Raw genomic sequence first — 87670 nt, forward strand, 5'->3', positions numbered from 1 at the left:
CCCGGCACGAAGACGAACGCGAACGGGACGATGACCTTGTTGAGCGAGAGCGAGAACGCCTCGACCCCGGTCTGGAAGGGGTCGGACTTCGCGATCCCCGAAGCGGCGTAGGCCGCCACCGCGACCGGCGGCGTGATGTCGGCGATCACCCCGAAGTAGAGGATGAACAGGTGGGCCGCCAGCAGGGGGACCTCGAACTCGGCGATCGCGGTTCCGAGCAGCGAGACGAGGATGATGTAGGTCACGGTGGTCGGCATCCCCATCCCGAGGATGATCGAGGAGATGGCGGTGATCACCAGCAGGATGACGAGCGACCCGCCCGCGACCGAGAGGATCAACGACGTGAGGTTCGGACCGAGGCCCGTGGTGCTGATCACGCCGGGGATGACGCCGGCCGCGGCTACCGCGATGACCACCGGGGTGGCGGTTCGCGCGCCCGACTCCATCGCCTTCACGAGGAAGGAGCCGTAGCCGAGCGCCCGGTTGTCGGCGAGCGACGACCGCCCGACCGAATCGGCCACGTTCTCGGTCGCTTCCTCGACCTGATTGTCGTAGTCGAGCAACGGTGCGTCCGACCGGGGGCGGGCGAGCAGGGTCAGCACGCTCACGGCAATGACGATCCAGCCGAGGTCGCCCGCGACCGCCGCGGCGGCGGCCCCGGGGGCCATCCCCGCACCGCCCGCGCCCGTCACCGCGCCGACGATCCCCGTGCCGGCCACGAGGTGGGCGACGAACTCGCCGCCGACGACGACCCCGATGACGCCGAGCAGCGGCCAGCGCGTGCGCTCGTTGTAGGCCGCGACCAGCGCGACCAGCGCGGCGATGGCGACGAGCGTGAACCACGCCGAGCGCGCGACCGTCAGCCGCACGCCGATGAGGTAGTAGAGCAACAATCCGAGCGGCAGGAGGTAGAACCAGCCCCGGCGGAGGTGCGAGCCGAGCGCGACGAGGTCGCTCGGGTCGACGCCGCCGAGCCCCATCCGCGAGGCTTCGAGGTGGACCATCACCCAGACCCCGAAGAAGAACACCACCGCGGGGACCAGCGCCGCGACGATCACGTCCGCGAACGGGGTGCCGGTGTACTCGACGATCAGGAACGCCGCCGCGCCCATCACCGGCGGGAGGATCTGGCCGCCGGAGGAGGCCGAGGCCTCGACGCCGCCCGCGAACTCCGGGCGGTAGCCCGTGCGCTTCATCAGCGGGATCGTGAACGCCCCCGTGGTGACGGTGTTCGCGATCGACGACCCCGAGATCATCCCCATGAAGCCGGAGGCGAGGATCGACGCCTTCGCCGGCCCGCCCTTTCGCCGACCGGTCGCGGCGTACGCGAGGTCGATGAACCACTGGCCCGCGCCGCTCATCTCGAGGAACGCCCCGAACAGGATGAAGATGTAGATGAACTGCACGCTCACCTGCACCGGGACGCCGAAGACGCCGTTCGCGGTGTTGTACCAGAGGTTCTGGATGATGTCGGCCCAGCCGGTCTGTTGGATCTGCCCGAGCACGCCCACGATTGGGGCGTCACCCGGGATCAGGTAGCCGTACCTGGCGTAGACGATGAACGCGCCGACGATCCCCATGAGGTAGACCCCGAGGGTGCGTCGGGTGGCTTCGAGCACGAGCAACACCCCGATCGCTCCGAGCACGAACGCGTAGGAGACCTCGTCCAGCGGGATGCCGAGCGCCGAGACCGCCTGCACCGGGAGGTCGAGGAACGGATACACCTCGACGATCGTCTGTCCCGAGTCCAGCCCGAGCGACCGGAGCAGGTTGATCTCCTCGAACTCGGTCAGCATGTAGTGGGTCGTGAGCGCCGAGAACACCAGCAACACGGCGTCGACGGGCGTCACGCGGTTGCGGTCGGGGTCGAGCAGGAGCCACCGGACCCCGCCGCGAACGCCGCGCGCACCGCGCGTCGCCGGGTGGTCCGTCCCGAGACGGGCTTCGAGCCCCGGGACGACCCGGGCCAGCCGTCCCGACAGCGCGCCGTCGCCCTGGCTCGCCGGGAAGAGCAGGAAGGTGAGGAGCAACCCAAAGGTGACGTGGATGCTGTTGACCTGGAGCGACTGGAGCGAGCCGGGACCGACCTCGCCGACGAACGGGAGCGTGACCTCGAAGAAGAACCCGCGCGCGGCGAGCCAGAGCTGGTAGGCCGAGAAGAGCACGCCGACGACGAGGACCACCACCGCGGCGACCCCCCGGAGCGACCGCCGACGTTCGAGCTCGTCGATGAGCTCCTCGGGGTCCTCGGCTGGTTCGTCGGTTCGGTCGTCGCTGGGGTCGTCGGGTGGTGTGTCGGTACTCATCGGTTGAATTCGTCGAGGGTGGTCGTCAACATCGAGCGCTGTTCGATCGAGAGACGGACGCCCTCGCCATCGGAGAGCGCCACGAGGTCGTAGTGCCGGTCACCCACGCGAAGTCGGTGGCCGGCGACGGAGCCGGGTTCGACGTAGAGCTCCTCGTAGGTGCCCGGGGGGTCGAAGACGAACCACTCGCCCTCCCGGGTCACGTTCTCGCGCGCGGGCAACCCCCAACCGTAGGACTGGAACTCCATCCGTGTCATCTCCAACGAGCCGTTGTGGACCCGGTAGATGTCGTGGACGGGGGTCTTCTCCACGCTGTGGGTGTAGTTGAGCATCACCGGCGTGCCCTCCTCGACCGGCGCGGTGAGCAGGTGCTCGCCGGTGTCGGCGTCCGCGACGACGAGGACGTTCCCGCCGGGTGTGGCGGCGGCGACGGCGGTGACGGCGGCGACGGCCGCTATGGCCACGACCGCCAGACCGACCGCGCGTTTGACCCGCCGGTCCGTCATCGACTCGATTCCCGTGCCGTCATTTCTCGGTCAGGTGCATGTGAGAGGTATCGATAGAGATCCGCGACCGTTGCTCCGGTCCGCTCAGGAGCTGGTCGTCCCGCCGCCCATCCCGGTTTCGGCGGTTCCGTTCGTGCCGCCGGTCGTCCCGCCCATCCCGGTCTCGCTGGTTCCGGACGTTCCGTTGGCGTTGCCCGACCCGCCGCCGGATTCGAAGTACGACGCCGCACCCGGGTGGAGTTCGATCGACATCCCCTCCTGTGCCGACCCCGCGCTGATGAACTCGGTCTTGATGGTGAGGTCCGAGACGTTGTCGAAGACCGCGGCGGTGACCGTCTCGACGGTCTCCGCCGGGACCTGGGTGGTCGTCGCGATCATCGCCTGCACGGAGACGGTGGGTTTCGGTTCGCTGACGCCCTGGTAGGTCCCGCCGGGGATCCGGTCGTCCGCGAAGTAGTCCGCGGCCTGTTTGACCTGCTGGCGTTCCTCGCCCTCGATCGCGACGATCCCGATCGAGCTGGTCTCGGCGAGTTCGGCGATCGCACCGACCGGCCACCCGCCGACGACGAACGCCGCGTCGATGTCGCCGTTCTGGATCTGTTCGGCGGCCTGCGAGAAGTCGGTGTTCTGCTCGGAGAAGTCGGTGACGCCGACGGCTTCGAGGATCGCGTTCGCGTCGACCTGGGTGCCGCTCCCGAGGTCGCCGGTGTTGATCGTCGCGCCGCTGAGGTCCGAGAGCGACGCGATGTCGCTGTCGCCGGGCGTGACGACCGTGATGGTCTCGGGGTAGAGGGTCCCGACGCCGCGGAGGTTCTCGATCGCGTTGCCCTCGAAGGCGTCGATGCCGGTGCCGTTCTTCGCGAAGAAGGCGACGTCGTTCTGGATCAGCGCGAAGTCGGCGGAGCCATCGGAGAGGCTGCCGACGTTCTCGACCGACGCGCCCGTCGAGCGTACCTGGAGGCTGAAGTCGGTGTTCGACTCGACGACCTGTTTGATCTCGTTCGAGAGCGGGTAGTACGTCCCGCCGGTCCCGCCCGCGTCCCAGACGAGCGCGTTACCGCCACCGCCGCCACCGGAGCTCGACCCGTTGCCGCCCGACCCGCCGCCGGAGCCGCTGGTCCCGCTGCCGGACCCGCTCGTACCCCCGCCGCCGGAGCCGTTGCCCGACTCGTTGCCGCCACCGCCGCCACCGGAACAGCCGGCCAGCCCGCCCGCCGCGACGACGCCGACCGCACCCGCCGACTTGAGGAATCGTCGGCGCGACGCGTTGTCGTCGGCATCGGTCCGTCGTGTCCGCTCTTCGTTTGGAGCCATACATTGTCAACTATTCTCCATAGTATTAATCTACCGACAGCGATCGCCGGCGGACCGCTGAAAAATACCCTACTGAGATAAAACCCGCGAGGACCCGCGCCGCCGCTACGAGTCCGCCCGCCTCCCGGAGGCCGACCGCGAGCGGGGTGTGTTCGAGCGCGCGTTCGACGTTCGTCCGGTCCCGGTTGGCCCACCACTCGAACCCGCGATAGATTCCCCATTCTGGCCGATCACACCAAATCGATTCATGATCGAAGCAGTACGATTTGCGAATCCCGACACAAATGAGAGACCGCCTCCGCCCCGCATCAGCCACACGCCTCCCGCACCCACTTTTTTCCGACTCGGGTTAGCTCGCTGCGCTCGCTAACCACTCGTCGCAAAAACCTGGACTAAAAAGGCTGCTCGCTCACTTCGTTCGCTCACAGTACAATCACTACCACCGCCCCGCATCAGCCACACGCCTCCCCAACCGACTGCGCTCCTTACTCGCGTCGCTCCGCTCGCTCACTGCGGTGCTCATCCACTGGCAGAGCAAAGCTCTGCCAAGCCCGCGCTCACGTTGCTCGCGCGGACCTCGCACAGTGTCCGCGACCGCCCCTCACTATCGTTCGGGCCGGCCGCGAGCGCGCGCCGACAGCAGCTGCACCGCAACGGGTCGGCCACTCCCCTCCGGCGGGAGCGCTCACCACCCATCGAACTTCTAGCGTCGGGGCCGCTGCGAGGTCACATGGACGACCGACTCGACCGGGGGATCGCTTCCCGTCGAGCCGGTTCGCCGGTCCCGTTCCCGCCGAGTGGCCGCTGAGCCACTCACCATCCCTTCCCGCTCGACGGAACCGCACCGCGTTTAACCCATCACGGACACGACTACGTATGAGCGAACCGGAATCACAGGAGCTCGGTATCACGGAATCGAAGGAGTACGCGACCGGCGAGTGGTTCGCCGAGGTCGTCAAGAAGGCGAAGCTCGCGGACTACGCCCCGATGGGCGGGTTCATCGTCACCCGACCCCGCGGCTACGCCCTCTGGGAGGGCATCCAGGACCATCTCGACGGCTGGTTCAAGGAGACGGGCGTCCAGAACGCCTACTTCCCGATGTTCATCCCCGAGAGCTACCTCGAACGCGAGAAGGACATCGTGGAGGGCTTCGACCCCGAGGTGGCGTGGGTCACCGAGGCGGGCAACGAGGAGCTCGACGAACGGCTCGCCGTGCGCCCCACCAGCGAGTCGATCATCACGCCCTTCATGAGCCAGTGGATCCGGAGCCACCGCGACCTCCCGATGCGGGTGAACCAGTGGTGTTCGGTGGTGCGCTGGGAGGCCACCGACACGAAGCCGTTCTTCCGCACGAAGGAGTTCCTCTGGCAGGAGGGCCACACCGCCCATCAGGACGGCGAGGCGGCGTGGGAGGAGACGATGCGCCGGCTCGAACAGTACCGCCGGCTCCACGAGGAGGTGCTCGCGATGCCGGTATTGGAGGGCCGAAAGCCCGAACACGACAAGTTCCCCGGCGCGCACACCACGGCGGCCATTCAACCCCTGATGCCCGACGGCCGGGCGCTCCAGGCCGCCACCAGTCACTACCTCGGCGACGGGTTCGCGGAGGCGTTCGACATGACCTACGTCGACCGCGACGAGAACGAACACGTCGCCCACACCACCTCGTGGGGGCTGTCGTGGCGCGCGCTCGGCGGGATGGTGATGACCCACTCCGACGACCAGGGGCTCGTGCTCCCGCCCGCGCTCGCGCCCGAACAGGTCGTCGTGGTACCGATCTGGCAGGAGGACACCCAAGCGGAGGTGCTCGATTACGCCGCCGACCTCGCGGCCGAACTCGACGAGGCCGGCCTCCGCGTCGAACTCGACGACCGCGACGAGCGCAACCCCGGCTTCAAGTTCAACGAGTGGGAGCTCTACGGCGTCCCCCTCCGGATCGAGGTCGGCCCACACGAGGTCGAGGACGGCGAGGCCACGCTGGTCCACCGCCCCGACGGCGAATCCGTGGTCGAATCGCGGGACGGGATCGCGAACACCGTCGAGGACCACCTCGACACCGTGTTCGCGAAGCTCTACGCCGCCGCCGAGGAGCATCTGGAGGAGAACATCCGTGAGGCCGAGAGCCGCAACGAGTTGTTGGGAACCATCGGCCAACACGGCGGCTACGTTAAAACTGGCTGGTGCGGCGACGAGGACTGCGAGACCGAGATCAAGGACCAGATCGCCGCCGAGATCGTGATGGTGCCCCTCGACCGCGACGAGGAACCGGTCCAGGAGACCTGCGCCATCTGCGGCGAACCGGCGACGGAGACGGCCTACTTCGCCAAATCCTACTGAACCGGCTCCGGACCGGCGGCCCCTTCGAGCGACCCCGATGCATATGCATGGTATTAACAGACACTTATGCTTTCAGGGATAACCTCTTATTGGACACCACGGTATCCGGTGACATATGGCTACTCATCACCCCTCCGGAGCGGAGTCGGTGGCGACGCTCGCCGACCCCACGGAGGAGCGCTCGAACTGCGGTGTTGGCGTCGTAATGGACCTCGATGGCGGTCGCGACCACTCGGTCGTCGCCGACAGCCTCGAACTCCTCGCGAACCTCGAACACCGTGGCACGACCGGTGCCGAAGAGAACACCGGCGACGGCGCGGGTATCATGCTCCAGACCCCCCACGAGTTCTTCGCAGACGAGCTCGATTTCGATCTCCCCGAGACCTACGCCGTCGGCTCGGTCTTCTTCCCCCGTGACGAGGCGGCCCGCGAGGCGCTTCAGGAGCTCTTCGAGGACCGCCTCGCCGACCACGGGCTCTCGGTACGCCACTGGCGCGACGTCCCGACCGACAACGACGACCTCGGCAAGACGGCGCTCGACTCCGAACCCGACGTCTATCAGGCGTTCGTCGTGCCGGACGAGGCCCTCAGTGGTGACGCGTTCGACCACCGACTCTACGTCGCCCGGCGTGCGGTCGAGAAGGCGGTCGACGAGCGCGACCCCGACGGCCACGAACGCTTCTACATCTGTTCGCTCGACCGGCAGACGCTGGTCTACAAGGGGCTCCTGAAGGGCGACCAGATCGCCGAGTACTACCCCGACCTCACCGACGAGCGGATGCGCTCGACGTTCGTGTTGGTCCACGCCCGCTTTTCGACCAACACCCTCGGCGCGTGGCACCTCGCCCACCCCTACCGAAACGTGATCCACAACGGCGAGATCAACACCATCCAGGGCAACGTCAACTGGATGCGGGCGCGCGAGAACGATATTCGAACTGACGAGTTCGACATCGACGCCGTCCGACCCGTGATCGCCGACCCCGAGCAGTCCGACACCGCGAGCGTCGACAACGCGCTCGAACTCCTCCTCCACGGAGGTCGCGACCTCCCCCACGCGCTCCGCCTGCTTATCCCCGAGGCGTTCCGCGGCGAGGAACACCGGATGAGCGACGAACGCCGGGCGTTCTACGACTACCACGCCTCGCTCTCCGAACCCTGGGACGGCCCTGCCCTCGTCGCGGCCACCGACGGCGAGCGCGTCGGCGCGGTGCTCGACCGAAACGGGTTCCGACCCTGTCGGTACGACGTTACGACCGACAACCGACTCGTGATGGCGAGCGAGGCCGGCGCGCTCGACCTCGACCCCTCGGAGATCGAGGAACGCGGTCGGCTCGAACCGGGTCAGCTCTTCGTCGCCGACCCCGAGGTCGGTCGGGTCATCCCCGACGAGGAGGCCTTCGAGAGCCTCACCGACGAGAAGTACGCCGCCTGGGTCGACGAGGAGCAGGTCCACCTCGACGACCTCGCCGGCGAGGCGGCCCACGAACACGCCGCACGCGACGCGGGGGAGTCGGTGGACGACCTCCGCTCCCACCAGGCGCTCTACGGTTACACCTACGACGAACTCGACAACCTGCTCGAACCCATGTCGAAGAAAGGGAAGGACCCCGTCGGGTCGATGGGCGACGACACGCCGCTCTCGGTGCTCTCGCAGTTCAACCGGCCGCTGTTCACCTACTTCCGACAGCGATTCGCCCAGGTCACCAACCCGCCGCTCGACTACATCCGCGAGGAGCTGGTGACCTCGCTCGAAACCCGACTGGGCGACCAGCCAAACCTCCTCGGCGAGACCCGCGAGCACGCCCGCCAGCTGGTCTGTGACTCGCCGATCCTCACCGACGCCCAGACCGAGGCGATCAAGTCGATGGACGGCGACGCAAACGGGCTGACGGCCGCGACGGTCGACATCACCTACGAGGCCGACGGCGACCTCGAAGCGGCGGTCGAACGGGTGCGCGAGGACGCCAGCGTCGCCGCCGACGAGCACGACATCGTGGTGCTCTCGGACCGCGCGGCGAGCGAGTCCCGAAAACCGATACCGAGCCTGCTCGCGACCGGCGCGGTCCACCACCACCTCGTGCGCAACGGGCTCCGGAATCGGGCCGGCCTCGTGGTCGAGTCGGCCGACCCCAGAGCCGTGCATCACATCGCGACCCTCGTGGGCTACGGCGCGGGCGCGATCAACCCCTACCTCGCCTACCAGACCATCGCGGACCTCACCGCGGGCGGCGACGGTGCGGAGCTCGACGCCGCCATCGGGGCCTACATCGAGGCGCTCGAAGACGGGTTGTTGAAGACCATGTCGAAGATGGGTATCTCCACGGTCCAGAGCTACCAGGGCGCGCAGATCTTCGAGGCCGTCGGGGTGAACTCGGACTTCGTCGCGGAGTACTTCGAGGGCACGACCGCCCGGACGGGCGGGATCGGCATCGAGGAGGTCGAAGCGGACCTCGCGGACCGCCACACGGTCGCGTTCTCGGAGGACCCACAGATCGAGCGCCAGGGCGAGTACGAACACCGCTCCGGCGGGATATTCCACGAGTGGAACCCCAAAACCGTGGGTGCGCTCCAGCAGGCCGTCCGGCGCGGCGACTACGAGCAGTACGGCGAGTTCGCCGAGCTGATGAACAACCAGCAAGAACGGCTCCAGAGTCTCCGAGGCCTGCTCGAATTCGACTCCGACCGCGAGTCGGTCCCGATCGAGGAGGTCGAACCCGTCACCGATATCGTGAAACGGTTCTCGACGGCCGCGATGAGCCTCGGAAGTCTCTCGCCCGAGATGCACGAGAACAACGCGGTGGCGATGAGTCGGCTGGGCGGGAAGTCGAACACGGGTGAGGGCGGCGAACCGCCCGAACGGTTCGGCACCGAGAAGGAGTGCAACGTCAAGCAGGTCGCCTCGGGTCGCTTCGGGGTCACGTCCGAGTACCTCACCTCGGCCGACGAACTCCAGATAAAGATGGCCCAGGGAAGCAAGCCCGGCGAGGGCGGCCACCTTCCGGGGAAGAAGGTCAACGAGATGATCGCCCACGTCCGCCACGCGACCCCCGGGGTGGGACTCATCTCGCCGCCGCCGCTCCACGACATCTACTCGATCGAGGACCTGAAACAGCTGATCCACGACCTGAAGGCCGCGAACCCCGAGGCCGACATCAACGTCAAACTCGTCTCCGAGGCGGGGATCGGCACCATCGCGGCGGGCGTCGCGAAGGCCAACGCCGACGTGGTCCACATCTCGGGTCACTCCGGGGGGACGGGCGCGAGCCCACGGACCTCGATCAAGAACGCGGGCGTCCCGTGGGAGCTCGGTCTCGCGGAGACGAACCAGATGCTTCGCGAAACTCGGCTTCGCTCCCGGATCCGCGTCTCGACCGACGGCGGCCTCAAGACGGGACGGGACGTCGCGGTCGCAGCGTTGCTCGGCGCGGAGGAGTACATCTTCGGGACCGCGTCGCTCGTGACCTCGGGCTGTGTGATGGCCCGCCAGTGTCACGAGAACACCTGTCCCGTGGGGGTGGCGACCCAGCGCGAGGAGCTCCGCGAGCGCTTCTCGGGCGAACCCGACCACGTCATCAACTACATGACGTTCATCGCGCAGGAACTCCGCGAGCTGATGGCCGAGCTCGGCTTCACGACTGTGGAGGAGATGGTCGGCCGGCCGTCGTTCCTCGCCCAGCGCGAGGACGTCAGCCAGGAGAAGGCACGGAAGGTCGATCTTTCCTCCGTGCTCGCCGAGCCCCGGAGCGACGGCGAGCCCGGCACCGAACGGACCAAAGTCAGGGAGCAGACCCACGAGGTCGACGAGCAACTGGACCACGAGATCATCGCCGACGCGGAGGAGGCGATCGAGGAGGGCCAACCCGTCTCGCTGAACTACGACATCTCGAACGTCGACCGCGCGGTCGGCGCGCTGCTCTCGAACCGTATCTCGAGGGAACACGGTGGATCGGGCCTCGGCGAAGACACCGTCCGCCTGAGCTTCGACGGGACCGCGGGTCAGAGCTTCGGGGCCTTCCTCGCCTCGGGCGTGACGATGGACCTCACCGGCACCGCGAACGACTACGTCGGCAAGGGGCTCTCGGGTGGAAAGCTCGTGCTCGAAACCCCACCCGACGCGGCCTACGAGGCCGCCGAGAACAGCCTGATCGGCAACGTCGCGCTCTACGGCGCGACCGAGGGCGAGGCCTACATCAACGGCAAGGCGGGCGAGCGGTTCGCCGTCCGAAACTCGGGCGTGACGGGCGTCGTCGAGTCGGTCGGCGACCACGGCTGTGAGTACATGACCGGGGGAGCCATCGCGGTGCTCGGCAGCACGGGCAAGAACTTCGCCGCCGGGATGAGCGGCGGGGTGGCCTACGTCCTCGACCCCGACGACGAGTTCGACTCGAAGGTGAACCACGGCATGGTCAGCACGAGCCGCGACCTCGACCGGAAGGACGAGACGATGCTCCGCCGCCTGGTCGAGAACCACGTCGCCTACACCGACTCCGAGCGCGGCGCGGCCGTACTCGACGACTGGGAGGACGTGAAGACGCAGTTCGTGAAGGTGATGCCCGACGCCTACGCCGACGCCATCGCCGAGCGCGAGGAGGCCGACGTCAGAACCCGACCGCCGGCCCAGGCGAGTCCCGCGAGCGGCGAGCGCCACGTCGCCGAGGGCGGCGCGGACTGAGGTCGGTCGTCGGGGCGGTTTGGAAACCAAATTATAGAGCGAAATGGCTTCGGTTTCGAAACCAGAATCCCGGTAAATCCCGAGGCCGTATGGATCGACGTGACTCTCGAAACGGCGCTCACCGGTTTTCTCACCGACCCGGTCGTGGTCGCAGGGTGGGTCGTCCTCGTGGCATCGTCGCTCGTCGTCCTCGCGTGGGACCTCCGGACCAACAACCCCGAGACGGCCTCGATGATGAAGTTCGCGTGGGGGCTCTCGACGCTCTACTCCGGCCCGATCGCGCTCGGGGCCTACTGGTACGCCGGCCGGTCACAGATCGCGGGCGATTCGATCTGGCGGAAGGGATTTCGCTCGGTCACCCACTGCTACTCGGGCTGCGGGGCGGGCGAGGCGGTCGGCGTGGTGGGGATGGCGGGCGTGCTCGCGGTCTCCAGTACGGCGCTCACCGCCGCCGTGACGTTCTCGCTCGCCTACCTGTTCGGCTTCGGGCTCACCATCGGCCCGCTGCTCCAGGAGGGCGTCGGCCTCCGCGAGGCGCTCTCGGACTCGTTCTACAGCGAGACCGCGAGCATCACCGTGATGGAGGTCGCCGCCATCGGTACCGACATCTGGATCGCCGGGAACGCCCACATCGGCGACCTGCTCTTCTGGACGGGGCTCGCGTTCTCGCTCTCGGTTGGCTACTTCGTGGCCTACCCGGTGAACGTCTATCTGGTCCATCGCGGGGTCAAGGGTGGGATGCAGAACCCGACCGAACGCGGGCAGACGGCGTAGCGAGGACTCTCCCGTACCGCTCGACATCGTTTTGCGCCTCCGCCGTGCGAGTGTAGCCGTGAACGCACTCGTCATCGGCGGCACGCGCTTCATCGGCCGTCACACCGTCGAGGAACTCCGCTCGCACGACTACGACGTCACCGTCTTCAATCGCGGGAACCACGAGAACCCCTTCGAGACCGTCGAACACGTCACCGGCGACCGGACCGACCCCGAAGCCCTCGAAGACGCGGCCCAGCGTATCGATCCCGACGTCGTGGTCGACTGTGTGGCCTACCACCCCGACGAGGTCCGTCACGCGGTCGACGCGTTCGCCGACGCGAACGCCTACGTCGTGATATCGAGCGGCGCGGCCTACGGGATCGACGCGATCCCGAAGCGTGAGGACGAGACCAGGCTCCACGAGTGCACCGACGAGCAGGCGACCGACGACTCCTGGGAGACCTACGGCCCGCGAAAGGCCGCGATCGACCGCGTCGTGGCGGCCGCGGGCGAGGCGGGCGTGAACGCGATGAGCGTTCGCCCGCCCGTGGTCTACGGCCCCCACGACTACACCGAACGCTTCGGATACTGGGTCGACCGCGTCGCGAACCACGACCGCGTCGTGGTGCCCGGCGACGGCGACGGCCTCCGGCACATGGTCTTCGTCGAGGACGTGGCGAGCGCGCTGGTGCGGGTGGCCGAACACGGCGACTCGGGGGAGTCCTACAACGTCGGCGACCGCCGGCTCCCGATACTCGAAGAGTGGGTCGGGCTCGTCGCCGACGCGCTCGACACCGAGGTCGAGGTCGTGACGGCGAACGCCCGCGAACTCGCCGCCGCCGACCTCGCGCCCGAGGACTTCCCGCTCCACCTCGACTACCCGCACGTGCTCTCGACCGCGAAGCTCGCGGCGCTCGGTTGGGAGGCGACCCCGATCGAGGACGCGCTCGACCGGACGGTTCGGGCCTTCCGCGAGTCCGAGCGCACCGGCCGTGAGAACGGGCCCGAGCGCGCCACCGAGGAGCGGGTGTTGGGCATCCTCGATACGGTCTGACGGGGTCGGTTCGCGCGCCCGCGGTCGGGAACGTTATGCGCCACCGGGGACACCCGAGAACATGTTCGACAAATCGACGTGGATCCGTCTGCCGCGAAACGTCGTGGTGGGCCACGACGTCCTTGAGGAGACCACCGACGCCGTCGCCGAACTCCACCTCGACGGCCAGCCCCTCCTCGTCACCTCCCCCACGGCTCGGGCGGTAGCCGCCGAACGCGTCGCCGAGTCCTTCGCCGCGACCGGGACGGAGCCGGTGACGGTCGTCGTCGAGGAGGCGAGCTTCAGCGCCGTCGAGCGCGTGGTCGGGACCGCCCGCGACGAGGGCGCGGGATTCCTGGTCGGGGTCGGCGGCGGCAAACCGATCGACATCGCGAAGATGGCGAGCGACACGCTCGAACTGGGGTTCGTCTCGGTGCCGACCGCGGCGAGCCACGACGGCATCGTCTCCGGTCGCGGCTCGGTCCCCGAGGGTGACACCCGTCACAGCGTGGCCGCCGAGCCGCCGTTGGCCGTGGTCGCCGACACCGGGGTCATCGCCGACGCGCCGTGGGAGCTCACGACCGCCGGCTGTGCCGACATCATCTCGAACTACACCGCCGTTCGGGACTGGCAGCTCGCCCACCGGCTCCAGAACGTCGAGTACTCGGAGTACGCGGGCGCGCTGAGTCGGATGACCGCCGAGATGCTCGTCGACAACGCCGACTCGATAAAGAAGGGGCTCGAAGAGTCGGCGTGGGTCGTGATGAAAGCCCTCGTCTCCTCGGGGGTCGCGATGTCGATCGCGGACTCCTCGCGACCCGCGAGCGGGGCCGAACACCTCTTCAGCCACCAGCTCGACCGCATCGCGCCCGGCGCGGCGCTCCACGGTCACCAGGTGGGGGTCGGCTCGGTCCTCACCGAGTACCTCCACACCGGCGACGACGGCCGGTGGCGGAACATCCGCGACGCGCTCGCCCGGATCGGCGCACCCACCACCGCCGACGGGCTGGGGGTTGACGACGGGGCGGTCATCGAGGCGCTCACGACCGCCCACGAGATCCGGGACCGCTATACGATCCTCGGCAACGGCGTGAACGAGGCCGCCGCGCACGAGGTCGCCACGGTGACGGGTGTGATCTGAGCCTTCGGTCCCGCGACGGTGACGCCGATCACGCGTCGCTCATCCGGAGGATCGGTTTGATCGTCTCGCCGCTCTCGGAGGCCGCAACCGCGTCCTCGATCGCCTCGAAGTCGTAGTACTCGACGAGTTCGTCGAACGGGAACCGTCCCTGTCGGTAGAGCTCGACGAGGGTCGGAATGAACTCCTTCGGGTACGAGTCACCCTCCGCGACGCCGCGAACGGACCGGCCGGTGGTGACGAAGTCGTTGACGTCGAGGCTCACCTCGGTCCCGAGCGGCGGTGCGCCGACGACGCCGACGGTGCCGAGCTTCGCCAGCGAGTCGAAGGCCTGTTTGAGCACGGCCGTGACGCCCGTCGACTCGACGGCGTAGTTCGCCCCGCCATCGGTCGCCTCGCGGACGGTCTCGACGACGTCGGCGACCGATTCCGGGTTCACCGTCGTCGTCGCCCCGAGCTCCGTCGCGAGGTCGAGACGGTTGTCGAAGAGGTCGACCGCGACGATGGTCGTCGCGCCGACCACCCGTCCGGCCATCACCGCACTGAGCCCGACCGTTCCGGCACCGAAGACCACGAGCGACGAGCCGGGATCGACGTCGAGCGAGTTCATCACCGCGCCCGCGCCGGTCTGGACGCCACACCCGAGCGGCCCCGCCAGCTCCAGCGGCATCCCCTCCGGCACGGGAACGACGTTCTCCTCGTGGGCGATGGCGTGGGTGGCGAACGAGGACTGCCCGAAGAAGTTCGCGCCGATCGGTTCGCTGTCGCTGTGTATCGGCGAGGAGCCGTCCTCGAAGCGTTCCCCACCGAAGTTGTGCTCGAAGAACGAGTCACAGTAGGCCACGTCCTTGCACCGACAGTTCGCACACGTATCGTCGTAATCGAACGTGAGCGCGACCCTGTCGCCGGGTTCGACGTCCGTGACGCCGTCGCCGACGGACTCGACGACACCCGATCCCTCGTGACCGAGGACGACGGGTGGCTCGGGCGGGTAGTTCCCCTCCCGAACCGAGAGGTCGGTATGACAGATGCCAGCGCCGACGATCCGCACGAGCACCTCGTCCGCGCGCGGGTCGTCGAGCGTCACGCGCTCGATCTCGAACGGTCCGCCGGTCTCGTTGACGACCGCAGCTTCGATCTCCATCCCACCATACATTCACACCTGCACGGTCTTGTAGATTATCGTGCCAGGAGCTCTCCGCCGCCGACCCGCGATCCGACCGTCGCCGACGTTCCAGCGACGGCGACCATCGACGCGTCGATATCGGGTTACAGCGTGTCGAGGAGTCCCGCGAGCGTGGCGAGGTCGTACTGACCGGGCGCGGTCGCTTCGGCGGGGTCGACGGGTGCGTAGGCGATCCGCGAGCCGTATTCGGGGGCGACCGCCCGCGAGTGCCGTCCCACCGCCCCCATCGCCATCGTCGCGACCGCGTACCCCGCCGTGTCGATCTCGTTCGTCACCGCGAGCAGCGCGAGCACGTCCTCGCGGCTCTCGGCCGTGACCGCGAGCTTCCCCACGTCGCCGTGGTCGACCGCGCTCGTGAGCGTCTTCGCCATCGCCCTCCGCGACGGCGTGCCCGAGAAGTCGTGAGCCGAGACGACCACCTTCGTTCCGTGGTCACGGGCGTGGTCGAGCACCGAACCCGCCTCGTCGACCGCCGCGAGTTCGACGTCGACCGCTTCGACCAGCGGGTGCTCGACGGCGCGTTCGAGCGCCGCGAGTCGTCCCTCGGCCTCGGCCTCGCCGCCCTCCTCGACCGTCCGATTCGTCGCGACCACCGGGAGTTCGCCGTCGTATCCGTCGAGCGCGTCGAGCGGGCTACCGGCGAGGTCCATCCGGAACTCGACGGCGTCGGCGTGCTCGCGCGCCGCCGGCTCGTCGGCGAGGNGAGATGTGTATAAGAGACAGCCGCCGGCTCGTCGGCGAGGTCGGCCGTGGCCGCCGCGAGGACCGGGGTCTCGAAGTTCATACTCCGGATTCAGTTCGCCCCACGAAAACTCGTTCGGCTGTCTCCGTACTCGGAATATGGTTCTGTGCGGGCTGTGTAAGCGTATCTACCGCGAGCGAGTGAAACGAGCGAGCGGGCCAAGGAACCCCCGGAGCGAAGCGGAGGGGGTGACGCAGCGCTTTTGATCCACATTTTGCCAGCGAAGGAGCGACCGCAGGGAGCGACTGAGCGCAGCAAAAGGTGGGATGGACTCGCCGGGATTTGAACCCGGGGCCTCTTCCTTGCGAAGGAAGCGATCTGCCACTGATCTACGAGCCCGCATCCATCAGTATCCGGGCGGCCGGTTTGTAACTTGCGTTCTGTGTCGGGGTTCGTTCGTGCCGAGCACCCCCAGTCGGCCACCGACCAGCCCGAGCAGGAAGCCGGTGAAGTGTGCGACCAGCGCGACGCCCGGCGAGCCGGTGAATATCGTGACGAGCACCGCGAGCACCCCGAACACCACCAGCTGGACGCGTCGGTTGAGACCGAGGCGGTCGAGCACGGTGTTCGAGACCGGGTTGCCCGTCACGAGGTAGCCGAGCAGCGCGAAGATCGCCGCGCTCGCGCCGAGCACGCCGCTCCCCGTGAGGAAGACCTGGCTGAGGCCGGCTATCACGCCCGTCGTGACGAAGAAGGCGTGATACCGGACCCGCGAAGTGAACGACTCGATCGCGAGCCCCACGGGCAGAAGGACGAGCGCGTTCCCGAGCAGGTGGGCGAGGTTCGCGTGGGCGTAGACGCTCGTCACCAGCGACCACGGCCGAGCGAAAAAGGACGGGCTCAACACAAAGAAAAAGCCCATCAACCCGACCAGTTGCAGGACCTGCTGGACGACGAACACGACCCCAATGACCGCGAGGGTCTGGAGGGTCGGGCTGTCGGCGAACCCGCGCATGGCTCCAATTGTCACTCGTGGTACAAAACTGCACGGGTCGGACGAAAAGCGCGACGCGCCGACTCAGTCCTCGAGGACGATCTCGATCGAGACGTCGTTCGGCACTTGGATCCGCATGAGCTGGCGGAGCGCGCGCTCGTCGGCGTCGAGGTCGATCAGCCGCTTGTGGACCCGCATGTTCCAGTGGTCCCACGTCGCGGTCCCTTCGCCGTCGGGTGATTTCCGCGCCGGGACTTCGAGCTGCTTGGTGGGGAGCGGGATCGGCCCGCTGAGGTTGACCCCCGTCTTGGTGGCGATCTCGCGAACGTCGTCGCAGATGTCATCCAGGTCTTCCGGGCTGGTGCCGGCCAGACGGACGCGCGCCTGCTGCATTATTTCTGGTTGACCGAGAGCACTTTGCCGGCGGCGATGGTCTGACCCATGTCGCGGATGGCGAAGCTCCCGAGTTCGGGGATCTCGGACGACGGCTCGATGCTGAGGGGTTTCTGCGGGCGGACGGTGACGACCGCCGCGTCACCCGACTGGATGAAGTCGGGCTCCTCCTCGGCGACCTCGCCGCTGGAGGGGTCGATCTTCGAGTCGATCGACTCGATGGTGCAGGCCACCTGAGCGGTGTGGGCGTGGAAGACCGGGGTGTAGCCCGCGGTGATCACGCTCGGGTGCTGCATCACGACGACCTGGGCCTGGAAGGTCTCGGCGACCTTCGGCGGGTCCTCGGCCGGGCCACAGACGTCGCCACGGCGGATGTCGTCCTTGCCGATGCCGCGGACGTTGAAGCCGACGTTGTCGCCGGGGCCCGCCGAGGGCACTTCCTCGTGGTGCATCTCGACGCTCTTGACCTCGCCGGAGGCGTCAGAGGGCTGGAAGGAGACGTTGTCCCCACCCTCGATGGTGCCGGTCTCGACGCGGCCCACGGGGACCGTACCGATGCCCGAGATGGTGTAGACGTCCTGGATCGGGAGTCGGAGCGGTGCGTCCGTCGGCGGCTGGGGCTCGGGGAGGTCGTTGAGTGCTTCGAGCACCGTCTCGCCGTCGTACCACGGCGTGTTCTCGGAGTCCTCGGCGATGTTGTCGCCCTCGAAGGCCGAGACGGGGATGAAGCCCGCGTCCTCGGTCGAGAAGTTGACCTGACCGAGCAGCCCTTTGACTTCCTCGACGGCCTCGTGGTAGCGGCTCTCCTCGTAGTCGACCAGGTCCATCTTGTTGATGGCGACGATGAGCTGGTCGATACCGAGCGTTCGAGCCAGGAAGACGTGCTCTTGGGTCTGGGGCTGGACGCCGTCGTCAGCCGCCACGACGAGCACGGCGTTGTCGGCCTGGCTCGCGCCCGTGATCATGTTCTTCACGAAGTCGCGGTGGCCAGGGGTGTCGACGATGGTGAAGTAGTACTCGTCGGTGTCGAACTCCTGGTGGGCGATGTCGATGGTGACACCGCGCTCTCGCTCCTCGGCGAGGTTGTCCATGACGTAGGCGAACTCGAAGCCGCCCTTGCCCTGGGCCTCGGCCTCCTCGCGCTGCTGTTCGATGACGTGCTCTGGGACGTTCCCGGTCTCGTAGAGGAGGCGTCCGACGAGCGTGCTCTTGCCGTGGTCGACGTGGCCGATTACGGCCAAATTCTGGTGCGGTTTATCTGCCATTGGTAACTCACGCGCAGGTAGCGCTGTATCGGATCCCTACCGTGTTTCGAGTTAAAACGATTGCGGTATTTCGCGACCGCGGATCCGGCGATGCCGGGTGGCTTGGTACGCCTCAGCACGGTTTCCGATTTGGGCTCGAAACGACCCCCGCTCAGGAGAGCCGACCCACGTCCGCGAGCACCGCCGACGCCGTCTCGCGCCCGCCCGCACCGCGTCCGCTGAGGTTCAACTCCCCCGCGTGGTCGGTCTGCAGCTGGACGATGTTCTTCGTGCCCGAGACCGCGAGGGTGCCGTTCGTGGGAACGAGCCGCGGCCCGACGCGCACCGATGGGTTCCCGTCGCCGACCACGACCTCGCCCACCAGCCGGATCGTCCGGCCGTCCTCGGCGGCCAGCGAGAGCGCGTTCGGGGTGATCTCGGTGATCCCCACGACGTCGGCGTCGGCGAGCGTGGCCCCTTCCTCACTGAGGACGTTCGCGAGGATCACGCACTTGAGCGCGGCGTCGGTGCCGTCGACGTCGAAGGTGGGGTCGGTCTCGGCCACGCCGAGGTCCTGGGCCTCCGAGAGCACGTGTTCGTAGCCGAGCCCCTCGGCCGCCATTCGCGAGAGGATGAAGTTCGCCGTTCCGTTGAGGACCCCACGGGCCGCGGTGACGTTCTCGGGACCGAGGTCGGCCACCGTCGAGAGCACCGGGATCGCGCCGCCGACGGTCGCCTCGAACAGGACTTCGCCCTCGCTCTCGCGTTCCGCCGCTCGAAGTTCCTCGTAGCGCTCGGCGACCGGGCCCTTGTTCGCCAGTACGACGTGGGCGTCCCGCGCGAGCGCGCGCTCGACGTGGGTGAAACCGGGGTCGGCGTCGCCGAGGGTGGTGGGGGTGGCCTCGACGAGCACGTCGTAGTCGGCCTCGGGGAGGCTCGCCGGGTCGTCATCACCGACGGTCCCCTCCTCGGTTTTCCGGCCGAGGACCGTTTCGACGTCGATCCCATTCGGGCTCGCGACCGCGCTCGTCGAGTCGCTGAGCGCGGTGACGCGATGGCCGTAGGCCCCGGCGAGTTCGCAGACCGCGCGGCCGACCGCGCCACAGCCCGCGACCGCGAGCCTCATCGGTCGGTCCCCGCGAGCGGTTCGATCACGAGGAGGCCCTTCTCGTCGGCGACGGCGTGGACGGTTTCGAGCACCCGGTCGCGCTCGCCGGTCTGGGTCGCGAGCCGGATCCGCGCGCTCGACGGTTCGCTGGTGCCGTCGGTGGCCGAGAGCGCGACGTCGGCGACGGAGGCGCTCGTCCCGTCGAGCCGCGAGAGGGTGTCGGAGAGGTCGGTCTCGACGAGGTCGCCGACGAAGACGATCGAGAGCTCCTCGCCGTAGCGCTCCGCGCCGGCCTGGATCACGTTGACGTCGCCCTCGCGGAGCGCCGAGACGATGGCCTCGAAGCGCTCGGGCGTGGCTTCGAGATCGACCTCGACTGGGATCCGTCCCCGGGGGGTCAGCGAGCCGCGCTCGTGGAAGATCGAGAGGAGGTTCCCGCCGTTCTCGGCGATCGGCGAGAGCGCGTTGAGGAGTTCGCCGGGTTCGTCGACGAGTTCGAGGCGGACGGTGTAGGCCGAGGCCGACGGCGACGGCTCGCTCATCGAGGGACCAACCCCGTAACGAGGCGATTCATGCCGGTGGTCGTACAGCAGCAGTGATAAATCCCACACTCTCCGCTCAGTTTGGTGAGTATCGAGTGCCGAAACGGCGGTTCCGTCGGCCGCCGCGCGGCGGTGCGGCCGCGTGGCGGTCGCGGCGCTGGGGTGATGTGGGCCTGGTGGATGAAGGGCGAGACTGTGAGCGAAGCGAACAGTCGAGGGCTTCGGTGGTGCGGTTGTGTTGCTGTGCGGAGATGTGAGTGATCGTACCGCGAGCGAGCGGCGCGAGGTTCGACTGGAAGGAGAACCTCGGATGCGAACGGGGAACGAGGCGTGGCCGACCACTGGGAGGCCACGAAGCGAACGGCGACCGCAGGAAGCCGTGAGCGCAGTGACCCGTGAGCGGAGTGAGCGAGCGGGCGCGAGGGTGACCAACGGGAACCCGAGGCGCTTTTGATCCACATTTTGCCAGCGAGCCGAAGGCGAGCGCAGCAAAAGGTGGTTAGCGAACCCGGACGATCCCCGAGCGGATCACCCGATGGTTCGGGATGATGAACTCCTCGGTGTCGTTCTCGACGTGGATCGCGAAGACGTCGATCTCCTGGACGATGCCGTCCATGCCGTCGATCCGGACCTGGTCGCCGATCGAGACGGGTTCGGAGAGCAGGAGGTAAAAGCCCGCGGCGCTCGACGCGAGGAGGTCCTTGCACGCGAGCCCGCCGAGGAAGACGAGGCCGAAGGCGTAGGCCGCGAAGAGGACGAGCAGCGCGTCGTCGGCGACGTCGAGCTGGCCCAGCGCGACCAGCACCGCGACGAAGACGATGCTGTACTTGATGAGTTCGGGGATCAATCCGGCATCGGGGAGTTTGACGTTCCGGAGGCGTTCGGAGGCGAGGAGTTCGGCGCGGTCGGCGAGCACGAGCCCGAAGATCACCACGAGCGCCGCGACGAGCAGCTGTGGGAGGAAATCGATGAACCGGCCGAGATAGAGGGTGGCGTCGAGGACGGACGAGACGGTGAGCGCGAGCACGAGGAACACGATGAACACGAACAGTGCCACCACCCCCGCGAGCACGGAGACGGTCGAGGTGCCGAGCCGTTGTGCGGCCCGGTCGGAGGTGGTCCCCTCGACGGCGTCCTCGACGCCGACCGCGATCAGGAGCTGGCCGGCGAGCCGGTCGACGAGATAGCTCACCAGCACGCCCACGACCAGCACGCCCACGACCAGCACGAGGCTGATCCGCCCCGAAAGGAGGTTCCCGATCAGGGTTCCGAGGTCCGCCATCAGTAATCCTCCGGGTCGATCTCGAGCACCAGCTCGCCGCCCTTGAACGCCCGCACCAGCCTATCGCTCTCGCTCAGCGCCACCGCGATGGCGTTGGTGTCCCGCGTGACCGAGGCCGCCGCCATGTGACGCGTGCCGAGCCCCTTCGGGATGTCGACGCCCTCGCCGTGGGCTTCGAGATAGCGGTAGGCCGAGACGATCTTCCCCGCGTCGCTGATCACGAACGCGCCGTCGAGCCGCGTGAACTCCTTGACCATCACGTCCACGATCGGGTCGCCGACGTGGACGTGGGACTTCTCGAACGGGTTGTACGAGAGCGGTCGGGACTTGTTCATCACCTTGCCGGCGTCGCCGACGACGAACAGCGCGCCGACGGGTTCGCCCTTCTGGCCCTTCTGGCCGAGTTCGACCGCGACGTCGACCACGGCGCTGATCACGTCGGGGTCGGCTCTGGAGTTCGTGAGGAGGTCGTAGGTACCGAGCGGTTCGAAGTCGCCGACGCGCACGCGGGTCACGTTATCGATGGTCTCGTCGAAGAGCTTCGTCGCACACACGATCTCGTCACCCTCTGCGACGTATCCCTCGTCGGTCGCGCCCTCGATCCCGAACCGGATCCGCTCGGCCACGTCGACGAACTCGAGGGGGAGTTCCACGAACCGCTCTGCGCCCACGTCGTTCTCGTTCGCACACACCACCACGTCGACGTCGTCGACCTCGAGGGACCGTTCGTAGTAGGCCGCGCTCGGGGAGAACAGCACCACCGTCTCGGCCCCCTCGACCACGTCATCGAGGAGAGCGCGCAGGGTCGCCATTGGTCGATACGGGTCTCCCACGGCGCAAAAAGGTTGTGACACCGCGGTCCCCCGATTCCCGCTCGACAGGCCATCCGCGGGCGTTCTCCGTTCGATCCCGTTCACCATCACGCCGGGCTTACACGGTCCTTTGCATCCCTTTGGTTGCGAGGGCTGATGCGGGTGTGTGCAACGACGTCGATCCCACGCTAGCGTGGCAGGGTGACATCGAGAGCTGGGGCGTCGTCGCCCGGCGAGCCGGTAGGACTGAATGGCTCCACGCCGAGGTGACCGTAGAACACTATGACCGTTCGTGCGGGAATCATCGGGGCGGGTGGCATCGCAGGGATGGGTATCCTCGGGATGGACGACGAGAAGACGATCGGCCGGGAGAAGAGCACCGCCAGCCACGCCGGTGGCTACGCGGCCACCGAGGGGATCGAACTCGTGGCGGTCGCCGACGTCGACGACGAGACCCTCGCGCGGTTCGGTGAGACGTGGGAGATCCCCGAGAACCGACGGTACGCGAGCCACGAGACCATGCTGGCCGCAGAGGACCTCGACGTGGTCTCGGTCTGCACTCCGTCGTTCCTCCACCACCGCCACGTCCTCGACGTCGCGCGCTCGGCCGCCGACCCCGCCGTCGTCTGGTGTGAGAAACCGGTCGCATCCTCCGTTTCCGATGCGAACGAGATGGTCGAGGTGTGTGCGGAGACGGACACCGAACTCCTCGTGAACCACTCGTTCCGGTTCACCGAGAAGCTCCAGCTACTCCGGGAGCTCGTTCGCGAGGAGAACCTCGTCGGCGAAGTCCGGGCCGTGAACGCACAGTTCCGGATGGAACTCCTCCGGAACGCGACCCACCTCCTCGACACGCTCGTCTACCTCCTCGATGCGCGCGCCGAGACCGTCGCGGGCCACATCACCGGCGTCAACGAGGCCGTCGACTCCCTCGACGCCGGCCGGGAGGTCGACGACTCCGGCGGCGGCGGGTTCGTGGTGCTGGACGACGGAACCTTCACGACCGTCGACTGTACGGTGCCCCGCGACATCTCCTCGATGTCGTTCCAGATCACCGGGACCGAGGGGAAGCTCTACCTCAACAACGACGACGGCGAGTGGCGCTACTGGCGGCTCGACGACGGCGAGCACGTCGAAGCCCCGTTGCCGGGTATCGAGGACGCCTGGACCTGGGATGAGGACTATCGGCGGGCGTTCCCGAACGCCGCCGAGCACGTCCTGGCGCTCGCGAACGGCGACGCGGAGAACCGCTCGACCGGGACGGAGGCCACGCGCTCGCTCGAAATCATCGTGGGGTTCTACCTCTCGCACTACACCGGTGGGCAGGTCAGCGTGCCGTTGGATCGGCCGCTTCGGGACGTGGAGATCACGTCGTGGTAGGCGGTCGGAGACGGGACCGGATTTGAACCGGAGCAAGACATTCCTGCTCGTCTCGCTGTGCTCGACTGCGCGGGCTGTGACTTGCAGGGTTCAAATCGGTCCTGCTCGTTCGTTCCGTCCGCTCGCTTCGCTCGCGTCCGTCACTCACTGCGCGGGACCGGATTTGAACCGGAGTCGGACGTGCTCGCTCACTCCGTTCGCTGCGCGCGACCGACAGGGTTCAAACCGGCCCGATGCAGAACCTGCGGCTCGCGAGATTGCTCGCCGCAGAACCATGCGCGGGACCGGATTTGAACCGGCGGACCTCTACAGGACAGCGTCCTAAGCGCTGCGCCGTTTCCTGGCTTGGCTACCCGCGCGCATCCCGAGTTCCCGCGAGGCGGAAAAGAACTTATCGGCTCAGTCGACCAGCCGACTCTTGATCGACTCGCCGAGGCTCGAATCCTCGTCGACCTCGTCGAGGGCTTCGAGTTCGTCGCCGACGCCGATCTCGCCGCCCTCGACGACGCTGGCGCAGATGCCGCCGCGTCGGTTCTTGAGCGCGCTGGCCACGCCCTCCTCGTCGGCGACCTGCTCGACGTGGGCGCAGGGCGGGCGCGGGCGGGTCCCCTCGAAGACCGTCTCGCCCACTCTGAACTGCTTGTCGAGCAGGTCGTGGACCGAGACCCCGCTGGTGACGATGTTCCGCCGGTGGCGGCCGTCCGAGAGGTCGATGTCGTACTCCTCCCTGATCTCCTCGATGGCCTCGCTCTCGATGAAGGTGACCTCGCACTCGTCCATCCCGGAGTAGTAGCCCGTGCCCTCCATGTAGCGGTCCCCGCGGAGGCCCTGACGTTCGACGGCCTCGATCCCCTCGACCTCGTTCATCGGCGCGGAGCCCTCGTCCGTGGTGAAGATCGTCTCGACGGTGGCCATGCGCCGACTCGGACCGGGGTTCACATAGCCCTTCCCCACGAGATTTACGTCTCGGAGCCGTAGTGTGGACATGTACCGGGCGCGCGACGAACGCGACAATCGCGAGTGGCTCGCCGAACTCGACTCGGCGGCCGACGCGCTCGACCTCGACCCCGCGACCCGCGACCGCGCGGCCGACCTGTTCCTCTCGACCGCGCCCGAGAACGACCGCTCGAAACCCGCCGCGCTGGCCGCGAGCGTCTACGCCGCCGGGCTGATCGCGGGCGACCGCCGTTCACAGACCGCGGTCGCCGAGACGGTCGGCGTCGCGCGGCTCACGATCCAGAACCGGTGGCGCGACCTCCTCCGCGAGGCGGGGCTCGACCCGCCGGCCTGGTGAGCGCTACTTCGGGCGCGCTCGTCCTTCGCGCTCGGGCGTGAGGGTGCCGTGTTCGTCGATCTCGCCGCGGACGATCCGGGTGCTCGAAACGATGTCACCGTCCTCGGCCGCGAGGTGGTCGACCACCTCGATGTCGAGCGGGTCGAGCCCCGCCTCCGCCCGGCGTCGGTTGACCTCCACGCCACCGTTCTCCGTCTCGGGCGAGACCACGAGGACGTCGAAGTCCTCCTCGGCGGCGATGCCGGTCGGCTCGTCGAGCCGCCGGATCTCGTACTCCCGGTCGTGCTCCTCGGCGAGCGCCGCGAGCTCGGTTTCGAGGGCCGCCCGGCGCTCCTCGAACGGCCGGACGTAGCGCTCCTCGTGTCTCGTCTCCCGAGCGAGGTCGTCGCTCGTCAGCCCCACGGTGACGTCGCCGCGCTCGAACGCGTGGTCGAACAGCCGCCGATGGCCGTCGTGGATCGGGTCGAACGTGCCGCCGAGCGCGACCTTCATGCCCGCCACTCACGCGCGCGTGGCTTAGTGGCTTCGCTCCTCACCGCTCGTCGCCGTCGTCCCGTTCGACCGGGATCGTCACCGGTTCGCTGTGTTCGCGTTCCGGGAACGCCCGGTCGCCCAGCCCGCCGAATCGGAACCGCTCGTCGATCACGTTCTGGATCCGGCCGAGCGCCACGTCGAGCGCTTCGTCCGGGGCGACCGCGGTGTAGCGCTCGCCGTTGCCGGTGGCGGTACGGCGCCCGACGACCCCCTCGGATTCGAGGTCGTCGAGCACCCGCTCGACGGTGGTCGGGTAGAGGCCCGTCTCCTCGGCGAGGGCTTCCGCCGTCGAGTCCGGGCGCTGTCGGAGGCCGACGTACACCCGGGTGCGCTTGTCGGTGTCGAACGCGGCCGAGAGCAGGTCGACGACCCCTTCGGCGTCCGGTTCGGGGCGGGCGGTGCCCCGCTGGCGGTCGAGCTCCGCACGCAGGTCGGCGGGTTCGACGTCCGAGGGCTCGTCGTCCGGCGGGTCCGGGTCGTCGGTGGACATGACTACCGAGAGCCGCTCGCCGAGTAAAAGCCTTGTTCACAGCATGAGCGCGGCACAGACGCCGTCGAGCCCCTCGGATTCGAGAAGTCGGCGCTGTCTCGCCGCGCCGCTCTCGGCCGCCGCGAGACGGGCGATCCCGTCGACGCCGAGCCGGTCGGCTTCGCGCTCGATCGCGTCCCTGAACCCGATGATGTCGGTCCCGTCGCGGTCGATGAACGTCGCGTCGTGGCCGTACCGGAGCGCACGCCACTTGTTCTCGTCGAGGAGTTCGCGTCGAAGCGGCGGCGCGCTCGAATCGGCCCCACCCGAGCGGTAGGTCGCCCACGGGTCCGCCGTGCGTTCGTATCGCTCCGCGAGGTCCATTACGAGCGCGTGGACGTACTCCACGAACGCGAAGACGGCCTCGGGGTCGGCCTGCCCGTCGGGCGCGCGGACCTCCACGGTACCGTTCTCGGTGTGCGGGCGGACGTCGTACCAGAGCTCGCCGCGGTCGTTGATCGAATCGCGTTCGACCATGAGCCGCTCGAAGTCGCGATACGCCGCGAAGTCGCGGAACGCCGTCGGGACCCCGGTGTTCGGGAGGTTCTCGAATATCTTCGCGCGCGCGGAGGCGAGGCCGGTGTCGAACCCGTACCAGTACGGCGAGTTCGCCGAGAGCGCGAGCATCACGGGCAGGAACCACCGGACCTCGTTTGCGACCCATGTGGCTTTCTCGGCGTCGTCCACCCCCACGTGGACGTGGATCCCCGCCGTCGTGTTCCGATGCTGTGGGTACTGAATTCTATCTAGCTGGGCGCGATACCGGGGTTTCTCCGCGTGTTCGAGTTCGCGCCACTTCGCCGCCGGGTGGAGGCCCGCCGCCGCGATGCCGTAGCCGTGAGTCTCGGCGTGGTCGACCAGCGCCGCTCGGACCGCGTGGAGCTTCTCGTGGGCCTCGTCGAGGTCCGCACACGTCGGGGTCTGGGTCTCGATGACGCACTTGAAGAGTTCGTGGTCGAGGCGGCCGTCGAGGATCGGGGGCGGGTCGGTCTCGTAGACGAGTTCGTCGGTGCCCGACGTGGGCCGACCGCGCTCGTCGACGACGTAGAACTCCTCTTCGATCCCGACAGTCCCCATCCGAGTGAAGTTCTCGGCCGAACCCACGTCCATTGCGCCGAAATACCTGCTCACCGCGTTAAAGCATTATTGTGTGGCCGTCCGTCGAGTTCGGGCGAGCCCCGTCGTCCCGAACTACCGAAATGTTATCATCTCACACGACAGTACGGACTCATGAATCCACGACCCATCCTCCGGGCGGAGGGGGTAGCGGTCTTCGCGGCGGCGTCCGCCGCGTACTTCCTCCTCGATGGCCCGCTCTGGCTCTACGCGGTGCTGTTCTTCGCACCCGACCTCGGCATGGTCGGCTACGCCGTGAACCCGCGGGTCGGGAGCCACACCTACAACCTCGTCCACACGTACGTCCTCCCGATCGCGCTGCTCGGTCTCGGCGTCTGGCAGGCCGTTCCGCTCGCGGTGCTAGTCGCGGCAATCTGGGCGGCGCACATCGGGTTCGACCGGGTCTTCGGGTTCGGGCTGAAGTTTCGGAGCGAGTTCGGGGCGACGCATCTCGGTCCCGAGCGATTCACCGACGAGGGCTTGCTCGCGGACCGCGGATCGGTACGTCGGACTACCGATTCGAACCTTCCGAAGTAACGTGTCGTGAACTGACGGGCCCGATCAGGAGGTGACGATCTCGATCTCGTGGCCGTCGGGCCCCTTCGTGAACGCGTAGTCGTGGTCGCAGGACTCCGGATCGCGATACTCCTCCGCCTCGCGCGTCATCAGGGTCTCCCACGCGTCGTCGAGGTCGTCGACCCGCACCGCGACGTGGCCCCACGCGTCGCCCATCTCGTAGGAGCGCCCGTCGTAGTTGTAGGTGAGCTCGACGCTCATCGCTTCCTGCGGGCTGTCACGCGGCGCGACGAAGTAGTTCGCGAAGGAGTCGGCCTCCCACTTGCCCTCGGGCTGGGTCTCGTACTCGAACTTCCGGGCCCAGAAGCCGATCTGCTGGTCGGCGTCCTCGACGCGCATCATGGTGTGGTCGAGGCTCCACTTCGCGCCGTAGTCGCGTTTGACGATCTCGATCTCGTGGCCGTCGGGGTCCTTCACGAACGCGTAGTTGTTGTCACAGGATTCGGGATCCCGATAATCCTCGACGCCCTCGTCCATGAGTTCGTCGTAGGAGGACTGGAGTTCGTCCTCCGGAACTCGTACCGCGATGTGGCCCCACGCGTCGCCCATCTCGTAGCTCCGGTCGTCGTGGTTGTAGGTGAGTTCGAGCAGCGCGCCGTCCTCGTGGACGTCCGCTGGTCCGAGAAAGACGTTGGTGAAGCTGTCGGCCTCCCAGCGGCTCTTCTCCTCGTAGTCGAGATGCGTCGTGTACCAGTCGATGCTCTCTTCGAGGTCCTCGACACGCATCATGGTGTGATCGAGCGTCGCGTCCATACCTCCGCTTGGGGTCCGCCCCTCGAAAAACCTACTGTGACACCGCACCGCACAAATCCCCGACCCGTGCCCTCACCCGCGTGACGCCGACAGCCAGCGCCGCCCCGACGACCGCCAGTCGAGAACTCCCACCCCGACCAGCAGTACCGCCCCAACCGGCACCGCGATATACCCCTCCGCCGTCCAGAACCCGAGCGCGAACGTGAGCTGGCTCAGCCCCGCGACCACGAGCAGTCCGTCCGTCACCCGTTGGTCCTCGTAGGAACCGAGCAGGGTACTCGCGAGCGCCAGCAGCCACAACCCCACGCTGGTCGGCCACGCCAGCAGGCGCTCGGGGAGGATGGAGAACACGCTCGCGAACGGGAGGAAATCGGGCACCGCTCGCGAGAGGTACGCCGGCAGCGTGACGAAGTTGCCGGTGTAGCTGAGGAGCCCGGCGGCGAAGTAGGCCTCCTGACCGCCGGGATAGAACAGGACGACCCAGGGCACGAGTCCAACGACGACGACCGCGAGCACGCGTCGTCGGTCGCGGCTCATCGCCGCGCGACGATCCGGAGGACGTCCTCGTCGGCGAGCTCGTGTTCGCGCCCGATCTGTTGGTCGTCGTGTTTCGCGCTCGGGCCGCTCACCCGCGCGAACCGGAAGCGGTCGTCGAGGTCGCCGCCGAGTTTCTTGGCGGCGTCGCCGACCGTCTGGCCGGCTTTGAGCACCAGCGGCTCCTCGTAGTCCGGGCCGCGACCGGGTTTGTCCATGTAGACGCGAATGAGGTCGAGCCCCTGCCAGATCTCCTCGCGGAGCGCGTCGAGGCCCTTCTCCTCCTCGGCGCTGATGAACACCGCTTCTTCGGGATCGATGTCGTACTCGCGGAGCTCCTCGTTCACGGTATCGAGGTAGTCGGGTTCGATGAGGTCGGCCTTGTTGACCGTCACCAGCGAGGGCAGATAGACCCGGTTGTCGAGGATCCCATCGAGCAGCAAGTCGAGGTCTACAGGCTCGGTGATGGCGATGTTGGCGTTGGTGTAGCCACGCTCGCGGAGGACTTCTCGTACCGTATCGGGTTCCAACTCGACCTCCGGCGCGAGCGTGACGTCGATCCCGCCCTTGCCCTTCGGGGTGATCCGGATCTTCGGCGGACGGGTATCTAGACGAATTTTGTTGTCGTAGAGGTCACGTCTGAGCGGTTCGTACCGGTCGATCTCGAACACCGAGAGCACGAACACCACGAGGTCCGCGGTTCTGATGACCGACAGCACCTCACGTCCGCCACCCTTCCCGCCCGCCGCGCCCTTGATGAGCCCGGGAACGTCGAGTACCTGGATGTTCGCACCCTTGTGTTTCAGCATCCCGGGGTTGACGTCGAGCGTGGTGAACTCGTAGGAACCGACCTCGCTCTCGGCGTTGGTGAGCGCGTTGAGGAGGGTGGACTTGCCCGCGCTCGGCATCCCGACGAGCGCCACGGTCGCGTCGCCGGTCTGTTCGACCGAGTAGCCCTGCCCACCGCCCGCGGAGGACTGGTTCTCGAGCTTCTCCTTCAGGTCGGCGAGCTTCGACTTCAATCGGCCGATGTGCGCCTCCGTGGACTTGTTGTACGGCGTCTCCGATATCTCCTCCCGGATCTCCTCGATCTCGTCTTCGACGCCCATCACCCCATCTGTGGGGCGCGGGTCGAAAAGGGCTTCACATCCGTTCCGGACGAAAAGTAATCCTTAACCTCGCGGCGACGGTTCTCCGACCATGGCTGGAACTATCGAAGCACTCGTTCCCGGCGGGGAGGCCGATCCCGGCCCGCCGCTCGGACCCGAGCTCGGCCCGACCCCGGTGAACGTCCAGGAGGTCGTCGCGGAGATCAACGACCAGACCGACGCCTTCGACGGGATGGAAGTCCCCGTCACGGTCGAATACGACGACGAGGGCGACTTTTCGATCTCCGTCGGTGTCCCGCCGACCGCGGCGCTGATCAAGGACACGGCGGGGTTCGAGACGGGCAGCGGCGAACCCCAGAAGGACTTCGTCGCCGACATCTCGGTCGAGGACGTGCGTCAGATCGCCGAACAGAAGGGGCCGGACCTGCTGGCCTACGACACGAAGAACGCCGCGAAGGAGGTCGCGGGCACCTGTGTCACGCTCGGCGTGACCATCGACGGCGAGGACGCCCGGACCTTCGGCGAGCGCGTCGACGACGGGCAGTACGACGACGTACTCGCCGAAGAAGCCGCGGCCTGAGTTTCTCGACGCGCTTCGACGGTTGCGAACGCGCCCGTAACGAACCCGTTTTGACCGATTCCCGGTCGCACCATCGGCCCACTGTTGGTGGTGACAGCAATGGTCTTATTTCGTTGTAGCTCATCTCAACAGTCGATGGGAGAGGGTGGTGATGCGACGAAAGCCCTCGATGTCACGGAACGCTTCCCGGAGAACGGGACGCTCGTCGATATCACGGCCTGGCGCGTGCCCGGTTCCGACCGCTATCCGGACGGTGTACGATACTCCATGCAGTACGGTCGGATCGAGGGCGGAACCATCGTGCGATACGATAATTTCCCGGACCATCCCGGCGCGTCGCGCCATCACAAACACACCGAGACGGGGTCGGTCGAGGACATCGAGTTTCCCGGCCTGCTCCCGCTCTTCCGGCGATTCAAACAGGAGGTACGCAATCATGGCGAACACTGGCCCTGACGACGAGAACGACCCCACGCGCACGATGCACATCCGCTTCGGACGCGGAAACACGGAACGCGTCGAAGGGACACTGGCGGCGCTCGACCGCGACGAGACACCCGAACCCTACTTCGAGCGGGTCTTCCGCGACGAGGATGACCTGCATCGTGTGACACGTCCGAAGAACCTCGAACTGCTCCGAACTCTGGCGAGCGAGCGTCCCGAGAGTATCCGTGAGACCGCTCGGATCGTCGAGCGCGACGTTCGCCAAGTCCATCGCAACCTGACGGAACTGGTGGAGCTCGGTCTCGTCGAGTTCGAGGCAAATGGGCGATCGAAACGCCCGAGTGTCTGGTACGACGAGATCGCCGTCGAACTGGAGTTGACGACCGACGAGGATGCGGAGACGAGCGAAACCGTCGAAGCCTGACTCGGTTTTTGCGCTCTCGACGTGCTTCGACGGTTTTAAACCCACACGACGATGCGTTTCCGGTGAGACAGGCGTCGCCTGTTTCGTACCGTAGCAGCCGTGAAGGCGTACTACGGAGGTGACACATGGCAGCAGCACAGGACATCACAGAGGCCGTGACGCGCGCGCTCGACGAGGCCCCGGATCGGAAATTCACCGAGACCGTGGACCTCGCCGTCAACCTGCGCGACCTCGACCTCAACGACCCATCGAATCGAGTCGACGAGAGCATCGTGCTCCCCGCCGGCACCGGTCAGGACACCCGTATCATCGTGTTCGCCGAGGGCGAGACCGCCCTCCGTGCCGAGGAAGTCGCCGACGACGTCCTCGACAGTAACGACTTAGAGGACCTCGGCGACGACGACGGGGCCGCGAAGGACCTCGCTGGTGACACCGACTTCTTCATCGCCGAAGCCGGCATGATGCAGGACATCGGCCGGTATCTCGGGACCGTCTTGGGCCCGCGCGGGAAGATGCCGACCCCGCTCCAGCCCGACGACGACGTCGTCGAGACGATCGAGCGGATGAAGAACACGGTGCAGGTCCGGAGCCGCGACCGACGTACGTTCCACACGCGCGTCGGCGCGGCCGACATGACCGCCGACGAGATCGCCGACAACATCGACGTCGTCAACCGGCGTCTGGAGGCGAGCCTCGAACGCGGTCCCCTGAACATCGACACGATGTACGTCAAAACCACGATGGGCCCCTCGGTGGAGGTGGCCTGAGATGGCCGCCGACGCCGAATCGGAGGCCACGGACCACCGGACCGAACAGATCCCCGAGTGGAAGCGCGAGGAGGTCACGGATCTGGCCGACCTCATCGCGAGCTACGAGAGCATCGGGATCGTCTCGGTCGCGGGCATCCCGAGCCGACAGCTCCAGGCGATGCGCCGCGACCTCCAGGGCTCGGCCCGGCTCCGCGTCGCACGCAACACCCTGCTGACGCGCGCGCTCGACGAGGCCGACGAGGGCGTCGACGACCTCGTCGACGAGGTCGATGGCCAGGTCGGGCTGATCGGGACGAACGAGAACCCGTTCGGCCTCTACCGCCAGCTCGAAGCCTCGAAGACGCCCGCCCCGATCAACGCGGGCGAGGTCTCACCGAACGATATCACCATCCCCGAGGGCGACACCGGGATCGACCCGGGTCCCTTCGTCGGCGAACTCCAGCAGGTCGGTGCCGAGGCCCGGATCATGGACGGTTCGATCCAGGTCACCGACGACTCGACGGTTCTGGAGGAGGGCGAGGAGGTCTCACAGGCCCTCGCGAACGTCCTCTCGGAGCTCGGGATCGAGCCCAAAGAGGTCGGGCTCGACCTCAGAACGGTGTACGCCGACGGGACGCTGTTCGAGGCTGACGAGCTGGCCATCGACATCGACGAGTACCGTGCGGACATCGAGTCCGCCGCCGCCGCCGGGCGGAACCTCTCGATCAACGCGGCCTACCCGACCGCACAGACCGCGGGCGCGCTGCTCGGCAAGGGCGCGACCGAGGCACGCGGGCTCGGTATCGAGGCCGCCGTCGAGAGCCCCGACCTCGTCGAGGACCTCGTGGGCCGGGCCGACGCCCAGCTCCGCGCGCTCGCCGCGCACATCCACGACGACGAGGCGCTCCCGGAGGCACTCCAGGGCGCGGAAGCGGCTGCCGACACCACCACGGACGAACAGGGCGACGACCAACCGGCCGAAACGGAGACCGAGGACGAGGCCGCCGACGCCGACGACGATGATGACGACGACGATGCAGGCGGCGCTGGCCTCGGCGAGATGTTCGGCTAACGAATCACGACCAACACAACCCCTACTACAACAATGGAATACGTTTACGCAGCACTCATCCTGAACGAGACCGACGAAGAGATCAACGAAGACAACCTGACGAGCGTGCTCGAGGCCGCCGGCGCTGACGTCGAGGACTCGCGCGTCAAGGCGCTCGTGGCCGCCCTCGAGGACGTCGACATCGAGGAAGCCGTCGACCAGGCCGCCGCGGTCCCCGCTGGTGGCGCGGGCGGCGCAGCCGCACCGGCCGGCGGCGACGAGGCCGAGGCCGAGGCGGAGACCGACGAGGCCGAAGAGGAGGAAGCCGAAGCCGAAGAAGAGGACGACGATGACGACGACGCGGGCGGCGAGGGCCTCGGCGAGCTCTTCGGCTAAGCGCGCTCGACCAACCCACTTCACTTGTTTTCACGACCCCGTAGCGTTGCGAGGGTTTAACGCGGAGAACGCGACTATCCCCGGCGAATGGGGTTGGTCGACGAGAGCGTCGTGTTCGCTCCGGGATCGGCGGCGCTCGCGCTCGGCTTCGTCTTCGGGGGCATCGCGCTCGGGACGGTGAGCGGTCTGGTGCCCGGATTGCACGCCAACAACTTCGCGCTCCTGCTCGCGGCGGCCGCGCCCTCGATCCCCGGACCGCCGCTCTACGTCGGGGGAGCGATGCTCGCCGCCGGCGTCACCCACACCTTCCTCGACGTCGTGCCGGCGCTCGCGCTCGGGGTCCCCGACCCAGCGATGGCGGCCTCGGCGCTGCCCGGCCATCGGCTCGTGGTCGCGGGTCGTGGCCGCGAGGCCCTCCGGCTGTCGGCGCTCGGGAGCGGGCTCGCGGTCGTGCTCGCCGTCCCGCTCGCGCTCCCGATGACCCGGCTGATGGTATCGGTCTACCCCACGATCAGTGCCCATCTCCCGCTGGCGCTGGCTGCGGTCGCGGCGTTCTTGGTGCTCACCGAGGGTTCGGTCCGGGCGTGCGTCGGCGGGGCGCTCGCCTTCGCACTGAGCGCGGGCCTCGGTGTGCTCACGCTCGACCTCGAACCCACTGCACCGCTCGCGACGGGCGGGATGTTGATGCCGCTGTTCGCCGGCGCGTTCGGCGCGCCGGTGCTGATCGAGGCCCTCGACGGGGCGGGGGTTCCCGAGCAGGCCGACGCCGTGGTCACCACGCCCCGACGCGTCGTCGGGTCGATGGCGTTCGCCGGGACGGTCTCGGGGGCGGTCGTCGGCTATCTCCCCGGCGTCTCGGCGGCCGTCGCGGCGACGGTCGCGCTGCCGCTCGTTCCGAACGACGACGGCGCGCGCGGCTTCCTCGTGGCGACGAGCGGGGTCAACACCTCGAACACGATATTCGCCCTCTTCGCGCTCGTCGCGCTCGGGTCGCCCCGAACGGGAGTTCTGGTAGCGCTCGACTCCACCGGCGTGCCGCTCGATCTGCCCCTCCTGCTCTCGGCGGTCGTACTCGCCGCGGGTGTCGGGTTCGTACTCGTGCCACTTCTCGGCGACCGCTATCTCCGAACCGTGGGACGGCTCGATTACACCTGGCTCTCGGTGGTCATCCTCTGTCTGTTGGTCGTCCTCTCGTTCCTCTTCGCGGGGTTCATCGGGGTCGGTACGTTCTGTGCGGCCGCGCTCGTCGGACTGGTGCCCGCGAAAGTGGGCGCGCGTCGGGTTCACCTGATGGGGGTGTTGATGGGACCGCTGATACTCGGTGTGTGACTTCGATTGGTGAATTCAACCCTTCCGATCTCTCGTTTCCATGAACGCCGGGTGGCAGAAATCGAACGCCTGTGGCGGCCGCCACGTTCTCGTGGAGGATGAAGGGCGAGCACCCAAAGGGTGCGAGGGCTTCGGCGGGGCGTAGCGGTGACGGTTGCTGTGCGGTAGCGGTGCGGTTGGTAAGTGGTTGTACTGCGAGCGAACGAAGTGAGCGAGCAGCCTTTTTAGTCCAGGTTTTTGCGCGGGGGTGGAGCGAGCCAACGGCGAGCGACGCCCCCGTGGAAAAAAGTGGGGCTTAATCCGCGCTGGCGGCGGCGGCGGTGTCGGCGGTCGCGGGGTCGTCGGGGGTCGACTCGTAGGCCCAGACGGTGGCCGCGATGAGCGCCCCGAAGATCACGAGCGCGGCCCCGTGGTGAGCGACCTGGACGAGCGGGGTGTAGACGGTGACGGTGGCCCCGCCGAGGAGCACTTGGATGGGGAGGGCGACGAGCGCGAGCACCGTCGCGTACTTCGTCCGGCGGGCCTCGTCCCGCCGCCACGCGAGGTAGGTCGTCCCGAGGATGGCGAAGCCGGTGATCATCGCGACGAGTCGGTGGAACCACTCGATGAAGCTCGGCCAGTCGGCGGGAAACAGCCCGAACACCGCACCGTTACACAGCGGCCATCGCGCGCCGCACGACAGCCCCGCACCGGCGGCGGCGGTGTACACCCCGAGCAGGATGAGCACGAACGTCATCCCCGTGGTGACGGCGGCCAAGTGGCGAAAACGGACCATGGGTTGCACTCGATGGGCAGCGTACTTACGGCTTTTCGATCCGGCTCGCACCGTCCCGAGCACACCTATTTAGGGCCGTCGCGCGAGGGGGTGAACGTGTATCCGGATGGCGAGAAAACCGACCGACTCGATACGTATCTCGCGGCCGAAGACCTCGACGCGGTCTGGTTCGCCCGGCCGGCGAACTTCGCGTGGCTGACCGGCGGCGACAACGTCGTCGACCGGGAGGCGGAGGTTGGCGTGGCGGCCGCGGGCTACGCCGGCGACGAGGTCCGGGTCGTCACCGACACCATCGAGGCCCAGCGGCTCGCCGAGGAGGAACTCCCCGACGGGACCCCGATCGAATCGTTCCCCTGGTACGAATCCACGCTCCCCGACGCGGTCGCCGAGCGCTCGTCGACCCCGGCCGCGGCGGACTTCGACGTTCCGGGACTCGACACGCTCGACCCCGTGTGGCTCAGGGTCCCGCTGACCGACGTCGACGTCGAGCGCTACCGGGCGCTCGGTGCCGACACCGCGGCGGCGGTCGAGGCGGTCGGCCGCGAGGTCGAAGCCGGGACCACCGAGCGCGAGGCCGCCGCCCGGCTCCGAGAGGCGCTGTTCGAACGCGGGGTCGACTCGCCGGTCGCGCTCGTCGCGAGCGCGGAGCGCGCACAGGCGTACCGTCACTTCCCGCCGAAGGACGTCGAACTCGGTGCGTACGGCATCCTGACGGTCACCGGGGTCCGCGACGGCCTCCACGCGAGCGTCACGCGGACCGTGGCCTTCGACCCGCCCGAGTGGCTGGCCGATCGCCACGAGGCGGCGATGTCGGTGGAGGCGGCGGTCATCGCGGCGACGAACCGGCTCGCGGGCGGGGGCACCGCGGCCGACCTGTTCGAGGTGATCCAGGACGCCTACGCCGACGCCGGCTATCCGGGCGAGTGGGAGGAGCACCACCAGGGCGGCCTGACGGGCTTCGCGGGGCGGGAGTGGAAGGCGACGCCGACGGCGGGCGAACCGGTCGAGGTCCCGGCGGGATACGCCTGGAACCCGACCGTACAGGGTGCGAAGAGTGAGGACACGGTGCTCGTCGACGACGGGGTCGAGGTCCTCACGGCGACCGGCGAGTGGCCGACCCGCGAGTTCGAGGTGGGTGGCGAGCGGATCGTCCGTCACGCGCTCGGCCCGTAATTCGTCGATCGTCGAACATCGGTTTCGGATAGTTTTTTGTACCACGGTGAGAGAGGGACGACATGGGACTCGACGAGGATTCACTCGATTATCACAGCCAGGAGCCGCACGGCAAGATAGAGATCTCGACCACGAAGCCGACGAACACCCAGCGCGACCTGAGTCTGGCGTACTCGCCGGGCGTGGCTGCGCCGTGTATGGAGATCTACGACAACCCGGACGACGCCTACACCTACACCGCGAAGGGCAACATGGTGGGCGTGGTCTCGAACGGCTCCGCGGTGCTGGGGCTGGGTGACATCGGCGCACAGGCCTCGAAACCCGTGATGGAGGGCAAGGGCGTGCTGTTCAAACGCTTCGCCGACATCGACGTCTTCGACATCGAACTCGACCAGGAGGACCCCGAGGACATCATTCGAACCGTCACCGCGATGGAGCCGACCTTCGGCGGGATCAACCTCGAGGACATCAGCGCGCCCGAATGTTTCGCGATCGAGGAGGGTCTCCGCGAGTCGATGTCGATCCCGGTCTTCCACGACGACCAGCACGGGACCGCGATCATCTCCGGGGCCGCGCTCGTGAACGCCGTCGACCTCGCGGGCAAGGAGATGGGCGACCTTCGCGTGACCTTCTCGGGGGCCGGCGCGAGCGCCATCGCCACCGCGAACTTCTACATCTCGCTCGGCGTCGACCCCGACAACATCACGATGTGTGACTCCTCGGGGATCCTCACCCAGCAGCGCGCCGAGAACGGCGAACTCAACGAGTACAACCGGGAGTTCGCCCGCGACATCGAGGAGGGGAGCCTCGCGGACGCCCTGGAGGACGCCGACGTCTTCGTCGGGCTCTCCGTCGCCGATGTCGCCGACCAGGACATGATCCGCTCGATGAACGAGAACCCGATCGTGTTCGCGATGGCGAACCCCGACCCGGAGATCGGCTACGAGGAGGCCAAGACCGCGCGCGACGACACCGTGATCATGGCGACCGGGCGGTCGGACTACCCGAACCAGGTCAACAACGTACTGGGATTCCCGTTCATCTTCCGTGGTGCGCTCGACGTCCGCGCCAGCGAGATCAACGAGGAGATGAAGGTCGCCGCCGCGCGGGCGCTCGCCGAACTCGCCCGCGAGGACGTCCCGGACGCCGTGGTGAAGGCCTACGGCGACCAGCCGCTCCAGTACGGCTCCGAGTACATCATCCCGAAACCCGTCGATCCCAGAGTCCTCTTCGAGGTCACGCCCGCGGTGGCCGAGGCGGCGGTCGAGAGCGGCGCGGCGCGTTCGGACATCGACGTCGAGGCGTACACCGAGGAGCTCGAAGCCCGGCTCGGCAAGTCCCGCGAGATGATGCGGGTCGTCCTGAACAAGGCGAAGTCCGAGCCAAAGCGTGTGGTGCTCGCCGAGGGCGGCGACGAGAAGATCATCCGTGCGGCCCACCAGATCCAAGAACAGGGGCTCGCCGAGCCCGTGCTGATCGGCGACCGGAGTCGGATCGAGGGCACGATGGAGGGGCTCGGGCTGGCGTTCGAACCCGACATCGTCGACCCCGATGAGACCGACCTCGATCGCTACACCGAGCGGCTCTACGAACTCCGCCAGCGAAAGGGCGTGACGCGCAACGAGGCCACCGAACTCCTGCGTGACGCGAACTACCTCGGGAGCGTGATGGTCGAGATGGGCGACGCCGACGCGATGCTCACTGGATTGATGCACGACTACCCCTCGGCGCTCAAACCCCCGCTCCAGGTCATCGGGACCCACGAGAAAGCCGACTACGCCGCCGGGGTCTACATGCTGACGTTCAAGAATCAGGTGGTGTTCGTCGCCGACGCGACGGTGAACCAGAACCCGAGCGCGGAGGTGCTCGCGGAGGTCACCGAACACACCGCCGACCTCGCGCGGCGGTTCAACGTCGAGCCCCGGGCGGCGCTCCTCTCGTACTCGAACTTCGGGAGCGTCGACAACGAGGGTACCAGAAAGCCCCGCCGGGCCGCTCAGATGCTCAACGAGTCGGGCGTGGACTTCCCGGTCGACGGCGAGATGCAGGCCGATACCGCCGTGGTCGAGGACATCCTGGAGGGGACCTACGACTTCTCGAACCTCGACGGGTCGGCGAACGTCCTGGTCTTCCCGAACCTCGAAGCCGGGAACATCGGCTACAAGCTCCTCCAGCGCCTCGGCGGTGCGGACGCCATCGGCCCGATGCTAGTCGGGATGGACAAACCGGTGCACGTCCTCCAGCGAGGCGACGAGGTCAAGGACATCGTGAACTTGGCGGGCGTCGCGGTCGTCGACGCACAGGAGAACGGCTCGTAAGCGGTTCGCGGTGCGGTTCGCGGTGGCGGTGCGGCCGCGACCGTTGCGGTCGCGGTGCGGTAGTTTCCTGGCGGATGAAGGGCGAGCGCGACCGGAGGGAGCGCGAGAGCTTCTGCGGTGCGGGGAGTTAGTGGTTGTACCGCGAACGAACGAAGTGAGTGAGCGGGCGCAAGCGCGACCAATGGGAGCGCGCAGCGCTTTTGATCCACATTTTGCCAGCGAGCCGAAGGCGAGCGCAGCAAAAGGTGGGGCTCTAGTACTGATACCGCCGGACGTCGTCCTGGTTCGCCTGGGGCTGGTACGCGCCGCCGGTCATCTCGTCGTAGGTCATCCCCGAGAGGTACTCGTCGTAGGTCACGTCGTAGCCGCTCCGGAGGTGGAAGTCCAGCCGGCCGGTCTCGACGGTGGTCTGGAAGAACTGGTGGAGCGCCCGCCGGAGGAGTTCGTCGGCCTCGTCGGGGTCGAGCGCGCTCCGGAGGAGCGCGAGTTCGTTGCGGGTCTCGCGGTCGAGCGAGAGGGTGAGCTCGTCGCCGAGGTCGGCGGAGCGCGCGTCGACGTCGTCCGCGAGGTCGTCGAGGCTCATGGCGCGGGGTCTGGGACGTGCGCGCAAACCCCTTTCGGCTCCCGGACCGCCATGTGTATGGTCCGGAGGCCACTGGCTCCCATCGATGAGTACCTCCGAGCCGAGTGCTGATGGCTCGCTTCCGGAAGACACCGAAGCGGTTCGTCGGGCGCTCGTGGCGTGGTACGAGGCCGACCACCGGGCGTACCCGTGGCGCGAGACCACCGACCCCTACGCGATCTGGGTCTCGGAGGTGATGAGCCAGCAGACCCAGCTCGACCGGGTGGTGCGGGCGTTCGAGGGGTTCGTCGAGCGCTGGCCCGACGTCGAGGCGCTCGCGGCCGCCGACCGCTCCGAGGTGGTCGGCTTCTGGAGCTCCCATAGTCTGGGCTACAACAACCGTGCGCGCTACCTCCACGAGGCGGCTGGCCAGGTCGTCGAGGAGTTCGATGGGAGCTTTCCCGAGACACCTGCTGAATTACAGGAGCTCCAGGGTGTCGGGCCCTACACCGCGAACGCGGTGGCGAGCTTCGCGTTCAACAACGGCGACGCGGTCGTGGACACCAACGTCAAGCGCGTGCTCTACCGGGCGTTCTCGGTCCCCGACGACGACACGGCCTTCGAGGAGGCGGCAGAAGCGCTCATGCCGGACGGCGAATCGCGGGTCTGGAACAACGCGGTGATGGAGCTCGGCGGCGTGGCCTGCGAGAAGACGCCCGCGTGCGATACGGCCGAGTGCCCGTGGCGCGAGTGGTGTGACGCCTACGCGACCGGCGACTTCAGCGCGCCCGACGTCCCCACCCAGTCGGCCTTCGAGGGCAGCCGCCGGCAGTTCCGGGGCCGCGTGGTCCGGGTGCTCGGCGAGTACGACTCCCTCCCGCTCTCTGAACTCGGTCCTCGAATCCGAGTCGATTACACCCCCGACGGCGAGCACGGCCGCGAGTGGCTTTCGGACCTCCTGTCGGACCTCGCGGACGACGGTCTCGTGGCGCTCGACACCGACGGCGAGACCACCGCTCGGCTTCGACAGTAGTTCGTTTCCCCGGACACCGAACCAGCGCGATTTTTGTTTCCGGGTGTCTCCGAACGACCGATGACCGAGCCCCCACACGTCGTCGCGCTCTGTGGCAGCCTCCGGGAGGCGAGCTACACCCGGATCGCGCTCGAACACGCGCTCGCGGAGGCCGAGCGCCTCGGCGCGAGCACGGACCTGATCGACCTCCGTGACGTCGATCTCCCGATATTCAACGCCGACGACCGCGAGGCCGGCGACGCGCTCGCGATGAAGGAACGGATCCGACGGGCCGACAGCGTCATCCTCGGGACCCCTTCCTACCACGGCTCGTACTCCTCGGTGCTGAAGGCCGCCCTCGACTACTGTGGCTTCGACGAGTTCGAGAACACGACGGTAGGATTGCTGAGCGTCGCCGGCGGCGCGTTCCCCATCACGCCGCTCGATCACCTCCGGTCGGTGGCGCGGGCGCTCAACGCGTGGGTGATTCCCCACCACGCCGCGGTGCCGAAGGCCCGCAACAAGTTCGAAGACGGCGCGCTCGTCGACGAGTCCTCGCGCGAGCGGGTGGCGACGCTGGGCCAACGGTCGGTGGAGTACGCGAACATCGAACCCGACCCGCCGAGCATCGAGAGCACCGAGAATCCCGGCGCGGACGATTAGCTCGACCATCGAAACCCCAATACTGACGGGCGTGTAACCCTCGCGAGTGACGCAGTGGGTCGAGAATCCGACTGGCGGGCGCGACAGGGGACCGATAGCGCTCGCGCGCGCGTGGCTCGAAGTCCTCGTTCGCCCTCGCCGGTTCTTCGCCACGGGGGTCGCGCCCGGCGACCAGGCCCCTGGCCTCGTCTTCGTCGGGTGCGTGGTCGCGGTCGAGGAATGCTCGCGGTTCCTCCTCGTTCCCGGCGCGCTCCCGGTGATCGCAGACCAGCGACTCGCCTCGCTCGTGCTCGTGCTCGTCCTCGCGGTGGGCCTGGTCGCGCCGCTCGCCCTTCACTTCGCGGCCGCGCTCTGTACCCTCGCGCTCACACTTCTCGTCCCCGAGCGCGCCGGGATCAGCGAGACGGTCCAGGTCATCGCCTACGCGACCGCCCCCTGTCTCCTCGCGGGCCCACCGATCCCGCTCCTCAGGGTCGTCTGTGCGGTCTACGGCGCGGTACTGCTCGTCGTGGGTATCGGAGAAGTCCACGAAACCAGTCTCCTGCGGGCCGCGCTCGCCGCAGCGGTCCCCGCGGCCTTCGTCTTCGGCTACGCCTTCCGCGGGTTCGCGGCCGCGGGAACCCTGCTCGGACTCGGCTAGCGACTCAATCGAGCGCTCCGCCAGCCACGCCGCTCGACTGGGCGCGCCAGAGCCGCGCGTACGACCCCTCGGCGTCGAGGAGTTCGTCGTGGCTCCCGCGCTCTTCGATCGTCCCGTCCCGGAGTACGAACACCCGGTCGGCGTCCGTCACGGTCGAGAGCCGGTGGGCGATCACGAACGTGGTTCGGTCCGCGGTGAGACGGTCGAGCGAGCGCTGGATCGCGGCCTCCGTCTCGGTGTCGACGTCCGAGGTCGCCTCGTCGAGCACGAGCACCGGCGGGTCCTGGAGCATCGCCCGCGCGATGGCGAGGCGCTGGCGCTGCCCCCCGGAGAGTTTGACGCCGCGCTCGCCGACCCGGGTGTCGTAGCCCTCCGGGAGCGCGGTGATGAACCCGTGTGACTCGGCGGCTCGCGCGGCCTCACGTATCTCCTCGTCGGCCGCGTCGAACGCGCCGTAGCGGAGGTTCTCGGCGATCGTGCCGTCGAAGAGGTAGGTGTCCTGGGCGACGTAGCCGATAGCCTCGCGGAGCGATTCGAGGGTCAGGTCTCGAACATCGTGGCCGTCGAGCGCTATCGAGCCCTCGTCGACGTCGTAGAGCCGCATGAGGAGTTTGAGGAGGGTGGACTTGCCCGCGCCCGTCGGCCCGACGAGCGCGATGGTCTCGCCCGGTTCGGCCGCGAACGAGACGTCGTCGATCACGACCTCCTCGTCGTAGCCGAAAGTGACGTTCTCGTAGGTCACTTCACCCGACGGATCGCGGAGGGCGGTCGCGTCGTCGGCGTCGGTGATGGTCGCGGGGATGCTCATGAGACCGAAGACGCGCTCGCTCGACGCCCGCGCGTTCTCGTACTGGTCGATGATCGTCGAGACCTCCGAGAGGGGCGTGACGAACCGCTGGCTCATCAGGAGGAAAGTCACGAAGGTCCCGGTGGTCAGCGTTCCGGAGAGAAAGAGCGGGGCCTCGCCGGTGGCGAGCCACCACCCGCCGACGACGAACGTCGCGCCGAAGGAGAGGCCGGCGAGGAGCTCCATTCCCGGTCGGTAGAGGTAGTTGAGCCGGAGCATCGCCATCGTCCGCTCGAAGTAGGTGTAGGAGGCGTCGGTGACGCGTCCGGTCTCGTACTCCTCGGTCCCGGTGGTCTTGACGAGACCGATGCCGCTTAGACTGTTTTCGAGCCGGGTGTTGAGCGCGCCGACGGCCTTGCGCTGGGCGACGTAGCGCGGTTCGACCGCGCGCATGAACCACCGGGTGAGCAGCGCCATCGCGGGCACCGCGACGAGGGTGACGAGCGCGAGCTGGGGGTTCATCCAGACCAGGATCGCGGCGATACCGCCGATCATCACCACGAGCCGAGCCGAATCGTGGAGCGCGTCGTCGAGGAACCGTTCGAGGTTCGTCGCGTCGTTGTTGAGTATCGCCATCACCTCGCCCGTCTGCTTGTCGTCGAAGAAGGGCATATCGAGGTTCTGCATCTTCGCGTAGCAGTCGGTCCGGACGTCGTGCATCACCCGGTGGGCGAAGTTGTTCGCGGTCACGCCGTAGACCCAGGTGAACACCGCCGTCACGAGGAAAGCCCCGACGATCAGGCCGACCGAGAGCGCGAACTGGCCGCCGTCGGTGGTCGGCAGCCACGTTTGGGGCACGAACGGGAGTTCGTAGGGCGCGCCGGAGCCCGAGGCCGGGAAGACCGCGTCGATGGCGATTCCGAGGACGAGCGGCGGGAGGAGGCTCGCGCCGCGGGCGATCACGTTCGCGGTCATCCCCGTGGCGAACCACGCCCGGTGGTCGAGACCGTAGTCGGCGAACAACCGATAGATCGGCCGTTCGACCGCGTCGCGATACTCGTCGAAGACGCTCTCCCCACCCGTCGACATTCGTCAGGCCTACCCGCCGAACGAGCAAAAACACCCGACATTCACCCCGTTCGGCCGACCCCTCGAAACGGGTCGTGCGGACGTCTATGTAGCACAATATATAGTCGAGAGGAAGACTTGATAGTCCTGCGTGAGCTTCGGACCGGCATGGAACGCGGTTCCGTCGAGCGAGTCCCGCCGGCGACGACGCAACGGTCGGACGACCTCCTCTCGATCGCCCACCGGGGCTTCGCGGGCATCGCCCCGGAGAACACCATCGCCGCGATGCGGGCGGCCTGCGGGGATTCGGCGGACGGGCCGGGCGCGGACATGGTCGAGATCGACGTCCAACCGGCGGCGAACGGCGAGCCGGTGGTCTTTCACGACCTCACGCTGGGCCGGCTCACCGACGTCCCGCCCGCCGACCGACGCCGACGGGTGTCCGAGACCCCCCTCGAAACCCTTCGAAACTACTCGGTGCTCGGGAGCGACGAGCGGGTGGCGACGTTCGCCGAGGTGCTCGACGCACTGCCCGCGGACGTCGGGGTGAACGTCGAACTCAAGCACCCGGGGACCGGCCAGCCGCGCCGCGAACTCGACCCCCGCGACCGGAGCCGGGGCCGCGACCGCTGGAGCCCGCTCGTCGAACGGGTGGTTCGGGCGCTCGACGACCACCGCAACGCAGCGCTCGTCTCGTCGTCCTACGAGGGCGCGCTGGCCGCGATGCGCGACGTCGCCCCGGAGACGCCGCTCGCCTACCTCTTCTGGAACTCGATCGAGGCCGGGCTCGCGGTCACGGAGCGCTACGACTGCGAGGCGGTCCACCCCTCGCTGGACATGGTTCGGGGGACGGACCTCTTCAACTCGGGCTACGTCCCGACCGGACCGTTCGTCGACGTCGACCTCGTCGAGCGGGCGCACGAGACGGGCCGGCCGGTCAACGTCTGGACCGTCACGGACTGGCACCAGGCCAGCCAGCTCCGGGCCGCCGGCGTCGACGGCCTCATCGCCGACTACCCGGGACTCACGCGGGCCACGCCGCCCCGAACCGCGACCGACGCCGGCCGGTCGGCTCCCGACGCGTCGGCAGCGATGTCGAACGACTGACCGGTCTTTACAGGAAGTCGTCGAGGTCCGCGACGCTTTCGGCAACCAACGTCGGTGCGAGCGGGCTCGTCTCGACCGCCTCCCGCGTGGCGTCGCCGGTGAGCACACAGACCGACTCGCAGCCGAGGCGCTCGGCGAGGCGGATCTCGGTTCCGAGCCGGTCGCCGACCACCGCGACGTCGGCGGGCGAGAGGTCGTGGTCGTCGAGCACGTGGTCGAGCATCCGTGGGTCGGGTTTCCCGAACACCCGGTCGGGCTCCTCGCCGGTCGCGGCGGCGACGAACGCGCCGATCGACCCGCAGTCGGGGATCGGGCCGTCCGGCGTCGGACAGACCATGTCCGGGTGGGCGAGCAGGAACTCCGCGCCGTCCTGGATCGCGAGCGAGGCGCGTCTGGCCTTCTCGTAGGTGAGTTCGGTGTCGAAGCCGACCACCACCGCGTCGGGCTCGTCGGCCTCGACCGTCAGCCCCGCGTCCGTCATCGCGCCGCGCATCGCACGCGTGCCGACGACGTAGGCGCTCGCGGCCTGCTCGTCGAGGTACTCGATCACACCGTCGGTCGAGAGCACGATGTCGGCCTCGTCGGCGGGGATCCCGAGTGAACCCAGTTTCTCGGCGTAGGCGGTCTTCCAGCCCGAGGAGTTGTTCGAGAGGAAGTACACGTCGACGCCGGCCTCGCGGAGCGATCCGACGACCCCGTCCGCGCCCGACAGGAGGTCGTCGCCGAGGTAGAGCGTGCCGTCGAGGTCGAAGAAGACCGCGCCCTTCTCGCGCAGGGCCGAGAGCGGCGAGAACACCCGGTCGGCCCGGTGGAGGTCGTCGAAGTCGTCGACCTCGACCCATCGCGCGCCCGCGATGTCGAGGGGTTCGACGTCGTGGTCGCCGGGCGCGAGGNCGTCGAAGTCGTCGACCTCGACCCATCGCGCGCCCGCGATGTCGAGGGGTTCGACGTCGTGGTCGCCGGGCGCGAGGAGTGCGTCGATGGCGACCTCGGTCCAGTCGCCGGTGTCGGCCGCGAGCCGCTCCTCGATCTCCTCGAACAGTCGGGTCGAGAAGTCGGCGGAGAACCGGTAGGCGTCGATGCTCGTGGCATCGGCCTCGGCCGCGTCGACGTCCTTCGAGAGGTGTTCGACCCGGTTTCGGCTATCGAGGGTGAGCTTCATCGACTCCTCGTCGTAGGTGTCGGTGTCGCACGCGATGGCGCTGCCGGAGCCCGTGGCGAGTTCGGCGGCGACGCGGGGGTCGAACACCACGTCGCCGTTCGAGAGGCAGAACGCCTCGCCGTCGACCGCCTCACGGGCGAGCGACAGCGAGTACATGTTGTTGGTGGTGTCGTAGTCCTCGTTCTCGATCACCGTGATCTCGAGTTCGGGGCGTTCGGCCGCGACCGCCGAACACAGTTCGCGGACGTCGTCGGCGAGATAGCCCGCGACGACCACGACCTCGACGATGCCGGCGTCGGCGTAGGCGTGGAGCTGGTGGGCGAGGATCGGTCGTGATCCGATCGTCACGCAGGGCTTTGGCTGGTCGGCGGTCACGGGGCGGAGCCGGGAACCGACCCCGGCCGCGAGCACCACTGCCGTGCCTATCGGGGTGGATACTGCAGCAGTCATACTGCCGATTTCGGGTCATTCATTGTAGGTGTTCGCCCTGACTGTGAAAGCAATAGATTCTTGGCCTATTCTATGGAGATCTTCGAACCCGCTTGTTTTCGTGGCCCCGAACGGTTCGGAAAACGCGTTCCGCGCGGTCGGGCCGGGTGTCACAGAACCGCTCGCGGACCCGGGCGCGCTCGGCGGCGAACCCGTCCGCCTCGGCCCCGAGGGTCCGGTCGAGGGCCGCGAGGAGCTCCGGGTTCGTTCGGGCGACCGGGCCGGGCGTGACCTCGTCGTAGTCGAAGTAGAAGCCCCGCTCGGCCCGGTAGCGGTCGAGGTCGGGCGCGTAGAACAGGACGGGTCTATCGAGCAGGAGGTAATCGAAGAACACCGAGGAGTAGTCGGTGAGCAGCGCGTCGGCGAGCGGCAACAGCGCGTGGCTGTCGACGCGCTCGGGGAGCCCGCGGATCCGGTCGCCGGCGAGCGTGCCGGGTTCGAGCGGTTCGTTCGGATGGGGTTTGACGAGGAGGTACGCGTCGTGGCGTTCGAGGAGTTCGTCGAGGGCGGCGGTGTCGAGCGTTTCGAAGACGCTCTCGCCCGAATCCCGGAAGGTCGGGAGCGAGAGAACGAGTCGGTGCTCGGCGGCGAGCGCCTCGACCGCCCGGAGGCTGGCACCGTCGAGACCGATGTCGTCGTCGGCTATCGACCCGACCAGCGCGTCGTTGCGCGGATAGCCCGTGACGGCGAGGACTTCGGGGTCGATATGGAGCCCCGAGACGAAGGCGGGGATCATGGCCTCCGCGGGTATCGTGATGCGATCGAGCACGTCGTGGGCGTAGGAGTGGGCGAGGCGAACGGGCAGGGGTTCCCCGGGGAAGTGCGAATCCCACGAGATGTGTTTCAGTGGCGTGCCGTGCCAGAGCAGGACCGCACGCGCGCCGCCCGAGAGCGCGAGGGTCACGTCCCGGAGCCCGTGGGTGACACAGACGACCCCGGCCCGGAGGTTCGCCCGGAGGCCGCGCAACGACCGGGTGTGGTGGGCCTCGTAGCCCCGGGCGCGAAGCGTCTCGACCACCTCGGGGTCCGTCGAGAGCCAGACCGCCCGGATCTCGGGGTGGTTCGCCGCGACGTGGAGGTAGAGGTACTTCGCGTTGTCCGCGAACCCCTGGCCGCTCCGCGTCCCGAACACCCACAGATCCGGGTCACGGGTGAGCGGGAGGCGCGCGACGACCCAGTGGCAGAGACAGCCGATGACGAGAAACGCGCGGTCGAGCGCCGCGCGGAGACGTTGCTGCATCGTGTGAATCCGCGGCGGTCGCCGCCAAAGCCCCACCGATACGACGATCACGGAACGCGCTCATCCGTATCGGTCGTTCACGTCCGCTACAGGACGGGGTCGGCGTGACGACCCTGGCTCGTCCCTCAGGCGATCCGCGAGCCGCCGTCGACCCAGACCTGCTCGCCGGTGACGTAGTCGGCCCCCTCGCTGGCGAGGTAGAGGTACGCGCCCGCGAGGTCCGATGGCCGGCCCGCGCGCGTCGGCGGTGTCCTCCCGTCGCCACCCACCGATTCCTCGGCCCGTTCGGACCAGCCCTCGGTGATCTCGGTGGCGACCGGTCCCGGCGCGACGCTGTTGACCCGGATGTCGTACTGGGCGAGTTCGAGCGCCGCGCTCCGGGTGACCATCCGGATCGCGCCCTTCGTCGCGGCGTAGTGGGCGTGCTCCCAGTCGGGCATACTGGCGGTCGAGGAGGCGGTGTTGACGATACACCCCGGCTCGCCGCGCTCGATCATGTCGTTCGCGGCGGCCTGCGTCCCGAAGAAGGTCCCCACGGTGTTCACCCGATGCACCCGTTCGAGGTCCTCGGGGCTCACCTCGCGAAAGCGCCGGCTGACGTGGACCCCGGCGTTGTTGATCATTACATCGACCCCGCCGAACTCGCGGGCGGCCTCGACGACGGATTCGATCTCCGCGGGGTCCGAGACGTCCGTCTCGACGTATTCGCTCTCGCCGCCGGCCTCGCGGATGGCTTCGTGGGTCGGCCGTTCGGCGTCGTGGTCCTTCGGCTCCGCTCGGACGTCGGCGTTGACGACCGTCGCGCCGGCCTCGCCGAACGCGAGCGCCACCGCGCGGCCGATGCCCGAACTCGCGCCCGTCACGATGACCGTCTCGTCGGCGAAATCGCCGGTGATCGTACCCATGGCAACACGACTCGCTCCGGGGGGTTAAGCGGTCGCGTTGGGTTCGGCGGTCCCTCGACGCGGCCGTCGGGTTGCCGGTAGCTGGAGGTTTTTAGCTCGGGGTCCACCACTCCGCGGTGATACACGCAGCCATCTACCACGGGCCGGGCGACATCCGCGTCGAGGAGGTCCCCGACCCCGAGATCGAGGAGCCGACGGACGCCGTGGTCCGGATCACCCATACGGCGGTCTGTGGCTCGGACCTCTGGTTCTACCGGGGCCACCGCGAGGAGATGCCCGAGGGCGCGGGGGTCGGCCACGAACCGATGGGGATCGTCGAGGAAGTCGGGGATAAGGTCCGGCACGTCGAACCCGGTGACCGGGTGCTCTCGCCGTTCTCGATCTCCTGTGGCGAGTGCGAGTTCTGCCGGAAGGGCCTCCAGACCTCCTGTGTGAACGGCTACGGCTGGGGCGGCGACCTCACCGGCGCACAGGGCGAGAAGGTTCGCGCGCCGCACGCCAACGGCACGCTCGTGAAGGTCCCCGAGCGCTACGCCGACGACGAGGGCGTCCTCGAATCGCTCCTGCCGCTCACGGACGTGATGTGTACGGGCCACCACGCCGCCGTCAGCGCGGGCGTCGAGGCGGGTGACACGGCCATCGTCATCGGTGACGGCGCGGTCGGGCTGTGTGGCGTGCTCGCCGCGAAACGCCTCGGGGCCGAGCGCGTCATCGCGATGGGCCACCACGAGGACAGGCTCGAAATCGCCGAGGAGTTCGGCGCGACGGAGGTCATCTCCGCGGAGGGCGAGGAAGCCATCGAGGCGGCCCGCGAGACGACCTACGGCGGCGCGAACCACGTCCTCGAATGCGTCGGGATGGAATCCTCGATGGAGACCGCCGCGGAGGTCGCACGTCCGGGCGGCACCATCGGCTACGTCGGCGTTCCGGCGGGTGTCGAGACCACCGACTTCGTCGCCACGATGTTCGGGAAGAACGTAGGCCTCGAAGGTGGCGTCGCGCCGGTGCGTCGCTACGTCGACGACCTGATGGCCGACGTGCTCCAGGGCACCCTCGACCCCTCGCCGGTGTTCACGAAGACCGTCGATATCGAGGGCGTGCCCGAGGGCTACGAGGCGATGGACGAGCGCGAGGCGGTGAAGGTGATGGTCAAGAACGAATAGAGCCAGAAAGCCGCTTATCTATCTCTGGACACTGATTTCTTCGTGTTAGCACAGTATGAACCTTCAGTGGATAACTAACGAAGTTATCTCGTGGCTCATTGCCCACGGTTTTCAGCCAAACAATCGAGAGTGGGTGGGGCTAATTCTGCTCGTGACGTTTGCGGCATTCGTCATCTGGAACACTCAATCGCGCTCGGCCCTATTTTCAGCAATTAAGGTGGCCACTGGTCGCAAGTTGCTCGCTCTTTGGGCGATCTACATTCTATGGCTGATATTGTTCGTACTGGTAGCAGATATGGTTGGCATTTGGAATCCAGTACTGACAAAAGACACATTCATCTGGGGAGTATCCTCAGGTCTTGTACTACTGGGGAGTTTTACCGAAGCTACGAAGATTGCCTATCTCAAGGACAAGGCCACTGAGATTATAGGGGGTATCGTGATAATCGAATATTTCATGAATCTGTCGCCCTTCTCAATTCCGATCGAGTTCGTTCTGCAAGTAGTACTGCTAATCGCTATTGTTCTTCCGGCCGGTGCAAGCAATTCTCAAGAAGAAGATATCGCATCTAAAGTAAGAATATGGACTTTGACCATCGCATCGGCTGTTGTTGTGATCCATACCTTACGAACTGCTGATATATTGTGGGGTGCAGTAGATTGGCAGCTATCGGTTGTCAAGATGGTTTGGCCTATGCTATTGGGTCTGTGGATGTTGATACTCACATTTCCTCTCTCGATCTACGCAGCCTACGAAGAAGTATTTCTTCGGATAGATATCTGTAGGAGTGATAGCTCAAAAGCGTGGAGAGCAAAAATTGGTGTCGTGTTAGCGTTAGGTATCCGGCTCAAATCGATACGAGAAGCAGCGAAGGGAGGGGGTATGGCGTACGATGTAGCTCATACGAATTCCATTGGTGCTGCTTACGAGGAGGCTAAACGCCACAGGTTAGAAGATGAGAGCTGAGGAAAACCCACCCGAAGAGAAAACTACTCTGGTCCGTCAGTGTGCCTGTCAAGCGCCTCGTCGACCAGCGCAGCAACTTCTTCAACGACATCCTCGTCGGCGGGCTGGTGCGGAAAGCGAACGTGTCCGGCCGGCACGTCGCGGTGGGCCATCGCCGCCTTGAGGCCGGGGACACCGTACCGGGCGGTGACCGCCTGATTGAGCGCGACCAGATCGGCGTTGAGCGCGCGTGCGGCGGCGCTGTCGTCGGCTCGCTGGTGGTACACGTCCGAAACGAGGTCGGGGACCACGTTGGCGAGCGCCATGACGCCGCCGTCGCCGCCGGCGTCGAGCGCCGGTGCGAGGAGGGCACCAGTTCCAACGAGGAGATCGAACTCCGGCCCCGCGAGGCGGCGCTCGCGCTGGAACGCGATCATGTCGCCGGTCGAGTCCTTCAGCCCGGTGACGTTCTCGTGGTCGGCCACCGTCCCGACCGTCTCCGGGTCGAGCGAGACGTCGGTCTTCGCCGGCACGTTGTAGAGGTAGATCGGGAGCGGGCTCTCGTCGGCCAGCCGACGGTAGTACGCTGCGAGCGCCGCCTGGTCGTGGTCGAAATAATAGGGTGTGACGACCAGCGCGGCGTCGGCCCCCGCGTCCGCCGCCCGCCGTGTCTGCTCGCGCGTCTCCTCGAATCCCGGATGGCCGGTGCCGGCGAGCACGGGCACCGAGACCTCGTCGGCGACGATCGCCGTCACCGTCGCCCGTTCTTCGAGGGTCATGAGCTCCGATTCGCCGTTCGAGCCACACGGGACGACGAAGTCGACACCACAGTCGACCACCCACGACGCGACCGCTCGGAGTTTCGCTTCGTCGATCGCTCCCCCCTCGTCGAACGGCGTCACCAGCGGTACACCTACACCTTCCATGCTCTACCCCTCGTCCGCTCCCGCTATAGTACTCGTGACTGGTCTCCCTCGACGATCACTCCTCGTCGTCGGTCGATTCGAGCGCAGGGTCGTGCTTCTCGTACCACTCGGTGAGCTGTTCGAGCCGATGGAGCGCGCGGTCGGGGTCGCCGACGTTGTGGTGTTCGTCGGGATAGACCACGAGCTTCGCGTCGACGCCCCGCTTGCGCGCACTGACGTAGAGCTGTTCGGACTGGCTGGGCGGGCACCGCCAGTCCTGGTCGCCGGCCATCACCAACAGGGGTGTCTCGATGTTCCCGGCGTCCCTGATGGCCGAGGCGGCGTCGTAGGTTTCCTTGGCCTCCCACGGCAGCCCGAACTCGTTGACGAGCCCGACCTGGGTGTCGTCGGTCCCGAAGACCGACCGGAGGTCGTAGATGCCGTGTTCGGGTGCGGCGGCGGTCAGGAGGTCGGTCTGTGTCACGAGGAACCCCTGGGCGATGCCGCCGTAGGAGACCCCGCGGCCGAACACCCTGTCCGGATCGGCCCACCCGCGCTCGCAGAGCGCCTCGATACCGGCGGCGATGTCCTCGACCTCGACGGTGCCCCACTGCCCCCGGAGTTCCTCCGCGAACGCCCGTCCGTAGGAGGCTCCACCGCGGTAGTTGGGACAGACCACGACGTAGCCGCGGCTGGTCCACGCCGCGTACTCGAAGTCGAACTCGGGCACGTCGTAGTGGACCGGCCCGCCGTGGATCGAGACCACCAACGGGTGGGGCTCGGGGTCGTCGGGGTCAAACCCCGGCGGCAGGTACGTGACGGCGTCGATCTCGTGACCGGCGCTCTCGTAGCGCACCCGCTCGCAGTCGGGAAACGAACCCCCGTCGAGCAGCTCCTCGTTCACCGCGGTGAGCGCCTCGAAGGCGTCACCGCCGGCCGATTCGAGGTCCGCGAGGCTCGCGGTGTGGAGGTCGACGCCCGCCGAGGGGTGACTCACCAACGCGACCAACGTTCCCGCGGCGAGGTCGAACGTCTGGAGGGTCCGGTGCTCGACCGGGTCGGGAAAAACACGCTCGGGGGGCGCGCCGTCGGGATGGGCACGAACGAACCGGACGTCGGCCTCGTCGGCGATGGCCGTCAGAACCGTTCCGTCGTCCCACCGGAGCGGCGCTTGCCGAGTGGGCCGCCGGTCCAGGTCGGGGGTCAGCGACTCGTAGCCGTCGCCGTCCCACACGTAGACCTGGCCGGGGACGGCGCTGTTCTCGGGGTCGCTGCCGACGAACGCGAGCCGGTCGCCGTCGGGGTGCCACTCCGCGCCGCCGACGACCAGGTCGCTCTCGGTGAGGCGGGAGAGGTCGGTACCGTCGGGCGCGACGGTGTAGAGGTCCATCACCGCGTTGTCGTCGGGCCGTTCGGTCCGATTCGAGAGGAAGGCGATCCGGTCGCCCGCGGGGCTCCACGCGGGCTGGAGGCCGCTCATCGGTTCGTAGGCCCCACCGCCGTAGGCCTCGTCGAGGCGCGTCGACTCGCGGGTCTCGACGTCGACCACGAAGAGGTAGCTCGTCACCGAATCCAGCCAGCCCGCGCCGTCGGCTTTGTGCTGGAGGCGTTCGGTCTCGATCGGTCCGTCCCCCTCCCGACGGGCGTCGAGATACTCGCGTTCCTCGTCGGTCGGGTCGCGCGCCGAGACCACGACCCGCTCGCCGTCGGGCCCCCAGTCGAACTCCCGAACCCCCTCGTCGCGGTCGGTGACCTGCCGCGCGTCGCCACCGAGTTCGAGGTCGAAGACCCAGACCTGGGACTTCGGTTCGTCGCCGTTCTCGCTCGGCTCCGTCCCGTCCTCGTCGGTATCGCCCGATGTGACCGCCAGCCCGACGTCGTGCTCGCGCACCGCGAGCACCCCGAGTTTCGTGCCGTCGGGGCTCCACTGCGGTGACCCGGCATCCGAGGCGCGGGTCAGTCGGTGGGGCGGTCGGCTCCCGTCGGTCGGCACCACGAAGACCGACGTGTGACGCTCGTCGTCGGTCCGACTCGACTCGCGGGCGACGAACGCGGCGTGGTCGCCGTCGGGCGAGAGCGCGACCGCCGTGATGGTCGTCACGTCGTAGACCGAATCGAGCGGTATCGGGTCCGTCATCGTGGATCGTCACCACACCACGGGTATTACGCTGTCCCTTCCCCAACGCCCTCTATCGACGCGCTCCGTCGACATCCCCGACGGTTCGGTGAGGAACCTGCGACACCCCGCAATCGTTCCGGATCCGAACCGAGTTCACAGTAGCCCTCCTGAGAGAAGGGAGCGTAGCTTCAAGTCGCGGGCATCGAACGGTCGGCTGTAATGGCGCAGTCCTTCCACCCACGGGCCCCTCGACCCATCACTGGCGCTCTCACTCCCCATGTCTCGGTCTGAGCCCTCCCCATCGGACGATGGCGAATCGCTCCATCGGGCGTACATGCTGGGTGTTCGGATCGTCGAGTGTTACCCGACCAACGCCGACGGGGTCCGATACCGATTCGAAGCGCCACACCACACGGGAATCACCTTCGAGAACCCGGAGACGGCCGAACTCTACGCCGACGTCTACTTCGACGTCAACGGCTTCGAGGAGGCCGGCACCGGTGATCGGGGTGTTCCGCCCGAGATCATCCAGGCCGGCCGCGACACCCTCGTGGCGTACTTCCTGACCCAGCCGGGCACCGACGTCAACTGGGTGGCGTCGTTCTACGGGGTGAAACCGGAGAAGGTCCGGCGGTACGCCTCCCGGGTCGAAAAGCGGGCGGCGGGGATCCGGGAGGGCGCGAAAGAGCGCGGTATGGAGTAGCCGACAACCCGTTTTCGACCCCGGTATGCTGACCTCGTGTGATCACCATCCGACGCCGAGTCCCGACCGTCGCCCTCGCGAGCCACCGGACCACTACGTAGCACTCATAGCCGTTCGTTCGGGTCGGTATGTCTCCGGTGTTTATGCCGCGAAGCTACTTCCCTCGGGCCTTTGCGTGACCATTCGCATGGTCGAATTTACGCGGCGGAAGCTGATGGCGACGTCGGTCGCGGCCACGCTCGGTGCCAGTGTGGTCGGCACGGCGAGTGCGGAACACTCTGAAGAAGTCGAAGAGACGAATACGCCGGGGGCCCCGAGTGTCGAGGGCGAACTCAAGCGTTTCTCGACGACTGCCTTCGGTGCCGAGGTGACGGGACCGTTTGTATTCGACGACGGCGGGCTGCTCTACAGCCTCCAGCACCCGAGCGAGGAGAACCCCGAACCGTTCGACCGGGCCGGCATCGGCTACTTCAGCGGTTTCAATTTCGAACTCGACGGCGACAACGACGACTTCGAGGAGGTCTCGACACCTCAGACCGAGGACGAGCAGGGACGCGTCCGGGCGGGCAACGGCGAGTACACGTTGCTCGCACGGGGCCGCGAGCCGATCAACGGCGGCGCGGAACGCCTCGGCGTGACCCAGACGCCCGACGGAACCGACATCGTCCGGGCGGACGCCGCCAACGCCGAGCCCGAACGGAAGAACCGCCCCTACTTCGCGGGCACGCAGTACGGGCTGGCCGCGAGCAACCCCGACTGCAACCAGTTCGTCCCCACGGACGACGGTACCGCGGGCTACCTCTTCACCAACTGGGAGAACAGCCCCGGAAACATCTCCCGGATACCGATCAGCCAGGACGACGACGGCGAGTGGGAGGCTGACCTGGAGAACGCGATCAACCTCGCGAACACCGACGCCCTCCGCGACCTCGGCGGCACGCGCATCAACTGCTACGGCGACCGCAGCCCGTGGAACACGATGATCTCCTCGGAGGAGAACTACGCCCAGCCGCGCGTCTCGCTCACGCACACGGTGGGCGACATCGTCGAGGCCGACAGCGGAAAGGGCCTCGTCGGTGGGTGTCAGTTCTGGAACCGACCGAACCCCAACGGTATCGGCGAGGCGATCGTCGAGTACTACGGTGAGGACGAGGCCTTCGAACCGCAGGGCTACTGGGCGCTGACGGGCGTCGAGTTCCTCGCGTACTACCTCGGTGCCGAACAGGTCGACCAGCCCGACGCCGACCAACCCGACGAGGAGACGCTCAGCGATACGACGCCGATCGTCGACGTCTACCCCAACCCGTACCGCTACGGCTACCACGTCGACGTCCGCGAGCCGACGGCCGACGAACCCCAGCCGGTCAAGTACTACGTGATGGGCCGAGCGGCGTGGGAGTCGCCGAACGTCCAGGCCGACGAGCGAACCGTCTACGGCTGTTCGGACGGCGACAGCAAGGGCATCTACAAGTTCGTCGCCGACGAGCCGATCCCGAGCTACGAGGACCCGATGGACGTCGCAGGGACTCTCTACGCCCCGAAGATCACCAACGACGCGGCCTCGGCCCCCGAGACCGGCAAGCGCAACTCCCCGGCGGACGTCGATCTGGAGGTCGAGTGGATCGAGCTCGGACACGCGAGCAACGCCGAGGCCGAGGCGTGGATCGCCGACTACGACGACGTGACCCAGGAGGACTACCTCGCGCACGCCGAGACCGACTGGGAGGACGACCCAGAGGCGGCGCTCGAAGAGGCCGACAAGGCCGTCATCGAGAACGGCAACCGGAACTACATCACCAACGAGGAGATCGTCGAGTGGGCCGCCCAGTTCGAGGCGCACGGCCCGGACGGCGTCGACGAGGAGCTCCGGAGAGTCCCCTTCTTGGAGATGCGAGCGGCCGCAAAGGAGATCGGCGCGTCCATCGAGTTCAACAAGGCGGAGGGTGTCGACAGCGTCGACGGCGCTCAGCCCGGCGACTTCGTCTACTTCGGGATCTCCGAGTTCAACGACGACATGGCCGACGACACGGGCGATCTCCGGATGGACCGCGTCGACGGCGGCGTGGTCTACCGCGCGGAACTCGAAGCGGACTACAACGTCTCGACGCTCGAACCGGTCATCGTCGGGCCCGACTTCACCGACCCGCCCGCCGACGCCGACGACGCGCTGCGCAACGTCGACAACGTCTACGCGATGGACGACGGCCGGCTGATCTGCTGTGAGGACGGCTTCGGCGGCCCCGCCCGTTCGTACCCCAACGACGGGCTGTACGTCTACGACCCCGACCCCGATGGCGAGAGTGGCGACGATGACGATATGGGCTTCCACACCCCGCCGGCGGACGACCCGCTGAACGCCCGCTTCCGGGATTGCTGTGCCAACACCGTCGACACGCCGCCGGAGAACGGGATCCTCAACCTCGACCTCGTCTACGGCGCGTACGAAGGGCCGTATGACGTCGAGATCACCTCACCGGAGCTCTCTGAGTCGGAAATCGACGAGATCACCTTCGACAACGCCGACGACGACCCGTACGACCTGACCCGCGACGACATCGTTGGGATGGACGTCTCCGACGTCCCGGCCGGCGAGTACGAGTTCACCGTGAGCGTCGTCGACGCGGACGCGACGGCGATGGTCTCCTTCGAAATCGAGGACTGAGCGCTGTCCGTCCGACACACCGACCCACGCTTTTTTGATCGATGCGACGACGAGAACCATCGACGCCCGGCATCGACAGCAACGGGACTGTGATCGACGGCGGCGTAATGGATGAGAACCGATCCGTGAGCGATGGATTTCGACAACCGTTTTAGTCACCGGCCGTTGCCTCCGGTAATGGGTAGCTGTATCATCTGCGGCACCTCCACCGAGGGCTACATCTGCGAGAGCCACCAGGAGGACGTCGTCTTTGACTTCGAAGGATCGCACGCCAACCAACTCACCCCCGGACGCTTCTACCGCGGCTCGGTCGACGGCTTCGCCGAGTTCGGCGTCTTCATCGACATCGGCGACAGCGTGACCGGGCTCCTCCACCGAAGCGAACTCGACAGCCGGCTCGAAAGCCTCGATTGGGACTCCGGCGACGAGGTCTACGTTCAGGTCACCGACGTTCACGACAACGGCAACGTCGACCTCACGTGGTCGATCCGCCAGTCCGACCGCGAGTTCCGGGGCGCGCTCGTCGACACCCCGGAGGGCGACGAGCTCCCCGCGGAGGCCGACGACCCAAATGAAGACGCGGCTGCCGGGCGTCCGGTAGCCGACACCGCCGACGAATCCACCGACGCGGAATCGACGGCCGACCAGACGGAATCGACGGCCGCCGAAACGGAACCGACGACCGACCGAACCCGCACCGACGGCGACAGCCCGGTCGAGACGGCGTCGACCACCGATCCCGGCAGCGTGGTTTCCGACGCCGATGACACGACGTCCGATCCCGACGGTCAGGCTGCCGATGCGGGCGGTGCACAGCTCGTCGAACCCGAACCCGAGTCGGAATCGACCTCGGGGACCGAGTACGAGACGGTTCGCACCGACGACCTCGACGAGTACGTCGACGACTCGGTCCGCATCGAGGGCGAGGTCGCGAGCGTTCGCCAGACGGGCGGCCCGACGGTGTTCACCCTCCGCGACGAGGCCGGCACCGTCGAGTGTGCGGCCTTCGAGGAGGCGGGCGTCCGGGCCTATCCCGGCATCGAGGCCGGCGCGTTCGTCGCGGTCGAGGGTCACGTCGAGCGCCACCGGGGCGGTCTTCAGGTCGAATCCGACGACCTCTCGGTGCTCGACGAGTCGGGGCGCGAGGCGGTCGAGACGCGGATGGCGGACGCGCTCGCGGACGAGGCCGAGGTCGAGTCGGTCGATCTCCTCGCCGAGGATAGCGTTGTGGCGGACCTCACTAACGAGATCCGCGACCTCGCGGGGACCATCCGACGTGCGGTGTTGGAGTCCCGACCCGTCGTGGTGCGCCACGACGCGAGCGCCGACGGCTACCTCGCCGCGGCGGCCATCGAGCGCGCGACGCTGCCGTTCGTGGAGGCCGAACACGCCCGGAGCGACGCCGGCTACCACTACTTCGACCGACGGCCGCTCGCCGAGGGTGTCTACGACATGGACTCGGCGACGCGCGACGTCACGAAGATGCTCGACGCCCGCGAGCGCCACGACGAGGCGATCCCGCTGTTCGTCTTCTGTGGCGTCGGCGGGACGAGCGCCTCGTCCGATGGACTGTCCCTGCTCTCGGTCTACGACGCCGAGCGCGCGGTGCTCGACGTCGACGTCGAGGAGCACGTGGACGTGGACGCGTTCGTCGGGACGGACGGGGACGACACCACGGCGGCCGCGCTCGCGGCGAACGTCGCGGTCCACATCGACCCCGAGGCCCGCGAGGACCTCGCACACCTGCCGGCGGTGAGCTTCTGGGAACACACCCCGGCGGCCTACGCCGACCTCGCGGACGAAGCGGGCTACGACGCCGAGCGGGCGCGGGAGGTCCGCGAGGCGGTCGCGCTGGTCGCGAACTACCAGTCCTACGAGGACAAACGCGAGCTCGTTCGCGACCTCGTCTTCGAGGGCGGCGAGGCGCTCGCGGCGGCCTTCGCCTCGCGCTTCCGGACGAAACGCGACGCCGCCATCGAGACCGCACGCGCCCACCTCGACTACCGCGAGGTCGACGGGGGAACGATCGGAGTGCTCGACACCGACGCGTTCACCCACCGCTACGACTTCCCGCCGACCGCGCTGCTCTGTGACGAACTCCACCGCCGGACCCGCGAGGCGGCTTCGGTCCTCGTCGGCGTCGGCGAGGACGAACTGTTCGTCCGCGGCGACGTGGACATCCACGCCATCGCCGAGGAAACCGCCGAGCGCGTCCCCGACGCCGACGTCTCCGTCGGCGCGGCGCGTGACGACCGGCTCGAATTCCTGCTCGGCGAACGCGATGCGGTGCAGGAAGCGGTTCTCGACGTCGTGGCCGAGCAGGCCTAACCGGACGAACTCGCTTCTTTCGCTGTCGGATAGCCCTTCCCAGTCTCATCGCCAAGTGCACTCTAGCTGTTGTAACAAACGAGATACGACCTCGACGCGACGAAACCTCGGCTACGAAACTTCGAAGACACGCAACGTATCGCGTTTCGTACGTTCCGAGAAGCGCTGGTCCAGCCCGAGGTCGGTGAATATCCCCTTCCAGTTCCGGTAGTAGAGCGGGAAGTCGTCGTTGACGTAGTTCACGTCGCCGTGGTCCTCCGAGTCGCCGCCCTCGTTCTCGACGGTAACGAGCAGGTCCGCCGCGACGCGGGCCACCTCTTCGAAGACTCCGCTATTCTCCGGCGGGACGTGCTGGAGGGTCTCCACCGAGTAGACAACGTCGAAGGCGTCGTCGGGAAAATCGGGGAGGACATCCTCGATCGCGCCGGTGTGGAACGTGCCCGTCGCGGCCAGCTCGGGATACCGGTCGGCCATCGCCGCGAAGGACTCGTCGTTGATGTCGATGCCCGCCAGATCCGAAAAGCCCGCCTCCTGGAGGTGGGCGAGGTGTCGACCGGCGCTACAGCCGAGTTCGAGGATCGCAGCGTCCGCGGGGACGGCGGCCGTACAGACCTCGGCGAGGCGTTCGCTCGTCGCGTTGGCTCCCAGATGTGCGTAGTAGGCGGGTGAGAACTCCCCGGAACGTCCGGCCCAGCAACGGTGGTTCTCGGCCGGGTCCATACCCACCCTTCGGCGAGGGTGGTTAAATACTCGTCAGGATCGAACGGCGTCGGTGGTCGAAATCTACCAGAACTTCAGGTTGTCCTTCACGGCCTCGCGCTTCAACTCCTGGATGTGCTCGGTGAGTGGGATGTCCTTCGGGCAGACATCGGTACACGAGAACTGGGTCTGACACCGCCAGACGCCGTGTTCCTGTTCGAGGATGTTGAGGCGGTGTTCCTTCAGGTCGTCCTCCTCGCGTTCGTCCATCGCGAACCGGTAGGCCTTGTTGATCGCCGCCGGGCCGAGGTACTTGTTGTCGCCCGCCGCGATGTTACACGAGGACTGGCACGCGCCACACCAGATACACCGTGTGCTCATCTTGATCTTCTCGCGGTTCTCGCGGCTCTGGAGCTGTTCCTCGCCGTCGGGGGTCTCGCCCTGGAAGTAGGGTTCGACCGCGTGCATCTGGTCGTAGAAGTGCTCCATGTCGACCACGAGGTCCTTCTCGACGTCCTGGTGGGGCAGGGGTTCGACCCGTACGGTCTCGGCGTCGAGGTCCGCGACCTGGGTCTGGCAGCCGAGACGCTGTGAACCGTTGATGAACAGCGCGTCGGAGCCACAGACCGCCTGCCGACAGGAGTGCCGGAAGGTCAGCGTCGAGTCGTAGTGGTCGCGGGCGTAGATCAGGGCGTCGAGCACCGTCATGCCCTGCTTGAGCGGTACCCGGAACTCGTCGAACCGGGGTTTCGTCTTGCCCTCGACCTCGGGGTCGTAGCGGTAGACGACGAGGCTGACGTGCTCGCTTCCCTCGTCGGCCGTCGACTCCGCGCGCGCCTCGCGCTCCTCGGCGTCGACCCGCTTGCGTTCGAGTCGGCGTTCCTGCGGGGAGTCGCCCTGTTCGCCCTCGGCGTCCGATTGCTGTATCTGTGTACTCATTGGTTGTGTCGGTTAGCTCATTCCCGTCATCGCGAGCGCGAGCCGAACGCCCTGGACTATCAGCGCTGCGCTGGCGACCACCAGCACGCCGGCGACGACCTTCTTCTGGGTCCCGTCGAGGCCCTGGTTCACGAGCGCGTTGTAGACCCCGTTGACACCGTGGAAGGTCGCGGTGATCAGAAACAGGATCATCGTCGCGAAGTAGCCCACCTGGCTCATCCGGAGGCTCGACCCCGCGAGGGTGATCTCGTAGGCGTGGTTCACGAAGTGGAGGAGCATGAAGTGGAAGGCGAGCACGACGATCAGGAACGCCGCCGTGACCCGCTGGAGGAACCACCGCCAGCCCCGTCGGTCGAACGAGGAGTACTGTTCGGCCATCTAGAAGGCCCCCGAGAGGAAGGTCGGGACGCTAGCTACGGCGATGATCCCGGTGAGGACCAGCGACGCGTAGAAGCTCTTGTCCTGGGATTCGAGTCCGACCCCCAGGTCGACGAACAGTAGTCGAATGCCGTTCAGGATGTGGAAGGCGGCCACCGCGAGCAGGCCGACCTCGAGGATGCGAACCAACAACAGCCCTTCGAGACTCTGGAGGGTCGTGTTGTAGGCGTTCGCCCCCGACATCGCCGTGCTCAGAACCGAGATGTGGACGAAGAGATAGCCGATCAGCACCCAGCCCGTAAACTTATGAAAAACCCAGGCCCACATCCCGGCGGAGAACTCCCGCCACCGGCCGAAGTCCTCCACGAGGCCCCGCTTGTACGACTGACTCATGCGTTCGGACTCTCGTACCCGCCGGGTTTAGTCGTTACGTACCCGGACAGGCGTTCCGTCGGCGACGACGTTCGCAACCACTATACCCGACTCGACTGTAACTCACCCAATGGACTGGACCGAGACGTACCGTCCGTCGACCCTCTCCGAGGTCCGGGGCAACAACAAGGCCCGCGACGCCCTCCGCGAGTGGGCCGAGACCTGGGAGGACCACCGCGAAGCCGTCATCCTCCACGGCGCGCCCGGCGTCGGCAAGACCAGCGCGGCCCACGCGCTCGCGAACGACATGAGCTGGCCCACGATCGAACTCAACGCCTCGAATCAACGGACGAAAGCCATCATCGAGCGGGTCGCGGGCGAGGCCGCCAAATCCGGTACCCTCTCGGGCGGCAGCGCGGGTCGGCGGCTCGTCGTCATGGACGAGGCCGACAACCTACACGGGAACGTCGACCGCGGCGGCTCGCGCGCGATCACGAGCCTCGTGAAGGAAGCGGGCCAGCCGATGGTGCTGATCGCCAACGAGTTCTACGAGATGTCGAACGCCCTCCGGAACGCCTGTGAGACCATCGAGTTCCGCGACGTCTCGGCGCGCTCGATCCGCCCCGTGCTCCGGGACATCTGCCGTCAGGAAGGCGTCGAGTACGAGGACGACGCCCTCGAAGCCATCGCCGAACACAACAGCGGCGACCTCCGAGGGGCGGTCAACGACCTCCAGGCGCTCGCCGAGTCCACCGAGAAGCTCACCGCCGACGACGTCGTGACCAGCGACCGCGACCGCACCACGGGGATCTTCGACTTCCTCGACGCGCTGATCAAGGAAGAGGACGCCGAGGGCGCACTCCGGATGTCCTACGACGTCGACGAGACCCCCGACGACCTCATCAACTGGATCGAGGACAACGTCCCGAAGGATTTCCATGGCGCGGAACTCGCCGACGCCTACGACAACCTCGCGAACGCCGACCGCTGGCTCGGCCGCGTGCGCGCGACCCAGAACTACTCCTACTGGCGATACGCGGGCGACGCCATGACCGCGGGCGTGGCCGCCTCGCGCCGCGAACCGAAGGGCGGCTGGACGCGCTACGGCCCGCCGAGCTACTGGTCGAAGCTCGGGCGCTCGCGCGGCACGCGCGACACGCGCGACTACATCGCCCAGCGGATCGCCGAGACCGCTGGCGTGAGCATGGCGAGCGCGCGCCGCGAGGTCATGCCCTACCTCGCGACGATGACCCACCACTGCACCAACCGCGAACTGACCGTGGCGATGACGGCGCGCTACGACCTGGAGGCGAAACACGTCTCGTTCATCACCGGCAGCGGCGAGAGCACCAACAAGGTCCAGTCCGTCGTCGAGGACGCGGCCCGGCTCCGCGAGGAGGCCGCCGTCGAGGGTTCACAGGGCGCGTTCGAGGGCGCGACCAGGACGGACGACGACCCGCTCGCCGACGACGAGCCGGACGACGGTGACGAACCGGCCGAAGCCGACGAGCCGGAAGACGAGGCAGCCGAGGAGGCCGCGGCGGACGACTCCCAGTCCGGCCTCGCGGATTTCTACTGAGCCGCCACCTGCGAGCTTTTCCCCCACCCACACGAGGTCCGGCCATGCGCGCCGCAGTCCTCACTGAGTACGGCGAACCGCTCGATGTCCGTGAGATCGAGGAACCGGACCCCGCGAGCCACGGCGTCGTCGTCGACGTCGACGCCTGCGGGGTCTGCCGGAGCGACTGGCACGCCTGGCACGGCCACGGCGAGTGGGCCGACGACCGGGTCCCGCTGGGGCAGGTCCTCGGCCACGAACCAGCGGGCGAAATCGTCGCGGTCGGCGACGAGGTCACGGCGCGCGCGCTCGGCGAGCGGGTCGCGGTACCGTTCAGCCTCGGCTGTGGCTCCTGTCCCACCTGCCGCAACGGTCACGGCAACGTCTGTGCGGACGACCGCGCGCTCGGGTTCGAGGCGAGTACCCCGGGGGCGTTCGCCGAGCGGGTCCACGTCCCGAACGCCGAGTACAACGTCACGCCGCTTCCCGACGGCGTTTCACCGGTGGCGATGGCCGCGCTCGGCTGTCGGTACGTCACGGCCTACAACGCGCTCGCGCGCCGGGCCGACCTGGAGGCCGGCGAGTGGCTCGCGGTCGTGGGCTGTGGCGGGGTCGGCCTCTCGGCGGTCCAGCTCGGCGCGGCGATGGGCGCGCGGGTGCTCGCGGTGGATCTCGACGGGGCCGCGCTCGACCTCGCTGCGGACCTCGGCGCGCGGGCGACGGTCGACGCGACCGACGATCCAGCGAGAGCGATCCGCGACCTGACGGACGGCGGCGCGCACGTCGCGCTCGACGCGCTCGGGAGCGCCGAGACCTTCCGCACGACCATCGAGTGCCTCCGGCGGCGCGGCCGGCACGTCCAGGTCGGGCTCACGGGCGACGACGAACGCGGCGAGGCCGCGCTGCCCGTCGACGAACTCGTGCGCAACGAGATCGATCTCCTCGGAGCCCGTGGCCTCTCGCCGACGCGCTACGGCGACCTGTTCGACTTGCTCGCGGGCGGGGCGATCGACCCCGGCGAACTCGTCACCCGAGAGGTGAGCTTAGAGGACGTTTCGGACCGACTGGCGGCGATGGACGACTACGGCGTCACGGGGGTCGAGGTCGTCACCGAGTTCTAGAGGATCTTCGAGAGGAACTGCTGGGCGCGGTCGGTGTCGGGGTCGGCGAAGAAGCGCTCTGGCTCGGCGGTCTCGACGATCCGGCCCTCGGACATCAACACCACGCGGTCCCCGACCTCGCGCGCGAACCCCATCTGGTGGGTCACCACCAGCATCGTCATCCCCTCCTCGGCGAGTTCGCCCATCACGTCGAGCACCTCGCCAACGAGTTCGGGGTCGAGCGCGCTCGTCACCTCGTCGAACAACATGACGTCGGGCTCCATCGCGAGCGCGCGGGCGATGGCGACGCGCTGTTGCTGGCCGCCCGAGAGCTGGCCCGGATACGAGTCGGTCTGGTCCGAGAGCCCCACGCTGGCGAGGAGTTCCTCGGCGCGCTCGCGGGCGTCGTTCTTCGAGATCCCCTTCACCTTCCGCGGGCCGAGGGTGACGTTTTCGAGCGCGGTCTTGTGGGGAAAGAGGTTGAAGCTCTGGAAAACCATCCCGATACGCTGGCGGAGGCGGTTGATGTCGGCGTCCGGGGCCGAGATCGCCTCGCCTTCGAGCCGGATCTCGCCCGACTGGATCGCCTCCAGTCTGTTCGCACACCGGAGGAGCGTCGACTTCCCGCTGCCGCTCGGGCCGATCACCACGCATACCTCCCGGTCTTCGACGTCGAGGTCGACGTCCCGCAGGACGTGGGCGTCGCCGAAGTACTTGTTCACGCCGTCGAACTCCAGGATCGGCGTCGATGAGGGGCTCACGAGTTCCCTCCGGCGGGGTCGGCACGGCGTTCGAGATAACTCACGATCCGGCCGAGGGGGATCGTGATCATGAGGTAGGCGACCGCGACGATCACGATCGGCGTCCATGGGTCGAAGGTGTTGCTGTTGACGTTCCGGAAGGCGCTGATGAGTTCGGGGACCGCGAGCACGGTGAGTAGGGAAGTATCCTTCACGAGGATCACTTGGTCGTTACCGATGGCGGCGAGCGCGTTGCGCCAGGCCTGCGGCAGGACCACCTCGCGCATCGACTGGATGTACGAGAGCCCGAGCGACCGCGCCGCCTCCATCTGTCCGCCGGGCACCGACTCGATCCCGCCGCGGATCGCCTCGCCGATGTAGGCTGCGTGGTTCAGCGTCAGCCCGATGATCGCGGCCGGAACCGAGAAGTCGGAGAAGGGGAACTGGCCGGCCGGCCAGAGCGTCGGCACCCCGAAGTAGATCACGAACAGCTGGAAGAGCAGGGGTGTGCCGCGGAAGAACTCGATGTACCCCCGCGCGACGTTCCGCGTGAAGCCGGTCCGGGAGACCCGCCCGAGCCCGACGAAGACCCCGGCGACCACCGACAGCACCGAGCTGATGACGACGATCTTGAGCACCGTGATGAAGGCGTCGGTGAACTGCGGGTAGACCACCTCGATCAGGAGTCCGGGGTCGACCTGAAAGACGACGATGTAGCCGATGAACACCGCGATCAGGAGCGTGAACAGCCCCGTGACCGCCATGCCGACCCACTTCAGCGTCGTGTCGTTGAGTACCCGATTCTCGGGGGTTCCGCGTGTCGTGTTGGTTTGCGTGTCGGCCATTGCGGGGAGTTACCGGGAGGCGGTGATAGGTGTCGGTGGTTCAGCCGTCGAAGTACTCGTTGTAGATCTCGTCGTAGGTGCCGTCGTCGCGGATGGTCGAGAGCGCCTCGTTCACCCGCTTTCGGAGGTCGTCGTCGTTCTGCCGGAACGCGATGCCGTACTCCTCGACGGTGAGGGTGAGGTACGACGGCGCGTTCTTGCCCTGGTTTGCGGCCTCGCCGTCGCCCTCGACGAACCGGACCGCGTCGGAGTTCTCGTTGACGAACCCGGCGTTGACGGTGTTGTCGTTGATGACCGCGGCGACCTGGTTGTTCATCAGCGCGCTGAAGGCGTCGGGGATCTGGTCGTAGCTCTCGATCGAGAGGTCGCCGTCGAACTCCTCTTTCAGCCCCGCGGCGGCGTCGGCCCCGGTGGTGCCCTTCTGGACGCCGACGGTCTGCCCCTTGAGGTCGGCTTTCCCCGAGATATCGCTGTTCTGGAGGGTGATGATCGTCTGGTAGGCCGTGAAGTAGGGGTCCGAGAAGTCCACCTTCTCCGCACGGTCGTCGTTGATCGTCATCGCGCTCATGATCACCCGGAAGTTGTTGTTGTTGAGCGACGGGATGATGCTGTCGAACGAGGTGGCCTGGAACTGCGGGGTCATCCCCAGCTGCTCGCCGAACACCGCCTTCGCGATGTCGACGTCGAACCCGACGAGCTCGTCCTCGTTCGTCCGGTACTCGAACGGCTTGTAGGGGATGTCGGAGCCGATGGAGATGCTTTGCTGGTTGTTCGACCCGCCGCTGGCGTTCCCGCTCGCCGTCCCGCCGGATCCGTTCCCCGTCGTGCCGCTTCCGCTTCCACCGCCGCCGCTGCCGTTCTCGCTGCTGTTGTTCCCGCCGCTTCCACCCGTACAGCCCGCGAGCGAGAGCGCCGCGACCCCCGCGCCGGTCGCCTTCAGATAGCCGCGCCGCGTCGCCGAGCGATCCTTTGCCATACCCCGTCTGGGGAGATGACGCTTTTCACTCTTTCGTCACGAACCGCCCTCCGGCTGGGTTCCTCGTGTTCCCCGTCGGAAGAACGGACGAACTCGCATCGATGCGCCGGTCTTTCCGGATGATCGGTCGGTTGTGACCGCGGACCCGATCCGCGTCGTGGCTCGACCACGCGAGGCGTCGCTCGGCGGTCGGGCGTTGATAGTGTGTCGATGAAAAGCGGAGGTGTCTACGCGACCGTATAGCCCTTCTCGCGAAGGAACTCCTCGATCCGGCCGGTGTGGTTGCCCTGGAGTTCGATGGCGTCGTCCTCGATGGTGCCGCCACAGGCGAACTTGGATTTCAGGTCCGAGGACAGACTCGACATGTCGACGTCCTGTGGGTCGAACCCTTCGACTATCGTTACCTCCTTTCCGTATCTGCGCTCGTCGATGCGGATGGTGATCTGCTGGGACTCTCGCGCCACGTCTTCGCAGACGCAGAGTTCCTGAGGCAGGCCGCACGTCGAGCAGACTTCCGACATTACACTGGGAAATATGAAGTCATCGTATTAAATACTGTCGGGACCTCGCTCGCGTCGATTTCGGCGGAATCGACCCACCACCGGGGTGCGCTCGGCCACGAGCTGGTCGACCAGCCCGGCGGCCTCGTCGGCGTCGGTCCGGCTCACCTCGCCGGCGTAGTGGGCGCGCTCGAAGATCTCGCCGACCCGCTCGACCCGTTCGTCGCTGCTCACGACCGCGAGGTACTCCCGCGGGGTCTCGCCCGCCCGTCGTGGTCGGTGGTCGCGCGCGAGGAGGTATTCGAGCCGGTCGAACGACCGCTCGACCGCCGCGGCCGGCGACCCGCTCGGGTGGACCCGGAGCCAGAGCTCGCGGTAGAGCCGTTCGAGCACGCCGGTTCGGTGGGCGGCGGCGGCCAGTCCGACGAGCACGACCAGCGTGAAGAGGAGCTCCCGCGGCGACGGCGAGGGGAGCTGCAGGTCGAAGCTCGCCGCCCCGTCACTCGAACCGGCCGCACCGCCGGCGGTCGTCGTGGCGTTCGTCGCGTTCGCCCCGTCCTGGTTCGCGGCCCGCTGGAGCTGGTCGTCGAGCCCGGCGGGGGCGTCGGCGGTCGCGTTCGAGTCGTTCACGGTGGTCGTCTCCGTCGCCGTCGCCCCGACCGGCGTGGGCGTCGGCGTCGGCGTCCACTCGCCGGCCTCGGAGCCGTCGGCGTCGACGTTCGAGCCGTTCCCCGCGCGGGCGTCCTCGAGGTTCGACTGCTCGACGGCGCTTCGCGGCGCGGCCGGCGTCGGGTCGAACCTGACCCACCCGGTCTCGGGGAAGTAGACCTCGACCCAGGCGTGGCTGTCGTAGCCACGGACCACCCACTCGTCCTCGGCGACCTGCTGGCCCTCGGCGTAGCCCGTCACGAACCGCGCCGGGATGTCCTGACTCCGGAGCATCGTCACCATCGTGGTGGCGAAGTAGGTACAGTAGCCCGCGTCCATCTCGAAGAGGAACGCGTCCGCGATGTTGCCGTCGGGCCGGTCGACGTCGAGCGAGTAGTTCTTGCTTGTCTCCAGCCAGCGCTCGACCGTCCGGGCGGTGTCGTAGGGGTTGTCGGCGTTCGCGGTGACGCGGTCCGTCCGGGTCGCGACCCGGTCGGGCGTGCTCTCGGGGAGCTGGGTGTACTGGCTCGCGACCGCCTCCGGGTAGGCCGTCCCGGCCGCCCGGAGCTGGGCGGGCGTCGCGTTCGGGCGCTGGCTCTCGACCGCGTAGGTCGTGCCGTTCCCGAGTTCGCCGTCGGGCTGGAGCCCGCCGAGCGCCGTCACGCTGGCGTTGTCGGCGACGCTGCCCGAGAGCTCGGTCGGTTTCCACGCCGCGGGCAACACGCCGAGCTCGGACCGGAACTCGTAGGTCTGGTCGACCTCGGTGGCGTCGCCCGGCGGGCCCGCGAGCGAGCCGGCGTAGGGCTCGCTGCTTCCGGTTCTGACCCATCCCTGTCCGGTGTAGCGGTCGTAGCCCGCGACGCGCCAGTAGTCCTCCCGGTCGCTCTCGACGGTGAAGCGGACCTTCGGCGAGAGGGTGATCGCGCCCTGGACGTTCACCTCGTCGCCCGCCGAGAGCAGCCCGCCCTCGATGGTCGACGCCCCGCTCCCGTCGCCGGCCCCGGAGGTGACGAGCGGCTGGGACGCCCCGCCGGGGACCACGCTCAGGAACGGCGCGACCACGACCATCGCCGCGAGCACCACCACGAGCGTCTCGGCCTGTCGCGCGCTCCCGCCGTTGCGGTCGAGTTCGCCGAAGCCGACCACGCCCGCCGCGCCGGCGGTCCCCGCGAGCACCGCCACGATGCCCGCGTCGCCGGTCAGGACGAAGAAGCCGAGCGCCGCGCTCCCCACGACCGCCGCGCTCACGTAGTGCCGCCGGAGCGAGAGATACCAGACGAGGAACGTCGGCGTGGGCGCGAAGCCGACCGCCCACGTCCCGGCCGCCATGATCCGGAGCACCGAGAGCCCGGTCAACAGCGCGAGGACGTCGGTCTTCACCGCGTCGAGCGATTGGAGCAAGAGCGCGCCGTTCGGCACCGCCTGGATGTAGCTCCAGGTCCCGACCCCGAACAGCGCCGCCGCGAGCACGACCGCGCCGGCCGTCGGCAGGAAGCGGGCGAGCACCGTCGCCGCCACCAGACTCCCGGCGACGAACAGCCAGAGCGTGTCGGTGCCGCCGGCGACGTCGGTGACGGCCGTGAGCACTCGGAGAACGGACCCGATGAGGAGGAGGGTCGATGCGAGCGCGAGTGCGCGGCGCGAGCGCGGCCCGAACCCGACCGACAGCCGCCGACCCGAGCGCTCGTCGTTTCGACTTTCGAGCGTGCTCACGAGACCACCCCGGTGTCGGCCGTGGGTTCGATCCTGGGGCCGGCGAGGTCGCTGAAGGCTATCTCGCGGTTCTCGACGGTCACGCGCGTGCCGCCGGCGTCGGCGACCACCCGGACGTCGGCGTCGCGCTCGACCCGTCCCGGCCCGGCTCTGGCGAGCGCGGCGAGGACGCGGTCGCGCTGGGACTCGCCGCCGTCGCGTTCGACCTCGACGCCGGGGAGCGCGAGGCCGACCGCGAGCCCCGCGTCGAGCAGCGCGGTGACGACGCTCGCGGTCGCCGCCGCCATCTCGTCGTCGTAGCCCGCGACCGCCTCGGCGGCGACCGTCAGCCCTGTGACGTCGCTCGCGGTGTCGAACTCCATCACCACGAGCTCGTCGCGTTTGGCGCTCGACGCCCAGTGGATGTCACGCAGGCTGTCGCCCGGGACGTACTCCCGGAGTTCGTCGAACTCGTCGCGCTGGTCGACGGGGTCGGGCGCGCCGAGCGCGCCGCCGGCCCCCGCGACCTCGAAGAGCGGTGGATACACCAGAAGGGGCGTTCGTTTCGGGTAGTCGTACGTCGTCGTCCAGAGCCCGAGGACGTCCGTCACTTTCAGCGTCGCCGGGCCGAGCCGCCGTTCGCCGCGGGAGCCGAGCCGAACGTCGTACTCGACGGTGGCCGGCAGCCCGCGCTTCGCGCTCGAAAACGAGGTTTCGAGCCCGTCGCCGACGGTCTCGGTGACCCGCGCCGACAGCGCGTCGCCCCCCTCGATGGTGAGCTCGACGGGTCGAATCTCGTCCGGAAACCCGGGTGCGGGTCGGCTCCGACGAAGCGTCGGGCGGTCGGCGAGAACCAGCTGTACCGCCCCCGCGACGAGCGCGACCAGCGCCGGCACCACCACCGCGTTGAGCGAGCGCGCGCCGAAGCGGACCGCGAGCCAGACCGCGAGGCCGCACAGCCCCGCCACCGTGACCGCCCGGCGGGTGGGTCTCATTCGACGCGAACCGTCGAGAGCGCCGTCCGGACGATCTCCCGCCCGGTCTCGTCGGTGCTGGAGACCGGTCGGATCCGGTGGGCGAGCGTGACCTCGGCCTCGTGCTGGACGTCGTCGGGCGTGACGTATCCCTGGCCGTCGAGCGCCGCCCGGGCCTGGCTGGCGCGCAACAGCGCCAGCGACCCGCGGGGGCTCACCCCGAGCTGAGCGTGCTCGCGGGTGTAGTTCGCCAGCCGCGTGACGTACTGTCTGATGGGGGCCTCGACGGTGATCTCGGCGACCGTGGCGCGCGCGCCGCGGAGCTGGTCGAGGCTGGCGACGGGGTCGAGGGTCTCGATCGGGTGGGTGCCGGCGACCCGCCCGAGCATCGCGGCCTCGGCGTCGGGCGAGGGGTAGCCGAGCCGGAGGCGTTTCGTGAACCGGTCGACCTCGGCGATCGGGAGTTCGTAGGTCCGGTTCCGTTCGACGGAGTTCTGCGTGGCGATCACGGTGAAGGGCTCCTCGAGGCGGTGAGTGGTGCCGTCGACCGTGACCTGGGTCTCCTCCATCACTTCGAGGAGCGCGCTCTGTGTCTTGGGTGGGGCGCGGTTGATCTCGTCGGCGAGCACGACGTTCGCGAACACCGGACCGGGTCGGAACTCGAACTCCCGGGACTGCTGGTTGAAGACGTTGACCCCGGTGACGTCGGCGGGCAGGAGGTCGGGCGTGAACTGGACCCGGGAGAAGGAGGACTCGAACGAGCGGGCGACCGCGCGTGCGAGCATCGTCTTGCCGACCCCGGGGACGTCCTCCAGCAGGACGTGCCCGCGCGCGAGCATCGTGGTCACGATGTGTTCGATCGCGTCGTGGCTCCCGACGATCACGTCCTCGACGTTCCCGATCACGGTCCGGGCGAGGTCGCCGACCTCCTCGACCGAGAGCTGGCGGGTCGGTTCGGCGCGGGCGGTTCGCGGGTGGCCGGTATCGGTGTCGATGTTCGCGTCCGTCATGGATTGAGAGGGCGGGCCGAGGACGGGCGTTCGCGCCGACCCATTGACACGTTCGTGGGGTTGAGCGCTTGTAACGTTACTGTTTCCGTGTGTCGCTGCCGCATGGAGGGCTATAGAGCGCTCCCGAGTCGGCGTCGAGGGCGACCGCACTGTGGGACCCCCACGACCGGCCGATCGATTCCAGAAGGTCGATATAGCCGGTTTCCCTACCGTCGCGGGATGGCCCTCTCCGACGAGGCGACCGAACGCCTCGCAGACGTGGTTGCCCTCCAACCCACGAAGAACGGCGAACTCGAAGAGCGCTGGGGGATGGACGGCGGCAGCGAGGTCCACCAGTACCTCGAAGCCGAACTCAAGGAGTACTACTACCGCGACGAGAACAGCCTGATCCGCGCGACCGCCGACGCCGCCGAACTCGTCGGGGCCGAACCCGACGACGGCCCGCGAACCGTTCGCGTGCCCGAACTCGAAGTCTCGGTGTTCGACGTCGTCGCCGACCAGGACGACGATCCCGAGAGCGTGGTCTCGGTGCTCCACAAGCTCCGCGAGACCCACGACATCGACCCCGCACCCGACGACGTTCGCTCCGCGCTCCGGGGCCTCGCACGCCGCGGCGTGGTCGAGGTGGTTCAACGGACCGTCCCGGTCTTCCGGCTCGCGGTCGAGCGCGATTCGGTGGTCGTCGAGCCGATCGACGAGGACTAATCGAGGTCGGGTCGGCTGCGCTCGCGCTGGTCGGCGAGCAGCCGTTTGATGGCCTTTCCGGGCCCGCCCTCGATCGGCCAGCCCCGCGAGCGCCACGTCGGGGGCTCGGGTTCGAACGACCCGCACGACCACGCACATTCGGTCGCGCTCTGGTGGTGGCCCTTCGCCGCACACCACGGCAGGAGGGTTCGACCGTCCTCACGAAGCTCGAAGTGTCGGCAGTCGGGTCGCATCGTGTCGGCGTAGGCCCGCCAGCCGCGCTCGTAGGCTCGTTCTGCGATCCCGAGGCGTTTCTCGGTCTTCCACTCCCGGCTCGCGTACTCGAACTCGGCGGCGTTCTCGCCCGTCGCGCGCTCGATGATCCGGGTTCCAGGCTCGTGGGCCGCGAGGGTTCGCGGGTGCCAGGCGACCTCGGCGTTCGTTCCGCCCTCCTCATCGGTATCGACCACCAGTACGCCCGCTTCGACCGGGAAGTCCTCCAGCAGCACGGGTTCGATGACCTCGTCGGTGCGAGCGGTGGCGACCCAGACCTCGTCACAGAGCCCGAGCGCGACGTCGCGTTCGATCTGACCGGCGAGCGCGCGGGCGGCGCTCGCGGTGAGGTCGGGCTTGTTCTCGATCGCGACCACTCGCTCGACCCAGTCGGGGTAGGCCCACTTCTGGCGGAGTTCGATCCGGTTGTTCCGGCGGCGGGTGTCGACGGCTCCACGACCGGCCGCGCGGTGGACCGCCTCCCGAACGTACCGCCAGGGGTAGTCGGGCTCGGGCAGGGCGTCGCGGTACCACGTCCACTCGGTCGGCGCGTTGCGAACCACTCCTAGCAGGTCGCCATCGAGCCGCTTCGTGCCGAACCGCGCCCGCTCGGCGAGCTTCCGGGTGTTCGCCTCCACGACCACCGTGTCCCACCGCCGGTACTTCGTCCCGAGCTGGCGGGCGACGATGGCGGTGGTGTCGGACGGCAGCGTCCCCTCGGGCGGCCAGTTGCGCTCGGCCCAGGCACACACCCCGAGTTCGAAGACGAACTCGCTGTCGACGTTCACGTTCCGTGTCCCCCTTCGACCGGCTAATCGGTTCGGTTTTCGGGGTGGTCCCACCCGACGACTCTACCCCGTTCGCGGATCGATACGGCTCGTGCGGCGGGGGCCCGATTCGGAAACGCGGTGAACCGACCGTCGGTCGTCACCGGTCCCGCTCACGACGACCGTGCCGGAACCCGGTCGGTTTAGTATCGACTGCCCGAGCGTTCGGTCATGCAGGCCGACGAGATCCACCCCCAGGCGAAGGCGGCGGTCGAACGACAGGACCGATTCTCGCTCCCGCACAGCCGCCGTGCGACGCCGGCCCTCCGCTTCGTCTCGCGCGTGACGATGCGGATCCGGAACCGGCACAACCCGCACGTCGGGACGGTGACGGACCTCACGATCCCCGGTCCCGCGGGCGACCTCGACGCCCGCCTCTACCGACCGGACGGGGACGGCCCGCACCCCACGGTCGTCTTCTTCCACGGCGGCGGGTTCGTCTTCGGCGACATCGCCACCCACGACTGGCTCTGCCGGCACTTGGTTCGCGAGAGCGGCTGTGCCGTCCTCTCGGTGGACTACCGGCTCGCGCCCGAACACCCCTTCCCGGCGGCGGTCGAGGACGCCTACGCCGCGACCGAGTGGGCCGCCGCGAACCCCGAGGCGCTCGACGCCACCGGCGAACTCGCGGTGGCGGGCGATTCGGCCGGCGGGAACCTCGCCGCCGTCGTCGCCCTCCTCGCCGCCGACCGCGACGGGCCGGCCATCGACCATCAGGCCCTCCTCTACCCCGGCGTCGGGTTCGACGACGAGCATCCCTCGATGCAGGACCACGCCGGCATCGTGCTCTCCGAGGCGGACATGGAATGGTTCAACGAGTGCTACTTCGTGAACGACATCCACATGCGAAACCCCTACGCCGACCCGATCAACGCCGCCGACCTGTCCGGGGTCGCGCCCGCGACGGTCGTCACCGCGGGCTTCGACCCGCTTCGGGACGGCGGGCGGGCCTACGCCGAGCGCCTCGTCCGTGACGGGGTCTCGACGCGCTACGAGAACTACGCGGACATGGTCCACGGCTTCATGACGATGCGCGAGGTCGACCGCGCTCGCGAGGCTATCGCCGCCGTCGCCGACGACCTCGCGGGCGCGCTCGTCGGGGACCGGGCCGTCGAGTGAGTCGCCGGCTCAGTAGCCCGCGTCGTTGAGGAAGTCGTGGGCTTCGACGAAGATGTCGCGCGGGCCGTCCTGGGTGATGGTGTTCACCGCCTGCTCGTAGTCGCGCCACTGGTGGTCGTGGTGTTCGTTCGAGAGTTCGGCGCTCGCCTCGTTCGACTCCGCGACGAACAGGTGGACGGTCTTGTGGATCGTGTCGCCGCCGGCCTGGAAGACGTAGTCGTACTCGCGCCGAAACCCATCGATCAATCTGAAATCCGCGATCCCGGATTCCTCCGTTACCTCTCGAATCGCCGTCTGCTGGAGTTCCTCGTCCCCCTCGACGCCGCCTTTGGGGAACTCCCAGTCCCCGGGACGGCTCTTCAGGAGGAGGTACTCGCGGCGGCCCCTCGTATCGCGAAAGAGGATAGCCCCCGCACTCGTCGCTTCGACTGCCATTACCCGATTTATTCGGGCCGGCTTTAATTGGGTGTTGTTTCAACTCCCACCTTTTGCTGTCGTTCGGAAGGCGCTCCGCGCCTTCCGTGATCGTCAAAAGAGCCTCCGGCTCTTTTGGACCTCGCGGAGCTTCGCTCCGCTCAGTGACGAAACGGCGAAGCCGTTTCGAACCACGTGCTCCGGAGTTCGGGCCTCGCCCTTCATCCACCAGGAGAGCACAGCTCCCCTGAGCCTCGGCTCACTGCCGTTCGCCGAGACACCAGGGACCGCACCGCAACCGCCACACCGCTCGGCGGCCGCACCGCAACCACCGCGGCCGCGACCGCCGTAGTCGGCGGCGTTTTCACACCCGACCCGCAATTCAGTCCATGATCTGCGTCGTCTCCGATACACACGGCACCGACGGCCATCGGCTCACCGGTCGAACCCTCGATGCCGTCCGCGAGGCGGACCTCACGCTTCACGCCGGGGATTTCACGACCGAAGCGGTGCTCGATGCCTTCGAAGACGAGGCCCGCGACCTCCGGGCCGTCCACGGCAACAACGCGACGCGCGGGGTCCGCGACCGCCTCCCCGCCGAGCGCGTCGTCGAACACGAGGGGGTTCGGATCGCGATGACCCACGGCGACCGCCACGACGAGACCGCGCTCTCCCTGTTCGGTCGCGAGGCCGACGCGGACCTCGTCGTCTTCGGCCACTCCCACGACCCCGAGTTCGTCGAAGCTGGCGAAATCGGACTCCTCAACCCCGGCAGCCACGCCGACCCACGCTGGTACCGACCGGGACACGCCGAACTCGACGTGGACGAGACCGGTATCGAGGGGCGGCTCCGCGAACCAGATGGCGAGGTCTTCGAGACGTTCCGGCTCGAACGGTAGCCCCGAAACGACTATACTCCACCGCCGGATACGCCACCCATGCCCTTCGGCATCAGTCCCGCACTGTTCGCGGTCATCATCGTGCTCCTCCTCGTGATCTTCGCGTTCTTCCTCCTCTTTCGCCGGACCGCGATGGCGTTCCGCGAGGGCGCGGAGCGCGGCCGCCGATAGCGACTACGCGACCGCCCGCCGCGACTACGCGACCGCCCGCCGCACGCCCGCGACGGCCTCCTCGATATCGTCCTCGTCGACGTCCCAGTGGGTACAGAACCGAACCCGGTAGTCCCCGAACGCCGACGCCCGCACCCCTTCCTCGGCGATGGCGTCGACGAACGCCTCGGCGGGCGATTCGGTCCCCGCGACCACGATGTTCGTATCCGGCTCGGCCGCGGTCACGCCCCCGATCCCGTCGAGGCCCGCCGCGAGGGTCTTCGCGTTCGCGTGGTCCGTCTCGAGCCGGTCGACGTTCGAGAGCGCCTCGATCCCCGGCGCGGCGATGATCCCCGCCTGACGCATCCCGCCGCCGAGCAGTTTCCGGTGGCGACGCGCGCGCTCGACGAACGCCGCGCTCCCGGCGAGCATCGACCCGACGGGCGCGCCGAGGCCCTTCGAGAGACAGAACAGCACCGAATCCACGCTTTCGAGCAGTCGCGGCGCGGGCGTATCGAGCGCGACGCTGGCGTTGAACACCCGCGCGCCGTCGACGTGCACGGGGACGTCGAGGTCGTGGGCGGCCTCGGCCGCGGCGTCGATCGCCTCGGCCGGGATCGCGACCCCGCCCTTGCTGTTGTGGGTGTTTTCGAGCGCGAGGAGCCCGGTGCCGGCCCGGTGGCCGTCGGTCGCGACGTGGCCCGCGTCGATGTCTTCAGGAGTGATGGTCCCACGGGGACCGCCGTCGATCGTCCGCGCCTGAAGCGCCGAGTGCTGGGCGAGGCCGGCGAGCTCCCACTTGTAGATGTGGCTCTCGCGTTCGCAGAGCACCTCCTGGCCGCGGTCGGTGTGGGTGCGCGCGGCGACCTGGTTGCCCATCGTCCCGGTCGGTACGTAGAGCGCCGCCTCCATGCCGACGGCCTCGGCGGCACGGGCTTCGAGTTCGTTGACGGTGGGGTCCTCACCGTAGACGTCGTCGCCCACCTCGGCGGTACGGGCGGCCTCGCGCATCGCGTCGCTCGGGCGGGTGACGGTGTCGCTCCGGAGGTCGATCATGGGTCGGCTACTGCCGTGACCGTCAAATACCCCTCGGAGGCCGATCGTGCGCGCGTCGACTCGGTGCACCGTCGCCCGAAACGGACGCCTATCGGTTGGTGTGCCGGGGCGAGTGGGCCTCGCGGACCTCGGCCCCGTCACGGAGTTTGTCCTCGCACCGGGGACAGACCCGGACGGTCTCCATCCCGGTCGGGGCGAACACGCGAACGTACTGTTCGGTCACGAACGACTCACAGTTCAGGCAGTTAGGCATTGGGAGTATCAGTAGGTGATATCGCCGCCGAAGAATAGTTCATACCGGACTGTGCAAGGCGTATTTGTACTCGGCGGCGAACGCCCTCCGGCGCACCTCACTCGGCGGCCCGGTCCGCAGCGTCGCCGGCGTCCGCACACGCCATCTGCACCACCTTGCTCAGCGCCGGATGGGCGTGGAGCAGGGTGTTCGCGAGGTCGTCGACCGTCAGTCCGTATCGGACGGCGGGCACCACCTCGTGAACGAGGACCGACGCCTCGTGGCCGAAGACGTGACAGCCGACGACCGCCCGGCTCTCGGGGTCACAGAGCACCTTCACGAACCCACGGTCGAGCTTCAGCGCCCGGCTCATCGCGGTATCGGTGAACGCGGCACGACCCACGACGTACTCGTCCCCGTCCTCGCGGAGTTCGGCCTCCGTCCGCCCGACCGCCGCGACCTGTGGCTCGGTGAAGACGGCGTGTGGGAGCGCGGTGAAGTCCGCCTCGCGACCGGCATCGTGAACCACGTTGTCGACGACGATTTCGCCCTCGTAGTCCCCGGAGTGTTTGAACATCGCGTTGCCCGCGACGTCACCCATCGCCCAGACCCCCTCGAGGGAGGTTCGGAGCTGCTCGTCGGTCGCGACGAACCCCCCGTCGTCCGTCTCGATGCTCGTCGCGTCGAGCCCGACGCCGTCGGTGTTCGGCCGCCGGCCCAGCGCCACCAGCAGTTCGTCGCCCATCACCTCGACCGAATCGCCGTCCCCGGTTTCGGCGGTCACAATAACCTCACCGTCAGACTCCTCGACGGCCGTGGCGCTGTGGCCCGTGTAGACGTCGTGGCGTTCCTCGGCGACCTCGGTAACTGCCGCCGCAACGTCCGAATCCTCGCGATGGAGGAGGGTCTCGTTGCGGTCGACCAGCACGACGTCCGTCCCGAACGCATCGAAGTAGTAGCCGAGTTCGGCGGCGATGTAGCCGCCGCCGAGCACCACGAGTCGCTCGGGTGGACTTTCCAGCCGGAGCGCGTCGGCGCTGGTCAGGAAGTCGACCTCGCCGAGCCCGTCGATCGGATCGGGAACCACGGGCGTGCTCCCCGCCGCGACGACGACTTTCTCTGCCGTGTGCGTCTCGCCCGACTCGACGAGCTCGATCGTTTCGTCGTCGACGAACCGGGCTTCCTCCTGGAACAGCGTGAGGTTCGCCTGGTCGCGTTTGTTCTGCGCCTTCCGGTCCGCGACCGCGGCGAGCTCGTCGTTGACCTCGCGAACGAACTCGGAAAAGCGGACCTCGTCGACCGAAGCGTCGATACCGAACTCGCTCGCCTCACGGACCCGATTCGCGACGGTCGCGTGCTGGATCAGCATCTTCGAGGGGTTGCAGCCACGGTTCAGACAGAGTCCACCGATTGGACCCTTCTCGACGAGCGCCGTCTCCAGGCCCGCCTCGGCCGCCGCCGAGGCCACCCGATTGCCGGTGCCGCCGCCGAACACGATCAGGTCGAAGTCGACCATAGTAGGGGTTCGGTGTCGGGGGATAAATCCGTTCGCGCCGGACCCCTTATCCGTCGAGAGCGCCTATGGGACGGTGTGTCAGGCGACTTCAACTCGATCACGGGACTGCCCGACGAACTCGACATCGACGGCGACCTCGCGCGCGCCGACCAGCGGGTCTCGATCCGCGTCGACGAGCGCCGCTACGGCAAGGCGATGACCATCGTCGAGGGGTTCGACGACTCGACGACCGACGTCTCCGACCTCGCCTCCGAGCTCAAGAGCCAACTCGCGACCGGCGGCACCGTCTCGGACGGGCGGATCGAACTCCAGGGCGACCACCGGAATCGGCTGCCCGATCTCCTCGAAGAACGCGGGTTCGAACTCGCCGACTGAGCGCCGGTTCGAGGGCGGCTCGAACGCTCCGCTACGTTTGATCTATTGGAAGACGTGGTAGCTATGTGTACGGGTCGGGAACATTCGAGACGTGTTACCGCTGCAGATACCGGGAGTTCCGGGCGGGAGCGAGGGAGTCGCCGTGCTGTTCACTCTCATCATCCCGCTGGTCGTCGCGTGGTGGACTTATAGAGATGCCAAACGTCGTAACAACGAGAACCCCCTCAACTGGGGAATCAGTATGTTCTTGTTCGGATTCCTTGGATTCTTCCCGATAATCGTCGGTATCGGACTCTGGAGAAGTGTGAGGAAGGACGTCTAATGGAGATGCGGATCAGGAACCCGTGACCGGCCAGTTCCGTCGTCGAGAGACGGTCCCGTTCTCGGCAAGCCAAAGCTACAATTGGCGCGCGACCCCAATCGGGGCTATGGACAGAACGAATCCGGCCACCGGCGAGGCCCTCGAACCGGTCGAGGACGACACCGAGGAGGACATCGAGACCGCGCTCGCGACGGCCGACGAGACGTTCGAGGAGTGGCGCGAGGTTCCGATCAACGAGCGCCAGCAGCTCCTCGCCAACGCGGCCGAGGTGCTCCGGGAGAACAAAGGGGAGTACGCCGAACTCATGACCCGCGAGATGGGCAAACCCATCTCGGGGGCGGTCGCGGAGGTGGAGAAGTGCGCGTGGGTCTGTGAGCACTACGCCGAACGCGCCGACGAGTTCTTCCAGGACGAACTGATCGGCAGCGACGCCGAGACGAAGACCCTGGTCTCCTACGAACCCCTCGGCCCGGTGCTCGTGATCATGCCGTGGAACTACCCCTTCTGGCAGGTCTTCCGGTTCATCGCGCCGCACGTCACCGCCGGCAACGTCGGGATCCTGAAACACGCCTCGAACGTGCCCGGCTGTGCCCAGGCCATCGAAGACATCCTGCTCGAAGCGGGCTTTCCCGAGGGCGTCTTCCAGTCGCTGATGATCCACTCCGACCCGATCGAGGGAATGCTCGAAGACGACCGCATCGTGGCCGCGACGCTCACCGGGAGCGAGCCCGCGGGCCGCGCGGTCGCCGAGACCGCCGGGGCCGAACTCAAGAAGACGGTGCTCGAACTCGGCGGCAACGACCCGTTCATCGTGCTCGACGACGCGGACCTCGACGCCGCCGCCGAGGTCGGCGCACAGGGTCGCACCCTCAACTCCGGCCAGTCGTGCATCGCGAGCAAGCGCTTCATCGTCCACGAGGACGTCTACGACGAGTTCGTCTCGAAGTTCGTCGACGAGATGGATTCACTCACTATCGGCGACCCGACGGAGGAGGACACCGACGTCGGCCCGCAGGCCCGCGAGGACCTGATGGAGGAGCTTCACGACCAGGTCGAGCGCACGGTGGAGGACGGCGCGACGGTCGAAGTCGGCGGCGAACCGCTCGATAGAGATGGGTTCTTCTACCCGCCGACGGTGCTCACGGACGTGCCGACCGACGCCGCCTCGGCCTGCGAGGAGGTCTTCGGGCCGTCGGCGGCGGTCTTCGAGGTGAGCAGTGAAGCGGAGGCCATCGAACTCGCCAACGACTCCGACTACGGCCTGAGCTCTTCGGTCTGGACCGACGACCTCGACCGTGGCGAGCGCGTCGCCCGCCAGATCGAGGCCGGGATGAGTTACGTCAACCAGCTCTCGAAGTCCGACCCGCGACTCCCCTTCGGCGGGGTCAAGAACTCGGGCTACGGCCGCGAGCTCGGTCGCCACGGGGCCCACGAGTTCGTGAACCGGAAGACCGTCTGGGTGCAGGACGCCGACCCGAACTGAGTTCTCGGAGGGAGCGAGCGATGGAGGCGGTCGTTTCCGCGAACGGCTGGTCGACTCCGAGTAGTCCCTCGTTTTCCCCTTTCAGCGCTTCTCGTAGACGTAGAAATCGGAGTGGCGGGATTCGTACTCGTTCTCGACCGTCTCGACCAGTTCGAACGCCGGGAACTCCGTCTCGACGTAGTCGGTGAAGCGTCGGTGCCTGACGTGGAGTTCGGGGGTCGCCTCGTCGTGGTTGCTCGAGAAGACGATCACGTACCGAGTCGCCGACTCGAACATGTCGTGCATCGTCTTCTCGAAGGTCTCGTCGTCCACTAGGTGGAAGACGACCTCGAGGGAGAGAACCAACTCGGCCTCGAACCGCGTTCGCTGTTCGTCGTGATACGCATCCGGGTCGTAGTGAGCGAACGTTTTGGTCTCGTCGTCGGCGAACCGTTCTGCACACGCCTCGACGGCCGACTCGGATATCTCGAGTCCCCTGTACTCCGGGTAGTCCGCGAGCGCTACCTGGTCGCCGTCCCCGCAGCCGAATTCGAGAACGGACTCGATATCGTGCTCGTCGACGAACGCGTTCAGGAAGTCCGCTTTGAACTGTCTGTGCCCACCTCGTGACCCTGGCCCCGAGTCCCGACCATCTGCGTACCGCTGTTCCCAGTACTGCGTCGAGTCGAACAGCCGATAGTAGAGGGCTCGCGTCGGTTCGGTACGCCCGAGAAGCGAGAGCAGCCGCATCTTCGCGTAGGTTGTCGTCCGAGCGGCGAGTCCGTCCAACCCCTCGTCGAGAGCGATCTCGACACCTCGTCGAGCCAGCGCTGATATGCCCACACGAATGGTCATAGATCTCGTTTTGTTAAATCTGACGAGTGACCGTGCAAACCAAACCCCTCTCGATGCCCACCGCGCCCGGAACCGGACCGCAACCGCTACATAGCTCTTCTCCCGGGATACCCTATGCGCCGCTTCGAGGCCCGGCTGCCGCTCGCTGGCGGAACCTTGGTTGCCATCGTCGCCACCGCCGGCAGCCTCTATTTCAGCCTCGGACTCGGTCTCGTACCCTGCGAACTCTGCTGGTATCAGCGGATACTGATGTATCCACTGGTGCTCGTCCTCGGCGTCGCGGCCCTCGAGAACCGACGGCGGGTCTTCCTCACCGCGCTCCCGCTGTCGGCCCTCGGAACCGTCGTCGCGGCCTACCACTCGTGGCTCCAGGTCAGCGACACCACCGGCACCTGCTCGGTCGGCGGTGGCTGTAGCGCGGTCCAGTATCAGGTGGCCGGGCTCTCGATACCCAACCTCTCGCTGATCGCGTTCGTGCTGATCACGCTTTCGCTGGTCGTGACGGCCCGAAGCCGATAGCTTGACTCACTCGGCCGGTGCGTCGGCGGGGTCGACCACCTCGTCCGTCGCGGGATAGACACCCACCTGGTCGCAGAGGTCGGCCATCGGGCAGGCGTCGGGGTCGTCGAGGCACGCCGGTTTCCGGGCTTTGCAGAACTCCCGGCCGAACTGGATCGTCGCGGTGTGGCCGAACCCGCACTTCTCGGCCGGGACCTGATCTTCGAGGACCGCTCGAACCCCCTCGTGGTCGGCGTCGGGCGGCGCGACCCCGATTCGACGATAGATCCGGTGGACGTGGGTGTCGACGGGGAAGACGCCCGCACGACCGCCGGAAAACAGGAGGACGCAGTCGGCGGTCTTGGGGCCGACCCCCGAGAAGTCGAGCAGCGTATCGCGTACCGTTGCAGGGTCTTCCGCCGTGACGAACTCGTCGAACGCCGCCGCGCCGCCGTACTCCTCGACCACGCGACCCGCGATCCGGCCGAGAGTTTCGGATTTCTGGTTGTAGAGCCCCGCGGGCTGGATCGTCTCGGCGAGGTCGTCCTGATCGGTTTCCGAGAGCGCCACCGCGAGGTCCTCACCCTCGCCGTAGCGCGCCATCAGCGCGTCGTGGGCGGGCTGGCTGGCTTTGTCGGAGGTGTTCTGACTCAAGATCGTGCGGACGAGACACTCGAAGGCGTCCTGGCCACCGTAGGTCTTGCGCCAGTAGCGCTCGCCGAGGCGGTCGACGACCCGCTCGGCGCGGCTGTCGGCCGTCCGTTCGTCGAACTCGCTCGCGAGTCCGCCGCCGTCCGGACCCCCACTGATGTTCTCGGTGGGTTCCTGGTCCTCGCTCATAGCGGGCCGTAGGGCGCACGATATTACAAAACGTCGTTCGCGGAACCGCTCAGCCAGCGGACGAGCCAAGCCGCCGCCGAACCACGACGAGCAGCACGGTACCGGCGACCGTGAGCGCCCCGAGAAACGCCCAGCTCACGGAGTAGCCGGAGTGTTCGACCAACAGTCCGAACGTCGGCGGCGCGACGAGTCCGCCGACGTTGATCGCGGTCTGCCCGCCGGCGGTCGCCGCCCCGATGTCGTCGTCGTCGACGATGGTCCCGAGACACGAGTAGAACACCCCCGTCGAGCCGTAGACCGTGAGCCCGAGCCCCGCGAAGACGACGAGCGCCACCGGAAACGAGGGGAGGCCCGTGGCGAGCACCGCGAACAGGACCACCGCGACGGCCATCTGGACCAGCGCGACGGTGGCCGCCCCGCGTGCGCCGCCGAGGCGGTCGGCGACGCCCCCCGCGCCGATCCGCGCGGCGCTTCCCATGATCTGGGTCAGCGCCAACACGACGCCGCCGACGAGGGTGGTGTGGCCGAGGTCGTCGACGACGTAGAGCACGATGTAGCCGAGCATCGCGAAGATCGACGCCCCCATGAAGAATCCGACGCCGACGAGCACGAGATAGGCTCGGTTCGAGCGCAGCACCGAGAAGTCGGGTACCGAGAGGGTTCCCTCGCCGCGGGTGCCGTCGTAGAGCGCGACGAAGCCCACGACGTAGCCACCCGCGAGCGCCGCGATCACCCAGAAGCCGGCCTGCCACGCGACCACCGCTGCCAGTCCCGTGATCACCAGCGAGGCGATCGCACTGCCCGCCGTGACCCCGACCTGCTTCAGCCCCATGGCGAAGTTGCCCCGACCGGCGGGCGCGCTCGCGAGGATCCCCCGGTTCGAGGCGGGCATCGCCGAGGAGTACGCGCCCCCGAGCACCGCGCCCGCCACCAACAGGAGGCCGTAGCTCGGCGCGAGCGAGACCCCGACGGTCGCGACCGCGAGCCCGACCAGCCCGAAGACCATCACGCGTTTCTCGCCGTAGCCGTCGACCGCCGCCCCGCTCGGCACCAGCGCGACCGTGTAGCCGAGCAGCGCCGCGGTCGTGAACAGCCCGACCTCGGTCGCCGACAGCGAGAAGGCGTCCCTGACGACCCCCGTGGCGGCGAAGATGCTGTAATAGCAGAGACTCGCCGCCACCTGCCAGCCCGCGACCGTGGCGACCGACGACCAACTTCCCTCCGTCTCGCGTGACATTCGGCGAGTATCGCCTCGGGTGGTGATCGGTGGCAAACACACCTAAACGTGGCGTATCGGCGAGCTATCGACGGAGATCGATCGACCTAGACCGCCCGGTAGCCGTTCGTTTCGACGGCGGGTCAATAGACCAGATCACTCGACCCGGAGCGTCGCGGTGAGCGAGCCGCCGTCGGCGAGCGCCGTCACGAGCTCCCGGTCGAGGTCGCCGGCCGCCCGGTCCGCGCCCACCATCACCGTCCGGTCGTCGACGTAGTCGCTGGTCCGACAGACGAGGCTCCGGTCGTTCGTGCAGTCGAGGTCGGGATGGCCGCGCCCGCGAACGGTTCGGGTCAGCCCATCGACGGCGAGTTCGAGGCTGACGGTCGCGTCGGCGTCGCGGCAGGCGTCGACGAACGCGGGGTCGAAGTCGGCGGGCGTCCGGTCGGCCTCGATCCCGAGGATACAGTCGCCGGCGGGCGTGAGGTAGTCGTCGGCGGTGAGTTCGAGCGTGCTCGCGTGGCGCGCGGTGACGTGTTCGTGACCGCGTGCGCGGACGATTTCTTCCACGCCGGTCGTCGGCGGGAGCCGCACTTAGGGCTACGTCTTCGCGACGGTCACCGTGATGGCACCGCAGACGCACTCGTAGGCCCGGCGCTCGCCGCCCACGTCCCGGAAGACCAGTGCGGGCTCCGGGTCGAGGTCGCGCCCGCACCCTTCGGCCTCGCAGGTCAGCGTGAGTTCTTCGAACATACCGGAGGGACGTCTGCAGGGGCTATGAACCGGCGGCAACCCCGGAGTGAAACTGAAAGAAACACACGGAAGGGCTATGCCCCGCGCGCCCACTTCGGTTGACATGAACCTCCGCGAGTGGAGCGCGGCCGCGGTCGACCCGGGCGGGCGAGATCCACCGAAACCCGACGAGTGGATCGCCGTCGACGGTCCCGAGAGCCCGACGCGCTTCACCGGCGAGCGGACGGTCGCCTACCGAACCCGCTTCGCCGACCCCGGTGGAGCACGCGCCGAGATCCGTCTCGGCGGGCTCTACGCCCACGCGCGTATCTGGCTCAACGGCGAGTTCCTCGGGGAGCACGATACCTACTTCACGCCGTTCAGCGCCGTCGTCGATCCGGCGGACGAGAACGAACTCGTCGTGGCCTGTCGCGCGCCCGACGACCGCTTCGGCGGCGTCTTCGAGACGGACCACCTCCCGTCGCGGGACCGCGTTCCGGGGATCCGATGGGACGCCACCGTCGAACCCGTCCCCGAGGTCGCCCTCACCGACCTCACGGTCCGGCCGGCCGAGGGTGACGAGACGGGGATCAACGCCATCGTCACCGTCGACGCCGGGACGGAGCTCTCGGGGCGGATCCGGCTGACGCTCCACCCCGCGGACGGCGAGGCTACGAGCGCGATGACGTCCGTCGGGGTCGCGGCGGAGGCAGGCGGGCGCGTCACCGTTCAGGGTCGGCTCTCGGTTCGTGACCCCGACCGGTGGTGGCCGCGTGGCTTCGGCTCACAACAGCGCTATACGGTGCGGGCGGCGCTCGGCGACCACGAACGCACCGCGACAACCGGCTTTCGGACCGTCGAGTACGGCTCCGGGGGGCTGGTCGTGAACGGAACGCAGGTCCCGGTTCGCGGCCGGGTCGTGCTCCCGACGACCGACCCCGCGGACGCGGCGGGGGCCATCGAGCGCGCGGTCGAGACGAACGCGAACCTCGTGCGGTGGTACGGCCACGTCCCGCCCGAGTCGGCCTACGACGCAGCCGACGAGGCGGGCGTGCTCCTCATGCAGGACCTGCCGATGAGTCCGGGCGCGCTCGACGCCGAACGCGCCCGGTCGCTTGCGCGCCAGCTCTCGGGGGCCTACGGCCACCACGCGAGCCTCGCGTGCTTCGGGGTCCACGACGACGCCTACGAATTCGAGACGGCCACCGACCGGGGTTCGTGGCGGGTGCTTCGCGCGGTGAGTGGGCGCGAGCACGCGGCGACCGCGACGGCGGCCACGGGCACGCTGCCGGGGTCCGTCCCCGCGCTCGCCGTCCCCGGTCTCGATGCCGGTATCGAGGACGGGACCGAGGGCTGGGTGGTCGACGGTTACACGGGGGCGGCCGGCGACCTCGACCCGGGCACCCACACCCGGTACGCGGTGGCCGGAACCGACGCGGCGGCGGCGACGAACGCGGAGCGGACGGTCGCGGCGCTCCGCCGGTCGGGGATACCGTTCCTCACTGCGTTCGCGCCGCCGGACGCCGCGTCGGTCGACGCCACGCTCGCGACCGGGTTCGACCCGGTGAACGTGTTCCTCGACGACCCGACCGGGCCCGAACCCGCGGTCGTGGTGGGCAACGACGCCGCCGACCCCGTCACGGGTGAGGTCGAGTGGGTGGCCGGCGAGCGGTCGGGAACGTTCACGGTCGACCTCGGACCGGCCTCGCGGGCGACGGTCGGTACGGTCGACCCGCCCGCGGAGGCCGATGCGATCGACCTCGTGCTCTCGGTCGAGGGTCGGTCGGTCGAGACCAGTTATCCCCGATAGAGCGGGCCTACAGACCGTGTGACAGGTCCCCACCATCGCAACGTTTAAATCGGTTCTTCGACTATGCGAAGACGCCAGAACGCCGCCGGCATCACTGTGGTATCGCTGTCTCTTATACACATCTCT

The 87670-nt window shown here is 67.9% G+C and carries 85 protein-coding genes and 2 tRNA genes; 37 read left to right on the forward strand and 50 right to left on the reverse strand.

Annotation, left to right across the window (positions count from 1 at the left end):
• From C447_RS05615 to C447_RS05625, 3 genes are all read right to left on the reverse strand, one after another.
• A partial coding sequence (locus tag C447_RS05615; protein WP_007691715.1) for a TRAP transporter permease occupies nt 1-2306 on the reverse strand: 2306 nt, incomplete at its 3' end.
• Nucleotides 2303-2812, reverse strand: coding sequence for a DUF1850 domain-containing protein (locus C447_RS05620; RefSeq protein WP_007691717.1), 510 nt, complete (start codon nt 2810-2812; stop codon nt 2303-2305). The genes C447_RS05615 and C447_RS05620, both read right to left, overlap by 4 nt.
• 84 nt (nt 2813-2896) lie before the next feature.
• The gene (locus C447_RS05625; RefSeq protein WP_007691719.1) at nt 2897-4126 is read right to left on the reverse strand and encodes a TAXI family TRAP transporter solute-binding subunit; all 1230 of its coding nucleotides are present in this window, start codon (nt 4124-4126) and stop codon (nt 2897-2899) included.
• Between the two features lie 876 nt (nt 4127-5002).
• Here C447_RS05625 and proS point away from each other — a divergent pair.
• From proS to C447_RS05650, 5 genes are all read left to right on the forward strand, one after another.
• A complete protein-coding gene (proS, locus tag C447_RS05630) occupies nt 5003-6463 on the forward strand; it encodes a proline--tRNA ligase (protein ID WP_007691721.1) in 1461 nt (486 codons plus the stop codon).
• A gap of 115 nt (nt 6464-6578) precedes the next feature.
• Nucleotides 6579-11138 (forward strand): glutamate synthase large subunit, encoded by a 4560-nt coding sequence (gene gltB, locus C447_RS05635; protein WP_169316558.1) that lies wholly within the window; start codon nt 6579-6581, stop codon nt 11136-11138.
• A gap of 99 nt (nt 11139-11237) precedes the next feature.
• Nucleotides 11238-11912, forward strand: coding sequence for a DUF4396 domain-containing protein (locus tag C447_RS05640; RefSeq protein WP_007691724.1), 675 nt, complete (start codon nt 11238-11240; stop codon nt 11910-11912).
• A gap of 58 nt (nt 11913-11970) precedes the next feature.
• Nucleotides 11971-12948: an NAD-dependent epimerase/dehydratase family protein gene (locus C447_RS05645; RefSeq protein WP_007691726.1), complete on the forward strand. Its 978-nt coding sequence runs from the start codon at nt 11971-11973 to the stop codon at nt 12946-12948.
• Between the two features lie 61 nt (nt 12949-13009).
• On the forward strand, nt 13010-14068 hold the full coding sequence (locus C447_RS05650) for an NAD(P)-dependent glycerol-1-phosphate dehydrogenase (RefSeq protein WP_007691728.1): 1059 nt from the start codon (nt 13010-13012) through the stop codon (nt 14066-14068).
• Nucleotides 14069-14096: 28 nt separating this feature from the next.
• On the opposite strand, the gene C447_RS05655 is transcribed toward C447_RS05650, so the two are convergent.
• From C447_RS05655 to dacZ, 10 genes are all read right to left on the reverse strand, one after another.
• Nucleotides 14097-15209, reverse strand: a complete 1113-nt coding sequence (locus C447_RS05655; protein ID WP_007691730.1) for an NAD(P)-dependent alcohol dehydrogenase — start codon at nt 15207-15209, stop codon at nt 14097-14099.
• Between the two features lie 125 nt (nt 15210-15334).
• Nucleotides 15335-15901, reverse strand: a complete 567-nt coding sequence (locus C447_RS05660; RefSeq protein ID WP_007691731.1) for a type I 3-dehydroquinate dehydratase — start codon at nt 15899-15901, stop codon at nt 15335-15337.
• A gap of 359 nt (nt 15902-16260) precedes the next feature.
• Nucleotides 16261-16332, reverse strand: a tRNA-Ala gene (locus tag C447_RS05665).
• 7 nt (nt 16333-16339) lie between these two features.
• Nucleotides 16340-16948, reverse strand: a complete 609-nt coding sequence (locus tag C447_RS05670) for a rhomboid family intramembrane serine protease (protein WP_007691733.1) — start codon at nt 16946-16948, stop codon at nt 16340-16342.
• Between the two features lie 63 nt (nt 16949-17011).
• The gene (gene rpsJ, locus C447_RS05675) at nt 17012-17323 is read right to left on the reverse strand and encodes a 30S ribosomal protein S10 (protein ID WP_199694056.1); all 312 of its coding nucleotides are present in this window, start codon (nt 17321-17323) and stop codon (nt 17012-17014) included.
• Complete coding sequence (gene tuf / locus C447_RS05680) at nt 17320-18585, reverse strand: translation elongation factor EF-1 subunit alpha (protein WP_007691736.1); 1266 nt, start codon at nt 18583-18585, stop codon at nt 17320-17322. The genes rpsJ and tuf overlap by 4 nt, the downstream gene beginning before the upstream one ends.
• A 151-nt stretch (nt 18586-18736) precedes the next feature.
• The gene (locus C447_RS05685; protein WP_007691738.1) at nt 18737-19690 is read right to left on the reverse strand and encodes a homoserine dehydrogenase; all 954 of its coding nucleotides are present in this window, start codon (nt 19688-19690) and stop codon (nt 18737-18739) included.
• The gene (locus C447_RS05690) at nt 19687-20214 is read right to left on the reverse strand and encodes a hypothetical protein (RefSeq protein ID WP_007691740.1); all 528 of its coding nucleotides are present in this window, start codon (nt 20212-20214) and stop codon (nt 19687-19689) included. The genes C447_RS05685 and C447_RS05690 overlap by 4 nt, the downstream gene beginning before the upstream one ends.
• A gap of 499 nt (nt 20215-20713) precedes the next feature.
• Entirely contained in the window at nt 20714-21496 is a 783-nt protein-coding gene (locus tag C447_RS05695) for a mechanosensitive ion channel domain-containing protein (RefSeq protein ID WP_007691741.1), read from the reverse strand.
• The gene (gene dacZ, locus C447_RS05700) at nt 21496-22308 is read right to left on the reverse strand and encodes a diadenylate cyclase DacZ (protein WP_007691743.1); all 813 of its coding nucleotides are present in this window, start codon (nt 22306-22308) and stop codon (nt 21496-21498) included. Before dacZ ends, C447_RS05695 begins: the two co-directional genes overlap by 1 nt.
• Before the next feature lie 282 nt (nt 22309-22590).
• Here dacZ and C447_RS05705 point away from each other — a divergent pair, with 282 nt between their 5' ends.
• On the forward strand, nt 22591-23688 hold the full coding sequence (locus C447_RS05705) for a Gfo/Idh/MocA family protein (RefSeq protein ID WP_007691745.1): 1098 nt from the start codon (nt 22591-22593) through the stop codon (nt 23686-23688).
• A 275-nt stretch (nt 23689-23963) separates the two neighbouring features.
• Here the strand turns inward: C447_RS05705 and C447_RS05710 are convergent.
• Together C447_RS05710 and C447_RS05715 are read right to left on the reverse strand one after the other, a co-directional pair.
• A tRNA-Leu gene (locus C447_RS05710) sits at nt 23964-24047 on the reverse strand.
• A 40-nt stretch (nt 24048-24087) separates the two neighbouring features.
• Nucleotides 24088-24603 (reverse strand): MOSC domain-containing protein, encoded by a 516-nt coding sequence (locus tag C447_RS05715; protein WP_007691747.1) that lies wholly within the window; start codon nt 24601-24603, stop codon nt 24088-24090.
• A gap of 70 nt (nt 24604-24673) precedes the next feature.
• On the opposite strand from C447_RS05715, the gene C447_RS05720 reads away from it, so the two are divergent.
• Complete coding sequence (locus C447_RS05720) at nt 24674-24982, forward strand: hypothetical protein (RefSeq protein ID WP_007691748.1); 309 nt, start codon at nt 24674-24676, stop codon at nt 24980-24982.
• 3 nt (nt 24983-24985) lie between these two features.
• Here the strand turns inward: C447_RS05720 and C447_RS05725 are convergent, their stop codons facing one another.
• The 3 genes from C447_RS05725 to C447_RS05735 are packed head-to-tail and all read right to left on the reverse strand — an operon-like array spanning nt 24986 to nt 27155.
• The gene (locus C447_RS05725; protein ID WP_007691750.1) at nt 24986-25474 is read right to left on the reverse strand and encodes a phosphopantetheine adenylyltransferase; all 489 of its coding nucleotides are present in this window, start codon (nt 25472-25474) and stop codon (nt 24986-24988) included.
• 40 nt (nt 25475-25514) lie between these two features.
• On the reverse strand, nt 25515-26006 hold the full coding sequence (locus C447_RS05730; RefSeq protein ID WP_007691752.1) for a winged helix-turn-helix domain-containing protein: 492 nt from the start codon (nt 26004-26006) through the stop codon (nt 25515-25517).
• 36 nt (nt 26007-26042) lie between these two features.
• Nucleotides 26043-27155: a glutamate--cysteine ligase gene (locus C447_RS05735; protein ID WP_007691754.1), complete on the reverse strand. Its 1113-nt coding sequence runs from the start codon at nt 27153-27155 to the stop codon at nt 26043-26045.
• A gap of 120 nt (nt 27156-27275) precedes the next feature.
• Between C447_RS05735 and C447_RS05740 the strand changes: the two genes are divergently transcribed.
• Entirely contained in the window at nt 27276-27698 is a 423-nt protein-coding gene (locus C447_RS05740) for a DUF4260 domain-containing protein (RefSeq protein WP_007691756.1), read from the forward strand.
• Between the two features lie 24 nt (nt 27699-27722).
• Here C447_RS05740 and C447_RS05745 read toward each other — a convergent pair whose 3' ends face one another.
• The 3 genes from C447_RS05745 to C447_RS05755 form a co-directional block, all read right to left on the reverse strand.
• Nucleotides 27723-28490: a VOC family protein gene (locus C447_RS05745; protein ID WP_007691758.1), complete on the reverse strand. Its 768-nt coding sequence runs from the start codon at nt 28488-28490 to the stop codon at nt 27723-27725.
• 72 nt (nt 28491-28562) lie between these two features.
• Entirely contained in the window at nt 28563-29027 is a 465-nt protein-coding gene (locus C447_RS05750; protein ID WP_007691760.1) for a hypothetical protein, read from the reverse strand.
• Nucleotides 29024-30133 (reverse strand): OBG GTPase family GTP-binding protein, encoded by a 1110-nt coding sequence (locus tag C447_RS05755; protein WP_007691762.1) that lies wholly within the window; start codon nt 30131-30133, stop codon nt 29024-29026. Before C447_RS05755 ends, C447_RS05750 begins: the two co-directional genes overlap by 4 nt.
• A gap of 91 nt (nt 30134-30224) precedes the next feature.
• Here C447_RS05755 and C447_RS05760 point away from each other — a divergent pair, with 91 nt between their 5' ends.
• From C447_RS05760 to C447_RS05790, 7 genes are all read left to right on the forward strand, one after another.
• On the forward strand, nt 30225-30713 hold the full coding sequence (locus C447_RS05760) for a 50S ribosomal protein L11 (RefSeq protein WP_007691764.1): 489 nt from the start codon (nt 30225-30227) through the stop codon (nt 30711-30713).
• A gap of 135 nt (nt 30714-30848) precedes the next feature.
• Nucleotides 30849-31169: a toxin-antitoxin system TumE family protein gene (locus C447_RS05765; RefSeq protein ID WP_007691766.1), complete on the forward strand. Its 321-nt coding sequence runs from the start codon at nt 30849-30851 to the stop codon at nt 31167-31169.
• Nucleotides 31150-31581 (forward strand): HVO_A0114 family putative DNA-binding protein, encoded by a 432-nt coding sequence (locus C447_RS05770; protein ID WP_007691768.1) that lies wholly within the window; start codon nt 31150-31152, stop codon nt 31579-31581. The genes C447_RS05765 and C447_RS05770 overlap by 20 nt, the downstream gene beginning before the upstream one ends.
• Nucleotides 31582-31706: 125 nt before the next feature.
• Nucleotides 31707-32348, forward strand: a complete 642-nt coding sequence (locus tag C447_RS05775) for a 50S ribosomal protein L1 (protein WP_007691770.1) — start codon at nt 31707-31709, stop codon at nt 32346-32348.
• Between the two features lies 1 nt (nt 32349).
• Nucleotides 32350-33402: a 50S ribosomal protein L10 gene (locus C447_RS05780; protein ID WP_007691772.1), complete on the forward strand. Its 1053-nt coding sequence runs from the start codon at nt 32350-32352 to the stop codon at nt 33400-33402.
• 33 nt (nt 33403-33435) lie between these two features.
• Nucleotides 33436-33777, forward strand: coding sequence for a 50S ribosomal protein P1 (gene rpl12p / locus C447_RS05785; RefSeq protein ID WP_007691774.1), 342 nt, complete (start codon nt 33436-33438; stop codon nt 33775-33777).
• Between the two features lie 87 nt (nt 33778-33864).
• A complete protein-coding gene (locus C447_RS05790; RefSeq protein WP_007691776.1) occupies nt 33865-35106 on the forward strand; it encodes a tripartite tricarboxylate transporter permease in 1242 nt (413 codons plus the stop codon).
• Nucleotides 35107-35401: 295 nt separating this feature from the next.
• Here the strand turns inward: C447_RS05790 and C447_RS05795 are convergent, their stop codons facing one another.
• Nucleotides 35402-35881 carry a COX15/CtaA family protein gene (locus tag C447_RS05795; protein WP_007691777.1) on the reverse strand — a complete coding sequence of 160 codons (480 nt, stop codon included), beginning with the start codon at nt 35879-35881 and terminating at the stop codon, nt 35402-35404.
• A 90-nt stretch (nt 35882-35971) separates the two neighbouring features.
• Here C447_RS05795 and C447_RS05800 point away from each other — a divergent pair, with 90 nt between their 5' ends.
• Together C447_RS05800 and C447_RS05805 are read left to right on the forward strand one after the other, a co-directional pair.
• Nucleotides 35972-37054, forward strand: coding sequence for a M24 family metallopeptidase (locus C447_RS05800; protein ID WP_007691779.1), 1083 nt, complete (start codon nt 35972-35974; stop codon nt 37052-37054).
• A 62-nt stretch (nt 37055-37116) separates the two neighbouring features.
• Entirely contained in the window at nt 37117-39372 is a 2256-nt protein-coding gene (locus tag C447_RS05805) for an NADP-dependent malic enzyme (RefSeq protein WP_007691781.1), read from the forward strand.
• A gap of 253 nt (nt 39373-39625) precedes the next feature.
• Here the strand turns inward: C447_RS05805 and C447_RS05810 are convergent, their stop codons facing one another.
• Nucleotides 39626-39955: a hypothetical protein gene (locus tag C447_RS05810; RefSeq protein WP_007691783.1), complete on the reverse strand. Its 330-nt coding sequence runs from the start codon at nt 39953-39955 to the stop codon at nt 39626-39628.
• Between the two features lie 85 nt (nt 39956-40040).
• On the opposite strand from C447_RS05810, the gene C447_RS05815 reads away from it, so the two are divergent.
• The 3 genes from C447_RS05815 to C447_RS05825 are packed head-to-tail and all read left to right on the forward strand — an operon-like array spanning nt 40041 to nt 42249.
• A complete protein-coding gene (locus C447_RS05815; RefSeq protein ID WP_007691785.1) occupies nt 40041-40967 on the forward strand; it encodes an HhH-GPD family protein in 927 nt (308 codons plus the stop codon).
• Nucleotides 40968-41027: 60 nt separating this feature from the next.
• Nucleotides 41028-41609: an NADPH-dependent FMN reductase gene (locus tag C447_RS05820; protein WP_007691796.1), complete on the forward strand. Its 582-nt coding sequence runs from the start codon at nt 41028-41030 to the stop codon at nt 41607-41609.
• Between the two features lie 46 nt (nt 41610-41655).
• Entirely contained in the window at nt 41656-42249 is a 594-nt protein-coding gene (locus C447_RS05825; protein ID WP_007691798.1) for a YIP1 family protein, read from the forward strand.
• A gap of 4 nt (nt 42250-42253) precedes the next feature.
• On the opposite strand, the gene C447_RS05830 is transcribed toward C447_RS05825, so the two are convergent.
• The gene (locus C447_RS05830; RefSeq protein ID WP_007691801.1) at nt 42254-44125 is read right to left on the reverse strand and encodes an ABC transporter ATP-binding protein; all 1872 of its coding nucleotides are present in this window, start codon (nt 44123-44125) and stop codon (nt 42254-42256) included.
• Nucleotides 44126-44272: 147 nt separating this feature from the next.
• Here C447_RS05830 and C447_RS05835 point away from each other — a divergent pair, with 147 nt between their 5' ends.
• Complete coding sequence (locus C447_RS05835) at nt 44273-45211, forward strand: glycerophosphodiester phosphodiesterase (protein WP_007691804.1); 939 nt, start codon at nt 44273-44275, stop codon at nt 45209-45211.
• 7 nt (nt 45212-45218) lie between these two features.
• On the opposite strand, the gene C447_RS05840 is transcribed toward C447_RS05835, so the two are convergent.
• From C447_RS05840 to C447_RS05850, 3 genes are all read right to left on the reverse strand, one after another.
• Nucleotides 45219-46823: an HAD-IIA family hydrolase gene (locus tag C447_RS05840; RefSeq protein ID WP_275039440.1), complete on the reverse strand. Its 1605-nt coding sequence runs from the start codon at nt 46821-46823 to the stop codon at nt 45219-45221.
• A gap of 70 nt (nt 46824-46893) precedes the next feature.
• Complete coding sequence (locus tag C447_RS05845; RefSeq protein ID WP_007691808.1) at nt 46894-48102, reverse strand: CDP-glycerol glycerophosphotransferase family protein; 1209 nt, start codon at nt 48100-48102, stop codon at nt 46894-46896.
• Nucleotides 48103-48227: 125 nt separating this feature from the next.
• A complete protein-coding gene (locus C447_RS05850; RefSeq protein ID WP_007691810.1) occupies nt 48228-49007 on the reverse strand; it encodes an SDR family NAD(P)-dependent oxidoreductase in 780 nt (259 codons plus the stop codon).
• A gap of 119 nt (nt 49008-49126) precedes the next feature.
• Between C447_RS05850 and C447_RS05855 the strand changes: the two genes are divergently transcribed.
• Complete coding sequence (locus C447_RS05855) at nt 49127-50170, forward strand: zinc-dependent alcohol dehydrogenase family protein (protein ID WP_029601947.1); 1044 nt, start codon at nt 49127-49129, stop codon at nt 50168-50170.
• Between the two features lie 55 nt (nt 50171-50225).
• Nucleotides 50226-51137, forward strand: coding sequence for a hypothetical protein (locus C447_RS05860; RefSeq protein ID WP_007691812.1), 912 nt, complete (start codon nt 50226-50228; stop codon nt 51135-51137).
• 23 nt (nt 51138-51160) lie between these two features.
• Here C447_RS05860 and C447_RS05865 read toward each other — a convergent pair whose 3' ends face one another.
• A complete protein-coding gene (locus C447_RS05865; RefSeq protein WP_029601745.1) occupies nt 51161-52042 on the reverse strand; it encodes a dihydrodipicolinate synthase family protein in 882 nt (293 codons plus the stop codon).
• A 55-nt stretch (nt 52043-52097) separates the two neighbouring features.
• Complete coding sequence (locus C447_RS05870) at nt 52098-54158, reverse strand: S9 family peptidase (protein ID WP_007691814.1); 2061 nt, start codon at nt 54156-54158, stop codon at nt 52098-52100.
• Nucleotides 54159-54417: 259 nt separating this feature from the next.
• On the opposite strand from C447_RS05870, the gene C447_RS05875 reads away from it, so the two are divergent.
• The 3 genes from C447_RS05875 (at nt 54418) to C447_RS05885 (ending at nt 59833) form a co-directional block, all read left to right on the forward strand.
• The gene (locus C447_RS05875; protein WP_029601743.1) at nt 54418-54843 is read left to right on the forward strand and encodes a hypothetical protein; all 426 of its coding nucleotides are present in this window, start codon (nt 54418-54420) and stop codon (nt 54841-54843) included.
• A gap of 187 nt (nt 54844-55030) precedes the next feature.
• Complete coding sequence (locus C447_RS05880) at nt 55031-57505, forward strand: alkaline phosphatase PhoX (RefSeq protein ID WP_029601742.1); 2475 nt, start codon at nt 55031-55033, stop codon at nt 57503-57505.
• Nucleotides 57506-57682: 177 nt separating this feature from the next.
• Nucleotides 57683-59833, forward strand: coding sequence for an OB-fold nucleic acid binding domain-containing protein (locus C447_RS05885; protein WP_007691820.1), 2151 nt, complete (start codon nt 57683-57685; stop codon nt 59831-59833).
• A 111-nt stretch (nt 59834-59944) separates the two neighbouring features.
• On the opposite strand, the gene C447_RS05890 is transcribed toward C447_RS05885, so the two are convergent.
• From C447_RS05890 to sdhC, 4 genes are all read right to left on the reverse strand, one after another.
• A complete protein-coding gene (locus tag C447_RS05890; protein WP_007691822.1) occupies nt 59945-60553 on the reverse strand; it encodes a class I SAM-dependent methyltransferase in 609 nt (202 codons plus the stop codon).
• Between the two features lie 63 nt (nt 60554-60616).
• Nucleotides 60617-61471, reverse strand: coding sequence for a succinate dehydrogenase/fumarate reductase iron-sulfur subunit (locus C447_RS05895; protein WP_007691824.1), 855 nt, complete (start codon nt 61469-61471; stop codon nt 60617-60619).
• A 12-nt stretch (nt 61472-61483) separates the two neighbouring features.
• Nucleotides 61484-61849, reverse strand: coding sequence for a succinate dehydrogenase hydrophobic membrane anchor subunit (locus C447_RS05900; protein WP_007691825.1), 366 nt, complete (start codon nt 61847-61849; stop codon nt 61484-61486).
• Nucleotides 61850-62242 (reverse strand): succinate dehydrogenase, cytochrome b556 subunit, encoded by a 393-nt coding sequence (gene sdhC, locus C447_RS05905; protein ID WP_007691829.1) that lies wholly within the window; start codon nt 62240-62242, stop codon nt 61850-61852.
• A 109-nt stretch (nt 62243-62351) separates the two neighbouring features.
• Between sdhC and C447_RS05910 the strand changes: the two genes are divergently transcribed.
• A complete protein-coding gene (locus C447_RS05910; RefSeq protein ID WP_007691831.1) occupies nt 62352-63800 on the forward strand; it encodes a replication factor C large subunit in 1449 nt (482 codons plus the stop codon).
• Nucleotides 63801-63844: 44 nt separating this feature from the next.
• The gene (locus C447_RS05915) at nt 63845-64900 is read left to right on the forward strand and encodes a zinc-binding dehydrogenase (RefSeq protein ID WP_007691833.1); all 1056 of its coding nucleotides are present in this window, start codon (nt 63845-63847) and stop codon (nt 64898-64900) included.
• On the opposite strand, the gene C447_RS05920 is transcribed toward C447_RS05915, so the two are convergent.
• The 7 genes from C447_RS05920 to C447_RS05950 form a co-directional block, all read right to left on the reverse strand.
• Nucleotides 64897-65640 (reverse strand): amino acid ABC transporter ATP-binding protein, encoded by a 744-nt coding sequence (locus C447_RS05920; protein WP_007691835.1) that lies wholly within the window; start codon nt 65638-65640, stop codon nt 64897-64899. The genes C447_RS05915 and C447_RS05920 overlap by 4 nt on opposite strands.
• Nucleotides 65637-66464 (reverse strand): amino acid ABC transporter permease, encoded by an 828-nt coding sequence (locus C447_RS05925; RefSeq protein WP_007691837.1) that lies wholly within the window; start codon nt 66462-66464, stop codon nt 65637-65639. Before C447_RS05925 ends, C447_RS05920 begins: the two co-directional genes overlap by 4 nt.
• A 40-nt stretch (nt 66465-66504) precedes the next feature.
• On the reverse strand, nt 66505-67440 hold the full coding sequence (locus C447_RS05930) for a basic amino acid ABC transporter substrate-binding protein (protein WP_007691838.1): 936 nt from the start codon (nt 67438-67440) through the stop codon (nt 66505-66507).
• A 227-nt stretch (nt 67441-67667) separates the two neighbouring features.
• A complete protein-coding gene (yciH, locus tag C447_RS05935) occupies nt 67668-67961 on the reverse strand; it encodes a stress response translation initiation inhibitor YciH (RefSeq protein WP_007691839.1) in 294 nt (97 codons plus the stop codon).
• A gap of 27 nt (nt 67962-67988) precedes the next feature.
• Nucleotides 67989-70301 (reverse strand): transglutaminase TgpA family protein, encoded by a 2313-nt coding sequence (locus C447_RS05940; protein WP_007691840.1) that lies wholly within the window; start codon nt 70299-70301, stop codon nt 67989-67991.
• On the reverse strand, nt 70298-71275 hold the full coding sequence (locus C447_RS05945; RefSeq protein WP_007691842.1) for a DUF58 domain-containing protein: 978 nt from the start codon (nt 71273-71275) through the stop codon (nt 70298-70300). The genes C447_RS05940 and C447_RS05945 overlap by 4 nt, the downstream gene beginning before the upstream one ends.
• Nucleotides 71272-72264, reverse strand: a complete 993-nt coding sequence (locus C447_RS05950; RefSeq protein WP_007691844.1) for an AAA family ATPase — start codon at nt 72262-72264, stop codon at nt 71272-71274. Before C447_RS05950 ends, C447_RS05945 begins: the two co-directional genes overlap by 4 nt.
• Nucleotides 72265-72483: 219 nt before the next feature.
• On the opposite strand from C447_RS05950, the gene C447_RS05955 reads away from it, so the two are divergent.
• Nucleotides 72484-72969, forward strand: coding sequence for a DUF5797 family protein (locus C447_RS05955; protein ID WP_007691846.1), 486 nt, complete (start codon nt 72484-72486; stop codon nt 72967-72969).
• Here the strand turns inward: C447_RS05955 and C447_RS05960 are convergent.
• Nucleotides 72966-74009, reverse strand: coding sequence for a DUF5787 family protein (locus C447_RS05960; RefSeq protein WP_007691848.1), 1044 nt, complete (start codon nt 74007-74009; stop codon nt 72966-72968). The two genes, C447_RS05955 and C447_RS05960, sit on opposite strands and share 4 nt — an antisense overlap.
• A gap of 210 nt (nt 74010-74219) precedes the next feature.
• Between C447_RS05960 and C447_RS05965 the strand changes: the two genes are divergently transcribed.
• Nucleotides 74220-75167 carry an alpha/beta hydrolase gene (locus C447_RS05965; protein ID WP_007691849.1) on the forward strand — a complete coding sequence of 316 codons (948 nt, stop codon included), beginning with the start codon at nt 74220-74222 and terminating at the stop codon, nt 75165-75167.
• A gap of 9 nt (nt 75168-75176) precedes the next feature.
• Here the strand turns inward: C447_RS05965 and C447_RS05970 are convergent, their stop codons facing one another.
• Nucleotides 75177-75602, reverse strand: a complete 426-nt coding sequence (locus C447_RS05970; RefSeq protein WP_007691851.1) for a bis(5'-nucleosyl)-tetraphosphatase — start codon at nt 75600-75602, stop codon at nt 75177-75179.
• Nucleotides 75603-75970: 368 nt separating this feature from the next.
• Here C447_RS05970 and C447_RS05975 point away from each other — a divergent pair, with 368 nt between their 5' ends.
• Nucleotides 75971-76480: a metallophosphoesterase gene (locus C447_RS05975; protein WP_007691853.1), complete on the forward strand. Its 510-nt coding sequence runs from the start codon at nt 75971-75973 to the stop codon at nt 76478-76480.
• A gap of 39 nt (nt 76481-76519) precedes the next feature.
• Complete coding sequence (locus C447_RS18740) at nt 76520-76651, forward strand: DUF7859 family protein (RefSeq protein ID WP_007691855.1); 132 nt, start codon at nt 76520-76522, stop codon at nt 76649-76651.
• A 24-nt stretch (nt 76652-76675) separates the two neighbouring features.
• Here C447_RS18740 and C447_RS05980 read toward each other — a convergent pair whose 3' ends face one another.
• The 3 genes from C447_RS05980 to C447_RS05985 all read right to left on the reverse strand — a co-directional run bounded on the left by C447_RS05980 (nt 76676) and on the right by C447_RS05985 (nt 79434).
• The gene (locus tag C447_RS05980) at nt 76676-77686 is read right to left on the reverse strand and encodes a threonine aldolase family protein (protein WP_007691856.1); all 1011 of its coding nucleotides are present in this window, start codon (nt 77684-77686) and stop codon (nt 76676-76678) included.
• An 88-nt stretch (nt 77687-77774) separates the two neighbouring features.
• A complete protein-coding gene (locus C447_RS18100) occupies nt 77775-77939 on the reverse strand; it encodes a DUF7563 family protein (RefSeq protein WP_007691858.1) in 165 nt (54 codons plus the stop codon).
• 97 nt (nt 77940-78036) lie between these two features.
• The gene (locus C447_RS05985) at nt 78037-79434 is read right to left on the reverse strand and encodes a dihydrolipoyl dehydrogenase family protein (protein ID WP_007691860.1); all 1398 of its coding nucleotides are present in this window, start codon (nt 79432-79434) and stop codon (nt 78037-78039) included.
• Nucleotides 79435-79509: 75 nt separating this feature from the next.
• Here C447_RS05985 and yciH (C447_RS05990) point away from each other — a divergent pair, with 75 nt between their 5' ends.
• The 3 genes from yciH (C447_RS05990) (at nt 79510) to C447_RS06000 (ending at nt 81614) form a co-directional block, all read left to right on the forward strand.
• Nucleotides 79510-79809 carry a translation initiation factor gene (gene yciH, locus C447_RS05990; RefSeq protein WP_007691861.1) on the forward strand — a complete coding sequence of 100 codons (300 nt, stop codon included), beginning with the start codon at nt 79510-79512 and terminating at the stop codon, nt 79807-79809.
• Nucleotides 79810-79900: 91 nt separating this feature from the next.
• Complete coding sequence (locus C447_RS05995; protein ID WP_007691863.1) at nt 79901-80131, forward strand: hypothetical protein; 231 nt, start codon at nt 79901-79903, stop codon at nt 80129-80131.
• Nucleotides 80132-80237: 106 nt separating this feature from the next.
• Nucleotides 80238-81614 carry an NAD-dependent succinate-semialdehyde dehydrogenase gene (locus C447_RS06000; protein WP_007691865.1) on the forward strand — a complete coding sequence of 459 codons (1377 nt, stop codon included), beginning with the start codon at nt 80238-80240 and terminating at the stop codon, nt 81612-81614.
• 81 nt (nt 81615-81695) lie between these two features.
• Here C447_RS06000 and C447_RS06005 read toward each other — a convergent pair whose 3' ends face one another.
• Complete coding sequence (locus tag C447_RS06005; RefSeq protein ID WP_237713419.1) at nt 81696-82436, reverse strand: class I SAM-dependent methyltransferase; 741 nt, start codon at nt 82434-82436, stop codon at nt 81696-81698.
• Between the two features lie 126 nt (nt 82437-82562).
• Here C447_RS06005 and C447_RS06010 point away from each other — a divergent pair, with 126 nt between their 5' ends.
• Nucleotides 82563-82967, forward strand: coding sequence for a disulfide bond formation protein B (locus C447_RS06010; RefSeq protein ID WP_007691882.1), 405 nt, complete (start codon nt 82563-82565; stop codon nt 82965-82967).
• 6 nt (nt 82968-82973) lie between these two features.
• Here C447_RS06010 and C447_RS06015 read toward each other — a convergent pair whose 3' ends face one another.
• From C447_RS06015 to C447_RS18105, 4 genes are all read right to left on the reverse strand, one after another.
• Nucleotides 82974-83786, reverse strand: coding sequence for an endonuclease III domain-containing protein (locus tag C447_RS06015; protein WP_007691884.1), 813 nt, complete (start codon nt 83784-83786; stop codon nt 82974-82976).
• 49 nt (nt 83787-83835) lie between these two features.
• Nucleotides 83836-85023, reverse strand: a complete 1188-nt coding sequence (locus C447_RS06020) for an MFS transporter (RefSeq protein ID WP_007691886.1) — start codon at nt 85021-85023, stop codon at nt 83836-83838.
• Between the two features lie 135 nt (nt 85024-85158).
• The gene (locus C447_RS06025; RefSeq protein ID WP_007691887.1) at nt 85159-85572 is read right to left on the reverse strand and encodes a DUF371 domain-containing protein; all 414 of its coding nucleotides are present in this window, start codon (nt 85570-85572) and stop codon (nt 85159-85161) included.
• A 30-nt stretch (nt 85573-85602) separates the two neighbouring features.
• A complete protein-coding gene (locus C447_RS18105) occupies nt 85603-85755 on the reverse strand; it encodes a hypothetical protein (RefSeq protein ID WP_007691889.1) in 153 nt (50 codons plus the stop codon).
• Nucleotides 85756-85858: 103 nt separating this feature from the next.
• On the opposite strand from C447_RS18105, the gene C447_RS06030 reads away from it, so the two are divergent.
• A complete protein-coding gene (locus C447_RS06030; RefSeq protein WP_007691891.1) occupies nt 85859-87544 on the forward strand; it encodes a glycoside hydrolase family 2 protein in 1686 nt (561 codons plus the stop codon).
• The last annotated feature ends 126 nt before the right edge of the window (nt 87545-87670 follow it).

Origin of the sequence: Halococcus hamelinensis 100A6 (genome assembly GCF_000336675.1) — an archaeon.
Taxonomy (GTDB): domain Archaea; phylum Halobacteriota; class Halobacteria; order Halobacteriales; family Halococcaceae; genus Halococcus; species Halococcus hamelinensis.

What these genes read in the sequence shown, in the direction of transcription:
- C447_RS05620 (WP_007691717.1), bottom strand. Translation starts at nt 2,812, where the DNA reads ATGACGGACCGGCGGGTCAAACGCGCGGTCGGTCTGGCGGTCGTGGCC.
- C447_RS05625 (WP_007691719.1), bottom strand. Translation starts at nt 4,126, where the DNA reads ATGGCTCCAAACGAAGAGCGGACACGACGGACCGATGCCGACGACAAC.
- proS (WP_007691721.1), top strand. Translation starts at nt 5,003, where the DNA reads ATGAGCGAACCGGAATCACAGGAGCTCGGTATCACGGAATCGAAGGAG.
- gltB (WP_169316558.1), top strand. Translation starts at nt 6,579, where the DNA reads ATGGCTACTCATCACCCCTCCGGAGCGGAGTCGGTGGCGACGCTCGCC.
- C447_RS05650 (WP_007691728.1), top strand. Translation starts at nt 13,010, where the DNA reads ATGTTCGACAAATCGACGTGGATCCGTCTGCCGCGAAACGTCGTGGTG.
- C447_RS05655 (WP_007691730.1), bottom strand. Translation starts at nt 15,209, where the DNA reads ATGGAGATCGAAGCTGCGGTCGTCAACGAGACCGGCGGACCGTTCGAG.
- C447_RS05660 (WP_007691731.1), bottom strand. Translation starts at nt 15,901, where the DNA reads ATGGACCTCGCCGGTAGCCCGCTCGACGCGCTCGACGGATACGACGGC.
- C447_RS05670 (WP_007691733.1), bottom strand. Translation starts at nt 16,948, where the DNA reads ATGCGCGGGTTCGCCGACAGCCCGACCCTCCAGACCCTCGCGGTCATT.
- tuf (WP_007691736.1), bottom strand. Translation starts at nt 18,585, where the DNA reads ATGGCAGATAAACCGCACCAGAATTTGGCCGTAATCGGCCACGTCGAC.
- C447_RS05685 (WP_007691738.1), bottom strand. Translation starts at nt 19,690, where the DNA reads ATGAGGCTCGCGGTCGCGGGCTGTGGCGCGGTCGGCCGCGCGGTCTGC.
- C447_RS05690 (WP_007691740.1), bottom strand. Translation starts at nt 20,214, where the DNA reads ATGAGCGAGCCGTCGCCGTCGGCCTCGGCCTACACCGTCCGCCTCGAA.
- C447_RS05695 (WP_007691741.1), bottom strand. Translation starts at nt 21,496, where the DNA reads ATGGCGGACCTCGGAACCCTGATCGGGAACCTCCTTTCGGGGCGGATC.
- dacZ (WP_007691743.1), bottom strand. Translation starts at nt 22,308, where the DNA reads ATGGCGACCCTGCGCGCTCTCCTCGATGACGTGGTCGAGGGGGCCGAG.
- C447_RS05705 (WP_007691745.1), top strand. Translation starts at nt 22,591, where the DNA reads ATGACCGTTCGTGCGGGAATCATCGGGGCGGGTGGCATCGCAGGGATG.
- C447_RS05715 (WP_007691747.1), bottom strand. Translation starts at nt 24,603, where the DNA reads ATGGCCACCGTCGAGACGATCTTCACCACGGACGAGGGCTCCGCGCCG.
- C447_RS05720 (WP_007691748.1), top strand. Translation starts at nt 24,674, where the DNA reads ATGTACCGGGCGCGCGACGAACGCGACAATCGCGAGTGGCTCGCCGAA.
- C447_RS05725 (WP_007691750.1), bottom strand. Translation starts at nt 25,474, where the DNA reads ATGAAGGTCGCGCTCGGCGGCACGTTCGACCCGATCCACGACGGCCAT.
- C447_RS05730 (WP_007691752.1), bottom strand. Translation starts at nt 26,006, where the DNA reads ATGTCCACCGACGACCCGGACCCGCCGGACGACGAGCCCTCGGACGTC.
- C447_RS05735 (WP_007691754.1), bottom strand. Translation starts at nt 27,155, where the DNA reads ATGGACGTGGGTTCGGCCGAGAACTTCACTCGGATGGGGACTGTCGGG.
- C447_RS05740 (WP_007691756.1), top strand. Translation starts at nt 27,276, where the DNA reads ATGAATCCACGACCCATCCTCCGGGCGGAGGGGGTAGCGGTCTTCGCG.
- C447_RS05745 (WP_007691758.1), bottom strand. Translation starts at nt 28,490, where the DNA reads ATGGACGCGACGCTCGATCACACCATGATGCGTGTCGAGGACCTCGAA.
- C447_RS05750 (WP_007691760.1), bottom strand. Translation starts at nt 29,027, where the DNA reads ATGAGCCGCGACCGACGACGCGTGCTCGCGGTCGTCGTCGTTGGACTC.
- C447_RS05755 (WP_007691762.1), bottom strand. Translation starts at nt 30,133, where the DNA reads ATGGGCGTCGAAGACGAGATCGAGGAGATCCGGGAGGAGATATCGGAG.
- C447_RS05760 (WP_007691764.1), top strand. Translation starts at nt 30,225, where the DNA reads ATGGCTGGAACTATCGAAGCACTCGTTCCCGGCGGGGAGGCCGATCCC.
- C447_RS05765 (WP_007691766.1), top strand. Translation starts at nt 30,849, where the DNA reads ATGGGAGAGGGTGGTGATGCGACGAAAGCCCTCGATGTCACGGAACGC.
- C447_RS05770 (WP_007691768.1), top strand. Translation starts at nt 31,150, where the DNA reads ATGGCGAACACTGGCCCTGACGACGAGAACGACCCCACGCGCACGATG.
- C447_RS05775 (WP_007691770.1), top strand. Translation starts at nt 31,707, where the DNA reads ATGGCAGCAGCACAGGACATCACAGAGGCCGTGACGCGCGCGCTCGAC.
- C447_RS05780 (WP_007691772.1), top strand. Translation starts at nt 32,350, where the DNA reads ATGGCCGCCGACGCCGAATCGGAGGCCACGGACCACCGGACCGAACAG.
- rpl12p (WP_007691774.1), top strand. Translation starts at nt 33,436, where the DNA reads ATGGAATACGTTTACGCAGCACTCATCCTGAACGAGACCGACGAAGAG.
- C447_RS05790 (WP_007691776.1), top strand. Translation starts at nt 33,865, where the DNA reads ATGGGGTTGGTCGACGAGAGCGTCGTGTTCGCTCCGGGATCGGCGGCG.
- C447_RS05795 (WP_007691777.1), bottom strand. Translation starts at nt 35,881, where the DNA reads ATGGTCCGTTTTCGCCACTTGGCCGCCGTCACCACGGGGATGACGTTC.
- C447_RS05805 (WP_007691781.1), top strand. Translation starts at nt 37,117, where the DNA reads ATGGGACTCGACGAGGATTCACTCGATTATCACAGCCAGGAGCCGCAC.
- C447_RS05810 (WP_007691783.1), bottom strand. Translation starts at nt 39,955, where the DNA reads ATGAGCCTCGACGACCTCGCGGACGACGTCGACGCGCGCTCCGCCGAC.
- C447_RS05815 (WP_007691785.1), top strand. Translation starts at nt 40,041, where the DNA reads ATGAGTACCTCCGAGCCGAGTGCTGATGGCTCGCTTCCGGAAGACACC.
- C447_RS05820 (WP_007691796.1), top strand. Translation starts at nt 41,028, where the DNA reads ATGACCGAGCCCCCACACGTCGTCGCGCTCTGTGGCAGCCTCCGGGAG.
- C447_RS05830 (WP_007691801.1), bottom strand. Translation starts at nt 44,125, where the DNA reads ATGTCGACGGGTGGGGAGAGCGTCTTCGACGAGTATCGCGACGCGGTC.
- C447_RS05835 (WP_007691804.1), top strand. Translation starts at nt 44,273, where the DNA reads ATGGAACGCGGTTCCGTCGAGCGAGTCCCGCCGGCGACGACGCAACGG.
- C447_RS05845 (WP_007691808.1), bottom strand. Translation starts at nt 48,102, where the DNA reads ATGCAGCAACGTCTCCGCGCGGCGCTCGACCGCGCGTTTCTCGTCATC.
- C447_RS05850 (WP_007691810.1), bottom strand. Translation starts at nt 49,007, where the DNA reads ATGGGTACGATCACCGGCGATTTCGCCGACGAGACGGTCATCGTGACG.
- C447_RS05860 (WP_007691812.1), top strand. Translation starts at nt 50,226, where the DNA reads ATGAACCTTCAGTGGATAACTAACGAAGTTATCTCGTGGCTCATTGCC.
- C447_RS05865 (WP_029601745.1), bottom strand. Translation starts at nt 52,042, where the DNA reads ATGGAAGGTGTAGGTGTACCGCTGGTGACGCCGTTCGACGAGGGGGGA.
- C447_RS05870 (WP_007691814.1), bottom strand. Translation starts at nt 54,158, where the DNA reads ATGACGGACCCGATACCGCTCGATTCGGTCTACGACGTGACGACCATC.
- C447_RS05875 (WP_029601743.1), top strand. Translation starts at nt 54,418, where the DNA reads ATGTCTCGGTCTGAGCCCTCCCCATCGGACGATGGCGAATCGCTCCAT.
- C447_RS05880 (WP_029601742.1), top strand. Translation starts at nt 55,031, where the DNA reads ATGGTCGAATTTACGCGGCGGAAGCTGATGGCGACGTCGGTCGCGGCC.
- C447_RS05885 (WP_007691820.1), top strand. Translation starts at nt 57,683, where the DNA reads ATGGGTAGCTGTATCATCTGCGGCACCTCCACCGAGGGCTACATCTGC.
- C447_RS05890 (WP_007691822.1), bottom strand. Translation starts at nt 60,553, where the DNA reads ATGGACCCGGCCGAGAACCACCGTTGCTGGGCCGGACGTTCCGGGGAG.
- C447_RS05895 (WP_007691824.1), bottom strand. Translation starts at nt 61,471, where the DNA reads ATGAGTACACAGATACAGCAATCGGACGCCGAGGGCGAACAGGGCGAC.
- C447_RS05900 (WP_007691825.1), bottom strand. Translation starts at nt 61,849, where the DNA reads ATGGCCGAACAGTACTCCTCGTTCGACCGACGGGGCTGGCGGTGGTTC.
- sdhC (WP_007691829.1), bottom strand. Translation starts at nt 62,242, where the DNA reads ATGAGTCAGTCGTACAAGCGGGGCCTCGTGGAGGACTTCGGCCGGTGG.
- C447_RS05910 (WP_007691831.1), top strand. Translation starts at nt 62,352, where the DNA reads ATGGACTGGACCGAGACGTACCGTCCGTCGACCCTCTCCGAGGTCCGG.
- C447_RS05915 (WP_007691833.1), top strand. Translation starts at nt 63,845, where the DNA reads ATGCGCGCCGCAGTCCTCACTGAGTACGGCGAACCGCTCGATGTCCGT.
- C447_RS05925 (WP_007691837.1), bottom strand. Translation starts at nt 66,464, where the DNA reads ATGGCCGACACGCAAACCAACACGACACGCGGAACCCCCGAGAATCGG.
- C447_RS05930 (WP_007691838.1), bottom strand. Translation starts at nt 67,440, where the DNA reads ATGGCAAAGGATCGCTCGGCGACGCGGCGCGGCTATCTGAAGGCGACC.
- yciH (WP_007691839.1), bottom strand. Translation starts at nt 67,961, where the DNA reads ATGTCGGAAGTCTGCTCGACGTGCGGCCTGCCTCAGGAACTCTGCGTC.
- C447_RS05945 (WP_007691842.1), bottom strand. Translation starts at nt 71,275, where the DNA reads ATGAGACCCACCCGCCGGGCGGTCACGGTGGCGGGGCTGTGCGGCCTC.
- C447_RS05950 (WP_007691844.1), bottom strand. Translation starts at nt 72,264, where the DNA reads ATGACGGACGCGAACATCGACACCGATACCGGCCACCCGCGAACCGCC.
- C447_RS05955 (WP_007691846.1), top strand. Translation starts at nt 72,484, where the DNA reads ATGGCCCTCTCCGACGAGGCGACCGAACGCCTCGCAGACGTGGTTGCC.
- C447_RS05965 (WP_007691849.1), top strand. Translation starts at nt 74,220, where the DNA reads ATGCAGGCCGACGAGATCCACCCCCAGGCGAAGGCGGCGGTCGAACGA.
- C447_RS05970 (WP_007691851.1), bottom strand. Translation starts at nt 75,602, where the DNA reads ATGGCAGTCGAAGCGACGAGTGCGGGGGCTATCCTCTTTCGCGATACG.
- C447_RS05975 (WP_007691853.1), top strand. Translation starts at nt 75,971, where the DNA reads ATGATCTGCGTCGTCTCCGATACACACGGCACCGACGGCCATCGGCTC.
- C447_RS18740 (WP_007691855.1), top strand. Translation starts at nt 76,520, where the DNA reads ATGCCCTTCGGCATCAGTCCCGCACTGTTCGCGGTCATCATCGTGCTC.
- C447_RS05980 (WP_007691856.1), bottom strand. Translation starts at nt 77,686, where the DNA reads ATGATCGACCTCCGGAGCGACACCGTCACCCGCCCGAGCGACGCGATG.
- C447_RS18100 (WP_007691858.1), bottom strand. Translation starts at nt 77,939, where the DNA reads ATGCCTAACTGCCTGAACTGTGAGTCGTTCGTGACCGAACAGTACGTT.
- C447_RS05985 (WP_007691860.1), bottom strand. Translation starts at nt 79,434, where the DNA reads ATGGTCGACTTCGACCTGATCGTGTTCGGCGGCGGCACCGGCAATCGG.
- C447_RS06000 (WP_007691865.1), top strand. Translation starts at nt 80,238, where the DNA reads ATGGACAGAACGAATCCGGCCACCGGCGAGGCCCTCGAACCGGTCGAG.
- C447_RS06010 (WP_007691882.1), top strand. Translation starts at nt 82,563, where the DNA reads ATGCGCCGCTTCGAGGCCCGGCTGCCGCTCGCTGGCGGAACCTTGGTT.
- C447_RS06015 (WP_007691884.1), bottom strand. Translation starts at nt 83,786, where the DNA reads ATGAGCGAGGACCAGGAACCCACCGAGAACATCAGTGGGGGTCCGGAC.
- C447_RS06020 (WP_007691886.1), bottom strand. Translation starts at nt 85,023, where the DNA reads ATGTCACGCGAGACGGAGGGAAGTTGGTCGTCGGTCGCCACGGTCGCG.
- C447_RS18105 (WP_007691889.1), bottom strand. Translation starts at nt 85,755, where the DNA reads ATGTTCGAAGAACTCACGCTGACCTGCGAGGCCGAAGGGTGCGGGCGC.
- C447_RS06030 (WP_007691891.1), top strand. Translation starts at nt 85,859, where the DNA reads ATGAACCTCCGCGAGTGGAGCGCGGCCGCGGTCGACCCGGGCGGGCGA.